Below are 115,343 nucleotides of genomic sequence, written 5' to 3'. Positions count from 1 at the left end.
ATTTCCTAAGCCACTTGCCTTAGTTTCAGGAGAATAAGGAACCAAAATTTTATGTTGGTATTCGATAGGTTCTCCTTGTTTGGCATGGCCTAAAAACCATTCACCATTTAAATTTATATAACTGTCTCTTTTTAATTGTGGTCTTGGGTATTCTGGAAAGGGAATATCTAATTTCAATGGCTTATTTCCTTTTTAGTAGTATTAAAGGATAAAAAATAAATACACAAAAGATTCCACTTGTTAGAAAAATCTCTGGAGACGGAACATGAGCAAGAGAACCATTAATTGGATCAACATAAGTTAAGTTAGTTGTTTCGTTGATCTTTTGTCCTATCATGGGTCCAATGAACATAGGGATTAATACAAAAAAAATCATGCGAATTCCTTGTAATTTACCAATATTTTCTGCCGGAGTGTAGTCTCTGATTTGTGCACCGAGTAGTGCCAGTATTTGTACAAATCCAGTCATTAAGATTAAACTTGTAATTCCAACAAGTACCATAACCAAGTTTATGTTGATCCCAGCAGTAGTTTTTGCTGTAATGTATAGTGATAACATTCCTACAATATAAATAATAGAGAATAACATTAATAAACGATCTTTGTTTTTTCCATCAAATCGATTGCCTAAAAAGATTGCGATTACACTTGCTCCTAAAATTACACATGCGAAAACAACTGAGTATTGGATGGCATCAAAGTGTAAATATTCTTGCATAAAAATAATGAGATAAGGCATATAAATTTGGCTAGCGATTCCGTATATTCCCATAGCTAAAAAATATAAATATAGTTGTCTGTTTTTTTTGATGACCGAAACACGAAATCCATACAGTAAATCCGAAATAAAATCCGAGTTTGATTTTTTGAGATTAGGGTTGTCATTAATCAACCAAAGACCAATGATTCCAGAAAGGGACATGAGTGTTCCAACACCGACAAACAAACCTGGATATCCCAAAGTTGTGACAATGATTCCAAAGCCACCAGCTACAATTAACATAGCTATCAGGGGCATTGCCGACAATACTCCCTCTGCTAAACTTCTAGCATTACCTGTATTGTCAGTAACATAGGCGTTAAATGCAGCATCATTTGCTGTTGAACCAAATGCCGTCATAATACAATCTAATGTAATCACAATTGCAATTGTTAGTTGGATAATTTCTAATTCTTCCGTTAATCCAAACCAGATTTGTGTATTTTCTTTTGTTACAAATGCAAAGGATAATGTTAGCAATCCCCAGCAGAGATAACCGACGGAGACAAAATACTTACGATTCCCTAGTTTATCGGACAAAATGCCCGCAAACAAGGTTGTAACTGTTGCCACAATACCGCTAAGTTGCACCATAAGAGTGACGGACGAAGTGCTTTTTGAGATGGTATTATAAATGAATAAATTGAAGTAAATATTTTCGACTGACCAAGCTATTTGACCGACAAGACCAAATAAAATTAATACAAACCAAAGACGTTTGCTCAAACTATGATTCTGCATGATCGCACAGTTTTCTGCGAATCAACTTTGGTTGGCGAGCCTAATTTTTGAATTTAGTTCAAAAGTTTGAAACCCATTCAGTTTGGGGAATTTGTTAAAATACCTTACCTAATTGAAACCCAAGCCATTGGTGTTGTTGTGGTAAACCCTTTGCCGATTGAAAATCGATTGTTTGGAAATTATAATGTAATCCGAACATAAAACCAGAGTTGGAAACGGAAACAAATCCAGCTCGGACAAATCCTACAGCTCGTTTTAGATCTGCTATGTACGTTTTGTCTTCGCGATATTCAATTTCTTCTCGTAAGAGCTGCAATAAGGTCTCTCTCTGTTTGGGATCCAAAATGAATTGGGATAAAATTTCATAGGAATAAAAACGAACGATTGGAGGGAGTTTTCCACCTTCTGGACGGAAAATCGAATAAATGGCCAAAGCTTTAGCGTTGTCTGGAATTTGCTCCCATTGGTCGGATAAATTTTTTAATAAAAACAAACGTGTTGTGAATTCAATATCTTCTGCACCATTAAAAATATTATTAAAAACTAAATAGTTTAATCCTATATTATAAGGATTATTGGTTCCCTTTACTAAAAATTCGTTAAACAAAAGATATCTTTGTAAAGTGTTTTTTCCATTGTCTTCTGTTAATGCTCGGTATTGTAATTCCCTTTCACCTACATCTGGAGTCGGATTATTTAAAAAACTATCCCAATTGCTAAACGCTGAACTTCTGTTTTGCGATTTATATGCCTTATCAGTTCCCATTTGGCCTTGGATCGTTGCATTGTATGCTTGTAAGGTTCCTCCGGGATTGATATAAAAATACCAATATCCGTTTCCTTCATTATATAAGATTGGTGGGCCAGGTTGCAAAGCAGAACTGCCAGGTCCAGGTGTTTTATCCACATTTCCAAACCGAAATATCAATCCAAATGATACATCTGTATTGATATTCCCTAGGTTGAGATTGTATTGTGTTCCAAAAAAACGATGGTAATATTTTCGAATGTCAGTGCGTAAAGCGACTGAATATGAATCAGGGATTTGTGTGTCCCAACCTTGTGGTGTTGGAGAGTTGATCAAATTATGAAAATTCATTTGAGCAGATTTACCACCAACGGATGGTCCAATCATACCAAGTTCAAGTTCTGTTGTGACACTTGTATCTTCTGATGCAGTTGTTAAAGAGTTACTAAAATACCCTCGGCTTGAATAAGGTCGATCACCGTACGAAACGTCCGCTTTTGTTATGTTTGTAGGTGTATAAAATTCTTGTGCTACTGCAAATCCTTGTAGGTATTTTGTGGTTTCTGTCGGAGTCACAAAAAAATCATTCCAATAACTAAATACTTTTCTCGTTGGATTGGATTCTCCAGCTGACATATGAAATTCTAATCTTGACCCATTTGTATAATAACGATCAGAAAATCCACCGAATGCATCATTTTCCATAATCAGTCTGACCTGGTATTGGTCTGGAGTTTCTTTTACAGTCCTCTCAATTTCGACAGGTGTTTCGACTACAGGTTTGATCGGTGTGGTTTTTTTATTAGTTTTCGTTTGTGCTATGATACTACTTGCTAACAGTAATTTGGTGAAAATGAGACAGAAAAGAAATTTTGATTTCATAGTTTATTTCAGGTTTCCCAACTCTTCATCGTCGGGTTGTAAGTATAAATACTTTTCTGCCAAGAAGGTTCCGAATGGGATCACCGAAGCCAAAGCAGCATAAAAGGTTTTTTTGAGTTTCCATTGGTATTCTACTTTCACTTGGAAGAGTTCCACCAAGTACAAGAGGAATAATAATCCATGTACCAATCCGACTATTTTATTTGGTTCTGGATTTTTGTATAAATACTTTAAGGGCATCGTGACAAAGAGAATTGTTAAAAAAGAAATTCCCTCAAAAAACGCTAAAATGCGAAATCGACCTAATTTCGTTTGCAAAAGTGAAAACATAGAATTACCTTATCGTTCCTTTTTCCAGAATCAAAACCCTTTCCATTTTCGTCCTTACTTTCTTCAGGATTGTTTTTGTTGGTTTTTTGTGGGTCAGCCTGCAGGATTCGTTCCAAAATGCGAAAAATTAGTCGACACTTGTTCGGGATTGACAAGTTTTCTGCGTTACAGGAAAACCAGTAGGATGAAGCAACGTTTCCTATTTTCTGTTCTTTTTTTCTTTTCCGTTTCGCTTCTCGCAGAAACTCCAAAATCTTATCTCGCTGGTATGGCGAAAAAAGACATCACTGGTCCACCTGTGGGTGTTATGTTCTGGGGCTATGCAAGAGAAGACCAAACTGGACTTGGAATCCAAACTCGCCAATTCGCTAGAGCCTTAGTGATAGAAGAGCCAAGTGAAAAAAAATTTTTGGCTTATGTTACTGCCGAAGTTGGAGGTATCCCGTTTGAAATCCAAAGAGAGGTAGTGGCTCGGCTCCAAAAGGAAGTAGATCCGAAATTTCACTTTGGAAATGTTTTACTCAATGCATCGCATACACACAGTGGACCTGCTGGTCATTTTCACTATTCTGAAATATCTTTTTATTCTACTCAGTTTTACGGCCTCTCTTATGCGGTCTTAAGAGATGGCATTTTTGAAGCCATTAAAGAAGCATACCAATCTAGAAAACAAGCTGAATTAAAAATCGGAAAGACCATCGTTCGTGAAGCAGGTATTAATCGAAGTTTGTCTGCGTATTTGGCAAACCCTGAAGCGGAAAGAATATTGTATGAAGATAATATTGATCGCGAGATGCTTCAACTGAATGTGTTTGTAGATGGAAATGCAATTGGCTTTGTTAATTGGTATGGAGTTCATCCAACCAATATAACATTTGATAATCGATTGATTTCTTCTGATAACAAAGGAATTGCTTCATTATTAGCAGAGGAAAACGAATCTAAAAAAGGGAATGTTTCTTTTGTTGCGATATTTGCACAAGCAAATGAAGGGGATGTTTCACCCAATTTGAATTTAAATAATACAGGTCCTGGAAAAGACATTTACGATAGCAGTTTTATTATTGGTAAACGTCAATTTTTGGCAAGTCAAGAGATATTATTATCTCAAGGAAAACCACTTAAGTTAGGACTAAGTTTTTCTCATACATTCATTGATATGAGCCGTTATCCTGTTCGAAGTGAATTTTCAGGAACAGGGAAAACAGAGTATACATGTCCTTCTGCCTATGGATATGCATTTGCCGCAGGATCAACTGAAGAAGGAGGTGGCCATTGGTTATTCCATGAAGGTATGACCGAAAGTAATCGAAGATTTTACATTGATTGGATCGCCAAATTTATGTTACAGTCACCCTCTGATTCCTTACGAGAATGCCAAAAACCGAAAGCTGTATTATTTCCGATGGGTGAAACTAAACCAATTCCAAGTTTACCTCAAATCCTTCCCTATGGACTTGTTCTCATTGGTGATCTTTCCATTTTGGTTTTACCACATGAAGTGACAACGATGTCAAGTCGGCGTTTGAAGAAACAAGTGAGAGATGTATTACAAGATAAAATTTCTGAAATTGTTTTGTCTGGACTTACCAATGATTTTTCTGGATATATCTCAACTCCAGAAGAATATGCAACTCAAAATTATGAAGGAGGGCATACCTTACATGGACAACAAAGTTTGAATGCACTTCGCCAAGAATTTTCGTTTATGGCTACAGAATTATTAAAGGGAAAAGAATTTTCCCAAAATACAAAATCAGTTCTAATGCCACTTGACCTTTCTGATAAAGTTAACCCATTAACAATTCCAAATTCTAAAATCATCTCAAAAGAACCAAAACGAGTGTTAAAGGAGAATGGCAAAGAGATACAATTTGGAAATTCCGTCCATTGCCAAGTGGATGCAGCAAATCCCAATGTTGGTTATCCAAATGTAAAATCCTATCTTTATGTAGAAAAAAAAGAAGGAAACAGTTGGAAACAATACCGATCCGACGCTGATTACGATACCAAATTCCAATTTCATAACCCAGGTCTTTTTGCTTCTGGTCTTGGCAAAATGGATTTAATTTGGGAAATGAAGGAGTTTGTTCCAAATGGAGAATACCGTCTGGTGCATGAAGGCTTGTATCTAAATTCCCTAGGTACAAAAAATCCCTATCGAATTGAATGCCCCATTTTCTCCGTAACCAGGTAATGTTACAACTTTATGGTTTGTTCCTTTTTCCTCCGACAATCCATAAAGTTTGTAGATTCGAATCCTTTTCTAGAATTCTCCATTCAATAGAAAACAAGTTGTAAAAAAATCACCAACCATTCAAATTTTCTCTAATCTGATGATTTAGAAAGTGAAGGGGAATCTATGAACAAGTTTTACCAAGGGGAATGGGTTTGGATCACAGGTGCTTCTTCTGGGATTGGAAAAGAATTAGTCAAACAAGCATACAACCAAAAAGCCAATGTGTTACTTGCATCACGCAAACCAAAAGATTTGGAATCCATTGCAAAGGAGTTGGGTTTGGCAAAGGGAAAATATGCTGTTGAAAAACTAGATTTAGAAAAATACCACGATGTTTCTGAATTTGCGAAACGTTGTTTGAAAAAATATGGAATCCCCAAGGTGGTGATCCATAATGGAGGTATCAGTCAACGTTCCCTCACAAAAGAAACTAATTTGACAACGATTGAAAAAATTATCAATACCAACTTTTATGGCGCAGCGGAGCTAACGCGTGCTATGTTGCCTGAAGTTTTAGGAAAAAAAGAAATTCATTTTGCTGTGATATCAAGTGTAGCTGGGAAATTGGGTAGCCCACTTCGTTCGGCTTATTCAGCCTCAAAATTTGCTTTGGTTGGTTTTTTTCATGCTTTACGTGCAGAAGAAGAAAAATCTGGAGTTTTTGTGACGATGGTTTACCCTGGATTCATCCAAACCAATATTTCCAAAAATGCACTTCAAGGTGACGGATCGTCCACAGGAAAAATGGATGCTGTGATTGAATCGGGTTTACCTGTACAACTTTGTGCTCATCGTATTTTACATGCAGTCGCTAACAAACAAAGGGAAGTTGTGATTGCTGGATTCAAAGAAAAATTTGGTTTGTTTTTACAAACATTTTTTCCTTCATTATTTTTTAAAATGATTCAAAAAGCGAAGGTTCGCTAAACAAGGAGATCCAATTGAAAGATAAAATTTTTTATATTTTGTTATTAGTAACGTTTAGTTTTGCCATACATTCACAATCAAATGTTTTAGATTACAAAACCAAAAATAAAACGAATGAAGTTGAAAGAACTTATTTATTGGATTTATTAAGAGCCAAGTTAGCGAAGGAATTTAAACAAGAATTTGTATTCGTTGTAGAACACTTCAAACTCTCAGGTGACTACGCTTGGTTTCGAGGTGTAACAAAAAGAAAGGATGGTAAGGAGATTGAATTAGCAGAAGACCTCCCTTACGATTGTTGTCATGTGGAAGCATTATACAAAAAAGTGAATGGCAAATGGCAAATTGCCGAATCAGCCGCTTTTAGTACAGATGTTTGGTGGGATGGGATCCAGTTGAGGTATCCAAAAGCTGCCAAAGAAATCTTTTTAGAATCATCTGACAAAAACTAATAAAATAGTTTTTTTAGAACCTTGGCAATAGGTTTGGTTTGAAACTGAAATCAATCTTCGTCTCATAGGGGCGGAGCATACGGTATGTTACTCGAATATTTAAATGTTGATTCCATCCAAATATTGAAAGATGTGAAACATTGGGGTGACATACAAATTGCCTTAATGAAAAAAATACCCGAACTGGAGATACAAAAAGAGATCCAGTATCGATTCCATTCCATCCCAAACCATACATTTGAAACGATCGGTGACCAGATTTTAATCCCTCATTTTCGGTCTGCAAACATCAAAACTCCTGAATTGTTTTTATTCATTTTACCTGAAGGCATAAAGGTAGGTGAAAAAAAAATACAATTGGTTTTGTTTCAGATGATTCCTGAACAACTCCCATCGTTGCATTTGCGTTTGTTACATGGTCTATCTTCATTGCTCCCTCAGATCTTTGAAAAATTGATGTTGTGTAATCAAGCAGTGGATGTACTCAGTGTCGTCCAACTTGGTGAAAAAGAAATGAAGCCAAGTTATAAGAATTTAAACCAATCACAAATTGCATTTGAATTACAAACGGATTTACAAAACGGACTCACAAAAAAAGAAGCAAACTCTAGATTAAAAACATTTGGTAAAAACGTAATCGAAAAGGAGAAATCAACTCCTATTATTTGGAAGTTTTTAAAAAGTTTTTTTAATTTATTTGCGATTTTACTTTGGGTAGCGACTGGTCTTTGTTTTGTGCCTGGAGTGGATATGCCTGAGTTAGGCATTGCAATCTTTATAGTAGTGTTGATTAATGGAATTTTTTCCTTTTTCCAAGAATCTAAATCTGACCATGCAGTAGAAGCTTTACGAAATTTATTAGCGAATGAATGTCCGGTGATTCGGGATGGGGAACTTGGGATCATCCAAGCTGATGATATTGTGCCGGGGGACCTTATCGTTTTATCTGAAGGTGATATAGTCCCAGCAGATTGCCGCATCATCGAGTCAGAAGATGTTGAAGTTGATAACTCATCGTTAACCGGTGAATCCACATCAGCACGTCGTTATAAATCCGAAAATCAAATCGTGTTAGAAGGTAAATTCCTTTGGCTGGAAATGCCAAACATTTTGTTTGCCGGAAGTTCTCTCATCAAAGGGAAAACAAAAGCAATTGTATTTGGAACAGGTCAGAACACTGAAATCGGTCAAATCGCAGGGTTAACTTCGCAAATCAAAAGAGAAGAAAGCCCATTACAAAAACAACTTAGACAAACTGTTATCTCCATCTCATTATTCGCATTTACAATTGGTGTAGTTTTTTTGATTGTTGGGTATTTTGTTGCAGGGCTTAGTTTTGTACAAGCCTTTTTGTTTTTTATTGGAATCTTCGTAGCAAATGTTCCTGAAGGTCTTCTCCCCACTGTAACCTTATCACTTGCGTTAGGTGTTTCTAGGATGGCAAAACGGAATGCTATCTTAAAAGATCTGTCAAGTGTAGAAACCTTGGGTTGTACAACAGTCATATGTTCGGATAAAACCGGAACTCTCACCCAAAATCAAATGCGTGTTGTGGAATTACATTTTGATTTTCAATTTCTATCTCCGGATGCGTTTTCTTTGAAGGAAGGGAGTCAGTTGTTATTAGAATGTGGATACTATTGTAACAACGCTGTATTAGAACCAAATCCAATGGGTGATCCCACTGAACTTGCTTTATTGTATTTGGCTTCTGGACGGATTCAGAATACTAACAATCAAAGAATTTTCACCAATGGATTTGACTCAATTCGTAAACGAATGAGTGTTGTAGTTCAGAATAATGAATTTACTACTTCATTTGCAAAAGGTGGACCACAAGAGATCTTATCAATTTGTTCTTTTGTGTATGAAAATGGTTCTGTATTGCCACTTGATGCAAAGAAACGTGAGAAGTTAAAACAAGCCTCCGATGAATCCGCTAGAAAAGGAAATCGTGTTTTAGCCTTTGCCTATCAAACGTTAGATGGTAAGGCAGATTCAAAAGATGAATTTTCTGAAAAACAAATCGAATCAAATATGATTTATTTAGGCCATGCATGTCTTGCAGATCCTATTAGGCCCAAAGTTCCAGACGCAATCAAAAAATGCCACACTGCAGGCATCAGAATCCTGATGATCACAGGAGACCACCCTCTAACTGCCGAATCCGTTGGAAAATCAATTGGAATTGGTGGTGAAACTCCTGTTGTGATCACCGGGGTTCAATTGGACCAAATGAATGATGTGAGCCTGCGTGAATGGGTAAAAAAAGGGGAACCAATTTTTGCGAGAGTTTCCCCTTCTCAAAAATTAAGAATCGTTTCTATTTTACAAGAGTTAGGTGAAATTGTCGCAGTTACAGGTGACGGAGTGAATGATGGTCCTGCATTAAAAAAAGCAGATATCGGAATTGCAATGGGCAAAAGAGGTACTGAAGTTGCAAAAGAAGCAGCTCGGATGATCATCGTTGACGATGATTTTGCAACAATCGTTTCTGCGATTGAGGAAGGAAGAGGGGTATTTGAAAATATTCGGAAATTCTCAGCGTATGTATTGAATTCAAATCCACAAGAATTGATTCCTTTTCTCCTTTGGGCAATGATTCCAGGATTTCCATTACTGATGACAGTGATGGGAGTCCTTGCCGTAGATGTGGGAACGGATTTGATCCCAGCGATGGGGCTTGGTTCGGAGCCACCTGAAAAGGGAATCATGAAGAGAAACCCTAGGAATCCCAATCAAAAACTCATTTCCATCGGATTTATTCTCAAATCGTATTGTATGGAAGGGATGATTTTGTTAGGTGCTTGCCTTAGTACGTATTACTATTTTGTTTACACAGAATGTGGTGGAGTGATGCCTCTTTCGCCAGAAGGTCTCAATATGACAAAAGCAAGCCAAGAGTATTTGCAATCTCTTACAGCCTTCTTTTTTCCAACGATTACTGTACAAATCGCGAATGTACTAAGCAAACGTTCTCATACAGAATCCATTTTCACGATGAATTTATTTTCCAATCCAATCATATGGATGGGCATTGGATTTTCCATCCTTCTTTGTTACCTATTTTTTTATACAGAACTTAGTTCTATTTATTTTTTTGCCCCTGTCCCATTTCATGTTTACGGTTTTGCCTTCCACGGAACGCTTGTTTTATTATTGTATTCAGAAATATTGAAATACTTTCGTAGAAAAAAACTAAACGCTAATTAGAATCATTTTACCCAATCCGAAAATAGAATCTAATGGATTCATCTTTTGAGTTTCATCTTTCGTTTCCAGTATTGTTTCATAAACATTAGGAATGTGATCAAAGCTGGAAGGATAAATATAAATAAGACATTGCTATTCGAAAACAATAGCAGTAATTTGGATTGGTTTGACCATTGTTGGAATCCTTGCAGGTTCCAGAATACGCTATGTTTTCCTGGTCCCTGTCCCTTGTTGACATGTAAGACAATTTCTTTTTTAACCGAAACAATACTGCCATATGGGATGGGAAACATTCTTTCTGGATCTTGTTTGATTTCCTGTCCTGAAGTTGGATCAATGAATTCACAATAATTGGAACTGCATTGGCTACAAGATCCAAGTCCTTCACCCAAGTTTCCGTTCCCTGCAATGTATGCGTTCCATGTAAATCCTTCTATTTTTCGATGTTCGTTACCAAAATAAGTACAATTAGTATAGAGATTATCTTCGGAAATATATTTTAATTTTAGAGTTTGAGAGCCTGCATGACCGTCTCCATCTGAACTTAAGATTGGAAATTCTTTAGGCATAAGAAATTCCGCATTACCAAAAATAGGGAAGGAATCAATGCACTGGGTTTCGTTCCATCTTCCTTCACAAACAAATTGATTTTTTTTAATCGCCTGAACTTGGAAACTGTAAAGGTTCACATGATTATTGTCAGGTGGAATCATTTGCTTGAAACAAATCATATTTGATAAATGATTGGATGGAAAAAGAATAGATGGCATTTCCAAGTCATCTGGAAAACTTAATCCAACAAAACTCCGTGCATCAATCAATTTGATAACACCGTCTGGATGATACAAATAGGAAACACACGAAGGTGCCCAATTATTTACAGGACAAGTTGTATCGGACCCTTTTTTGTATTGGATGAAGATTCCACCATAATTAGGACAGAGTTCTTTTGATTCTGATGCAGTTATGATTGATATATGGATTTTGGTTGGTGTATTATTTTCTGGGTTTGGTGTTGGGTCTTCAGGAGGTAAAGAATTCAATTCTGAAGGAGAGGAATTGAGTAAAGCAAACAGCCAAAGGTATGAGTCTTTGTCTTTTTTTTCACAGCCAGATAGGAATAGAGTCAAGGATAAAGTGAAAACAATACCATATTTCATACACTCATACGACGGACGAAATTTGAAATCAATCACATCGTACGAAAAAGAGAAAGGCAGTCGTTGGTACGGTGCGTACTTATCCTAAGTTAATCAGCGAGGTGTAAGATGGTATCAAGTTTGTTGAGACGGAAAACAGTGCGAATCAATTTGTTCACACCCTTTAGCCTCAATTCAAGATTTTGAGATTCTAAAGCAGAATGGTACTTCATCAATTCGCCAATTGTGGCGCTGTCAAGAGACATGGTGATCTCAGTGAAATCCAATTCGATGTCTTCCTTGGAATTTTGGATGATAGACATAATCCTTTCTCGAAATCCACTCAGACCATCGAATGAAATGTCTTCATTTTTGATTTTGATCGAGACTGCCAAAGTTCTCTCTTTTTTTTCTGTATTGGAAAATTTGAAAGAATTTTTCGCTACAAAAATCGATTTCTGTCTTGTTTTTTAGAGACCTATCTTGTGAAATAAACTTCCTTACTATGACAGTTAGCGATCGACAACTCAAACTCATCAAAGAAGCCGCAGAATTATTGGTGATGGAGCACCGACTAACAAGCGAAGATGCGGTGATTGTGATTTCATCTGCGTTGAAAAGAGAATTATCGAGTAGAAATACTAGTTTTGAAAAATTGGAAAAGGGTTCTAAAATCGATCGCACAAATTTTATCAGGAGTGTAGTGAAAAACGTACAAATTGCACTTGAGTCCAATCCATATTGGAGGTCTCACAATCTTGATAAGTCAATTGAAAATTTTTACCAAGTTCTGCATGCTCAGTGGGACAAATAAATATTTCAGTGCTCACATCACTTCAATTGGTTTTAGTTTTTTCATTCAATTTGTTTCTTTTCCTACAGAATCTGTTTCACAATAATAAGAATCTGGAACTTCTTTAGTGCGAAATAGTTCAAGGGAAAACTTTTGGGTGGCTTTCGGCAAAAAATCTTCTTCTTCCAAAGTATACGTTCCATAGTCTATCGTTTTTCCATTGGAACCAACTAACATACATTTTATCCTAGTAAAATTTGCGATGGAAGTTCCCGTATTTTGTATTTTTCCTGAAAGAACCGTTCCTTTGTTTTTCACTTTTTTTAAGTTAATATTTGTAAGCGAAAGTTCTGGGCGAGAAAGATCTCCTACATAACTTGTGGCAGTGACAGAGACTTCATAATGGTGAAATTTGGGAGCTTGGTTGCACAACACTTCAAAGCTTACTGATTCATTTTGGAGTACCAAATTTTTTTCACCATAACCTTCACATGTGTTCAAACTACTGCCGTCTTCGGAAAACAGACTGATGACAAATTTAGGCATGAGTAGAGATGTTTCGGACCGATTTGTGAACTTACCCACAAAATAAACGTTACCAATGGAATCAGGAAATTCTCCTAAAAGCGAAAACTCTCCTTCTGGTATGATATCTACTGAATTCAAACTAGGATCGATTGCAATTTCTTGTGTCTCTTCCTCTTGAATGACAGAAGTGGTTGATTGCACCCATTGGAAAACAGTTGTGATGATGGTTCCGAGAAACATCCAACCTACAACAATGGCAATTAGAATGTATTTATATTTAGTAAATGAAAAACTTTCGGTTTTTTGATTGGTTCCATAAACTTTAGGAGGAGGAGCATTGTATAGGGAAGCTGACGGTAGTTTGTCGAAACAGTCCCCACAACGATATACATTTGCTGATTCTCGGTATACATTGGTGCTGCCACAACTAGGACATTGGTTTGAACTCATAATCTATTTTCCATGGAGAGTTTAAGTAAATATAGAATAGAAATCAAGTCGGAAATTTCTTTCTAATCGAAACTGCGGAGGAAGTGGCTGTAAGTTATTGGTAAATTTGCATGGGGAAGGGAATGTGTGTCTACTTTTCGGTATTCACAATTTTTTATGCAGTTTTGAATTGATAGGGAATTGGGCAGAGGGTATGGACTCGGAGGAAGTTCTAAAAATACAAATTCATCTATTTGGTTTTTTACCAAAAAATTGGAAAATCCAGATTGAGAACCATCTTCTCTGAGTAGGAAAATATTTTTATTTTTTTCTAAAAGTGGTAAGGCAATAAAAGACAAATCTGAATTATCAAAGACGATGGTCTTTGGTTTGATTGTTTCCATTGCGGATAAAAGGTTTGTCTGGTATTTGGAAATTTTACTTAAAGTTTTAAGCTGATTGTTTATTTGGTATGTGGAATAAAACAAAAAAAAGGTGATGAGGAGGTATATCAGTTTGTTAGGTAAGTTTTGATTTTCATACCGTAAGTGGATGGAAAGTAGGTAAACAGGAATGAAGCCATATAGGTATCTAGGTGTATCATGCCCACCAGTGTTTGGTGATACAAAACAAATAAAAATTGTGGCAAAGGTTATCAAAACAGACAATGCATTTTTCTTTTTCCGAATCCATTCCCAAATAAGGAACAAAAGAAGTAGGATAAACAGGGGGATTTGTTCCAAAACCAACCTCAATAAATAATATCCTACTTCCCAGTTCCCAATTGAATCTTTGTTTTTGATCATTCGTATGGGTAAAAACGTTTCATAGAATCCAAAATTTACGATTGAAGCAAGTATCAAAAATAGACTACATGTGATCAAATATTGTTTCCAGCGATTGGTATTGGGAAATAGAAACGGCAGAAAACAAAATACAATTCCTAACTCTGGTCTTAACCATATGATGAATACACTGAGTAAAGCAGATAATCTATAATACTTTTTTGCATAAAAATAGAAGGTTACCATTTCCAAAAAAAATACAAAAATGGTGTCATGAATCAAAAAAATATATAAAAATATGGAAGAACCAAATAACAATAAAAAAGCCAATACTTCATTTTTTGTTATGAGATAAAACAACCAAACACTTGTGATAAACATCAAAAATTGTGTGAGCTGAATTCCCCTTGTTCCAAATAGAAAATACATTGGAGCAACAAAAATAGAATATAAATTCGGAAAAGTAGAATAAGAAACGTTATTTGTTAGGTGAAAAAAAAGATCTGGAATTGGAAAAAATCGGTAATTTGGATCCATATGGGAAAATGCATAAGGAAGATGGAATTTGCCTTGGGTCACTAATAAGGTTTGCCATTCAAATAAGGAAAAATCAGAAAACGATTTGATGGAATCCAGTTTTGTTAGAAAATAACATAGGATGAAAAAACCGAATATGAAAAAGAATCCTATTGCTTTTTTTGAATGGTTCATAACAAATCGAAACAGGTACATGGTGTAAGAGTTCCTCGGTTCTACAATGAAAAAAGTGAATTTAAAATGGAGTGGAAAGACAGTACGTTCTCTTTTTTTAATCCTCGCCCTTTCGATCACTATCTTCCTTTGTTTTCGATCCATTGACAGATGGATTTTGGTTCCGTCGTTACAATATGGTAGCTTTCACTATCCACCGGAAAGTAACCTTCCTTTTTTTCGAAATGGAGAAGTCGAAATGGGAATCACCAACCAATTTGGAATCCGCGAAACAAAGTTCGAAAAAACTACCTCATGCCATTATTTACTATTAGGTGATTCACAAACGTTTGGTTCAGGAATCTTTTTAAAAGATCGGTTTTCAGAAATTCTCAATGCCGAAACCGAATGCCAGTGGTTCAACGTAAGTGTGCCAGGTTATACTTTGGAAAATGAATTTTCGATGTACAAAAAAATCGAAGGTAATCTTTCCTTCCAAAAACTATATTTGGTGGTGTATGGAAACGATGTATATGAAACTGGTGATACACCAGATTACCTTCATTTTACCAAAAGGCAAAAGTGGTATTGGGAACTTCTCGCCTTTCTCTTGCCTGAATACACGCGGTCTCTTTGGAAACGTGCATACTTCCAAACCATTCAAGTGAGAATGGCAGAAGAATTGAAGCGGATTTCGACAAAAGAAATCCCATCATCAAAAAACGTCCCTCAAACAAACATTGGACAAAAAATTCCTCCAAATTATACTTCTTTTAAAACCTTATATTCGATCAGCCCCAATTACTTTTATGAATCACTCAATGTAAATACTGTTTCTAATCATAATTTTAATCGTTGGAAACAGGTATTGTTTCGGTTGATGGAAGAAGTTACAAAAAAACAGATACAGTTAACAATCATCTACATCCCGTTAGATGTTGAGTTTGATTCCAATCGATTTGAAATCTACAAAGAAATTGGATTCCCAATGGATCCGAATTGGCTTACAGGGGACTCGGAATTGGTATCGGAATTAAATCAATTGGCTACCCAATTGGATGTTCCAATCATTGATTTACGCAAAACCTTTCGCAAAGAGAAAGACCTCTTGCAACCAGAAGACATACATTTTAATGAAAAAGCAAATCGGCTCATTGCCGATACGATTAAAAAATCTTTATAATTGATACCAACTTCCCATCAAAATACATGAACTTGGATTGAATCCATATTTTCAGTTTGTTTCTAATTGTTTTAAGATAGGGCAGTCTGGTCTATGGTCTCCATGGCAATGGTGGACCAGATGTTTTAACGTATCTGCCATATCTTTGATTTGTTTTAATTTTAAATTGAGTTCTTCTAAGTGTTTTTCCGCAAGTTGTTTTACTTGTTTGCTACTTCTTGATTTATTTTTCCAAAGTCCGATCAAACTTTTGATGTCCTCCAATGAAAATCCAAGTTCCCTTGATCGTTTGATAAAGCGTACATAGTGTACATCATCTTCAGAATACATACGATATCCATTTTCATTCCTCCTTGTTTCAGGAATGAGACCAATGCTTTCATAATGACGAATGAGCTTTGCATTGACTCCAGAAGACTTCGAAAGTTCTCCAATGTTCAAATCTTTGCCTCCAAAAAATTTTTTAAAAAAAAACATAAAAAAAGGTAAAAAAAACGAAATCGCCTATTGACATTCCAATGATTGGAAGGTTTAGACTGGTTTTTAGATTAACAAAGGAGTTAATAGAAAACAATGAAAAATTCAATAGGAATCGTAGTTTTTTCGGTTCTTTTCAGCATGCAACCAATGCTGGCACATGGGGAACACAAACCTGGACCCAATGGGGGAGTGATCCGAATGCCAGGAGCATTTCATACGGAAGTGTTGGCTTACAAAAACCAAGGATTTAAGGTGTATCTTTTGGATATCAACTTTGAAAATCCTACTTCCAAAAATTCGAATGTCAGTGCTACCATTGTGAATGCTGGCAAAGAAGTTAGGCTAAACTGTTCTGGCCATCCAGACCATTTTTATTGTGAATTGCCGAAAGGGGCATCTTTAGAAACTGGAGATTTACTTTTGAACCCCGTTTGGAAAGGCCAAAAAGGCGCAGAAGTAAAATATAAATTGCCGTTAGGCGAGATGAAAGAAGAAAAAAAGGAGCATCATCATGGTTAATTACGAAATCGAAGGAATGACTTGTAATCATTGTAAAAAAACAGTGGAGAAAATTTTTGCAGAGAATGGCAAACAAGCAATTGCCGATGTTGATGCAGAAATGGTGAGTGTGAACGAAACTTTAACGGACGAAGAGTTAGATACACTTAGGAATCGTTTGAGTGAGGATGGATATACCCTTGGAAACGTCAAATAAACTAACAGAACGCACGTTAGATCTTTTTGGAATGACATGTGCCAATTGTGCCCTTCGGATAGAGAAGGGCCTTTCCAAATTAGCAGGTGTCTCTGAAGTGAGGGTAAATTTTGCAAGAGAGTCAGTGTTTTTACGATCTGATGAATCAGTGACAGTTGATTCCTTGTTAAAAACTGTTGAGTCACTTGGTTATAGTGCAACCGAACATGATCCTAACAAACAATCGGAAACCGAAAAAAAACAGAAAGATCACATTCGAGTATTAAAAATTCGATTTATCCTTTCTGCCTTATTTTCTCTTCCTTTATTTTATGGAATGGTAACACATTTCCAATTTTTATCCTTTCTGCCCATGCCACACATTCTGATGGATCGATGGATTCAGATGATCCTTGCAACACCTGTTCAATTTATCATTGGATTTCCGTTTTACCAATCGGCTTACCGAGCCCTTCGCAATGGAACTGCCAATATGGATGTACTTGTGGTGATCGGAACAACAGCGGCCTATGGATACAGTATCTTTGGGAAAGATTTGTATTTTGAAACATCAGCAGTCCTCATCACTTTCATCTTAGGTGGTAAGTGGATTGAACATATGGCAAAAGGGAAAAGTAGTGATGGTATCAAAGCCCTGCTTACACTTCGTCCTGAAACTGCGACCGTACAATCCAATGGGGTTTGGACAGAAGTTCCCAACGAATACCTAAAACAAGGAGATTTGGTTCTCGTGAAAGCCTTGGAGCGGTTCCCAATGGATGGAATTGTCACCGAAGGAGAGAGTTTCGCCGATGAATCCATGTTAACTGGTGAGAGCATGCCTGTGGAAAAAAAGTTAGGAGATAAAATTCTAGGTGGAACAGTGAATGGAAACGGATCTCTTGTTGTGAAAGCGATGAAAGTGGGAAATGATACAACCTTATCTCACATCATCAAATCCGTTGAAGAATCACTGGGAACAAAAGCGCCAATCCAAAGGATCGCTGACCAAATTTCTGCTTACTTTGTGCCAGTTGTCATAGCCATCAGTGTTTTGGATTTTTTTGTTTGGTATTTTTTGTTAGCACCAGGTGAGGTGAATGCCGCCATCGAAACAAGTATCGCTATCCTAGTGATTGCTTGTCCATGTGCCCTTGGCCTTGCCACACCCATTTCTCTCCTTGTGGGTACAGGAAGGGCAGCAAAACGTGGCGTGCTCTTTCGTAGTGCAGAAGCCTTAGAATCTGTTTCTAAAATCAATATGATTTTCTTTGATAAAACAGGGACTTTAACAGAAGGGAAACCGAAGGTAACTGATGTTCTGGCGACTGGTATCTCAGATGAAAAGAGAGCCATTGTGTTTGGACATGTATTGGCAATGGAAGAAACATCCGATCACCCTTTGGCCAAAGCCATCCTGTCTTTTGGAAAGGAAAAAAATTACAACTCAGGTAACGTTGGCATGGTCAAAACGATCACGTCTCCAGGGGGTGGAATCCAAACAAAACTAAATGGAAATATTTACTTCGCCGGTAAACAATCATTTGTCGAAGAGAATGGATTCACTATTCCTGAGACCATTCGAAGTGCTGTTGAAGGTTGGATTAAAGAAGGTGTGAGTTTGGTGTTTGTTGGAATTCGTGGAAAACTGGAAGGAATGATTGTGTTTCGGATCGAAGACCAAATCCGAGAAACATCCCAAAAAGCAATCCAAGAACTAAAACACATTGGAGTTGAACCAATTTTACTCACAGGAGACAATTCGATTGCCGCAAACAAGGTTGCCAAACTAGTGGGAATCAGTTCTGTTTATTCTGGATTGTTGCCTGAAGAAAAAGCCAAGATCATGAAACAACTAAAAGTTGCCAATGTTCATACAGCGATGGTGGGTGATGGAATTAACGATGCTCCTGCCCTTGCATCGGCCGATGTAGGGATTGCGATGGGTGGTGGATCAGACATTGCCATTAGCACAGCAGACGTTGTACTCGTGAATGGGGATATCCAAAGGATTGTAGACCTGATCCGTATTGGAAAAGATACAGTGTTAAACATTAGACAAAATTTTGGTTGGGCACTTGGATACAATTTACTGGGAATTCCCATCGCAGCATCGGGGCTACTTGCTCCTTGGGTGAGTGGAGCTGCCATGGCATTCAGTTCAATTTCTGTGGTGTTCAATGCACTACGGATGAGTCGATGGAAATAAAAAAAGAAAATACAGATTAGGAAACTATCTTTGGACATTTTGTTTTTCAAACCTCCTTCCCATTTCGAATCTTTTGTAAAAGAGTTTTGGACTTGGACGGAGGTGAAGGCAAACGATTTACCTTGGATTTTACCGTCTTACGAATGTGAGATGGTATTCCATTTAGGAGATCCACCAGAAGTAGAAACTGAATCAGGTGAAATCTTTTCGTTACCCAAAATCCATTTGGTTGGACCTCAGACAAGGAGATGGCGAGTGCTCTCTCAATCTGATTTGAATTTGGTTTCTATCCGTTTTTATGTAGCAGGTATGTATGCTTTGTTTTCGAGACCAGGGGCGGATTTAAAAAACCGATTTATTGAAATTCCATGGAATGAAGGTTTGATTGCTGAATTACGAAATTCTAAAATGAAGGAAGAAGTTGTGATGAGAATCCTATCAGAATTTCTATCTTCCTTTCCTGGCAAACCAGCTGAAATTCCAGCTTATGTTCGTTTTGCGTTCATTGAACTCACAAATCCCAAAACCAGTATCACCGCACTTACGAAAAAACTGGGAATCACTCGAAAACAATTGGAACGTAAATTCCATGAAATCGTTGGCCTGAACCCATCCGAATATCGTTCTGTTCATCGTGTTTTGGATCTTGTACGAAATCCAGATCATTACCAAACAAACAATCCACACTTACGTTTAACAGACCTTGCCTATCATTTTGAATACGCTGATCAGTCCCATTTTTCAAACGATTTCAAACGAAATTCGGGGAGTATGCCAAAAGATTGGTTTGCAGAATATGAAAAAATGTCTCATTTTTACAAGCGAAAGACCAAGGAGGAGTGATAGGATATGGGCATGATCCAAAACATAATCGATTTCGTAGGGAAATCAAAATCCAATATCAGACTTCGCAGTCTATGTTCTGCCATCACCCGAGGTGACAAAGATAGTTTCGATTTGTTAATTTCAGATTTGGAACTAAAAAAAGTTTGTTTAACAGAATCAGCCCTATTACTCGGCCTTGCGATTGTGGAATCAACAGATATCTATTTTTTAAAACGATTGATTGCCATCGGGTTAAATCCTGATGAGCCAGATAACATGGGTTTGTATCCTTTACATAAAGCAACAGAAGTTGGAAATATCGAAGCAGTGGAGATTTTACTTTACGCAGGTGCGAATCCTAATGCAACAGATCCAAATGGAGTCACAGCCTTACATATCGCCAATAGTTTTGATGGACTTGGTGAGGTTTCCGATTTACTCATTCGGATGGGTGCCAATGTTTACCAAAGAGACAAACTGGGAAAACGATATTTGATGTAAGGATTCTTTCTTGTCGTAGATTGTGGTGTCTCCATCTTTGCGAATATGATAGGAACACCCTTTACAAAACATGCGACAAAACTTTTACTTTTAGGTTCTGGCGAACTCGGAAAAGAGGTGGCGATTGAAGCCAATCGTTTGGGTGTTCACGTCATTGCTGTGGACAGATATCCCAATGCGCCTGCCATGCTCGTGGCACAAGAATCCCGTGTCATCAACATGCTCGACCCAAAAGAACTCGAAGCCACCATACGCGAGTTAAAACCTGATTTTGTTGTTCCCGAAATTGAAGCCATCCATACTGAGACTCTTGTATCTTTAGAACAAAATGGATTTAAGATCATACCCAGCGCCAAAGCAGTGAATCTCACCATGAACCGTGAAGGCATTCGTAACTTTGTGGCAAAAGAATTGGGTCTTAAAACATCTAAGTACCTTTTTGCCGATACCGAAGAAGATTTCAGAAAGGCAGTCCATACAATTGGTTTTCCTTGTGTAGTGAAACCGATTATGAGTTCTTCTGGAAAAGGACAAAGTTTAGTCAAAACGGAAGCTGATACCAAGAAGGCTTGGGAATACGGACAAACAGGTGGGCGCACAGGTAAAGGAAAGATGATCATTGAAGAGTTCATCCCTTTTGATTTTGAAATCACCCTGCTTACCATCCGCCACACTGGTGGTACTAGTTTTTTACCTCCTATTGGGCATAGACAAGTGAACGGAGATTATGTGGAATCTTGGATGCCACAACCGATGTCAGAAGCTGCCTTGGAGAAAGCGAAACAAATTGCAGAAAAGGTGACAACAGGACTTGGTGGGTTTGGTATTTTTGGTGTGGAACTATTTGTGAAATCGGACGAAGTGTACTTTAGTGAAGTATCTCCAAGGCCACATGATACGGGACTTGTGACTCTTATCTCTCAAAATGTATCTGAGTTTTCACTACATGTCCGTGCTTTGCTTGGACTTCCGATCCCCGAACTTATTTTTCAAACTCCAGCTGCAAGTTCTGCCATTTTACTCGAAGGGAATACGAAATCTCCTGTGTATGTAGGATTAAAGGAAGCATTGTCTACTTCGGGCGTTGACATTCGAATTTTTGGGAAACCAGAAATAGAAGGAAAACGACGAATGGGTGTTAGTTTGGCATTAGGGAAAACAATCGAAGAAGCAAAAGAAAAAGCCAATCGTGGTCGTGATTTGATCCAATTAAAATCTTGATGGATAAATAGAATCCAAATCAAATGAATTCTCAAATCGCAATGGGAAACTTTTATCTGAGGTTATCTTTTTGTTTGATGGTTTGGATTTTAAAATTTGTCATTTTGTCTTCGTAAATGCTTTCTTCACCAAAAGGTAAAAATGCATTGTCATAATGCAATGCAAGTAGTTTGGAATTTTTCCCAAACCCACGGATGAGTTCCGATTCAATTGTATCAAAATCATAAAACTCGATAGAATCCATGAATTGGCCATCATGTAACAAATTGAGAAAGATCACGAATTTCCCTGCATGTTTTAAAATTTTAAGAGCAAATAACATTTCCCTTAGTTTCAAAAGATACAAGTAAGGACGCATATTTCTCGCCATCACTAATTTTTGTTCCGCTTCGCTCACATCTCGCAGCGCTAATCGCAAAAAAGCTTTGGTTTGTGTTTTTTCTTTGTCTCTTGATTTTCTACCGAGTAACTCGAGTTCACTACGAACTAGTGTTATGTTTTTTGTAAGGATTTTGTCGTAAAGTTGGATGAGTTTGAATTGTGTGGAACGTACGGCTAAGTAAGCATCTCCATATTTTCCTTGGATGTGTAAACTTTTGAATTTTAGGTATTCATCAATGATGTCTCTATATTCTAGTTTTTCTTCTGCGGTTCCTAAATGGATGATACTAGAGTCTAGGGAACGAACAAGGAGGTAATTTTCTTCTGCACCGAAAGCAACCTGCAAATTACCATTGGAATGTGTACGGCTCCCCCAAAATAAACAAAGGCCTCCTAAAACATAAAAAAGAAAAGTTCGCACAGTACAGTTTCGGTTTCGAAGGGGTCGAAAAAAAGTTCATAATCAGCGCACTTCATCTCTTATCAAATTATGTCAAAATTTTCATCAGAATTCCTTCAAAAACCTGTTTGGTTTCAATTCTTTCTACTCGTCCTTTCGGAACCTATTTGCATCTTGGTTGTATCTCGACTCTCCCTTCGGAAATTATATGATCAAAATATCTGGCTTAAACAAACAATTCAACGGCAAAGTTTTATTCGATGACTTACAATTCAGTGTTAATCGTGGAGAAAGAGTGGGCCTCGTGGGCCGTAACGGTCACGGGAAATCAACACTCGTTCAAATCATTTTAGGAAAAACAGAACCTGACTCTGGTAATATCACCATCCCCAAAGGATACCGCATTGGACACTTGGAACAACACTTGGTCTTCACAAAACCAACCGTGTTAGAAGAATGTGCTCTTGGATTGCCAGAAGGGGATGAATATGAAACTTGGAAGGTAGAACGGATATTGTTTGGACTTGGATTTTCGGAAGGGGATATGGAACGAAGCCCTAATGAATTTTCTGGTGGTTACCAAATCCGAATGAACCTGGCAAAACTCCTTGTATCTGCCCCTGACATGCTCATCTTAGATGAACCAAACAACTATTTGGATATTGTCACCATACGTTGGTTAGAGGAGTTCCTTCGCGAATGGGAAGGGGAAATCATCCTCATCACACACGATAGAAGTTTTATGGATAGTGTTGTGACACATACTGTTGCCATCCATCGTACAAAAGCCATCAAAGTACAAGGTGATACAGAAAAGTTATACACCCAAATCAACCAAGCGGAAGAAATTTACGAAAAAACTAGGTTAAACGAAGCGAAAAAACGAAAACAAGAAGAAATGTTCATCGCCAAGTTCAAAGCAAAAGCAAGTTTTGCAAGCCGGACCCAATCCCGTGTTAAAAAATTAGAAAAACAGGGTGAAATGAAAGCACTTGATACGATTGAAGATATGGAATTGTATTTTAACAGTGCTCCATTCTCCGCCAACCAGATGTTAAGTGTAGAAGACGTTTCATTTTCGTATGATGGAAAGTCTCCCTTTTTATTTGAAAATTTTTCCATCAGTGTGGGTCCGGAAGATCGGATTTGTATCATTGGGAAAAACGGAAAAGGAAAATCTACATTACTCAAACTCATTGCGGGAGAACTAAATCCCGTTACTGGTGAGGTGAAGAAACACCCCATCCTAAAAGAAGGGTATTTTGGACAAACAAACAAACTGAATATGACAGAAGCAAACACTGTCGTTCAGGAAATTATGAGCGCCGATCCCAATTGTTCCGAAGGTAAGGCTCGTAACATTGCGGGTGGTTTGATGTTTTCGGAAGACTTGGCCTTAAAAAAAATCAAAGTCCTATCAGGGGGAGAAAAAAGTAGAGTTTTACTTGGTAAAATTTTAGTAACACCTTGCCACTTACTTTACTTAGACGAACCGACAAACCACTTGGATATGCAGTCCTGTGACTCACTCATCGAGGCGATTGATAACTTCGATGGTTCTGTCATTATGGTCACCCACAACGAAATGCACTTGCGCGCTGTGGCGACAAAACTAATAGTATTCGATGATGACCGAGTTTTTGTCTACGATGGTGGTTATGACGACTTCCTCTCAGACATTGGCTGGAAGGATGAAACCGTTTGAAACCAATCCTAACTGTAAAACAAGTTTCTAAGTCTTATGAGAATGGATTCCAAGCCCTAAACCAAGTGAATTGGGAAGTGAAAGAAGGGGAAATCCATGCCCTTCTTGGACCAAATGGTGCCGGGAAAACAACGCTTATCAATTTGATTTGTGGGATTGTCTCACCGAGTTCTGGTGAGGTGAATGTGGATGGATATGATATCATTCATGATTTCAAAAAAACAAGATCCCTCATTGGCCTTGTGCCCCAAGAGCTCAGCGTCCATGCATTTGAAACGGTTTGGGCGAGTGTAAGTTTTACAAGAGGTTTGTATGGAAAACCAGCAAATCCAAGTTATATAGAAGAAGTATTAAAATCCCTTTCCCTTTGGGACAAAAAAGACCAACGGATCATGACTTTGTCTGGTGGAATGAAACGTAGAGTTCTCATCGCCAAAGCATTGTCACACGAGCCAAGAATTTTGTTTTTGGATGAGCCAAGTGCCGGTGTGGACGTAGAACTCAGAAAAGATATGTGGAAAATTGTGGAGTCCCTTCGTAAAGAGGGTGTCACAATTATCTTAACCACACATTACATTGAAGAGGCAGAATCCATTGCGGATCGAATCTCTGTGATCCGAAAAGGAGAAATTTTCCTTACCGAAAACAAAGACAAACTGATGAAACAATTGGGAACCAAACAACTGCGGATTGAGTTAAAAAAATCGATCAAATCACTCCCTAAATCGTTATCTAAATACAAATTAGAACTTACTGATAACAATACTGCCTTTGTATTTACTTATGATCGTTCGGATGATAGCAGTGTGATCACAAAACTACTTGATGATCTTAAAAAAGAAAAAATCCAATTCAGTGATTTGAGTACAAAACAAAGTAGTTTAGAAGAAATTTTTGTTCAATTATTACAGGAGTCAGTATGAATTTTTTTGCAATCCAAGCGATTTACCGATTTGAAATGGCTCGTACATTTCGTACTCTCTTGCAAAGTATTGCTTCTCCTGTACTTTCTACATCATTGTATTTCATTGTTTTTGGTTCTGCCATTGGTTCTCGTATCCAAGAAATCGATGGCATACATTATGGAAGTTTCATTGTTCCAGGACTTGTGATGTTGTCACTACTCACGGAAAGTATCTCCAATGCATCCTTTGGAATTTATTTTCCTAAATTTAATGGAACCATTTATGAAATCCTTTCGGCCCCTGTGACCATGTGGGAAGTTGTGATCGGGTATGTGGGAGCAGCGGCCACAAAATCTTTGATGCTTGGGGTACTAATGCTCATCACTGCATCTTTTTTTGTTCCCATTCGAATCGATCATCCGTTTTTAATGGTATTTTTTCTTGTATTAACATGCATTAGTTTTAGTTTGTTTGGATTTGTGATTGGGATTTGGGCAGATAGTTTCGAAAAATTACAAATGATCCCCATGCTTGTGATCACTCCTCTTGTTTTTCTTGGGGGGAGTTTTTATTCCATCCAAATGTTACCAAGTTTTTGGCAAAAAATCAGTATGTTCAATCCCGTGCTTTATTTAGTGAGTGGATTTCGGTATAGCTTCTTTGAACGAGCAGATGTTGCTTTGTCTGTGAGTATCACAATGATTTTGGTATTTTTGTCACTTTGTTTGTTTGTGACTTGGCTTATCTTTCGCACAGGATACAAAATCAAAAACTAAGTAGAACACTACGAATTTCCCATTTGGGTTAACACTCAGTGGGAATTTACATCATTCTAATGAATTAGATATGAAAATTTGGCTAAAATTATGTTATTGCCATTCATGTAAAATCTAAACCTAAACTATTTTTTGGTGAGGATCCTAAGGTCAGAGACTAATCGTTGTATGTCACCAGTACCTTTGGCTCTGTAAATCCCACGTAAGTATTTTTTTTCATCAAACAAAAAGATATTTTCCGTATGAACAAATTCATATTTGTTTTTTTCTAATGAAAATCCTTCCACTTCTGCACCACATGTGTCTTTCGCAAATGATTCAATGGAATTTGCATCACCTGTGAAAAAAGACCAATTGGGATTTTGGATTTTATACAGTTTTCTATAATTCGATAGTACTTCAGTACTGTCTTCTTTAGGATTGATCGAGATGGAATGGATTTCTAATTTAGGGAACTCTGCCAAAGTTGGTTGGATTTGGATCATATTTTTTGTGATGAGGGGGCAAATCCCGCGGCAAGTGGCATAAAAAAAGACAACCAAACTCGGATTTGGTGAAATTTCATTTAGTACAATCGATTTCCCCAAATGGTTTGTGAGTGTGAATGCATTTGGGATTTGTTTCAAATCAGAATTTTCATTTGGATCTTTGGGCCAAACTGGATCAAAATCTTTTCCCGAAAAATAAGGCAAAACATGGGTGTTTGGAAGTGAATTTTCCTTTTGGCATGAAACAAAGACCAAACCAATTCCAAGGAAGCAAATGAGGATTTTTTTCTTTTCCAATGGCAAAAACAATTTGATGACTGAAGTTTGGATTTTTGGAAACATGATTTAGTTTACCGATTTTCGACTGGTGTTTGTTTGGTGGTGGGATAAAAATCGTCAGTTTTCGTTTGAATCAAACCATCGTATGGGATGGGTTCACAGAGTTTACTGCCTGGCCTTCCAAAACTTTCCCCCGATTCTAAAAATACATGGTTTAAATAAATTTGTCCACGTTTGTTCCATTTTTTCACCTGTTTGGGTTTGCCACCGGGAAAAAAGGTTTGGTAGGTAGACATCTGCCCGTTGTCGAAGTATTCGATGTGTTCGCCAACTGGAATTCCATTCTCAAATTCAGAACTTTGTCTGAGTGTTCCATTGGGAAAATACAGTTTGTGTTTTCCATGTTTTTGCCCATACCGTATATAACGAGATTCTAAAATCGTTCCATTGTAGGATTTTACCGTATAATCTCCATGAGGTGCCCCTTTGTAATATTCGGTTTCGTACGTCTCGGAAAGAATTGCATTTTCAGCGACCAAAATCCCAGTAAACCGTTCTCCCTTGTAGAGGAGGAAGTGGTTTTGATCTTCGGATAAATCTTTGTTTCCCACTTCTACCCTTTGTTTGGCACAAGACAAACAAAGGAGAAGGCCAAAAAAGAATACTGAGAAAGAGAAACGTTCCAAACGAGTTTTAGTTGGAAACAGTCCCAGGAGTGCCATGGAATTGTGAGCCAATGAGGGTATTGGTACCAGCAGTAACATCACTTGCATAATGGTAATGGTAAATACCGCCAGGGAATAAGAGTGTATTTGCTATATGACCATGGTTGGAATCAAGGGAAGGTCCGACTACTCCCGGTGCGTCATCGTCAGCAGTTGTAGAAGTATTGTTGTCACATTTTAGTCCATAAACAGGAAATCCATCTAAAAGTACTCCAATGAGTTTTGAATCATCTTCCGAAACATTTTTTGGTTGGGAGTGGTGGTGGTATACCCCAGAACTTTGTGGATGCCCATTTTTCTGATCAAAAGTTTGTACTTCTGAAGCAAGTGTATCGCCTGGAGCAGCTGCATTATTAAAAATCGCAAGTCCGTTCACTGTGATCCCAACCGAAACGTAGCCACTTTGTGTCCCTGTTTTGTTGGTTAGTTTCTCTGAAGGGGAACTTGGGATAGAATACACTAAACACTGAGATGAGATTTGGTTATTTCCCGCTGATTTTTGACCCGCACCCAATGCTTCATACATCGGTGAATTGCTACCAAAATAATAACTTTTGTTATTTGGAATATTTTGTGAACGGAACACATAATTACTGCCAGAAACAGAACCAACTGCACATTTAAAATTGTTTCGGATCCAGGCAGGGAGGTCAGAGGACATGGAGGATGTCATGCCTGTGATGCAATCTGTATTGGTATCTAAGGTGGCAGTGGAGTTGACTACCGTGGTCCCGGTAAATGTAGAATTGGCACAAACTCGTTGGCTGGCCACGGCAGCTAACAAGAGTAAGTTCTCTTCGTCCGAGTCTGATTTGGTTTTACAATTGGTTAGTGAAAGTACGAATAGTACGATTGAAATTGAGGCCGCTAGAATTTGTTTCCTTTCCATAAGGGATTCAACGTAGAATGAATCTAGGGATTGTCAAGGAATTTCCCCTATAAGAAATCCCTTATATAAAGAATCGTGCAAAATGTTCGTTAATAAATTTTCAAAAGTTCCACTTCAAAAATCAAAGTGGAATTGGGTGGGATATTCCCCACTTGTTTGCTTCCATACCCAAGTTCCGGTGGGATGATGAGTTTTCGTTTGCCACCGACACGCATTCCTTTCACACCTTTGTCCCAACCTTTTACGACTTCACCTGCACCCAGGTTGAATTCAAAGGGGCGGTTTCTGTCTCTTGAACTATCAAATTTGGTCCCATTGGTCAATCGGCCCACATAATGAACGGTTACGTACGAACCCGAAAATGCTTCATCTCCTTTCCCAACAACGAGATCAATGATTTGGAAATCCTTTTCTGCGGGAACAATGGGAACAGTGAGAAGAACGAATAGGAAAACTGTGAGGGAACGGAAAGACTTCATGCTAATCGAAAGGGTAGGAAAAACCAAAAACTTTGCCAATGAAAAAAACTAGCCGAAGGAACTTCCAAAAATATGGTGAAACTATGTTTCACGAACTCGTTTTTTATTGTAAGGAACTGGAATCGTTTATCCTCAGAAATCAAATCCAAGAGTTTTTGGAAGGAGAACATGATAGTTTTTTTGCAGAAGAAATGTTAAAAACCATCCAAACAGAATCCTTAAAAATTCCTAATTCCGAAAAACAAAAATATCCAAATCTGCCTTGGGATAAAATGGATACGATGTGGCAAAAGGATTTGGCCCGTGCCTACGACTACATCGACTTAAAGATGTTATACTACGTTTGTGTGTATGAAATTCCCAAATTTACAAAAACAATAAAATTGGAAATCAGGTAAACCTTTACGCCGCAGTCCTACCATTGTTTTTGATGATTTCGATGTTTTCTTCAAAACGAACTTTTTCTGCATACGTTCGTTTCCCAGAAAATTCTATCCCCACAAGTAAATCTCCGGTTTCTTCTTTATGGGCCCAAGCGATCTTCCCAAAAAAGCGGAATGGAGTTTGGAGTTTAAATACAAGTTCTAGTAAAATACCTTTTTGTTTTGGTAGTGTTTCCACCAAATTGCTGTTATTCACTCTGAGTTTGAGACCAGTTGTAGAAAGGTCAATGACTGGGAATTTTTCCACTGTTGTCATTAAGTTTGCATCTTTGATCCTTTCGATCATCTCGGCAATTTGGGTTTGGTAAAATTTAAGATCATCCTCGGTAATGGATTTATCTTTTGTTTGTAAAAAGTAATACCCAATCGGAATGATTTCTTCTAATTCATTTTTGTATAAAATTGGAAGGATAAGTTCGGACTTAATTTTTTTGTCACGAGCAGCAAACGCTAGTTTGTCGACATTGTCTTCGATGTCATCTTCGTAATTAATAAATCCTTCGTCGTCCATTTTGTAACTTTCTGGGTTTGTTGCATCTTTGATGTAGAGGATTTTTTGTGTGGATTTGACTACATCAAACTTTCTTTCCATACCAGATTTAAAAATATCCATGGTTCCAGCTTCACCAGAACGAACCATCATTCGTTTGCGATAGTCCTCAAAATTAACACGAACGAGTGTAGGGATATTGAACATATTGGCTTCAATGATGGTTTTGGAACTGACAATGTTTGTCACATTCACCATCCCTTCTTCCGTGATGGTAAACCTTGGGTTTAATCTTTCTTTTTTTGCGATAAGGACTTTTTCTACGCGGAGTTGGACTTTATGTGGTGCTAGTTGTTTGACAAACGTGCAATGGAGTTCTAAGTATCGTGCCAGTAATTTGGAAAGAACAATTGTCGAACCTTCAGCAAGTACCCAAGCTTCCATCCATTGTACAATGATCTCTTCACCACCAGGCACTTCTTGTAAAACAGTCATGGTTTGCACCTGACCATTCCAATTGGCCTTCATTTCTTGGTTCATAAGGTAGTGTGAGATCACATGGTGTTTTTGTTCCTTGCCTGTGATTTGGTCCATTGGTCGCATAGCTAATTTCCAGTTTGATTGAGTTCAAATGGGAAATAAATTTCCCATCTATAGGAAAGTAAAGTTCACATGCATCTCTTTGGCAAGAAAAACGATTTTTTAAAGAAGCAGTAAGTGCTTTTTTTCAGTGAATTCATAACAAAAACGAATCCATGAAAAATGATTTTGTAAGTGAGAAAACTCGGGAAGGTACTGAGATAAAAACGATTCACAACGTTTCTCACGTTCATTTTGTTTTTTTTCCATGACAGTTGTTAGATCAAAAATTGTTTTTTCGTATATGTCGTGGTCCATATAACCTTCTTGTAAGGCCTGTTTTAAAAATTCATTTTTTTCTTTCCATTCACTTGGGGAAAGTACGGGGATTGATTGCAGATCCAACCAAAACTCTTTGATCGCCGTTTCAAACTTAGGGATTTCCTTTTTTAAACTTTCACATTTGTAAAATAAAGTACGAAGATGGCTCTTCGCATTTTGTTCGATTTCGGAAAGTGTCTCTTCTTGGAAGGGAGGGAAAAGTTTCGGAAAAGAAAAGGTATAAACGGGGCCAGAATAGGGCGCATACAATTCCAATTGGTAAAGGGACTGCGTGGACCATTGTAAGGTGCCTTTCACAGGGATTCCTTCCACTTCAATTTCAATTGTACGAACTCCGAGCATACAAATCAATTGCTTACGTAGCGAATTTTATTGTCCTCTTGTGATTTTTTTTTAATCCTTTTTGCAACGAAAACTAGGGAGAGAGACTCTGACAGTGAGATGAGTCAAATACAGGTCGTTCCAAACCACCCACCCAAAATTCCAAAAGCAAAGGGAACCAAACGCGCCCTACTTGTGGAAGGAGGCGGAATGAAAGGAGCCTTTTCAAGTGGGGTTTTGTACGCATGGAATCGGTTCTTACGGCCAAATTACTTTGATTTGGTGGTGGGTGTTTCGTCTGGGGCTTGTGCTGCTGCCTATTATGTGTCGATGCCAAAGGAAGAACCGATCAAAAGTGAAAAAGCTCTCGCTGTTTGGTACAGAGATTTATCTGGGAGAAAACTCATTTCGTTTTTCCATCCCTTCCAAGGGAAAACCCTTCTCAACCAAGAATACCTCATTGATTTTATTTTTCGGAAAAAAGTCCGTTTGGAATCCGAAACTCTCGATTCCAAAAAACTCCCTCATTTTGTGATTGCTGTGAGTAATTTACACACTCATTCCGTTGAATACATCAAAGCCACATCAACTAATGTTTTTGATTTATTAAAAGCAGCTACTTCATTGCCCATTGCCACTCGCGGAAAACATAAGTTAGATGGGAAATTGTATTCGGATGCAGCGATTCTCAATCCTTTGCCCATCCAAGATATCATTGAAGCTGGTTATAAGGAAATTGTTGTAGTCATGAATTCACCAATTCGTCACATCTCAGGACCACTCACAAGACTTACCAGTCTGCTTGCGTTTCCCAAACACAGAACGATCCGCCGTATGATGCGAAAGTTCCACCACTTCCATTTCAATTTAGCTCGTGAAATTGTGGTAAAACCTCCGAAAGGAGTGAAGATCATCACCGTAGCTCCTGATAAACCACTCCCTGTGAAACTCACCACCACGATTCGCACCAAACTGTACCAAACCGCTTACCTCGGTGCCAAAAAAGGAGAAGAAGCGATCCAGTTTATTTTGAAGCGGAAACGAAAACCAAAGTCCAAAACATAAATCGAGTCCAAAAATATATCTCTATCGATAAAAAATAAAAAAAGTTTTGGATGGGATATCGTTAGTTGCTAGGTGGTTCACTTAGGTCAGTGCGAAAAAAACCTCCGTATGCTTTGTTAAAGGCATCTTTAAATTCACCGCCCACATACCATTTTCCATTATGGTACAAACTAGTATACACTGTACTATCTGGGTTAGGTGCCCAGTCTAAGACATTGTAGGAACCGGTTTGGAAGGCACTTGCATTTGGTTTGGTGGTAGATCCATTGAGGCCAGTAAAGGAACCTCCTACGAGGAATCTGCCATCGGGAGCAGGTGTGATGGCATTCACATATCCATTGGCGTAGATGGGATTTGGGCTTAGATAGGAATTTGTTTCTAAATCAAAAATTGCAAAATTGGTAAATGCCCCGAGGCCGAGGATGGTAGTGAAAATTCCACCTAGGTAAATTTTCCCTTCATAGATAGTTTGAACACTGACATCACTTTGAGGATAATTGGTTGTGGAAGGCAATGAAATTGCCGTTCCAGAGACCGTATCGACGGCTCGGTAATATTGGATTGTATTGTTTCCATTGAGACTTGTATACAATCCTCCGATGAAAACAGCATCTCCTACGAAAAGCAGTGAGCTTACAAGGCCAGCCAATTCAACATTGGGATTCCAATTGGTAAGTGCCAGTGTTTCTTCCGATATGGCCGCGACTCTATTTCGAGTTTGCCCACTAACCGTAGTAAAATCACTTCCACCAAAAAAAATCTGACCATTCCCACTGGTGATGGCTCGGATATCACCCGATATTCCCGGTATTTGTACGTCCATTGGATTCAATTGGTAGTGAGGTAAATCTAATGCTGCAAAAGCATTCCGACTGATTCCATTGATGGTTCGAAAACTCCCACCTAGAAACAATCGATCCCCTTTCAAATGCATCGTAACAATTCCGAAGTCGAATTCAGGAGTGTTGTCTAATGGATATCCAGTTGCTTCATCAAACACCACGAAATGTTTTTTCGGAATGAGGTTCACACCCGATTGATTGGAGGCAAGCACCACATCATTTCCAAAGGGAATTACAGCTCCGTCAGGAATCGACAATGATCCGTCAAGTGATGGATCCCAATTGCTAAGTGCCCCACTCGGAACTTCAAACGCCGCCGCATGATACCTTGTGATTCCTTTCGCTATCGTAAATTCGCCTAAGGCATACAATTGGTTTCCAATGAGGTGGAGAGATGTGACAGTAAGGTCAAGGGCAAAATCATTTTTGACTGCAGTGCCCGTCCCATTGTCTACTCCTACTAAAAAATTGGCCGTTGGTGCACCAAGGACAGAAGTGAAACTCCCTCCTAAGTAGACTGTATTTTCATATTGTTGGATGGCTTCGACATTCGCATTTGGGTTCGGAGCCCAAGAAGTGAGTGTTCCGTCTGGGTAAAAGGCAGCCGCATTGGATCTTGGCGTACTAAATGTTCCTCCTACATAAATGACCGGACTGCCTTGTGGGTCTGTACCTAAAAATAAATCATCTACTGTCGCACCAGGGTCCAATTGGTTTGTAAAACCGGTATCAACTGCACCCGTGGTCGCATTCAGTTTTGCTAATCCATCTCTTGAAAATACATTTATGTCTTGGAAATCCCCGCCAATAAAAAGAGAATTACCAAACGAAACAATGTTAGAAACATTGCCATTAATAGTCCCAATATAAAAACTGGTATTCAATTCTCCCGTATAACGGTTGACAGATGCAAGATTGACTTGAGGGCTAGATCCCCAAGAGGTAAATAAACCACCTATATAAAGATTGTCACCTAATATGTGTAGTGCATTGACATTCCTCGATGCATCTTCCGTAACAATAAAATTTGGATCCAACTGGCAACCAGGCAGTATATGAGCAACTTGGCTCCTTTTGATCCCTTGTACATGGGTGAAATATCCTCCGATGTAAAATCCTCCGCTCCCGTCGGGAACTGCCGCATAAGTATCACCCTTCACTTTGAGGAAAGGACAGAACCGACTTGGGATCGCTGTCCCTGAATTTTTGTCGAGGACAGCCACACTCCCTGTGGAAAGACCAACCTTTCTGAAATCTCCTCCCATCAAGATATGATTGCGGTAGGATAGGATGGAACGAACTTTTGGAATGGAAGTCGAATCATATACCCCCCATTCCTCTAAAAAGCTAAAGGCTGGCAAACAAGAGGGTGACCGGTCTCCTGTGACAAGTCTTACAAGGGAGGCCAATAAAAAGGATTCCGATTTTACATCGCAGGTACTTTCCAAATCGGCAGGTTTGCACTGTGTGAATGTTGTTAGGAGGAGGATCAGGGAAAAGCAGGAAAAAGAAATCTTTGCCATACGACGCATGTCTTCCATTCTAAAAGGCTATGTTTTCTGTCGAGTGTTTGCTTATCTCTTTTCTGTCATACTATCTAGGACAAGTTGTGCATTTGCAAACGAATTCCCTTTCATTCATTTAAACTGGAACGAACGAGACCTCCAAAATTGCGTTTGAAGGCATTCTGAAATAATCCACCCAAATAATACTTTCCATTTTTAAAATGGGAGGAAAGCACTGCATCATTCATTCCCGCATTCCAAGGAGAAAAGGCATTTAAGTTCGCATTGTACACTCCAAATTTATTATCATTTGCGGAACCATTGAGCACCGTAAAATCCCCTCCGATGAAAACATTCCCATCAGGGTAGGAAGCAATGTATTTGACAATATTATCCGCGGACAAAAGTGAAGGGGATTCGAAACTTTGCGTTGTTAGGTTGTAAATGGCCAAATAACTATAACCCGTACCAATGGATATAAATTCACCTCCCAAAAAGATTTTGTCACCCACTAATGTTTGTGTGTTGACAGCTGCATTTGGAAAAACGCTACCTGATGGGACCTGTCTTTTGGTTCCACTCGATTTATCCACAGCTTGGTAACGAAAGGTTGTTCCATCTCCATTAATACCAAGAAAAGCCCCACCAATGAAAACCAAATCATTTACAGATAATACAGAATTTCCAGCTCCATTTAAATTGGGATTCCAATTCGTTAAAGATAGATCACTTATATTGAAGCTAAAGGCATTATTCCTTGAGGCTCCATTCACAGTTGTGATTGCATTTCCAACGGCATAAATTTGGGTTTCATCATTTGTGATAGACCGAACCTCCATGGTTCCCCCAGCCACAGTGGGGCTTCTCGCATTGATTGTGTAATGCGGTAAATCTAAAACAACAAATGCATTTTTTGATTGGCCTTGCACATTCGTAAAGGAACCTCCCACAAACAATGAATTGTCAATGCGAAGCAGGGATTTGATCGGCATATCAAAGTAAGGTGTCCCTTCAATCGGTTTTCCTGTGTATTCGTCGATCACAGCAAAATTACTGCGGGCTGTCACATTGACGGTGGAACGGTCAGAGGTAACAAGGACCACTCCATTGCCAGCAGGTACGAAACGTGAACCGGGATTACTGATGGTATTATCATACTTGGGATCAAACGCATTCACTTCTTCACTTGGCAAATCCAAGGCCGCTACATAATTCCTTGGAACTGATTTGATGGAAGTGAAACTCCCACTGATATACAATGTATTCTCTATTATCTGGAGAGAGGCTACCTCTCCATTCACAGCATAATTGGTGGCGATCGCCGTACCAGTGTTATTGTTTACGGAAACTAAATTTGTGGCAGGAGTAGCACCGTTCACTGTCGTAAACTGACCTCCTAGGTAAATGGTATTCCCATACTGTTGCACGGAGCGGACATTCGAATTTACATTGGGAGTCCAAACGGTGACTGTTCCATCTGGGTACACCGAGAACGCATTGACCCGAGGTGAAATGGATAAACTATCACCCACTGCGTAAATATTGGGGCTCCCTGCGACGTCAGTACCGTAATGAATGTCAAGGCAAAACCCACCATCAACACCAGGGTTAAAGGAAGACAGAACCGAACCCGATGCAAAATGATACTTTGCTAAATTCCTTCGACTGAGTCCGCTAATGTTTCCGAAACTTCCACAGATGTACATGGCATCTAGGTCGGATTCCAAATCAAATACAGCATCATCCACCTGGAGATTGAAGTCTGGTTCCAAAGCTCCCGTGTATCGATTCAAACGGATTAGATGTCTGTAATTTGTATTCCCATCCCAATTTGTAAAGTTTCCTCCCACATACATAGAGTCCCCTCTTAGGAGAAAGGCCCTCACTTCTCTTGTATCATCTATGGGAGTTTTAAAGTTCCGATCCAATTGGCAACCAGGAAGGATATGGGCAATGCTTGACCTATCTTCCCCTTGGACGCTGTAAAAAGCACCTCCAATGTAAAAACCTCCACTTCCATCGGAAATCGCTGTGTAAGTTGCGCCGGATACTTTTAGGTATGGGCAATAACGATTTGGCAAAATATTTCCATTGGCAGATTCTAAATACACAACATTGCCAGTCGATGGTCCAAGGTACTGGAAATTCCCACCAATGATGATCTGTTCATTATAACTTGTGATGGCATTGGCAGATTGGAAACCGGAAGTCCCACGGAACACACCCCAAAGGTCTTGGAAATCAAAGGATGGAAGGCATGAGGGAGAACGATCCCCTGTCACATAACGTATGATACTTCCTAATAGAAAGGCATCTGTTTTGGCATCACAGGCATTCGAAAGTTCTGGTGGTTTGCATTGGAATAGAATTCCGCTAAACAAACAGTAGGTTATGAGTGTCGTACGAAACCAAGACATGGAAATAATTTTACCAAATGTAAGGAAAATTGTCTAGCGGTTTGTAAAATAATTACCGGTATTTGCAGAGTCTAATCGTTGTATGTTTTTGATTTCCCTAATCTTAGTTAGTTTGCCTTTTGTTTTTTATTGGCTTTGGCCAAAAAACGGAAGAAGAATGGGACAATCTGGATCTAAATCGTACAAATTGTCCAAACTGAAACAGGATTCATCCAAACCGTTTTCAGTAGAAACAGTAGTCTACTTCGATGCAGGTAGTTCCGAATTGGCACCACACCAAATACAAAAATGGAAAGATTCAGTTTTGGTTTATTTATCACAAACGTTAGATTCTGTCACCTTGATTGGGTCAGCCGATACGACTGGGAATTTGGCAAAAAATCGAAGGCTTGTGAAAGAACGGGTGCAAGGCATTCGCAAATGTCTCATCGATTGGGGTGTGAATTCAGAAATCATTTTTTGCCAATACCTTGAGCCCATCCAAGGGCGAAGTCCAAAGGAAAGAGAACAATTTCGTTCCGTTGTCATCCAATGGAAGGGATTCGGTTCGGCGTGACAAATTTGATCGATTTGGGAATTTGTCTGAGAGATGATCCGAACTGAAATCCAAATTCGATTTAATGATATGGACCCTATGCGAAGGGTAAATAACGCCAGTTATTCGGCATATTTAGAATTGGCACGACTCGATTTTTGTAATCGATATTTATCTGTTCAGGAACTAGAAGACATTCCGTTTGTGATGGCTCGTGTGGAAATGGATTTGGTTGCATCTGTTTTGCCTGGGGATTCCATTTACATCCACACTTGGGTTTCCAAAATTGGGACCAGTTCTTGGGAATTTTCTTACGAAATCAAAAACCAAAAAACAGATGTTTTGTATGTCAAAGCCAAAACAGTGCAGGTGTATTTTGATTACCGTGCCCAAACCAAATTACCAATCCCAAATGAATTCAGAATTTGTTTAGAAAAGGAAATGGGATGAATCTAAAACAATTCTTTAGAATCAAAATGTTTCCATTCCCAATGGTAAGCGGATTTATCTCCAAATTGAATGCATTCGTCTAACCAATTCGATTGGGGCTCTGGTTTTAGGGTGGCATAGGTTTCTGATATCGTGCGAATCAGTTCTTTGTATTCGGGGAGGATTTCTGGCAAGAGGGGGTCAGTTTCTCGGTTGAGGAGTCGTAAAACGGATTGGATCAAAGCAAAGTAGATCCCTTTTTTTAAGAGTTCAGGTAAATCATTTGGTAAAGGAACCAGTGCTTCCAGTTTTTGGAAATGTGGGATCAGTTTTGGCAACTGGGCCAACAAATGGCTTGGCAATTGGCTTTGGATCGTTGTAAGGTACAGTTCATTCTCTTTTTCTGCCATGACCACTCACTCCCCATACCAATCTCAAATCAAATCCCTCTGTACGAAAGAAGGATTTTCCTTTGTGGGGTTTACAAGGGCAATGCTCCCTGAAAAAGACCTTTCCTTTTTAGAAACATGGATTTCGGAAAAGAAGTTCGGGAATATGGACTGGTTTGCCAAAGAACATGCCATTGCCATTCGCAACCGATTTGAGAATTTGGGATTTGTTCCCAGATCTGCAATTTGTTTGGGGTTTGTCTATCGTTCCAGTGAAGGTGAAACTCTGCTTTCCCAAATGGAGCGAAAGGTTTCTAGGTACGCACTCGGAACTGATTACCATATTGTATTAAGAAACAAAGGGAATCGGATCATAAAGGAATTAAGAAAAATTTTTCCAACAAATCAATTCCGCCAATCGGTTGATAGTTTGCCTATCGCTGAAAAAATCCTGACTAGGGAATCGGGTGTTGTTTGGCAAGGGAAACACACCAATCTCATCCATCCAAAGTTAGGGTCCTATTTTTTTCTCTCCATCATCCTCACCGATTTAGAGTTAGGTGAAACACCAATTGAAGAGACTACCACCGACCATTGTGGGAGTTGCCGGCGATGTTTGGATGTCTGTCCTACAAATGCATTGGAGCCATACCAATTGGATGCTTCCAAATGCATTTCCTACCTTACCATTGAAGATAGAATGGAAAATGAAGTGACCGAATCATTTTTGGAGTGGGACAGAAAGGGTTGGGTTTATGGTTGTGACTTATGCCAAGAAGTTTGTCCTTGGAATGAAGGGATCGCCAAACGGAACCAAGTCGAAACAAATGAACCCAGTTTTTTGCCGAGAGAGTTTTGGAACGATCCCTCTTTTTTATCCAAAGAGTTTTTATCAGAGGAAGAATTTAAAGGATACTTTGAGAAAACTCCCATCGAACGGATTGGTGTCTCCATTTGGAATCGAAACCAAGTGGAAAAAAAGGATTCTTAAAGATGGATCATCTCTTCACGTGTAAAAAAATGATGTAACCTTTTTAAAAAACTTCGGTGAAGAACGTTTACGTGTTTGTAGTAATCCTGTTTTTCCAAACGATTTCGTTTAGTGAAAGGCTTTAAAATAATTTTTGTAAGGCAGTCGTTGCTTCTTTTGGGTCCTTTGCCGAACAAATCGCACTAACAACGGCAATCATATCGGCCCCCGCTTGGATCATATCTTTTGCATTGCCAATGTTGATGCCTCCAATGGCCACAACAGGTAGTTTTGTATTTTCTCTTAGCCAGCGAACGCCTGCTAAACCTAGGGCCTCTTTGGTATTGGTTTTTGTGGGTGTATCAAATACCGGTGAAACTGCCAAATAATCCAAACTTGGGTTTGGGTTTTCTTTCTGTAAATTTTCCCAGTCCTCATTTGTTTCGATCGAAAGACCAATGATCGCATTTTTGCCTAGAAGTTTTCTTGCGTCTAACCAAGGTAAATCGGATTGGCCTAGATGCACCCCATCGGCCCCAGATGCCAAACAGATGTCCACTCGATCATTGATGAGGAGGGGGACTTGGAAGGGTGTGAGGATTTTTTTTAAATGGATGGCAAGTGTCAAAAATTCTCGGGAAGAGGTTTCTTTTTCCCTCAGTTGGACAAGGGAAACTCCACCAGAAGCGGACAATCGTACCACTTCTTCTAACTGGTGGTGGAGGCAAAGGGGTCTATCTGTTACCAGATACACCCCGCGGAATTTACTTTGCATTTAATCTTTGTTTGATGGTATCTGCATTCAGTTCGTAGAGGGCGTCAAGGAATGCCACTTGGAAACTGCCTGGGCTCGAGGTTTTGGATTTCGCCAACTCTCCCGCAATTCCCATCACCGCCATCGCAGAAGTTGCGGCGCGGAACTGGTCTTTTTGGACTGCAGCGAACGCACCACAAAGAGCAGAGGCGGTACAACCAAGGCCCGTGACCTTTGTCATGAGAACATCACCATTGGAGATTTGGGCAGAATCTGTACCTTTTAAGATATAATCGGTGGCACCACTGATCACAACCACTCCACCTGTGACCTTGGATAAGGATTTCCCTGTTTCGACTGCGGACTCAGATGAGTCTGTTGCATCCACTCCTTTGGTTTTTCCTGATGATGAAAGAGTAGATAGGATTTCGGAGGCATTCCCACGGACGATGCTTGGGTTTCCCGCATCTAAGATCCTTCGGATTGCCGCATTACGAATGTTACTTGCACCTGCTCCCACAGGGTCGAGAACCAATGGTTTTCCTAGTGAAACAGCTTTTTTGGCTGCTTTTTCCATACTTTGGATCCAAGGTTCGGACAAAGTTCCAATATTGATGACAGTTGCCGAACAGATTGTAACCATTTCTTCCACTTCTTCGATGGCATGTGCCATAATGGGAGAGGCACCGAGAGCAAGAAGGGCGTTTGCTGTGTTATTCATCACAACGTAATTGGTAATATTATGAACTAAAGGGACTTTCGAACGCAAAAGTTCTAAATCTTCGATGGTATTTTTTAAAATGTTTTGGGACATACGGAGGTTTCCTAGGAGAACCTAGGCAATCTTCGTTATCGCGTCTTCTACTTTTTTGATTAAATCCGATTCAGACCATGGTTTGTTTAAAAAACTATGTAGGTTTACTTCCCCTTTCAATTGGTTGAGGGAATGTTCATCAATGTGTCCGGAAATAATGATTTTTTTAATGTCGGGGTAGGTTTTGTGGACTTCGCGTAAGAACTCATCACCACGTTGGTTTGGCATAAGCCAATCCGAAATGATGATGAGGATGTTGATGCCTTCTTCGGCCAATTCTTCAATGATGGACCATGCCTCTTCCGTATTTTGGGCAGTTTCATAACGGTACTCGTTCCCAAAATGTTTTTTCAATTGAGACTTCAAACTCATCAAAATGATTTGTTCGTCATCGACAAAGAGGATGGCACGGTTCATCGAAATTATTTTCCGTCGTGAGGGCACTCAATCAATTTGTCATGGCCTGGGCAGGAACGTTTTTCCTTTCCTGGGCAAATGGCAAACATCGATGTAGTGAACAAAAATACGCTAAGGATAGCAACAGCAATCTTCATAAGATAACCTCTCTTCAAATTAGACGATAGATCCCTTGCGAATGCAAGAACCTTTTCTTCAAACTTTTGTTAGAATTTCATACCCTTTGTCGGTGACAAGGATGGTATGTTCGAATTGGGCAGATAATTTCCCATCTTTTGTGCGGACGGTCCATTTGTCAGAACGATCAAAATTCACTTCCCAAGTTCCCAAATTCACCATTGGTTCTACGGTAAAGATCATACCGGCTTCCATTTTGGCCAATTTACGAGGGGAGCGAAAATGGGGCACTTGTGGTTCTTCGTGGAAATTTCGTCCCACTCCGTGGCCCATCAGGTCTCGCACAATCCCATACCCAAGTGGGGTTAGAAAATCATCAATGGCATTCCCGATGTCGTCAATGCGGTTCCCTGGTTTGATTTGTTCAATCCCAACCAACATCGCTTTTTCAGTGTCTGCAACAAGTTTCTCAGCTTCAGGAGTGGTTTTTCCACCTACGATGAAGGTTTTGGAAGTGTCTCCAATGTAACCATCCACAATGGGCGAAACATCTAAGTTGACAATGTCTCCGTCTGCAAGCACGTCTTCTTTTTTCGGAATTCCGTGGCAAACCACTTGGTTGATGGAAGTGCAAATCGATTTTGGGAATCCTTTGTAACCGAGAGGGGCATAGCGGTGTCCATTTTTTTTGGTAAATGATTCCGCAATGTCATTCAGTTCCAAAGTGGAAACACCCGCTTTGACGAAGGGTTCCAAATAAACAAGGAGTTCGGCGGCAAATTTTCCCGCCTTCCTCATCTTTTCAATTTCTGATTTGTTTTTGATATAAATCACGGATTAGAAATCAGTCGACCGAACCGTTGTTCTTTTATTGGCAGAAGTTCTTTCGAGAGCTTTGTCGATCAAACGGTAAATTTCTTCGTTGATACCATCGATGGCATCCCCGGAAGTCATAAAACCCTTACTTTTGATGTATGCTTTCACTTTGGAAGTGACAATAAGGGATTCTTTTGACGTTGTTTCTGTTTGTTCTTCGGACATGGATACCTCGGTTATTTCTTTCTAACTCCGAGGATGGTATCCACAAGGGATTTTTCAATATTTAATTTTTCGCTAATTGCCTCAGAAGACCACTGGTAGTTGTCGTGGAGGCTCTGGATGGTCGCTCTTTTTCGCTCAACTAAGGGATTTCCCGAATTTCTGCGGTCCATTTTGGGTGCGGCGCTTGGGTTTTGCATCGCTCCTTGCACAATGTCCAAAAATTGGGAGAGTTTTTCGAAGGTTTCGTCTGCTTCGCCGAGGAGGGATTCCAGATCGTCTTTGGTATCCCGTGTGGATTCCTTGAGGTCTTCCAAACGTTTTTGGAGGGTAAGGATTTGGCGGTGGCGGTCAGAAAGATCCCCGAGCAGTTCTTCAATTTTGTCAAATTTACGTTCAACGGAATCAATCTGAGCCTCTCGTTCCACAAGGAAGGAAGTGCGGTTCTCTGCTTGGCGGATGGTTTCTGTGAGTTCTTTTTCCCGTGCTTCCACCACATCGATTTCACGGTCGAGGATGTCGAGACGGGCTTGCAGTTCCCGTGCATTGTGTTTTTGGCCTTCCAAGTTTTCTACCAAATGGAAAACAGAATCTTGTGACTCTTGGAGTGAGGATAAAAAGGATTCAATTTTTGCCTGTTCTTTCGAAAGATTTGCCACTCGGGTTTCGATGGATGTTACTTCTGTTAGGCTTTGTTCGAACCCTTCCATGGTTTCTGTTACATGGACCAAATTGGAGGCAAGGATTTGGATTTGTTTGTCAATGTCTTCTGATTGGAACTGCGCTTCTTTTAAAGTTTCCAATTCATTTGCAATTTTAGATCTCAACTCACTGAACTCAGAAATTGCGGATTGCACTAGTTCCAAGTCTGGTTTGCCTTTTTCAAGGGAACGGAGTGCTTCTGAGATTTCTTCCACTGCCTTGTTTGATTCGTCTGCAATCTGTTTGGCGGAAGCGAATAGGTCTGAATGTTCCTTCACGGTTTCCAGTTCACTTGAGAGTGTGAGAATTTCTTCTTTGAGGTTCTCGAGTTCGTTTTGGAAACCAGACAATGTTTCTTCTTTGGTTTCGGTGAGTGATTCCAAACCATTTTGGATTTCAAATTTGAGATCATGGAACCGGTTCAAACTGTCTTTTAAGAAATCTTGGCTTTCTTTTGCGATTTCTTTGAATGATTTTTCGTAATCCCTTTGGTAGGTCTCAATTTGTTTTTTCGACTCGTCTTTGGAACGTTTGATACTTTCTTCTAAGTTGCGACGAACTGTGTTTAGGTGGTTTGATATTTTTTCTTCCAATTGGCCAAGTTGGAGATTGCCTTTATCGAGGAGTTTTGTCAATTGGTGCGAGATTTTGGAATCAATCGTTTCATTCAAACGATCCATTTTTTCTTCTTGTAGGTTGAAGAAAGATTCACCCGATTCTTCTAAGTGTTTGAGGATTCGTTCCACTTCGCTACGTGCTAGTTTTGCTTCGTCTTCCAAACGAGAAATACTTTCTTTTGTTTTCGATTCTGCTACCGTTTCCAAATTGGATTTTGCTTTTTGGAATTGGTTTTGGAATTCACCAAGAAGGTCTGCACCTTCCACATGGATTTCTTTTAAGCGGTCTTGGAGTTTTTCGATGCTGTAGTTTTGGTCTTCTCGCATCTTTCCGAGTTCGTCTTCCCATTTGCTCACAAATTGTTCTAAGTTGGCATTGGCGATGCGGATTTTCTCAGTCACAATTTCTTCGGATTCTTTGGCTTTTTCTTCTGCGGTTTCTAAAATTTCATGAGCCGATTCACGGAGTGCGGACTTCAATTCTTCTACATATTCATCCACATCTTTTGTTTGTGCAGTGATGGTTTCATTCAATTCTTTCACTTGGGACTGGATGGACCCAAGGTCTGATTCCATATCCTGTTTTTGGATTTTGAAATCAGAATGCATCCTTTCTTCTAATTCTTTTTTGAGTTCAAAAAGTGAAGTTTTGATGACCATTTCTTGGCCCGAACGAACCGTTTCTAGTTCACGGTCAAATTCCTTTAACTCTTGTAATGCGCTCTTTTTGAGAGTGGTTGCTTCTTCTCTCAGTTCTTCAGAAATGCGGTGGAATTCTTCTGAAAATGCTTCGATTTCACGGATGAGTTCTTGTTTGCGGATGTCTGCTTGGCGCAGGAGTTTATTCTCTGCTTCTAAGTATTTTTCTTGGAATTGGATGATGGTTTGGTTGATTCCATCTGCTTGTCTTCTTGTTTCATTGATGATGTCATCACGTTTGGAAAGTGTTTCCAATGACAAGTCTTCAATTTCACGTTTGATGGCATCTGTTTCTTGGTTAAGACCCTTCATAAAGGAATCTTTGGTATGGCTTACTTGGTCAACGATGGATTCAAAACGTTCTTGGATTTTTTTCTCAAGTAAAGAAACTTTTTCTTCCACTTTGGTAGAAGCTCTTTGGTATTTTTCTTCCAACCTTTCATCAAATTTATCCACTTTATCAGAAAGTAAAGATGATGTGTCTTCAAATTTTGTTAGGCGAACATCCAAGTCACCTTGCGCATATTTCATGGATTCAAGTAACAAATCCATTTCTTTTCGCGCGTGGTCAAGTCGGCCTGCAGTTTCGTTCACCATCACATCGGCATGGGTTAATAATTTTTCTCTCGCAGTTTCTGCAATTTTGGATAATGATTGATCGAGGAATTCAGATTTGGTTTCGAGTAGGCTTTCGAGTTCCACCATCTTTTGGGCAACAGATTGTAAAATTTCATCACTTCGTAAGTTCAATTTGTTTTGGAAAGTATCGAGCATCGAAATGGATTCGTTATGTAGCGCTTCCATATCTTCCGATACTTCACGTAACTCACGTTTGTGGGAGTTGATTTGTGAGAGTCCTTCTTCCATGTATTGTTTTTCTCGGCGGACTTGGTTACTCAAATCTTGGATTTGTTCCATTTCTCCCGAGAGGGAAGAAAGGTAATCCTTACTCGCTCTGATTTTTTCGAATAGGTCTCTGGATTCGGCACTTAACGATTGGATATCTTCTGCAACTTTTCGGGATTGTTTGACAAGGATGTCGAGATCAATCCCTGCATCCTTTACCATTTGGATCTTTTGCAGGGCGACTCCTTGCATTTCTTCAGTGAGTTTTGAGGCGTAACGTTTCAGTTGGGACAATTTGGTATTGGATTTGTCCAAACGACGGAGTCCGATGGTCACGGCTACACTCGCCAAAAAAGGCAATAAAAAGACTTCTAATCCCATTTTCTCAAAGATCCAATAATAGTATTATGTCGCATGAAGATGGTTGAAGGAAACCAAGTTGAGATTTTTTTCGCAAGCCTTTTTTAATTTAGAGAGAATTCACCGATTTGGCGCCAAAAACGGGTAAAAATTTTGGCTTCTTCGGCTTCCAAATGGGCTAACCTTTCCGTAGCCTTTGGATCCAAGCGGAACATTTCGGCACTCATTTCGGACAGATGGCCTTCTTCTTCCAGAATGAGGTTGGTTAGGCGGATGGGAGAGCCCGAAGCGTCCAAAATTTCATCGTACGCATTGTAAACGACCATGGCTCTTTTTTCGATCACGGTTGTGGTGTACAAATAGGCAAGGTAGGTGAAGGTTTTTTCATCAGGGAAAGCGGAACGAAGGTTTTTACGGACGAGGCTGTCTAGTTTTGCGAAATAAATTCTTGCCGCTGTCCCTCGTACAAGTGAGGAATTTTGGTACCCAGAACGAAACTCTGGTTGTATGGTCCTTGCGGCCTTTTTAAAAAAAAGAGCATGCCTTGCTTCTTCTGTGGCATGGCGTAAAATCATTTCGGATGTATCTTCGCTTGATTGGGTGAGGAGGATCTTTCGGGAACCAATGTGTTCGAGTAGGGAGAGTGTATTCAGCCATAGGGCATGGTTTGTGTTGTTGGATACAATCGCTTTTAAAACCTGAGGGATGGATTCATTGGAAGTGAGAGTTGGAATGCCCATACATCCAAGTTGGAAAACCTAAGATTCTCTGCTAGCCTTTCTTTAGAGGAATGTTCAGTTGGGCGATGGTTTCTCCATCTTCGTGGTAAATGCGAAATTGGTCTGTGGGAAGTCCCTCACCTTTCAAAAGGATGATACAAAGGGCGATTCCAATGCCTTCTCCTTCCGAGTTGTCACCTCTCTCGATATAGTATTCCATAATGTCATTGTAGTTTTGTGCGTGTAAAAGCGAGTTCCTGATTTTTTGCATTTCCCCACGTACTAACATCGAGTTGTTGCGGATATCAAATTTGATTTGTGTGTCGCCATGTTCGATTTTGACACGGACATATAAATTTTTTTCGCGTGCAAGTGGTTCAAATGCATTCCCCCTTCCAGACAAAATGAGGCTTTTGTACATTCTGACACCTAACTCGTAGTCGGCTGGGGATTGGATGTCCAATTGGTTTTCCTGGAAAAACAAACGTTTGAAATTGGCTTTAAATCCATTTAAAATCAGGTCTTTGACAATGGTGAAAAGAATGGCTGATAAGTTTTCAATTTTGTATTGAATGGCGAGGGAATCAAGTAACTGGACTAAATTTTCATCTAAATTTTTGGAGGCACCAAAGGTTGTAAATTCCAATGGGCCTGGTGTTTTTAACCAGTCCTCAATCTGAGATGACAACAATTGTTCCATTTAAAAAATATATTGGCTCGGAAACAGTGCGTTCGATTTGGATTTTTCTTCCACAAGCATCGTTTGTAACTCATCTCTTAGACGTTCTGTAATTGTATCAAGTGTTTTCTTTTTGTCTTCCTTATACGAACCAAGGTATTCATTGATCGTAAATGGTTTTCCTAGTCTAACGATCGCTTTGTGGGGCCTTTGTTTGGTTTCACCAAAGATTTCGTTTTCGTATCGGTATAAAAATTCATACAGTCGTTCTGCACTTGGCAATTCTTTGATATATGCAGTTTGGATGGAAATAAAATCGTATGCTTTTGTCGCCGCATTCCTTGCCCACCTTGCCATCTCCAAACTTGGTAACTCACCATTTGGATCTGGGATCCCTACCGAAACCATTTCAAGAACACTTAGAATCTTTCTGAGTTTTTCAATGGCATTGGCATCACCATCCCACTTTGGAATTTTGGCTTTCCTTGCAATATTATCTAACATGGCGTGGCGCATACGACCCAAACGATAATCAAAGTCATCTGCTTTGCTTTCGTCAACGGGTACTCCATATTCTTTTTCTTCTCGTTCCATCATCCGTTTCCCAACTGATAAAAATCGGTGCACGATGTCTTTTCCAGATTTGGAGATTCCGAGTCTCCCCTCCATTTTTGTAAGGCTCTCGTCGATGTCTTTTTGCATGGATTGGATGGAATTGGTCATTCGGTATTTGATGAACGTTGGCAATACCCAAATGGTAGCATTTGGATCTTTTTTTAGAGCATCTTCTAACCCCCAAATCCCTAGTTGTGCCACACCTGGTTGGAAGGGGAGTAAGGTATCATTCATCCCACTCGTTGGTTCCCCTTCCGGAAATAATGCCAGTTTTCCTTCAGGATTTGCTAATATATTTCGTGAAGCTTTGAGTGATTCCCTGTCAGGAGCACCAGCTAACACGGAGTATGCACCAATGGATTGGATAAAATCACCTACAAATCCATACCCCCATTCAAAAACTTCTCTTGCGGCCATATAATGAAAACGAGAACCCATGATGTTCGCGGCATGGAAGGCGATTCCTGGTTCCTTGGTTGTGGGATGATTGGAAATATAAAGAAGGCGTTCTTTTTGAAATGATTTTAATGTTTTTTCGTCATTTTTTGAGATTTCAATCGAATCGATATTATGTACCAATTTATTGAGCAGAGGCAGTGTCAGATCGGTAAACCATAGAGCAGGGAGATTGAACTTTGCAGGAATAAAGGATTTGATTGACATAAGACGAATGCTGACAGCTTAATCAAAGGAAGCAAGTACGATTTAACATGGCACTTATAGAAGAACTCAACCAACAAGGCAATTTTCTTTTCCGATGGCGCTCCTACATTCCTGGAGTCATTTTGTTCCTTTCCTTACTGTATTTACCCTATGTTCCTTTTTTCCAAGGGAACTATATGTCCAATTTATATTGGCTTACTGGTGCATTTGTAGTTAGTTTAGCGGGATTATTTGTGCGATGTTTCACCATCGGTTACACTCCCAAAAATACATCGGGACGCAATACCAAACAACAAGTAGCCGATGTGGTCAACCAATCAGGGATTTATTCTCTTGTTCGCCACCCTCTCTATGTTGGAAACTTTTTGATGTACCTTGGACCAGTACTGATCCTTCGCGACTTCGCATTCGCATTGGTTTATATCATGTTCTTTTACCTCTACTATGAAAGAATTATATTCGCAGAAGAATATTTCCTCCGTGGAAAGTTCAAAGATGCATATTTGAAGTGGGCGGACAAAACTCCTGCATTTATCCCACGTTTGTCGGGCTATCAAAAACCAAATTTAGATTTTTCCTTCCGAAATATCTGGAAACGAGAATACCCAAGTTTATTTGGAATCATTGTTGTGTTTACAGTCTTTGATCTCATCCAAATTTACTTCCAAGAACCAAACCTTCGTGTGGTAGACATCACAGGAATTTGGAAACCTTTTCATACTTGGTTTTTTGGATTCGGACTTATATTTTATATTGTGACAAGACTAATAGTCAAGACCACCAAACTTCTGGAAGTCGAAGGACGATAATTTTTTTATGAGCCGATTGTCCAATGGTTGGAAAGTTCCAGAATCCTTAGAAGAAAAAAAGGAACTTTTGGAATCCTACCAAAACACCGTGAATGGTATGGAAAGTGAAAATCCACTCACCATCTTTCGCGAACATATGGACAACGGCCTTTTGTTCAAAGCTGGGTTACAAGATGCGATGAACCAACTCACCACCTTTGCCAATTTGTACATGAGCATCCTTGAATTAAAAGAAGAAATCAAAAAACAGTCTAAAGGAAATGGAGATTGAGAACCAACGGAAAGGTTAAAAAATGGAAATCAATTCCCTTTACGAAGGAAAAACACATTTCGGTAAACTAAGCAAAGAATCAAAATCGTATCTCACTCCAATTCACAAATACATCCAAGACGAGTTCCCATCAGGGGACCCTTGTTTACTCACCTCCCAAATCCCGTATCCCCAATTGCAGAAGGGAATGGCAAAGATTCGCAGTAAGATTTATGAAAATCATTCCATTTCAAAATTCCTGTTTCCTATCCTCGATGAATGGAATCTTGATCCAAATGATGTGTATTTGGATTTGTTGCGCCTTCGATGTGTTCCCAATGGATTCCATCAATTGGAGGGAGCAGAATCAGTTCAGTACATCCACCGTGACCCTTGGTATGCCAATCCCGAAAACCAAATCAACCTTTGGCTTCCGATCACAAAAGTGGAGTTAGGTTCTGGGTTTTCCTTGTATCCTTTTTATTTTAAGAATCCGATAGAAAATAATTCCCATTCCTTTGATTATCGGCATTGGATGGAAACAGGTGGTTTCCAAACGAGTTATCATCATCCAAAAATTGGTGAAAAAATATTTCCAAAACCTAGCAAACCAGTTTCAGATCCCAATCCTCTTTCAGTAGCAGGAGATTTTGGTGATTATTTTATTTTTGCATCCCACCACTTACATGGAACAAATGATAACACACAAGGGCATTCTCGTTTTAGTTTGGAAGTACGTTTAGTGATCGGAGAACATATAAAAAATAAGATAGGTCCTAAAAATATTGATAATGGATCGAAAGGGACCACTCTTTATGAAATGAAACAATTGGTGACCGGGGAGGTTTTACCGACTGAGGTCATTGAATCTTTCGTAAATCAATCTGGGCTTTCGTAAATGAATTGGGAACGATCGGCCATTCTTTGATTTGGTTTACATATTCGATTGCAAGTTTTTCCCTTTCTAAAAAATCCCCCTTTATCATATAAAAATCTCGTTTCGCTTCTTCCATCGCCTCCAGAAATCGAGCTTTCATTTCCTCTCTTTCTTCACCTAAGTCTCGTAATTTGTCCTTTTCCCAAGGAATGTCGATGTCTAAAAATAAAGACGCATCATACTGCAAACCAAGTGCCCGTTTGGTGAGCCAAGGAATTTCTGATCGGTAATACCTTTCTAAATATACTTTTGTTGTAAGCAAATCCGTATCTAAAAACAGAATGCCATTCGATGTTTTTGAGGCTTCTATCTCTGACAAAAGATGTCCTTTTGCAATCGGCAAAAAATCGGTTTCGTCCATAGGAGTTGGTTTTTGTTCTAAATATTCTCTTGCAAACTCTGGGATCCAATTGGTTTCAAAATGATCGGCAAGCTTTTTTGCTAATGTGGTTTTCCCAACGGACTCACTCCCGGTGAGTACGATTCGTTTGACAAAATAAGGTCGGATTGGTTCAGGAATGTAGACCCAGTTTTGTAATGGTGATTCTCGAATTTCTGTTGCAGAGATCGGGAATTCTAATCTGCCAATGTCAATCGGTATATGTTTACACCCTAGAACGGATGCTAGTGGGTCGCCATACAATTCTGAAGTGAACACAATATCGATGGGTTGATCGGAATGGGATACAATTGTTTGTTTCCAAATTTCCCAAAAATTGGGATGATCTTCTGGGTATTGTGGGTTTTCATCCTTCACCCAAACTAATTTTATATTTGGATCTGGGATTAATGCTTTCATCCATTCGAAGCGGAGTTCTCCAGGTATGATCTCGCGTTGTAAAGAACAAATAAGGACTGTTAGTACATCACATTGTTTTTTGGCTTCTTTTATGAGATGAAGGTGGCCTTTGTGAGGTGGGTAAAATTTACCAAGAACAAGTCCGTGGATCATCCGTTGGCCTCAGTTTGGATTTGATACGAATTGATATATGCCAATTGCTTTTTCCCATCTAACGGAAAATTGGTGGAAATCAAAACATTGGAATTTTCACCAAAGAGTGCTTCTAATTCTTTTTGTAATTTATTTTTTTCGATCTCCCAATAAATTTCATCATTTTTGATTTCCGATTCTAAAGAGATTCGGCATTCCCATTCCTGTCTTTTGGTTTGTTCCACTTGGAATTGGAATATGAATGGTTTTTTTCTAAGGATCCTTCCAACATCAATTGGATTGATGGTATCCCCATTTGTTTTTTGAAAGTAAACGGGTTTTCTACCAGATAACAGACGTAAACGTGGAAAATGGTCTCCGCAAAGACAGGGGCCAAATTCAATTTCACCAAAATCACCTGTTTTATAACGAAGGAGTGGTAAATAAGGATTCCTGCCACCAGTAATCACAAACTCTCCAATGTTGCCAGTGGGGACTGGGAATCCAGACTCTTCCGATAAAACTTCCAGATATAAATCATGGGGGAGAAGGTGCATCCAATTTGGATGGATGGGGCAAGAATATGCGATCGGTCCAGTTTCGTTTAACGAATAAAAGTTGATCACGGGGCATTGGAAGAATTCAGTTAATTTTTCTCGTAAAGCAGGAGTTAACTCTAAAGCTGTGGAATGGATGGCTTCAGGTCTATATTGAATCCCCATTTTCATTGCGGATTCAAATGCATAAGGATCGCCAGTTAGGATTTGAGGAGATGATTCTTTGAGGAAGTTTTGTATATCCGAAGTCCTTCTCCAGGAGTTAGGGTGGATGTTGATTTTAGCAAATTTGGCTCCTCCCGCCAAACTATGACAAGTGGCATATTCGATGGTTTTTTCCTGGTAACAGAGTTGGATGGCAAAACTGGACTTCGGTGAATGGATGGGTTTCACTCCAAATTTTTCTACACTGTATTCAATCAGAGGTACATAACACCCGATCGCTTTTGGATGGTTTGGTGCAAGAATAGGTTTTCCTGTTGTTCCCGAAGTAGGATTGATGACCATCTTGGATAAATCTATGTCCGAAGGTATGATTTCTGTGATGTGTGATTGTAAATCATCTCTTGTTGTCAGTGGAATCGATTCAAATTCATCTTTAATTTTAAGTCCATACAAACGAGAGCGAAAAAACTCTGATTGTATGCGGTAATCTTCAATGTATGAAAGAATGGATTGTTTGGTTTGGTAGTAGCCATTCTTTTTTGCATGAATCAATTCTTTTTCGAAGGATTTCACAAATTGGTAATCTCCTTCAGTAATCTTGTCACCAATTTTTGCATTCCATTTTGGTGCGTAATGGGAAAGGATCATTTTATTTAATTCCTCTTCCCATCCTTCACGTAAGAGAGGAGTTGTTGTTAAATCCAAAGTTTTACTCACGGTTATACTTTGAGGCAGCTTCTTCCTCTTCTTTTAATTTCATTTGCCTTAAGATTTCTTTGGCTCTTTCTTGTGCTTTTTTTGTTTCGTCTAAAATGCGGATACGCTCTCGTGAATCAATGGAAAGATAACGGTCCCTAAAATATTCTTTTGTTTCATTCTCTGGAAGAAAACCAAGTGAATGGAATAAACTTCGAATCAATTCCTCGGCACGTTCTGCATCGGTTGTCCAAGTATTGTAATTGGGGACAAGTTCACATAATATTTGTAAGGTGTTTGTTAAGTATTCAAATAAGGAATCTTTGGAAAAATCTGGAATTTGTGATTCTTTGTCATACAAAAGATTGGCTAAGATGATGTGAAGTGCTTTTAGATTTTGATTGGTGATAGAATCAAAGGATTTTGGGAAAACAGTTGTTTTTCCTTGGCCTGTGCGTAAGAAAAAAACGTCAAACCACAAAGCATCTAATGATACGGAAGGCAAATCCACCACATGGAAGGCTGTGTTTAGAACTTTTTTAACGTAATGTCTGATTTCTAACATAATTCCTTTCTACGAAGTCCTTACTAAACTGAATCAAGTCAGTCCAAGTTTTGATCGGATAAATCTCCCAACCACTATGTTGTAATTCATTCACAACTGGATTGTTATTTGGTTGGTAAAGTTGTAAGACCATTGACCCTCCACCACCTGCCTTTTCTAAAGCGTTTTTCACAATGGAACGTTGGTCACGAGGGTAATTTTGAGTGAACATGGTATCAATCCCGTCATCGGAAATCACAAGGATGTGTCGTTTTCGTTTTGGTTTTTCGTTGTAATCATCTTCCAAAAGTTCTAAGGGAAAACATGTCCCTCCGCCAAAGTAACCTGTGAGTACTTTTAAGATTTCCTTTTCATTTTTAATAAAACCATTTGTAACTAAAAATTCTTTTTCTCCAGACCATAAGGTCACTCGAACACTACTACCAGTTTTTAATGCAGATAATGCGATGATGGCACCTGCTAAAGTTAAGTAGGATAAATCCGTTTGTGGATTCGGCATGGAACCAGAACAGTCAACAAACAAGTCTAAGTCGATAGGGTTTAATTTGATTTCATTGGATGTAGTTTCGCCATACACATCTTCTACAGTAGTATAACCTGGAATGATTACAGGGCTTTTGATAGTGGACTCAAGCCAATTGATTTTATCAATCGGAGAACCAGGATCCCATAAATCATTCCCTTCTAAAATTTCTTCCTTTGCACCAGGTGTGATTAACTCAGGGAAAGGAACAAGATATGGTAAGGCCTTATCTTTGTAGTATCGGTATGTGATTTCAGAAATATCAGCATCAATTCCCATACTCTTACAAATGGTTGAATATTCAGAAGGTGTAAGAGAGTGTTTTGAACCAGTGATTCCCTCCATAGGAAAAAGTTCTGATGAGATTTCCACCTCTGTGATTCCGGAGGGAGGGGTCATCCCTTTCCCAGCTTCTAATGTATCTAATAATGATTTGATGAGTTTGGATTCCGATTCTTGATTTGTTTCAAAAAAATAGGGAAAACAGATACTTGCAAAATCAAACATAGCTTTTGCCCAATCATTAGGATAGTTTCGAATCATTCGAGAGACAAGAGCCGCATCCGATTGGATTTGGTCACTTAACGTGCCTTCGGTGAGAGTTCCAGAAGGAAGAACCCATAATAATTCATAGGTTCTCATATAGAAATTCCAGAATAAGTCCTTTTGTTTTCCTAATTTTTTATACACCTCTTCCATTCTCAGATTGTTTTGTCTTTTAAGATGATCATTGATAAACAAATCTTCGTAAACATTTACGATCATAGGTGTTAGGTGATTATAACGAGGCATTGCTAAGTTTGTGATGTAAACCAATTTTGCTTGGTCGGCCAAATCCCCGGGACAGTAGACATGGTGTCCAATTTCGTGGCCTAAAATTTCCAATGCAAAATCTTCGAGTTTGTAGTGTTGGATTTGTCTCACAGACAATAGGACGCGGTGGTCTTTTAGGCGAATGGCTGCAAACGATGTAGTTAATCCTTCCACTTTCTCTTCGGATTCTGAAAACAAAAACTTAGCAGGAGTTAGTTTAACGTAGTCACTCCATAGTTTGAGGGCTTCATCCCATTTCGATTCCCAAACCTGGACAAAATCCACCTACGTTCTCCCTTTATAAAACAAATACAATTGGTAAGAATTGCTTAATGTGATGATTGCATAGGAATCCTTTTCGATTGAAGATGTAACGAAGTTAGGATCAAGTTTTTGTTTGATCATTTGTTTCCAGAAGTTTGAGGGCTTATCACTCACTTTCGTAACGGAAATAGGTTTTTCTATTGAATAAAGGCTTGTTCCAAATTCATCTACAAAGAGTTGGAACCAAGTTTCTCCGGAAGATATGAGTAACCTTTCCGAATCGAAATAAAGAATCGGTATTTTTTGAAAATTGCCACCAAACATGGTGTAACCGGGTATGGAACGAAAATGAAAGTTTGGTTTTTCTGATTGGTTTTCTTTTGGAACTAAAAAAGGAGATTGGATGGAAGTTTCATCAATTCCAAACAGATTTTTGATTTCTGTTTTCAATGTTTGGTTAAGGTTCTGAAAAAGAGATAGTAAACTTTCTCTATATTCTGGTTTACCACTGGCCCAAAATAATAAACCTAATACTAGTTTTACTTCCTCCATTGTTTGGATTTTGGGTAATACAGAATGGATTCGCTTGAGAAATAAATCTTTTTTGTCTGTTTCCAGTTTGGAAAAAACGTTGGCAAAATAAGAAAAGAATAATACTGGAGCTTTTTTTACATCGGGATGAATTTCTGAAATGATTTGATAAAATTCTAAAGCAGATTGGTTTTGGATGGGCAAAACATGTTTAGAGATCAAAGTGACCAAGGTTTCGAATAGAGTAACGATTGTTTCATCATCCATTTCGTTTTCTAAATTTTTGAGTATAGAACCAAAAAATAGTTTTAGATGATGGGCCAAATCCTCCTCAGGGAATTGAAGGTTAGTCCGTTTTACGGAACGGACAATTTGGTTACAAACATCTTTGTGTTTGAGTAGGATGGATTTCCAGTAAATGGAACTCATACATTTGATTCCACCCATTTCAAATAATTCGTATACCGTTGGTGGAGGTATTTTAAATTTAATAAATCGTCAAACATGTGGCCGTATAATTTACGTTGTTTGGAAATGGATTCAATTTCTTTTTCAATTTCCACAAGCCTCTGTTTTGTGTCTTTCGCTGACAAACCCTCTAATCCTAACTCAAATATTTCAGTGAATTTTGTTATCTTATCATTTTTATCAAGTCCAAGTCGTTCGTATTCACTTAAGGACAGGGTAAATAGTTTGCGAATCCAACTTACGCGGTCACTTCTGTAAATTTGATTTTCAGCTTCTTCAAAGAAAGGAGAGTCGATGTTTTGCACCAGTTTGTCATGGAGTACAAATGGCAAAACATGGCTTAAGTCATCTAATGTAACTTCGTTAAGTCCTCGAAAGTATGCGAGTGCTTTTGCATAATTGATACAAGTAAAAATAGCCCTGACACTTAGTCCGTTTTTTGTTTGAGAACCTATGTCTTTGATTTTGTCTTTTCCAGTTTCAAGAGATGACAATCGACTAAAATCAGAAGCACTGAGTTTTGCTGTATCTTTGGTTTTATATTCTAATTGTTCACCGGCATACTCCATAAATTCAAACTGTGATGCAAAAAATTCCATCCTCCGTCTAAGTCCGGCCGGGAATTGCACTTGTTTGATTTGTTCTGTGACTGATTTCATTTCCTCTTCAGTAAAAATGATCTCTTTGGGAACTAGTGATTCTGGTTTGTAACCTTCTTCCACTCTTTGGATTAAGTCTTTAATAAAACGTGTGTTAAAGTGTGGTGCCTTAACTACTACGTCGATTCGATCACGAAGGGCTTCGATGACTTGGTAAGTCCCACCACCTGCATCATCATTGGCGGTTAGATACCAAGCGGCCTCTGGGCATTCATATATTTGGTCATAAATTTCTGCATAATTATCTCCCATGATGGTGAGAAGTGCCGATTGAGTTCTAGTGGGGATACGATTGTATTCATCAATGATTTTCACTTGCATCCCAAGCCATTTGCGCCAAGCAATTTTGATTTCATCCATGGATTTGGCCTGCATCATATCACTTGGCAATGGGTTTCCTAATAAGTCAGTGATGGTCATTTGTGGTTGGCCATGTTGGATGGACCTTTTGATTTCTTTGATGGAATATCCTGCCAGGATTCCCATTAGGATGGCCGATGCTGTTTTCCCACGTCCTGGTCCACCAACTAACAAACATTTTCCTTTTACGATGAGTGAGATTAAAGGGAGTAAAACAAAACTCGAATAACTTTGAGCTGTTGGAAGTGTGATGGTAGATTTGGAATCTCCAATCGAAAACTTTAATGGTGGAGTATCATTGTATTCGATGTCGTAAAATGGATTGATGATTGCAAAATTAGTAATCCAAAAATAGGCTTTCCTTAATTTTTCGTCCAAATTTAAATTTTGAGTGTCTCCTATTTTTAAAGGGAGAGGACCTTCTTCTAAAATATGTGAAATGTCAAATTTTCTTTCCTTACCCTTGTTTGGTGGTATTGTGGGAGAAGCCGAAAGTTTATTGGGAGTGGTTGTCATAAAACCTCTTTCAAACTCACTTCAGCCAAACATCCAGTTTCCGCATCTAATTTGAATTCTGGTGTTAAAATATAAATATTTTTGGGATATTCACTTTCGATTTGAAATTTCGGGAGTTTGTTTAGTGGAATGAAAATTTGATGTTTCCCTTTTTCTTGGAACGAATACACAAACGAAACTATGTCCTTTGGCATTCGGAGTTCTTTGTCTACATTGATGCTTTCTCGTAACAAAAAACGTAGTGTGAAGGGAGGGATAAAGTCATTTGGGCATGCTTCAACCATAAGGGATTCAAATTTTCTAGGTTGGAATGCATTTCCATCCCAAACATGTGAGAGATGCAATTCTAAGAAAAAATCAAAATCGACTGGTGAGTTACGAATCTTTCTCCAAACTGTGGACGGATTTTTGTCTAATAGAAACGAAAGCCCAGTGGATGCAGTTACATCTTCGATGCGAAACGGTGGATTCTCTTTGTAACGGTTGATCTTTTTGTTGGTTCCAGAATACAGAAAGTAGTTTCCAAAGAGGATACAAACGACACAAAAAAGAATCGGAAAAACAATCACAGGTCTCATAGAAAGAAAAACTTATGTTGAATGCGAAAAAGGGCTACTTCTTTTTTTATTTACACCATCCATTGGAGTCGTTATGAAAATTGGAATTTTAGGTGGAACAGGCCTTATCGGTATATCTTTCATTGAAACTGCTGTCAAAAATGGCCATCGTTTTCGAGTTTTCTCTCGCAGGAAGTCCATACCAAAATCGTTATCCAAAGTTCCAGATTTGGAATTTGTCAGTTGCCTTTTGCCTCAATCTTCCGACTTGGAAGGACTTGATGCTATTCTCAATTTAGTTGGTGAACCGATTGCGGGCGTTAGGTGGACAGAAGAACGAAAACAATTGATAAGTACCTCGAGGATTGAATTCACAAGAGGACTTGTCGCTCGGATCCAAGACTTAAAAACACCACCCAAAGTGTTTCTAAATGCAAGTGCTGTTGGTTATTATGGTATGTCTGAATCAGTTCATCCATCCTTTACTGAGTTGTCACCACCTGGAGATGATTTTTTAGCAAAACTCTGTGTGGATTGGGAAAACCAAACCAAACCTTTGGAAAACTTAGGAATTAGAACGATTCTACTCCGAACAGGGATTGTGCTTTCACCAAAAGGTGGTGCTTTAGAAAAAATGATCCCACCTTTTCTTATGGGAGTCGGTGGTGCCATCGCATCTGGAAACCAAGGGATGAGTTGGATTCATATTTCTGATTTCATTCATGCTACCTTACATTTGATGACACTCGTTACTGCCAAAGGTGCTTTTAATTTGGTTTCCCCAAATCCAACAAGTAATGCCGAGTTTTCCAAACAATTGGCAAAAACATTAAAACGTCCCAATTTGTTTAAGGTGCCTAGTTTCGCTATACAAGCGTTATTTGGCGAAGGCAGTGTTGTTGTGACAAAAGGGCAATATGTTGTCCCAGAAAAACTGTTACAATCAGGTTATGAGTTTCAGTTTCAAAATTTAGAAAAGGCTCTCTTAAATCTTTTGGAAAAAAACTGATTTCTTCTTTTCAAAAGATGAGAAGGGTAGGAGACTGGAGCCATCCTTATCTCGGAGTAAGAAATGAACTCAAAAAAAGTATTAGTCTCTCTACTCGCTGTCTCCTTCGCATTTGTGATGGTGGCTTGTGGCGACTCCAAACCAAAAGAAGAAACACCTGCTGTTCAGGAATCTAGTTCTAGTGCCGATCCTGACATTGCAAAAGGGGAAGAATTGTACCTTCAAAATTGTTCTTCTTGCCACGGCGAAAAAGGAGCTGGTGACGGTGCTGCTGCAGCTGCTCTCAATCCAAAACCTAGAAACTATAAATCTCCTGCTTCCGAATGGAAAAATGGAAACACAGTTGCTGGTATCACTAAAACTTTGAAACAAGGGATCAAAGGATCTCCAATGGTAGCGTATGGCCATTTAGGTGATGAAAACATCAGCATCCTTGCAAAATACGTAGAGTACCTTTCTAAAAATTAAATTGCCTATTTTCGGTTCCGTTTTTTTGGCGGAACCGAAACCCTTCCTTTATGAACCAAATCATTAAAAAAGCTGACCGACCCACTTGTGATTGTGGAACCACTCGGGAAGATGAGAACGCTCGTAAGGTTGTGAAGTATTCTACATGGGGGATGATTGCCATGGGCCTTGTCGGGATATCTGCTACACCAACCGATGTTTATTTTGTTTGCCGTAAGTGCAAACAACCCTTTGGTAGGATGACAAAAGAAGAAAGAAAATCGAAAACCTAATTTTTGTTGACCCGCGTTCTCAGTGGAATTCCCTGGAGGCTAATGATGGAAGAGTTTAAGATTCGATTGGGATTTGAAAACGGGGGAAACCTCCCTGTGATCCATATTTCTGGTGAAATCACATCCGAAGCGGAAGAAGAAATTGTGGAGTCCTACGAATCGATCCCTCAGGACAAACGCTCACGTGTGATCCTCAATTTTTCGGAAACCTCGTACATCAACTCAGCAGGCATTGCTACTCTCATCAGCCTCATCACAAAATCCTCTGAGAACCAAGGCAAAATTGAATTTGCCGGACTCAATACCCACTTCCGCAAGGTGATGGACATTGTGGGTCTTACTGATTTTGTTCTCATCCACGATTCTCTTCATTCTGCGCTCGCCCAAGTGTAAATTCTTCTAGATTCCTAACTTACGTTTGATAAGATAGGAGGGAGAGAGGTCTTTTCATGAGTGAAGTGGAAATCCACATCAAAGGCAAAACATACAAACTTCCAGTAATCACTGGTACTGATGGAAAGGAAGGTATCGACCTTACTGATTTTTATCGAAAAACAGGGCTTGTCACTGTTGACCCTGGACTGTTTAATACTGCCCTTGGTTTATCAAAAGTTTCCAGACGTGATCCTGAAAAAGGAGAACTTACGTATCGTGGATACGATCTTAAAGAACTTGCATACCAATCTACTTTTGTTGAAACTTCTTTTTTATTAATTTATGGTAATCTTCCCACAAAACAAGAGTTAAGTGATTTTTCAGGTCGCCTCTCAAAACACTCCATGATCCACGAAGATATGTTAAATCTTTTTGATGGTTTCCCTGGTGTGGCAAATCCCCTTGCAGTTCTATCAGTGATGGTAACATCATTATCTAGTTATTATTTAGAAGAGTATGAAGAAAAGTTAGATATGGGTGTTGACCTAATTGCGAGATTACTCGCAAAAATTCGCACCATCGCTGCGTTCACTTACAAACACGCTGTGGGTCATCCCTTTGTTTACCCACTCGATAAAAATCCATATTGTACGAACTTTTTATACATGATGCACAAACTGCCTGCGGACAATTACAATGTTCCAGAGGAATTTGATCGTATCCTAAACCAAATGTGGATCTTACATGCAGATCACGAACAAAATGTATCCAATACTGCCGTACAAGTGGTTGGCTCAACCCAAGCAAATTTATTTGCATCCATTTCAGCCGGGATCATGGCACAATGGGGGGCAAGGGAAGGGGGAAGGCCAACAGCTGCGATTGGTCTTATCGAAGACATCATCAAAACAAAAACTCCTGTGAAAGATTATTTTGAAAGATTCAAACGAGGAGGACTCACCATCAGAACCAATGGATTTGGACAAAAGGCATATGATGTGGTAAGTCCAAGAGCACAGGTGGCACGTGAGATCATCAAAGAATTTTACAAAGGCCGAAAACTCAGTGCTGTCGAAGACATTGCGTTGCAAATTGATGAAGTAGTTTGGAATGATTCTTATTTTATGGAAAATCTTCTTTATCCAAACTTAGAATACTACTCCGGTTTGGTCTTCCATACATTGGGAATTCCCAAAAATATGTTCTCTGTCATGCAAGTGATCGGAAGGCTTCCAGGTTGGCTTGCCCATTGGAGAGAACAAAGGATGAAGGGAGATTTCTCAAAAGTTCGTCCAAAACAAATATATGTGGGCGAAAACCAAAGAAAGTACATTCCGATCGCCAACCGTCTCTAGAGGAAAACGGGAATCTGTGAAACTGTATCTCCGTTGGACTTGTTTCCTTTGGAGTTTGGTACTTTTGTCATGTTCTGTGACAGAAGTACCACCCGTTGCTAAAAAAGGCCACCTAACGGCCGATCTATATTTAAAAAATTCTAAAAATACCATCCAATTGGTTGGAGATTGGGAATATTATCCGGGTCTTTTGTTTTTACCAAAAGATCTTCCCGAAATCAAATCCATTCGCGAACCACATTATTTTACAGTTCCAGGAGTTTGGACAAATTCCTTTTTGGAAAAAGGTTTTTTAGCAGGTGATGGGTATGCAACTTTTCATTTAGAATTCGTGCATGGACTAAAAGGGATTCCGCTTTCCATTAAAGTTCCTGAAATGGAAACCGCCTATAATTTGTTTGTTGATGGAGAAAAATTAGTTTCTAATGGAACTGTTTCTACTTCTTACCAAACTGGAATTCCAGAATACCGACCTCAAATCATTGATTTTATTCCAAATGAAAACCAAACATCATTTTTATTACAAATTTCCAATTACCACCATCGAAAAGGCGGGCCTGCCCAGGTCATTACCTTAGGTCGTACTTCACAGATCCATAAACAATACGAATTTGAAATCCTACGTGATATGTTACTTGTGGGAAGTATTCTGTTTATGGGAATGTATCATATTTTTCTATATTGGAATCGTAAAAAAGATCCATTTACCTATTGGTTTGCACTCACTTGTATCCTTGTCGCCTTACGGGTGTTCATTACGGGGAATAAATACCTTGTGCAATTGGTTCCAGATTTACCTTGGGAAATTCACCTAAAACTCAGTTATTTAAGTTTTTTCTTTATCACACCTATTTTTGCGCGGTATGTATATCTTTTGTTTAAACCCTATTTTTCAAGAAGGGTGTATGAACTTTTAAAGTATGTAGGGTTTTCGTTTTGTTTTATCGTGTTTGTAACAAGATCATCGTTTTACACCTATTTGATGATCCCCTTCCAAATATTTACCTTATTTGGAGCCTTGTATGCGGTAATCGTTTTGACGAGAGCCATTCGCGACAAATTACCAGGTTCTGTTATCTTCTTATTTAGTTTCCTCGTGTTTGTGGCAAGTTTTGTAAACGATATCTTGGTGAATAACTTACTCATCAATTCACCTCTCACCATCCATTTTGGAATTTTTATGATGTTTTTCGTGCAATCCATCTATATTGCTCGGAATTTTTCAAAAGGATTTGTGGAAGCAGAGAACCTCGCCATTGAACTTTCCGAAAAAAATCAAACCCTTCAAAAGGTTCAAAACCAAATTACAATTCTAAATGAAAGATTGGAGACAAGGGTCAAAGAAAAAACAATCGAATTACAAAGTAAATTAGATCAAATCACCAAGGACATGAAACTCGCCAAGTCCATCATCCACAGTGTCACAAAGGTTCCAGAGATGGAACCGTATCTGAAAGTGGACATTTTGTACAAACCAACAGCTGATGTGGGTGGTGATATCTTTTTTGTCAAAAGGATCCAAGATTTTTACTATCGCTTCTTTTTGGGAGATGCCACGGGGCATGGATTACAAGCAGCTTTGTATTCCATGATGATCCAATCAGAATTTGAAAGGGTGTCGGCAGTGGCTATGCGTCCAAACGATTTATTGTTTTACATGAACCAACATTTTTATGATAAAAATGCAGATCTGCAAATTTATTTTCCTGCACTTGTGATGGATTTTGATTTCCACCAAAGTATCCTACGTTATGCGGGGGGTGGCGTACAAAACCAAATCATCTTGAAAAAAAATTCGGAACCAATGATTTTAGAAAATACTGGTCCCATCATAGGAATTTTAGAACATTATCGGTATGGTATTTTTGAAACAAAAGTTGTATCTGGAGATAGGATCTTTTTATTTACAGATGGACTCTTCGAGGAGTTAAATGAAGCGGATGGAATGCAAGCTTGGGATGAATTACTCCGCACCATCCAGAGCACAAACGGTTTGCCCTTTGATGAAGTCATCCCTTCCATCCAATCTATGTTATACCAAAAAATGAATAAAACTGTTTGGAAGGATGATTCAACTCTTTTATTGATTGAAGTGGTTTGATCTAACCGATTGGATATCAAATTCTCTTTTGAACAAGTTCATTCTTTGGAATTGATTCGTTCATCCATTTCCAAAAGAATTGACCAACTGCCGCTTGGGAATCGATTGACTCTTTACCAAGCGATCCCCACAATCACCTAGCGGGTGTTACCAGTCTCCTGAGGCACCACCTCCAGCAGAGTCCCCCCCACCACCTGACCAGCTATCACTGGAATCACTCGAAGACCAAGAGTCACTGCCGGAAGACCACCCTCCATAATACCCACCGCCGCTATCGGATCCACCTCCACCGCCAAGTCCATGACCTAATTTCCTTCTGAGGAACATGATAAGGACAAAGAGGATGATGGCCGCGATGAGTCCCATTGTGCCACCAAAGAGAAAGGTCAAAAGTGGTAAAATGACAAGGAGTCCTATGATGGTAAAGATCACTCCACCAAAAGAAGGAATGAATAGAGAAATCAATGTGAAGATCCCACCAACAATTCCAGAAGGGATCACATCTCCCGCACTATCACGACCTGAGGTTTGAACATCGTCTTCTGAAGGAGCATATTCTCCGCGTATTGTGGCCATAATGGCATTCACACCTGCCGTCACCCCTCCATCATAATCTTTCTCTTTAAAACGGGGGGTGAGTTCATTTCTGATGATTTGTTTTGCTTGCACATCCGTCAAAGCACCTTCGAGTCCTCGACCCACAAGGATTCTCATTTTCCGTTCGGCAGGTGCGATAATGAGTAAAACACCATTGTTTTTGGATTTTTGACCTAACTTCCATTCGTCGAAGATTTCAATTGCCACGTCTTCAATCACTTCGTCATGCAAACTAGGAGTGGTATACACGGCAATTTGATTGCTCGTTTCTGCTTCAAATTGTTTTAGGTTTGTTTCGATTTGGTTGACTGTATTTGGGGATAAAATTCCTGCATGGTCCATCACCCTTCGATCTAATTTAGGTACGGGATAACCAAAAATAGAAACCTGTACACTGGTAAAGGACACCAAAAGAAAGCTCAGGATCGAAAAGGTTCGCAAAAATTTTGAAACTTGTTTTGGCGATTTGGATTCCATCACATCAATTTCCCACCATCACGAATTTCATTTGAGATTTCATTTTTATCATCCTTTTCAGCGTGGATATTGTACTTTTTCAGAAGGTCTCCACAGAAAAGGATACTTGCAACGATCCCTTGCTTTTTTTTACCCGATTTCATTCCTTCAATGATTAACCTCACTGCTTCATTCCATTCTGATTTGGGTACAACCCTTGCAATTTCTTTGTCAGGGTAAACACGAACAAAATGTTCGAAGAGAGAGATATAAATTAAGATACCCGTACGATTTTTGGTGCGAAAGACTTCTTCATCTAAAAAGGCTTCTTTCGCTCGTAACTCAACAAAGTACTGTTTAGAGTTTTTGGGAACGAGTAGGATTCGTAATTTTGGAAACAAAAAAAATAATCCCAATCCAACTACAGCTCCTGCCCAAACAGAGAGCACGGCAAACATGGATTCATTTCCCCAGACCAATCCATATGTTTTTTGGGCAGTATAGAAACTAATGCCTGTTAGGCCTCCCATTAAAAAAGCACCAAACCAAGCCCATTCCCGATAATGGTGGGAAGACTCTGCAAAAAAGGGGACAATTTCTGCTGCTGTTTTGGACTCTGCTTCACCGACAGCAGATTTGATTTCTTCTAAATCAGATGGGGAGAAATATCGCGTTAGTACACTCATGGGCAAAAGGAAAACAGATCCTTCCACCCAAATCAATCAAAAAACCTAAATTTTAGAATCAATGACGATGGCGATACTCACGAGGAATAAGTGTAAAATACTAAAAAAGAAAAACCGTTTCGCAAGCACCTTGTCCATAGACAGTTTTAATCGGTAAGCAAAGGTAAGGATGAGAATTGTTAATACAATGGCAGAAAGTAAAAACAAATACCCCATCCGGTCATCTACAAAATAAAATCCAATCACAGACAATGAATAAGCGAAGGCATACAGAAATATTTGGTTCACGGTTTTTTGGATTCCAGAAACCACAGGCATCATTGGAATTCCTGCAAATTCATAATCATCCTTTAAGAAAATGGCAAGGGCCCAGAAATGGGCAGGTGTCCAAAGGAAAATCATTAGGAACATGATCCAAGCCTGAACGGGAAGTGTATTGGCCATGGCTGCATACCCAATGAGGGGACCGATGCAACCAGAGATTCCACCAATCACAATATTTTGTTCGGTTCTAGGTTTTAACCAAATGGTGTATAAAAATACATAGAGGAGCAGTGCGGATAAGGCACAAACAGCCGTTAATAGGTTGATAAAATAAGTTAAGATTACGAAGGCAAGAATCGTAACAACAATTCCAAGTACCAGTGCTTTTGTAGGTGAAATTTCTCCGGCAGGGATTGGCCTTTGTTTGGTTCTATACATCACGGCATCTCTTTCTCTCTCAATGTATTGGTTGAGGATAAAAGATGCGGAACTCATTAGGTACGTTCCAAACAAAGTGATGGAGATCGCATACAAACTGGGGTATCCAGTCGTTCCCAGATACATCCCTGGCAAAACAGTTGCAAGTACGAGTACTGTGACCCTAGGTTTGGTAAGTTGGTTCCACAATCGGAACATTAAAGGGCCTCTTTTTTGTTTGTTCGAAAATGATAAAAAGCAGCCATGTAACAAAATAAAAATACCAATACTCCATTTAAGGTATGTAGGCCGGTAATGAGTTTTGGTAAGTGGTACAATACATTCATCGCTCCCAAAAAGATTTGGAAGGAAATTAAGTAGGCAGCAATTTTTAAGTATTGTTTTACCTTTTTGTTTTGTAAGGTAAGGATTGCATATGCTGATAAAGACAAGACAAGTAGGGCAGTGAGATAACCAAAAAGTCTATGTTCCATATGGAATCGGATGGTCCCAACCATTTCTGGAAACCATTCACCATGGCATGTGGGAAAATCGGGACATGCAAGGCCAGCGTAATGGGAACTTACCTTCCCTCCCAAAAATAATTGGTACAATACGGCAATAAGAACGATAACAAAATAATACTTACCAACACGCTTCCATTCGAAATTTGTACCGATTGAGTCTTCTGCCAGTGACAAACGAATGGTGACACAAGTAGATAATAACAATACAGCATTGAGTAAGTGTAAGTTAACAGTCGTTGGGTGGAGAAGTTTTGTCACTGTCAAACCACCGAGGATGACTTGAGAGATGAGAAAAACTAGGGATAGGGACGCCGGAATTCCTAACGATTTTCGAGTCTCTGGATTTTTTAAAATCCAAACAAAACCAATTCCCACAAGGATTCCTAAAATCCCTGAGTAATACCGATGTCCTACTTCCATAAAGATCTGGAAGGTGAACTCTGGCACAAACTTCCCATGACACAAAGGCCAATCAGGGCATGCGAGTCCTGAATCTGTGGCTCGAACAAGTGGGCCATACAGAAGGTTGAGGAGGATCATAGCGGAAAGGATGGTGTAAAAACGTTTGAGTGTCATACGTCTATCTGTTTCCTCCAGGTTTTGTGATCTGAGTTTGGGGAAAATAAAATTAATCTTGCATCTTTTAAAAATTGTTGGATAAAAAGAGCAGTTTTTCGTATAGACTATATCAGGTAAGATTATGCAAAACACAGACCTTTACAATAAGGGTGGCTATTGGACTTTCCTTGTCACACTTGCACTCAACATTCTTTTCTTCGCGTACATTTCCTTCGTTCATCCGGGCACACCGGAAAACCCAGGAATGGAAAACAAAAGCGTTCAGTCCAAATAGGGTAACAACCAAATTACGTGAACATCCGCATTTTCACTTGTTTCTGTTTCGTGTTGGCATTGGAGTCTTTGTCTGCGTATGACCCTCATTCCAATCTCACTAGGGAAAACAAACTACCAAAAGAATTGGAAAACATTGGATTTTCGGATGTCACTGGCAAAACACTGCAACTAGGCATCCCCTTCCGAGATGAATTTGGCAAAGAAGTTCTCTTTTCTGATTACCTCTCCCAAGGGAAACCAGTCCTGCTTTCTCCTGTTTACTTCAAATGCCCCACCCTTTGTAACTTTCACCTCAATGGTGTTTTCAAAAGTTTAAAGGATATGGATTGGTCACTTGGCAAAGAATACCAATACATTGCGGTATCCATTGACCCGAAAGAAAACGAATCCATATCATTCCCCAAAAAAGGTGCGTATTTAAAGGATTACGGAAGAGAAGGTGCGGATAAGGGTCTGCATTTGCTGACAGGCTCACAGGAATCCATTGATACCCTCACCAAACAATTGGATTTTCGATATGCTTGGGACGGTGAAGCGAAACAATACATCCACGCAAGTGGTGTTTATGTTTTGACTCCAGATGGAAGAGTGTCTCGGATCTTCCAAGGCATCCAACTCGAACCAAGGGATTTAAAATTTGCCTTCCTTGAGGCATCTTCTGGTAAGATTGGGAGTTTTGTGGACAAGTTTGCTTTATTTTGCTTTCAATTTGATCCAAGAAAAAATAAATATACGATATACGCATACAGGATGATGCAATTCGGGGGGGCGGTCACCTTACTCCTTCTCGGTGCGTTTTTATACATAAACTGGCGAAAAATAACAAATAACAACCGTCAAGGAGTCACATAGATGTCTTGGAGCAGTCTCATTCCAGCGACCTCGTTCATGCCTATTCAGGCCACTGAAATTGCAAAAGAAGTCGATCTTCTCTATGCGTTTCTGATCATAGCAAGCCTTGTTTCGTTTGTCATCTTGATAGGTGGAATGACATGGTTCCTCATCAAGTTCAAACGTACAAGTATAGACCAGAAATCCGCATACATTACTCACAATAATTTTGCAGAGTTCCTTTGGTCCTTTATCCCTCTCGTCATCATGATGGGAATTTTTTATTGGGGTATGGTCATTTTTGAAAAACTGAGAACCCCACCGGAAGACATTGCGGCAGAAATTCATGTCACTGCAGAACAGTGGGCATGGACGTACCGTTATGCGAACGGAAAAGAGTTTTATAGTTCTGGAAACGATCCTATGATCGTTCCTGCTGGAAAAGCAACAAAACTCATTCTGACTTCAAAAGATGTCATCCATAGTTTTTATGTGCCAGCGTTTAGAACCAAACAAGATGCGGTTCCAGGCAAACTCACACAACTTTGGTTTGAGCCAAAACAACCAGGGGAATACATCGTTTTCTGTACAGAATACTGTGGAACCAAACACTCTGGCATGATGATCAAAATCAAAGCGATTCCTTCTGAAGAATATGCGGCTTGGTACCATGCTGAGAAAAAAGGTGCGGATACCCCTGCTGATTTGGGAAAAACTTTGTTTGCGCAAAAAGCCTGTGCTTCTTGCCACTCCATCGATGGATCAAGAGTTGTTGGACCTACGATGAAAGGTCTTTTTGGATCAGAACGTAAATTTGCGGATGGAACCAAAGCAAAAGCAGATGAAAATTATCTGCGTGAGTCTATCCTTGTTTCGACTGCAAAAATTGTGGAAACCTATCCACCTGCCATGCCGTTATTCCAAGGCCAATTGTCTGATGAAGACGTTGCCAACCTAATTGAATATATCAAATCCATTAAATAAGGAAGAGAGATGAGTTCAGCACATACAAAAACCGAACATGGTCACACAGACCATAACTATCTGAACCACGGATCTGGAATCTGGTCTTGGATGACCACTCTAGACCACAAACGCATTGGACTTATGTACTTTGCAACGGTTGCTACCCTTTTCTTGATTGGTGGTTTCTTTGCATTGGGAATCCGTCTGCACTTAGCGAAATTTGGTGCAGAACCATTACTTGATCCAGATACTTACAACAAGTTTATGACCTTCCATGGTGCCATCATGGTATTCATGGTGATCATTCCTGGAATTCCTGCTTTCCTTGGAAACTTTGTCCTTCCGATCCAACTCGGAGCAAAAGACGTTGCCTTCCCTAGGCTGAACCTTGCGTCCTACTACATCTTCATTGCAGGAGCTGCGATTGCTGCTTCTTCCATGATTTTCAACCAAGTTGACACAGGATGGACTTTTTACACTCCTTACTCGACAGCAAAAACATCCAATGGGGTGATTTTACTTGTTTTGGGTGCCTTCACTATGGGTTTTTCTTCCATCTTAACGGGACTAAACTTCATCGTCACCACCCATAAACTACGAGCACCGGGAATGACAATGGACAGGATCCCACTGATGATTTGGGCTCTTTATTCCACTTCCATCATCCAAATCCTTGCCACACCAATCCTTGCGATCACTCTCCTCCTCATTGGAGCTGAAAAAACTCTAGGTGTAGGAATTTTTGATCCAGACCTCGGCGGAGACCCAGTCCTTTTCCAACACTTCTTCTGGTTCTACTCTCACCCTGCTGTTTACATCATGATTCTCCCTGCAATGGGTGTGATTTCTGAACTCATCACTGCGTTCTCCAAAAAAACAATTTTTGGTTACCGTGCGATTGCTTATTCATCAGTAGCGATTGCGGCAGTTTCCTTTCTTGTTTGGGGACACCATATGTTTGTTTCTGGACAATCTACAATCGCTGGGATTGTTTTCTCCATCATCACCATGTTTGTTGGGGTTCCAACTGCCATCAAACTCTTCAACTGGATCTCCACTATGTACCGCGGAACAGTCAGTTTCGAAGCGCCTATGCTCTTCGCACTTGGTTTTATGTTCCTCTTTACGATAGGTGGTTTGACAGGAGTATTCCTTGCATCCACTGGTATGGACGTTCACTTCCATGACACATACTTTGTTGTAGCTCACTTCCACTACGTAATGGTAGGGGGAACACTTATGGCTCTTATGGGTGGAATCCTTTACTGGTTCCCTAAGATGTTTGGAAGGATGACTTCTGACCTAGGTGGACGTATTTCTTGGGTTCTCATCTTCACTGGTTTTAACGTAACTTTTTTCCCACAATTCGTACTCGGTGCGATGGGAATGCCTAGACGTTACTTCGATTACCTTCCTGAATACACAAACTTAAACCAAATTTCAACCGTTGGGTCTTGGCTCATTGGACTTGGTTTCTTAGTAGGACTTATCACCATCATCCATGGGATTTTTAAAGGGGAAAAGGCTACTGACAACCCTTGGGGTGCAAAAACACTCGAATGGCAAACATCTTCGCCTCCTCCTCACGAAAACTTTATCAATACTCCAACAGTAACTGCAGGGCCATATGACTTCCGTTAGTTCTTCAAGTGAATTTCAACACCAACACCATTTTAAGAGTGCAGAACACCAGTATGCCTCTTCCAAACAAGGAATTTGGTTATTCCTTTGCACTGAGATCCTGATGTTCGGTGGCCTATTCGTAGGTTACCTCATCTACCATTCTTTGTATCCAACTGTTTTCAAAAACGGTTCTGAAACTTTGGATTGGAAGATGGGTGCTGTGAACACAGTGGTGCTCCTTGTCAGTTCCTTCACAATGGCTGCTGCCATCAATTATGTGCAACGTGGTCTCCATAAAATTGCAGCTATTATGCTTGCACTCACAATCGCTTGTGCCGGGGCCTTTATGGTCATCAAATACTTCGAATACAGCCACAAGTTCCACGTTGGAACAGTTCCAGGCAAATTCTCGTTAGTTGACCCTTCTTGTGGCGCTGGTGGGAAACGAGCAGAATGTGAATCAAAAATTGCTTCTCTCCTCAAAAACCCTGCTGAACTTGAGAAAAACCATGTAAGTGCAGAGGAAGTCACTCGCCTGAAAGCTGTGATTTCCCAACCAAAATGGGAAATGTTTTATGGTTTTTACTTTGTAATGACAGGACTTCACGGGATCCACGTTGTGGCCGGTGCACTTCTCATCTTCTGGATTTTCATCAAAACATTAAGAAGAAAAGTAGGACCTGAATACTACACTCCTGTAGAAGGTGTGGGTCTATTTTGGCACGTAGTGGACTTGGTATGGATTTACCTCTTCCCACTTCTATACTTGGTAGGATAAAAGGGAATTTAAAATGGAATACGTAATCAATTACGGACTATACTTCATTGCACTCGTAGCTGTTTTTACACCTGTTTTAGGGTTTGGAATCTTTGCTCCTGGGATTGCAACAGCAACCATAGTAGGATTTATTGTAAACTGGTTTGGTCAATTTTTCCAAACAAATCGATTTGCTAAATTCACATCTGAAAACAAAGACAATAAACTGTTAAAATTTGTATTGGGTGATGAAGACCATAAAGAGGACCACGCTTCTGCTTCTATGTGGGTGGAAGACGGGGAAGAAGAAGAAGAGCACGAACACCATGTAATTTCTATTAAAACTTACGTGTTTGTGTTACTTGCACTATTCTTTGGAACCTTTGTCACAGTTTGGGTTGCTCAATACGATCTTGGGAAATGGAATATGATTGTGGCCATGGCCGTTGCAACTGGAAAGGCATTTTTTGTATTGGCTTACTTTATGCATTTGAAGTATGACAATATGCTAAACCGAGTGATTTTCCTCTCGGCATTTGCATTCCTTGCACTTCTGTTTGCATTTTCGTTCGGAGATATCATCTCACGGATTGCGCCAACATCTGACACACCGGTAAAAACTTTTTTCTAAGAAATATTAGAAAGGAGTGAATGAAAGAACCCGCCTTCGAGCGGGTTTTTTCGTCTAATGCACTATCGTGTTTCAGAACTTTCGGGCCATTTTATCCAAGTTTTTAGATTTAATCCCGGAACGTAAACTCTACCAATCTGAATATTGCCAAGAACTGGATCGGCATGCTCGCATCATCCAATTTCCAGGCAGTTTGATTGGGAGCGTAGCCTTACTTGGTTTTGCATTTGATACGGATGCAAAACTGCATCCTGAATTCCCGGAACTTTTTTACTATCGAATTGGTTTTTCCCTTCTTTGTATCAGTTATATTTTTTTCATCCTCATCAATCATTCAAAACAAACAAAGTCAAAACTGGAAGGATTGGTCTGGGGTTATGTTGTGTATGGATACCTGCTTTTCACAGCAGCTTATTATACAGGTAGGATTGCTGACGACGCACCATATGTTTCTGGTTACCAAATGGTTGTGGTTGTTTTGTCCTTTTTGCCACTGCCAAGGAAAACCTTATTCATTTATTATCCTATCTCAATTCTCATTTTTGTTTTATCAGTATTGATTTATAAACCAAACCTCGATACACCTTCTGCTTCTTATTCCATGCAAAATTTAATCCTAAGTTATTTACTTGGAATTTTTAGTGGGTTAATCATAGAAAGGTATCGTTTCCATTCCTTTCTGAATCATTTACGAGTGATTAAAAAAAATGAAGAAATCACAAAGACAGCAGAAGAAATTCAGGTTTTGAAAACCCAACAAGACGGAGATTATTTTCTTACTTCACTTCTTTTTGAACCACTTTTGGGTAAAGAAGTGGATGGAAATGCTGTCACCATTGAAACAATTTTAAACCAATATAAAAAGTTTCATTTTAGAAACAAGGAATATCAGTTAGGTGGGGATTACCTTTCCGTTTACAATCTGATTTTACAAGGAAAACGTTACAAGGCATTCATCAATGGGGATGCTATGGGAAAATCAATCCAGGGAGCAGGGGGAGCAATCGTACTTGGTGCCGTTTATAACTCAATCATCATCCGTTCCAAAATGGATCCTGTTTCTTCAAATCGATCTCCAGAAAGATGGTTACACGATTCGTATTTAGACCTACAAAAAATTTTTGAAACCTTTGATGGGGCAATGCTTGTTTCGGCGGTCATTGGGTTACTCGAAGAATCAACAGGAACTCTGTATTTCATCAATTTAGAACACCCATGGTTGGTACTGTATAGGGATGGAAGAGCAAGTTTCATTGAAGAAGACATCCATTATTATAAATTGGGTGTGATGGAAGTCCCAATGAATCGTTTTATCTCTGTTTTCCAAATGAAACAAGGTGATAAAATTTTTTGTGGTTCTGATGGAAAGGATGACTTGGTGATCTCCGATTCAGGAAAGTATCGCGACATCAATGAAAACCAAAACTTGATTTTAGAATGCATAGAAGAATCAGATGGTAATTTCAAAACTTTAATAAACGTATTAGAATCAAAAGGAAAGTATTCAGATGATTTGAGTTTAATCTCACTTGAATACAACTTGAGTCCCGATTCCAAACCAGGCCAACATTGGAAGGAAGCGAAAAAGTTGATCCGAAAGAAGGAATACTCCAGGGCATTGGATTTATTATTATCCTATGATTCACTTTTGGATGTTTCCATCACTGAATTAAAATACATCACGAAACTCTATGAAAAAGAAGAGAATCTTTTAAAGGCGATGGAATATGCGAGTTTGGCTTTAGAAAATTTCCCTTCCGATACAAGTTGGATGTTCCATACCTCTGTTTTGTACAAACGATTGTATTCGATTTTTAAATCCCCTTCTTTTTTGGAGGAATCACAGGAATTAAGTGAAAGGGTAAGGTTACGTCAGCCAAACAACATTCGCAATTTGATACATTTGGCAGATGTTTGTCGATTATTGGGGGATAAAGAAAGAGCTCAATATTTAGTACAACAGATTAAGTTGGCAAACCCTGAACACAAAAAAATAAAAGAACTGATAATGTTAATTTCATAACATTTCTAAACTCTAAACAATTAACTTATAATTTTAATGAATCATTTTTTCAACGTGTTGGGTTCGGAATTTGATAAAGATTCAATGCAGTTTATTTCTCTAAAATAATCATCCGATTTTCTATCATCAGATTTTGAAACCCATAGGTTTCTTTAATCCAAACAAAGGATTTTTTTGTATAAAAAAAAGTATGTGTTTGGTCATTTTTATAATACCACTTTTCAAAATTGATGCTGTCATCATAAGGATGGGTTAGTATATACAACCTACCTTTTGGTTGTAACATTGAGGACAACACTTGGAATTCTTTTTTTGGTGAATGGAAGTGTTCCACAACTTCAGTGAGCACGATATAATCGTATGTTTCTTTTAAGAGTTCTTGGTAAGGATGGAAATAAGGATCGTACAATGAAATTGAATGACCATTTTGCTTTAAAAGGTATTGGACAACGGGACCGGGTCCTGCTCCAAAATCCAATCCCTTATCACCGATGGTTTGGTTTTGTAAAATTTTTTCGACGATGGGTTTAAGGAAGTTTTGGTAACCGGTATCGTATATATCATTGTTATGTTCTAAGTAGCGTTTTTTCTCACATTCAGGGGTCGGCCAAAATTGTTGGTCCATAAAAATGGCATCACAACTTTGGCATACCAAATAGGATCGAAATCGATTTTGGTAAAAGGGTATCGAAGTACTGTCACAAAGAGGACAATTCATTGGAGATTTTCAATATATGGGAAAAAGACTGCAGTTACAAGTGACAAATCTCCACGTAATCCCATTTCGTTTTCTTTTTGTAAGTTCACCAAGAGATCCCTTTGTTCCCTTTAAAAAAACCAGTCTATTTTTTGCAGTTCCACTCCGACAATTGTAGTAAGATAGAAATCGGAACGCCCATGCAAAATATAGATTATTCCAGAAAGCTAAGGTCAGGCCGACCCTTTGACGGTGAGGTTCCCACCTATTCCTATGCATCCAATCCATCTCCAACTTTGGGTAGCACTGCCAAACCTAAATCTGCATTCATCCTTCTCATCGGTGGAATCCTTCTCTTTACTTCTGGTTTGGTCGTGGGCATCCAATTGGGACAAAAGGAAAGTAAGTTCAAAGAAAATGCTGAAACTTCCTTTTCCAATGTTGGGACAAAATCAGAATCCCATGCAAAATTAACAGAAACACCGCGGACGGAAGAGTCGAGACCCTTGGAAGCGAGCACAAGTCCCCAAACCCAGGATCCTTCTCCATTCCCAGCAACTCTGAAATTTCCGCCAAAAAATGACCAAATCAACTACATGGTCCAAATTGGAGATTTTTCACCGGAAGAAGCTGTTTCCGTCGGCAAACAATTGCTTGAGTCTCATCCCCAATTGCGAGGACGGATCTTTCGGACATCCACAGGGAAATTATTTGCTGGGTATTATTACCGCTTAGAAGATGCGAAGGAAACTTTGGACTCCGTGAAGAGCAAACTCCCTAATTTGAGTGATGCCCAAGTAAAAACCATTCGATTCTGAACTATTTTTGCCAACTTCCTTGACATTGGCCATTTTTCAGGTATACTGAAGGGCAAGAGTATTTACGGAAGTTATTATACTTACTTGGCTACAAAAAAACTAAACGAAAAAACTAAAGAGCCTAAATTCAAGGTGGGGGACTACGTTGTATACCCGATCCATGGAGTAGGTGAAGTCACAGAAGTTGCAAAGAAACTCATTCTGGGAAAGAAAAAAGACTGTTACAGCTTGGAAATTCAAGGTTCCAAAATGAAGGTCTCGATCCCAGTGGACCGAGCAATTGATGTGGGTATCCGGTCGATCATTGATAAAAAAGAGATCAAAAAAGTTCTCACTCTCCTAAAAAAGGATGAGGTCGACACGGAAGAGGACTGGAAAGTCCGTTACCAGAACAATATGAACAAGATCAAATCTGGTTCTATTTTCGAAGTGGCTGATGTTTGCCGTAATCTTTACAGACGTGCCTATGGCAAAGAACTCTCTATTATGGAGAGAAAGCTCTATGAAAGCGCCTATAATTTAGTAAAGATGGAAATTGCACTGAGCAAGGGTGTACCCCAAGAAGAAGCAGGAAACATCGTTTCAGATGTGTTAGCAGCTTCAGTGCAAGGCATAACACCTCCACCACCTCCAAAAGACCTGGATGATGATCTAGATTTAGAATAAACTTCCGTTTTTGCTCAAACTCTTTTATAAGGATTGAGTTATGAAACACTTACTTTCAACCTTAGGGACGATTCTCGTCGCTTCGGTATCGTTTTTCTTTATACATTCCGAATCGCAAAACATCGTTTTGGCGGGGATTCTTGCCGGTGTCGTTTTGCTTTATTCTTTGGTGTTGATTCTCGGTGAGAGAAAACTATTCCCAGAAATCAAAGCGGATGTTGTTCTATGTGCAAGCGTTGGTGCCCTTTTGGGACTTTCGATTTCTGCATTCCCAGTGAGTTTACTAAACGATTATGGATACAAATCAGTTTCCATTTTCATAGCGGTTCTCTTTTTTCTAACTGGGATCAAAATGGGAGTGGCGTTTTCCAAAAAACCTGGATTGTCCATTTTTGGTGGAGGAAGTGGAGCACCTGGTTCTAGTTTTTCCATTCCAGGTTTAGAAGCAGGGAATTCCCAAATCAAAGACAAAATTTTGGACACTTCGGTTGTGATCGATGGTCGTATTTTAGACATTGCGGATACACATTTCCTCGATGGTCCACTCATCCTTCCTAATTTTGTGTTACGCGAAATCCAATTGATTTCCGATTCTTCCGACCCAATCAAACGGGCACGTGGACGTCGTGGTCTTGAGATGCTGAACAAATTACAAAGAAAAGGTTCCATCGAAGTCAAAATCACTTATACAGATTATTCAGACACAAGAGAAGTGGATGCAAAATTAGTGAAACTTGCTCGTGATACTGGTGGCGCGGTTGTTACCAATGACTTCAACCTCAACAAAGTGGCGGAACTACAAGGTGTCCGTGTATTGAATTTGAATAATCTTGCCAATGCATTGAAACCAGTGGTTCTTCCTGGCGAAGAGTTTCAAATTTCTGTGATCAAAGAAGGAAAGGACGAAAACCAAGGGATTGGTTACCTCGAAGACGGAACAATGGTTGTGATCGAAAACGGCGGACATTTGGTTGGCAAAGATGTGCGAGTGGTTGTGACAAGTATCATCCAAACTGCTGCAGGGAAGATGATCTTCACAAAAGTACAAAACGGTAACAATAACTACAACAAATCGTAATTCTAATTTAGTAGTCTAACGGATATGAAACTGGCTCGTTTTTTAATTTCACGTGAAGGGTTCATATCCGTTCTTTGTTATACGGTCACGGCCGTATTTTCTTTTTTATCCTTTGCTCCCATAAATTTACCGTTTTTTGTTTGGTTTGCGCCATTTGGACTTTTTATCATTGAAAAAAGAAATCGTGGCGAATGGAAAAAACTGATCTACCATGGATTTGGGTTTGCGATCCTATTTTATATCGTGTCTTTCCATTGGGTTTACCACATGACAACTGTTTTTGGGGGATTCGATTGGTATTTAGCTGTTCCAATATTTATAGTATCTGCAATTCTACTGAATTTTAAATTTCCTGTATATTTACTGATATTTTCCTTTTTATCGATCAGGGTAAAAAGATTTTTCCCACTCATCGCTTCGTTTGCAATTTTGTTTGCAGAATTTTTTACACCGCAAGTGTTTCCTTGGTATTTCGGAAACGTAGTCGCTGAAAATCAGATATTAGCGCAAAATGCTGAGTATACGAGTGCTTACGGACTATCTGCATTTTTATTTTTTGTCTCATATTATCTTTTTTATCTAAGAAAACCGAAACAGATTTTGCGATTCTTACCTTCCATTCTATCAAAACACAAAAATACCACCAAACGAATCGTTAGTGGTTTGGCACTTGTGATTTTTATACTAGTTTTGTTCTTTGGGAATGGTTATTACCTCTTTCAGAAATGGGAAAACATAAAACCAATCGCAGAGAGAGAAGTTCTCATTGTCCAACCTGATGCTCCTCTAGAGTTTCGTGATGGTCGGAATCCCATAGAAGAAATCCGAAAATTAATGACTCGTATCGACCAAATGGTAGAACGAGAACTGAAAGACAATCCAGTGGATTTGGTGGTTCTGCCTGAATCAGGCATTCCATTTTTCACAACACACGATTCTGAAATCACTCGGGCAATGCGAATTTATTGGCACCAGTTTGAATCGCTTATGGCCATCATCAGTTTACGCCACGGGGCGAATTTGTATTTTAATGAATTGGATGCAGACATCCCTGGGGATAAATTTTCCGAACGTATTGTGAGAAGTGATATCCGGACATACAATTCTTCTGTGTTAATGAGTCCTAATGGGGAACGAAAAAACAGTTACCAAAAGGTATTTTTATTAATTTTTGGAGAGTACATGCCATTTGAATGGATGTATGCTTTGTCGGGTCAAACAGGTCAGTTTGCACCGGGTACAAAATTGGATTTAATTCCTTATTATGAAACTCGAAAATCTACCAGTCAAACAACAGTCCCAAAAGACTTACATTGGGAAGATACATTTGTTATGAGTCCAAATTCTGTTAGAGACCATTACAAAGGAAACAGAATCGAAGAAAAAATGATAGGTAGTTTTTTGCCATTGATTTGTTATGAAGTGATCATTTCTGAATTTGTTCGAAAATTCGACGGGGATCCCGATTTTATTGTCAATGTAACAAATGATAAATGGTATGGGAATTCGGTAGAATCTTACCAACACCATACACTTGGTAGATTACGTGCCATTGAATTCCGAAAGTGGATTGTTCGTTCCACAAATTCAGGTACATCTGTTTTTACAGATCATTTGGGTAGAAATATCGATAATGATTTCACGCCTATTGAAACAACTGCCACCATTCGCAAAAAAGTATCTGTGATCCCTGGAGAAATGACTTTCTATCGATTGTATGGAAATTTATTATCTTATTTATTTATGGGTATAGTAGGGATTTCGTTTTTTGTTTATGTTAAAAGGAATACGTAACATATTATTTGAGAATCGATTTTACTTCGCATTCTATTTTTCTGTTATGTTTCACATAACATTTATTATATACTCTTTCAATCATTCGGATTCTATTTACCATCGGGTTCTATGTGGGCCTGCATGGATTTACGCTTTAGAGGATGAAAAACAACTTTCCTTTGAGATGAGTTTGGGCAAAAATAATGGAGAATCCGGTACCAATTCTACTACGGAAGATCCAAATGAAGGAGACGAGGAAGGAGAAGGTGAGGGGAAAGAAGGGTTCTCAAAAGGAAAATACAAAGGAAGTCAGTGGGAAGACCTCGTCCAAAATTTAGAAAGTACATCCAATTTAAGAAAACAATTTCGGAATGATTACGACCAGATCAATGAAAACTCTGGGGTGGCTGACTCTTATATCAAACGACATAGAGATTTTGAAGATATCATCATCAAAGACGTCCTTCCCACTTTAAAAAATATTAGAGATCCATTTAAAGTGGATATTGAATCTGCAGAAGACAATTTATTTCTGCACAAGGAACGAAATCGTATCATTGAAGAATTTAGAAAAGGGGAAGAATCGAGCCAACCCATCACAATGAAGTTATCGAAAGAAGGGGACTTACCTCCACGTTCTCCACTCTCGATGCCAAAAGAAGACCGAACAAAATACCTAGATCGCACCTTAAAACAAAAAAAAGAAAAACAATTGGATGAATTCATTTCAAAGTTTATGGGTTATGACCCAAACAAAGGAGATCTAAATTTATTTGTAAGGGATTTGTATTACGAAAACTTGCAACGATTGGCATATCCATTTAGTAACGATATGAGTTACTTTGCGATTGATTACTTCCAAGAAAATTTAAACAAAGAAGATTTTTTACGCCAAATGATGGCGACACTTTCATCCCAGTTAGGAACCAATACGGGAACGGAAATTTTGTTTACGATTGAGAATATCTATTACATACAAGGAAAAGCTCTCGAACAATACTTCCGTGTTAGAGAATATTTAAAGTCTAGCACACCTGAACAAAAACAGACAATACGATATGAGACCCTTCGACAAGTAGAAGCGAAATACAAAAAACTTCTGCAAGAAAAGAAGATATCAAATGTAATAGAAGCAGAAGACGCATATGTCAAAAAACGAATCGATATCTTGGACACACTCATCAAAAATACACCTAACCATTACCGAGAAAGAGACGGTCTTTTCGAAAAGGCAAAACTACTTTGGGAGTATGGGCAATGGAAACAAGATCCAAAATTGCAGTCGGATGCACTTAAGTTTTTTTATAAGATCCCCAAAGTTCCCAAAAATGGAGATTTTTTAAACCAACACGCATTTGATTCCATTGAACTTCTGTTACGTGAGGCAGGAGATCCTGTTGATGTCTCCAATTTGTCAGAACAAACTAAAAATCAAATTGAATACATTCTACGAACTCGATTGGAAGATGTTATGACTAAGAAAAAACAAAGAGAAGATCGATTACTTTGGCCAAAAAATAAATAATCTATGTTAGGTTTTGATATTTTCTAATCCATTTTCATGGAATTCTGTGGCCCATTTGTCGTGAAAGGGAGTTTCTTTTTCGATCCTTTCTTCGATAGCCATTTGGGAGATTGCTGTTTCGCCGAAATGGCGTAGGAAATCACGGTGTGCCAATCGTTCGATGAGGGCTTGCCAAAACACTTCGTCTTCGTAGTCTTCCAAAATATCCACAAGACCACTTTCTTCCTCAAACTCGCGTGTGAGGTAGGGTTCCCCATTGTTTTGGTCAATTTGAACAATATTGCCGAGGCCTGCATGTTCTGCTTGGGAGAATACATGGCGGACAACATCGGCATATCTGGAGTCAGAGTCTGGTTCGTCTTCTGACCTATCCTTGGCTTGTAATGTGGAAATGACCCAATCCCCCATATATACTAATTTGAGTAGGGTTTCGTATTGTTCTAAGGAGAGTTCCATTTCCATTTAGGATCAGGTTTGGCCATGAGGTTGGGAAGAAAAGAGTTTTTTTCAGAACCTTCCGAGGAGAAAACCTCGGGAAACACCATAAATTTTCAATCTTCCAGTAGGATTTCTTTGTTGCGTAGGGGTCTGTATTTGTCCCGTACAATGGCAGTTATATCATCAATTGCAATTAACACTTCTTGGTTGGGATCATTATTTTCATAAGGCAAATAAAAGAATCCTAAAATACGAATGGAGCTCTTTTGTAAAAATACTCGATCGTTTTGATCGAAATTTTTTGAGATAGAAACAGTTATTGTATTCCATCCGCGAAAATTAAGTGAGGTAAGGTTCAATTGTTTTACTTCTGCATCTTGTGTTTCTATGATGAGTGTTAGGTTCCCACTAGACCTTGAAGAATAAATAGGAATGGTGATTTCTTTGATAAAGGCATTCACTTCAATTGGTTTTGGAAAGTATAAGGAAAATGGAAAATTTGCTTCTTTTGGAATTCGTAATACAAGTGCTTGTTTTGAACCAGGGATAGGAGCAGTGAAATTCGAAGAGAGAGAAATTTCCGGAAGTTTTGTACCTTTTTCTAATTTCGTACGCAAATTGTTTGCATCAAAATTCGAAAGTTCAAAATTTTCGAGTAAGATTTCCCTCCAAATACCACTCTCAGCCACGATTTCTGTCCCAAAGGACGAAAATAGAAAAAGTATCAGGATTATTGAGTTTCTGAAAGCAATCATGTTGACAATATTTCCTTAGAAAGAGGATATATATGTTTTATCTGTAAAAAGGAGACATATACTAATGCAGGCGCACAAATACCTTTTGGCCATCTTAACCATTTTTTTCGCAGGCCAAATCTCAGCACAGGTTGCTGACCCAAAAGCCACTACTTCCACAAAAGACCAGGCGATTCAAAAAACAGAATCTACCTCTACAAAAGCCAAAGACGGTGTCGATAAAGCAGAGACAACTGTAAAAGACCTTTTGGGTGACAAAAAAGAAGCAGGTTCTTCGACAACTGACGCACCAGCTCTTTTCATCACAAGTAAAACTTCCTTTTCTTTAGACGCAAAAGATGATTCATCTATGATCGATTTCATTGAATGGAAACCAAAAAACGGAGAGTACAGAAGGTTCACTCAACCAATTCGTATTTCTGAAGAAGGTCTCACTGAAATTTACTACCGATCTGTAGACAAAGCAGGAAACGCGGAAACTCCAAAAATCCTAGTTGTAAACGTAGACAACACTGCTCCGAGAGTGAGCCTTGTTCCACAAGAACAACTTTTCGTGTTAGATGGTGTTCCTTTTGCATCTAAAAACAATACATACACCATTGTTGCGGAAGACCACCAAACAGGTGTTGAAAAAGTTCAATTTAGCATCAACCAAGAACCTGCAAAAACATATGCTGACCCAATCAAATTAGAAGTGGGTGGTGCAAACGTAATCAAGTATTCAGCAACTGATAAATCTGGAAACTCTTCTGCTGAGTCTTCCATGATCATCACAGTAGATGATGTAAAACCTACGATTGAAATTGTTCCTTCTTATCCCCTTGTGGAAATCAATGGGAAAAACTTCCAAAGAAAAGGTAATGTTTTTTATGTGAATGCAACGGACAAAGAATCTGGTGTGAAAAAAATCTTAGTGAAAATTGACGAAGAAGAATTCAAACCTTATGTAGAAGCGATTGCAATTGAAACACAAGGTGATCACGTAATCAAAGCAATGGCTGTTGATAATGTGGGAAACCAATCAGATGTGGTGGAAGTAAAACTTTCTGTAGACTTAACACCTCCTACATCTACGATCCAAAAATCCACTGAAGAACCAAAAGTGGAAGCGGCACCAGCCACACAACCAACAACACCTGCAAAGTAAAAAGTAAGACCAAACCCTTACGAAAAAACCCCTTTCATTATGAGAGGGGTTTTTTTTGCCTTATTGTCTTTTCTATTTCCCAAATACTGCATCACTTGCGGGAAACATGATTTGTTTTCGGAACAACTGGCTTTGTGTAAAACCTGCACACGTATTGGAGTTTCCAAACGAAGGAAAGCCAACCGGCCTTATCTGATTCCAAGTCCGAAAGATCGATTTTTATTTTATGAAACCGCTTACGCCTTACAGACGAGGGATTTCGTTTCTAGGGATCTTTTTCTTTCTTTAAAATTTCAAAATGAAAAACTATTGGGTCGTTTCTTTATTTTGGGTTGGAAACGACTTCTGAACCTGTGGAAAGCCGATCCTCCTGACTGTTTTGTATTGGTTCCTTCTCGCGCCAAGGTCGGTCCAAAGCCCTACCATGCTGCCTGGGCATTCCATGACCGCCTGAAAAATGGGCAAAACATGCGGGAAGATACGAGTCTACGTAAGATTTCAAAGGACAAACAGTCAGAGAAACGTTTTGAGGATCGATTTTTTCATGCAAAAAAGGCGTTTGGATTCACAAAAAGTGATAGAATCATAGAAGGACTTCATGTTCTACTCGTAGATGATATATTTACGACAGGTGCTTCTTTGAACGAAATTGCTCGGTTGTACAAACTGAGAGGGGTTCGGAAAGTAACTTGCGTAGTTTGTTTGTTAAGTGGGGTGATTGAATCGAATGGATGTTCAAGTCAAGGATGACATAAGAATTATCAAATTTTCCGGAGCCATTTTAAAAGTGGATTCTGATGAAATTGAAAAAGAACTATCAAAACTCACCCAAGGATCCGTTAAAAAAATTATTTTAGACTTAACCAAAGTTCATCATATTTGTTCAACTGCTCTCGGGATTTTTGTAGCCACCAAACGTAAGTTAAAACCAATGAATGGTGATATCAAAGTAATCGTTGTGGATGAAGATTTGATCCAACTCTTTGAAATTACGATGTTAGATAAAGTATTTGAAATTTTTCCAGACCTTTCGTCTGCCATGGAAGGATTTCAATTGGATGAGGAAGATTCCCGCTGACCAAAAAAACATTAGCATTTGCATCTGGTAGTGAACACAAACGCAAAGAAATGCAAATGTTACTTTCACCTTTCGGGGTTGAGGTGGTCACACCAAATATCCTAGGGATCAACTTCCAACCGGAAGAAACAGAATCCACTTTTCTCGGAAATTCCTATATTAAATCGAAAGAACTCTATCGGATCACTGGTTTACCTTCTTTTGCAGATGATTCTGGGATTTCTGTTGATGCTCTTGGTGGGGAACCGGGGGTGTATTCGGCAAGGTTTGGTGGGCCTGGGCTTACGGATAAAGAACGTGCACTCTATTTACTGACAAAACTTGGTGATTCTTCCAATCGAAATGCACATTACAGTTGTGTTGTGACCTATGTGGATGCCAATTTCCAAAAATCGTTTGAAGGAACTGTAGAAGGGCAAATTACATTGGATTATGATGAGATTGGGCCGTATGGTTTTGGTTACGATCCGGTATTTTATTATCCTGCTTTTGGAAAACGATTTTCTCAAGTTCCTGAAGAAGAAAAAAACAAAGTTTCCCACCGCAAAAAGGCGATGACGGAGTTTTTGGATTGGTTCCAAACGATCCAATAACGAAAGTTACTCTTATTTTCATAGAACCTGTATACAAAATTCCAATGTTGGGAATTGAAACTAAATGTTTCACAAGGATACAATGAAACTGGTTTTTGTAAAGATTCCAACGAGAGATAAAACTTGATGAAACTACACTTCGCCAAAATGAAATTTTTTTCCCTATACAAATCCCCTCTATTTTATTCCCTTATTTTTCTATTTCAAATTTTTATCCCCCTTTTTTTTCCAAAGGGAATTGAGTTAAATGCACAAGTGTTGTGTTCGGGTGGAGAGTGTTCCAATATCCCCACAGAATACCAGTTACTCGGAAATTTTGCGGAACCTGTTCTCGGTCGTATTTATACAAATGGTTTTTTACGTTCCATGGGTGAAAATGCTGTGTTACAAAATATCAATTCCAACCAATCAGGGGGACAAAACGTATCTTCCTATCGGGTGGGATTGGGATACACCGTTTCGCAAGGGCAAGAAAAGGCTCGTGACTTTTATTATGAAAATTCAGAACTCCGAACTCTTCCTAAACAAGGTGCCGCCGCTTCACCTGCTGTTAGTATGACAGCCAATTTGAGTGAGTGGTTTTCGAATGAATCTGCAAAGAGGTGGAATGTTACCACTCATTTTTTTCCGTATGAATTTAACGAAGCCAATATCCCTTTTGTGAAAATTCGAAATACGGAGGTAAGAGGAAAGATTGCCAATTACGGAATTATGTTTCGTTATTTTCCTGAATCCTCTGGTTTTTCGTTTGGACTTGGTGCGTTTCAAACCAATCAAGATTTATATTTAAGTTCCTATGACAGACGCCCCACACAGTTTCGTATTGACGGCGATAAAAGACGGTGGCTTGGGATCAACGATTTGTATTACCAATCGAGAATCACTTCAATTTCAGCTGATCTGAAATACAATTGGACATTGGGATTTTTATCCATCACACCAGGTATTGGTTTGAGTTATAATCATGGTTATACTGCCATTCAAGTAAGTCGTTATGCTTTTATTAGTACAGAGACCAATCCCGATGATTTTGCTTCTTTACCAAGTGTCATCGGCATTCGACTTGCGACTCGATACGACCAAAGATCGAGTTTTGGATATGGGAGTTTGGGATTTCGTTTTGGAATTGGGAAAGTAAATGTAACAACGGAATTTATGGCAGGAAGAGAGATGCAGTCTGCAAATCTCTCCCTGAACTATCAATTTTAAGTTGCGAGAATGGCTCCACCAGTAAGGCGTTTGTAAAAATCGTTTCCTTCTCGTTCCAAAAATTCTTCGTAGTTTCCTTTGAAATCTTTGATCCCTTCCGGAGTCACTTCTATGATTCTCGTACAAAGTGAGGAAATGAACTCCCTATCATGAGAAACTAAAACCACTGTCCCATCAAACAAAGATAAAGCGTAGTTTAGCGCTTCAATGGTTTCTAGGTCTAAGTGGTTTGTTGGTTCATCGAGTGCGATGACATTGTCACAAGCGAGAATCATTTTCCCAATGATCATTCTAGATTTTTCGCCACCCGATAAAACAGTTGTGGATTTATTTGCCATATCACCTGAAAATAACATCCTTCCAAGGATGGCACGAATCTCTTGCACTTCAGTTCCTTGCGGCGAATTGCGGAGTAACCATTCAACAAGAGTATCTGCATCTGGTTCCATCGCTTCTCTATGGTCTTGTGGAAAAAAAGAAGTTTCGACTGAGTCTCCCCATTTCACCTGGCCAGAATCAGGTTCGAGTTTTTTAAGTAACATTTTGAGTAGTGTAGTTTTACCAACTCCGTTTGTTCCTACAATTCCTACTTTTTCACCTTTTGTGATAGAGATACTAAAGTCTTTGATGACAGGTTTCCCGTCATAAGATTTTGAAATATTAACTGCTTCGAATACATCTTTTCCCAAAACACGTTTTGCTTTGAAACGAATGTATGGTGCCACTCTGGAAGAGGGTTTCACTTCTACCATGTCTGCTTTGATTTTTTCGATCATCTTTTGACGAGAAGTGGCTTGTTTGGATTTACTTGCGTTGGCGGAAAATCTGGAAACAAACTCTTGTAAGTCGGCAATTTTCTCCTTGGCGCGTTTGCTATCATTCACTAGTTGTTCACGAGTTTGTTCTGCCGCGATCATAAAGTCGTCGTAGTTCCCCGGGAACACACGAATGGTATTATAATCGAGATCGGCAATATGGGTGGCCACAGAATTGATAAAGTGACGGTCGTGGGAGATCACGATGACCACACCTTCGTAATTGGTGAGAAGTTCTTCCAACCAGTGAATGGTTTTGATATCCAAATGGTTTGTTGGTTCGTCGAGGAGGAGGACATCTGGTTTTAAAAATAATACTTGGGCAAGTAGGACCCTTAATTTAAACCCACCTGTTAAAAAATTAAGGGGTCGGCTATGGGCTGTCGTGGGGATCCCAAGTCCCTCTAAAAGTTCTCCAGCTACGGATTCGGCTTCATACCCACCCATATCGGCAAACTGCTCTTCGATTTCTGAGATTCGGATTCCTTCCTCATCGGTCATGTCTTCTTTGGCATAAATGGCATCCCGTTCTGCCATCAGGCTCCAAAGTTCAGGATTCCCCCGTAAGACGGTGCCGAGAACGGTTTCGTTTTCGTATTCGTAGTGGTCCTGCTTCAAATACCCAACCTTGATGTCCTTGTCGAGGACCACAGAGCCCGCAGTGGGCTGTAAAATGCCTGCAAGGACCTTCATAAAGGTCGATTTTCCTGAACCATTGGCCCCAATCAGCCCATAACGGCACTCCGGTTTGAACTTGATGGAGACGTTTTCGAAAAGGGGTTTTTTCCCGAAGGAGACTGTAATGCCGCTAGCTTGGATCATAGGTCAATTTTCTAAGGGAATCGGAGGTTTCAACCGACATTTCGTATGGTATGGCACGGATTCTCATCATCATTCTCTTCCATTTTGGGAGCGGACTCACGAGTTCGCAAAGTGTTAAAAATGGAATCCAGGTTTTGGAGGGAGACCTTCTGAACACGGGCCATTTGTTTCGTACTGAGAAACAAGTGTTTCGCATTTCGAGTACAGTTTTACAAGAAGAACTTGCCTATTTGAGTGGAAAAAAATTACGTTTGTTATGCGATGTGCAGGGAGAAGTTTGTTCTCCAATTCGTTATGAATTAGAACCGTTTGAAACAGGTAAAACGCCTGACTGGACTTTAAAAAAAATCCCTAGATATGTAACACAAGGATACTTTTCCTTTAATCCCCAGTGTACACCAGATGGGAAGGTACTATTTTGGACTGCCCTTGTACGTGAAGGGGGGCGTTCCACACAAAAAATTTGGGCTTCCAAACGAGACCAATATGGATTTTGGATGGCTGGGGAACAATTGCCAACGCCATTAAACAATCGTTATCCATCTGCTGTGATCTCTGCTTTACCCGGTGGGAATGAACTTTTTGTTTTTGGAAACTTTGGAGAGGAAGAATTACTCGACAATCTCAAACGAGAGATGACACAAAAATCGCAATTGGCAACACGTGAAGCTGCCAATGCAAAAGAGTTCCACATTGTTCTTACAAAATTAGAAAACGAATATAAAGAACGATCTGAAAAAATCCAAAACAGAGCCCCACTTTACAAAACAAGGAAAACCGAAACTGGTTGGTCCTTACCAAGTCCTATTTTATTCCCAAGTTTTTACAACTGGTACAAAAAAGCAGATAATCCCAACCAACAAGTATTTGGTGGTTCTGCACTTTCTTCTAGTGGTCGCACTTTATTGTACTCTGCCCAACAAAAGAAAAATTTCGGAAAACTCGATTTGTATGTGAGTTTGCAAAATGAGTCTGGTATTTTTGAGGAAGGCATTAATTTGGGAAATACATTGAATACGGGAGAAGAAGAGATGGCACCTTTCCTCGCTCCCGATGACCGCACGTTGTATTTTTCATCTTCCGGACGCAAAGAGGGAATTTCCATTTTCATCTCAAGAAGGAATGGAGATTCCTGGACCACTTGGTCTGAACCCCAAGAGTTATCTCCAAACCTAAGAGGAGTTAACTTTTTTAGCATTCCTGCGGTTGGGCATTGGGCATATGTTTCCCGGGATGGAGAACTTTATATGGCAGCAATTCCCAACCAATTCCAACCAGATCCCGTTGTTGTGATCAAAGGGAAAGTTGTGGATGAGGAAGGAAAAGCGCTTTCTGCCTTCGTACAATACGAATCACTCCAAAAGAAAAAAACTATTGGTTCCACCATCAGTGATCCCACAACTGGTGAGTTTAGTATCATTTTGCCCTATGAAGAGAATTATGGATTTTATGGAGAAAAAGAAGGATACCTTCCTGTTTCACAAAACCTCAATTTGGTGGGAAAAGAAAAAGAAGACAAAGAAAAAACTGTCCTACTTGTGTTACCCAAATTAAAAAAAGGAAACCAAATTGTGATGAACAATTTGTTTTTTGCTTTCCGCTCATCTGAGTTTGCGAAAGAATCGGAGCCAGAACTTGACAGATTGGCAGGAATCTTAAAAAAAACTGGGAATTTAAAGGTACTCATTGAAGGGCATACGGATAATGTTGGTACAAAGTCGGCCAATCAAAAGTTATCCTTGGAACGTGCAAATTCGGTTGCATTGTATTTGAAGTCTAAACATAAAATAGAAGATACAAGGATTTCGGTTGTGGGGCTTGGGCCAACGATTCCGATCGCTGACAATGGATCGGATGAAGGTCGTGCCGTAAACCGACGGGTAGTTTTTAAAATTTTGGAAGAGTAAAACTGTGGATATCAAAAATATCAATATACCCAAAGTCAATGTAGACACTCAAAAAATGATGGGGGCAGTGGATGGCCTTGTGGATAAAATCCCCCCTCAAGTCCAAGATTTACTCAAAAAAATAGCCATCGCTCTTTTTGTTTTTTTTCTTATCATGGCGATTTACATCGGTTGGTCTCATGGATGGGAAAATGCAAAACCACAGGGTCAACAATTGGCACAAGACACTCGCAGTTTGTTTATTACAGAGATTGAAAGGGATTACAATCGGAAACGAAAAGACGTCCGAATGTCAGATCCTGAAGATTTGAAATATGAATCCAATCGACGTATGCAATTTGATTTCTTAAGTGAACGTGAATCCAATGGTTATTCTCATGATACCATTCCCGAAGAACAAGAGTTTTTGGGAAAAGAATATGATTTTCGTAATCGTAAAACGGAAGATACTTCTGTTCCTCCCATCTATACTCCGTCAGGTGATGGTCTAATCCCTGCTCCTATTGATGTGCAACCCCTTGCTCCGAAAGAATCGATTGAACCTTCCAATGCCTCAGATGACGAACTTCGGATGCAACGGATGTTAACACGTGTTTCAGAATTAGAGAAAAAGGTGAAGGAAAAGAACGAAGAAAAAAATTTGGAAACTTTAAAATTACCAAAACCTCCTGAATCCAAAGAAGCGGTTGGAAAACCAAGAAGTTTGGAACGGATTCCAAAAGAACAAAGATGATTTCATTTTTTCGCGGATTTCCCATGTTTTCCAAACAATGGTTGTCTTTTGGGCTGATTGTATGTTCTACTCTATTTCCCTCTTACACTCGGTTAGGTGCTGAAACGACAGAAATCTATTTACCTTTTCCTGAAACATGGAATGAAACAAAAGAAAAAGAGCCACTTGATACAAACCGCTCCAAATTGATCCAAAATGGTGCAAAACAAAGTACAATTGATTCAGATTCCAAAAACATAAATCCTTCTAATTCTTCGTTTGTAGGCAATTCGAATCCAACAACACCGAAAGAAGATTTGGTTTCTGCCAATGGAATTCAATCGAAATCAGGTAGTTTAACAAATAGTTCAAAATCTGATTCCAAAAAGAAAAAAAAGAAAGAAGTGATCGATCCTTCTAACGCATCTTTCCAAAAGGGAAAAGCGTATTTATCAAGGGATCAGAAAAAGTCCGCAGAACAAGAGTTTGCTTCCTCGTATGCAAAAGAAGGAGATGCGGCCAAATTCTCTCGCGTTGAAAATACAAATTTATTTGGATTGGATGGAAAAGAGAAGGAGTCATCTGGACTTATTGAAAAACAAGAAGATGCAGAGCTAAAAATCAAATCTCAATTTGAACTCGCAAGGTCATTGGATCGGATTGGAAATCCAGAGTCCGAAGAAAAGGCTTACAGAGAATATTTAAAATTAGTAACTGAATTTCCAAAACACCCAGAACTCACACCTAGATCACATTATGCGATGGCTACTCTCCTCATTCGTAAAAAAGAATACCGATCGGCAGCACACCAACTAGTGAATATCATAAAAAACTTTAAAGAATCAGAAGAGTTTTTACCCGCACATTATTATATGGGAAAAATTTATGAAAGCAGTTGGGACGAACGTGATTTAGAACGTTCGCTTAAATACTACCAACTCTATCTCAATGGGATCGAAGGGAAAAATCCAAAACCGGGACTTGATTTCCGAAAGGAAACACGGGAACGATTGCGGGTTCTTGGTTCTGCAATCTAAAGAGAAATGCCATCACGCGATGGCGACGTTCACTTCAATCCTTCCAAACTTAGAGTATAAGTTGATGGAAAGAGTTGGCTTTTTGTTGAATCGAACCGATGTGCTTTGCGTTTCTTGGATGTTTGGTGTGGTGATTTCCACTGACTGGCCTGCCGATGTGAAGATATTCATCGCATTACCCGTCGTCATGTTGGCAATCTCACCTAAGATGTCTTTGTATTCATTTTTCACATCTTCATCAGACAAACCTGGAACTAGTTTACGCGAAATTTTATACGCAGCATCGTAGTTCATACTATAAACAACTTCACCACTAAAAGATCCCACAACTCCAATCACGATGGCAATCTCATGGCTTGGAGCCGGTGAATCTTTGATCCCAATTTTCCCGCGGATTAAGTCCTGTTGTAATACATCGCGAAAAACGATGGTGGCTGCTTCCAGGAATGGGTTGATGAAGTCGGCTTTGATTTGCATTATTCTAAAGAGAGAAGGCCTTTTTTCTCTACGTTGTATTCTGCTGCCAAGGACTGGTTTATTTCAAGAAAAAAGCTGTAAAGTTGTCTTTGTTTCAAAAAATCTGCAGCTTGGTCTTGCGGTTTTGACGCTGTGGGTTGTCCGTAAGTCAATTCCCCAAATTCAACATAAACTTGTTTGTCATTGTCTGAGAAAGGACCCACAACTGTTTTTTTGCTAAACGGATCGTTTGCAAGGGATTCCCAGAATTGGCTCGAATTGGCCAATCGGTAACTATTCCCTTTATTGGACGTCACAAGTTTGAGATCAGAAAGTGAGACACCAGAAACAGTTTCAATGGGTTGGCCTGATTCTTTGGCAATGGCATCCAAGGCATTTGGTTCTGAAATTTTTTGACTGATGCGCCCTTTCCAAACTTCTACTTCTTTTCGTTTTCGGTCAAATTTGAGTTTGGATAGGAGGAGAGGTTTTCTCACTTCAAAACTGACAAAGTTCCCTGCAGGGTCTTTGGAGAGAGTGCCTTCTTGTTTTTCCTTATCATATTCTTTTTGTAATTCTGCATCAGTGATATTGATTTTGGCTTCCACTGCATTGAGTAAATTGACTTCCGAGATGGCGACCAAACGGAAAGAAATTTTAGCACGTTTGGCTTCACTTTCCAATTCAACTTCGTTATCTGTTGGTTTGAAGTTTTGTTCGATAAAATTAGGGAAAAGAGCATACCTTGTCGCTGAATCAATCCGGTAATTCATTGGGGCAGAACGGTAAATTTGTTGGTAAATTTCCGAAAGGGACCTAGAATCTTCTTCTCCGTACCCAGCTTGGCTTACGGATTCCTTGTGGATTTCGCGAGCTTGTTTTGACATCTCCCGTTTGATGCTGATTTCCGAAACTTGGAAACCAACAGAAGAAGCAATGTCATTGGCGATGTACAACTCGCGTACAGCGGAGTAAGCGCAAGAGTTCAAAACCTCTGGGTTTTGTGCGGCATCACGACCATATTGTTGGTATGCATAATAACAATCACGTTTGGCTGCATTGAAGTAATCCACTGGGATACTCCTTCCGGCAACGGAACCTGCTTTTGTGGAATTCTGACCTGTGATGGCACCGATGAGACTTTGTTCTGCGTCTCCTGGCAAAAAGGTAATGATTAAGGTTCCTACCAATATGAATAAAAAGAGAGCAATGATGGTACGATAAATTTTTTCTTTGAGGGTAGAGGGTTCATCTTCGAACATAAAGGAAAGGTTTCCGTTTCCAAACCCCTTGTAAAGAAAAAATGTAATCAAGGGATTTGTACTTTGTCCAGATAATATAGGTAGTATGTTGTTTGCCGCATTCGCAATGATCCTCGTGGGAGTTTTATGCTTCATTTACGTAGCACTTTCCCCGCAGAAGCCAAAACAAACAGCCTATCAATCCCGAAAACCGCAGTCACAAAGCCCATTCCGGATGCCCCAAACGCCTCCCATTTCCCCGCAGTTGGATGAAAGGATTCGGAGGGAACGTTCGATACCCGATGACCGCCACCTTTCCTATTCTTACCCAGAAGAACAGACTCCGTCTGTCGTTCAAAAGTCAGAAGTGCTAAGGCCAACAGAATCTGGGAATTTGGAATTAGAGCCAGTACCCCCCAAAGAAAGTCATTTTACGATAGATGGAACCTTGTATTTGGACCATGGCGGGAAACTGCCGTTTGGTGAAGGTTCAGAGGATTTAGACCTTTTGGAAGATGGACTACGTAATTTCAAACGTGTTGGCAGCGGAACATTAAAGGAAGACAATGGTAGGTTTTTGTTCCATTCAGGGAATGTAACCTACACATATACTCCGGATGAACTCGAACAAGTGGTCCTCCACAACCAAGGCATTGTGTTTTTGTTAAAGGATCTGAAATCACCAAAACCAGTTTTTTTCACCAAAGAAATTGATACCTTCAAAGAGTTTTTGAAACAAGCATCCCTCACGTAACCAACAGATTTTCTTTTTTTTGAGATGTGGATTTCGTTTCCCAACCATTCACGGGGTTAAAGTTTTGGATTTGCCTCGAGCCTTGTGATCAGTTCAATTTCTGTTTCACCAGACCTCAATTGGATGTATGCTTCCAATTTTTCCATCTCGTCTTTTGTCGGAAGTTTTTTCCATTCGGAATCAAATAAATTGGTATCCTTATAATGATTTTCATTCATATCAAACTTTTTTGTTTTGGCAAAACTTGCAGATACCAAGTTTGGAAAAAATATCTTCAATTCTTTGGCGATCATCTCGGTATTCCATTTCACCATATCCATTTGGTTTTGGTAAATTTCGGAAAGGATTTCAAATTTTAATTTGTCAAGACCTGTTGTGGATAAGTCTTGGTGTAACACCAGTTCGGTTCCTTCCATCGAATAGTATTTCAATTTATTTTTTAATTCTTCTTCCTGAATGGGATCAATTTTGGAACCAAGAAGAGTGATTTCTACTTTTGGTTTAGTACCGTATACAATGTTTTTTTCTAAAACCCTCCTACCTTCAGTGACGATTTCTTTTCGAATGAACTCTTCTGCTTTCCCTTTATAAAAAGAGGAACGTACAATTTGATAGGCTGTAAATACGGAAGGGATGATGACTATAAAGGCAAAAATAGATAAATACAGTTTTACCTTGGTTTCTTTTTCTTTGTAAAGACCCCAATCCACTTTCGGGAAGTCCATATAACGCACAAAAATGAAAGTGGCAATTGCGATAAAGATGGAGTTAATTAGGTATAAATAAATCGCACCAAAAAAGTATTGTAAGTTCCCTTGGGAAAGTCCAAAACCTGCGGTGCAAAGGGGAGGCATAAGGGCTGTCGCAATGGCAACGCCTGCAATTGCTGTTCCTTTTTCTTTTCTCGTATTGGCAATGATCCCAGTTGCCCCACCAAAAAGAGCAATCAGAGCATCATAAATGGTAGGTGTTGTGCGTGCTAAGAGTTCGGATTGGGCTTCACTAATCGGTGAGAGTGAAAAATAAACAAACGATGTGATGATACTCACAATCGTTGCCACAGAAAGTGTTCGTAAAAAACGTTTGAGTTGGTCAAAGTCATTGGTTGCGGCCGCAAAACCAACCCCAACGATGGGACCCATGAGGGGAGAGATGAGCATGGCTCCAATGATGACGGCAGTGGAGTTGACATTGAGGCCAATGCTTGCGATGAAGATGGCAAAGATCAGAGTCCAAAGATTGGAACCAACCAGTTCCCCGCCTTTTTGAACCGATTCAATGGTACCTGGTTTGTCTAAATCATCGAGTAAGTGGAAACGTGGGGTTAACCATTGGAAAAAAGAGACGATAGAATTTTCTTTGGATGCCATGAAGTATTAGACATCCAAAGAATTCTAAAATGTAAATGAGATTTTAAACCCCTCCGACCATCACATGTTTTGTGATGAGGTAATCACCTACGGATTCAATCGATAGATCCTTTCCAAATCCAGATTGTTTGAATCCACCATGTGGCGTTTCTGATGCCAGCGGAAGGTGGTCATTTACCCAAACGGTGCCAAACTCTAATCGTTTTGCAACTCGCATAGCGCGTGCTACATCCTTTGTCCAAATAGAAGAGGCAAGTCCATAATTCACATCATTAGCAAGTTTTACTGCTTCTTCTTCTTTATCATAAGATTGGATGGTAAGAACGGGACCAAAAATTTCGTTTTGCACAATGTCGAAGTTTTGTTTGACATCCGTTACAACCGTTGGTTCAAAAAAATACCCTTTATCGAATCCTTTTGGAATGCCACCACCTGTTAGGATTTTAGCACCTTGTTTTTTGGCTCGGTCCATAAAACCAATCACTCGTTCTCTGTGAATTTGCGAGATGAGTGGTCCCATTTCAGTTTTGTCGTTAAAAGGATCTCCCACTTTGACTGCTTTCATGGCGTCCACCACAACATCGGTGATCTTTTTTTGTAAAGACTTTGGTACGAGGATCCTTGTTGCTGCGGTACAGTCCTGACCCGAATTACAAGTGGCACCAAACGCCGCTTTTGTGGCAAACAAGTTGATATCAACATCATCAAAAACCACAAGTGGTGCCTTCCCACCTAATTCTAAATGCACTCGTTTCAAAGAATCCGATGCAGATTTCATGATGTTTTTTCCAGTGCCCGTGGAACCCGTGAGGGATACCATTCGAACCAGTGGATGGTCTACAATGGCTTGTCCTGTGGCATTACCACCAGTGACAATATTGATCACTCCATCAGGGATACCTGCTTTTTTCGTGAGATCAGCTAACATAAGTGTGGTGATAGGAGTCCCAGGTGCTGGTTTTAGGATGATGGTGCAACCTGCAGCAAGAGCAGGTCCAAATTTCCAAACTGCCATAAGTAGAGGGTAGTTCCAAGGGGCAATTTGTCCAACAACACCAACAGGTTCTCTTCGTAAGATAGAAGTGTACCCTGGTTGGTATTCGTTGGCACGGCTTCCATGAACATCACGTGCGGCTGTTGCAAAAAACCGAATGTTATCGATTGCAAACGGAATGTCTCCCGCCAAACTTAAGTTTTTGTATGGTTTTCCCGCATTGAGAGATTCCCATTTTGCAAATTCTTTTGATTTTTCTTCGATTAGGTCTGCCAATTTCCAAATGGCTTTGGATCGTTCGCTTGGTGTGAGTCCCGACCATCTACCATCATAAAAGGCTTTGTGTGCCGCTTTGGCTGCTTTGTCCACATCGGCGGCACTAGCATCAATAACCTTTGCAATTTGTTTGCCTGTGGCTGGGTCTTCGATGCCCATCGTTTTTCCGCCGGAAGTATTTGTCCATTTCCCATCAATCCAAAGTTTATACTGTTTCATACTTGCGTTAGATTTCCTTTAATGATTTTGCTATGATGTTTAGACCTTCTTTTACAATGGATTCCTCGGCGGTGATGGGAACGAGGATTCGAATCACGTTACCATACACACCACAAGAGAGTAAAACAAGTCCATGTTCTAATGCTTTTGTTGTTAATTTTTTTGCCATGTCAGCAGAAGGTTTATGAGGGTCCCCATTTTCTACGAGTTCAAAGGCTACCATTCCACCTAACCCACGTATTTCGCCGATATGAAAGTTGGTTTTTTTGATTTCGTTCAATTCTTGGATGAGAAGTTTTCCTAAGTTTACTGATTTTTGAAGGATCCCTTCCTCTTCGATAAGGTCCATCACCGCAATTCCTGCTGCACAGGCCACTGGGTTTCCTGCATAGGTTCCTCCAAGTCCACCTGGTTCCACAGAATCCATGATGGATGTTTTTCCAATCACAGCAGATAGAGGCATTCCCGCAGCAAGTGATTTTGCTGTAGTGATGAGGTCTGGTTTCACTCCAGAGTGTTCAATCGCAAAAAGTTTTCCAGTCCTTGCAAATCCGGATTGTACTTCATCGGCAATGAGTAAAATTCCATGTTCATCACAAATGGCTCTTAGTTTTATTAAGAAACTTGGGGAAGCGATATAGAATCCACCTTCACCTTGCACGGGTTCGATGGCGATTGCTGCCACACGCGTTGGATCGATATCTGCTTTGAATAAGTTATTCAGCGCTTTTAAAGAATCTTCTTCTGTTACCCCATGGTACTCCATCGGGAAAGGGATGTGGTAGACATCACTGGAAAATGGCCCAAATCCTTTTTTATAAGGAATGACTTTCCCCGTTAAGGCAAGTGCCATCATCGTACGACCATGGAATCCACCAAGGAAACTAATGATCCCTGGCCTTCCTGTCGCTGCCCTTGCAATTTTCACTGCATTCTCAAGTGCTTCTGCCCCAGAAGAAAATAAAATGGTTTTGGCTTCCCCATCAATGGGTGCTTTGGCATTTAATTTTTCGCAGAGATCAATGTATGGTTCGTATGGCATGATTTGGAATGCAGTATGGAGCACCTTGTCCACTTGTTTGTGGATGGCAGCGACTACTTTCGGATGGCAGTGGCCTGTGTTTTGAACTCCGATCCCACCTCCAAAATCGATGAAACGTTTTCCTTCGATGTCCCAAATCTCTGCATTGGTTGCTTTTTCAGCAAACACAGGGTAGGCGGTTGTTACTCCTCTTGGAACATTTTTTAATCTTCTTTCCCATAGAGTTTTGTTGGTTTGTTTTTGGTTGCCCGTCATTTGATTCCTCCGAGGCAGAGATATTTGGTTACCGTATAATCATCGAGACCGTATTTTGAGCCCTCTCTTCCCATTCCTGAAAATTTGACTCCACCAAAAGGGACTTGTTCGGAAGAAATAATCCCTTCGTTAATGCCTACCATCCCATATTCTAGCTGTTCGGCGACTCTAAAAATACGAGCCATATCCTTCGTGTAAAAATAGGAAGCAAGTCCAAAATCGGTATCATTGGCAAGTTTAATGGCTTCCTCTTCTGTTTGGAAGGTTTGGATGCAAGATACAGGACCAAATGTTTCTTCCTTGGTTACGATCATAGATGAATTCACTGGATACAAAACTGTTGGTTCAAAGAAATTCCCACCTAATTGGTGTGTGTTGCCACCGATTAACACCTTGGCTCCTTTCCCAACAGCATCTTGGATATGGGATTTTACTTTTTCTACTGCAGCTTCGTTGATGAGAGGGCCTTGGCTGGCATTTGGTTCCATTCCATTGGCAACTACGAGTTCCTTTGTTTTTTCTGCGAGTTTTTTGGCAAAAGACTCTGCCACAGATGTGTGCACTAGGAATCGGTTCACACAGACACAAGTTTGCCCTGTGTTTCTGTATTTCGATAACATGGCACCTTTGACGGCTTCGTCTAAATCTGCATCTTCAAATACAATGAAAGGTGCATTGCCACCAAGTTCCAGTGAGAGTTTTTTAAGCGTGGGAGCTGATTTTTCCATCAAATACATCCCTGTTTTTGTAGAACCAGTGAAACTGAGCTTACGAACATCTTTACTTTCCAAAATTGCTTTCCCAATCGAAATTGGGTCACCAACTAACACATTCCATACGCCTTTGGGAAGCCCTGCACGTTCTGCAAGAACTGCCATGGCTAGCGCTGAATACGGAGTGAGTTCTGCGGGTTTAGAAACCACAGTGCAACCTGCGGCAAGTGCCGGTGCCACTTTTCTGGCAAGCATGGCTGCTGGAAAATTCCAAGGAGTGATGGTTCCTACAACTCCAACAGGTTCTTTTAAAACAAGGATCCGAGTATCGTTTCTATGGGAAGGGATGATATCTCCGTAATGGCGTTTGGCTTCTTCTCCAAACCATTCAATATAAGATGCGGCATATGCGATCTCTCCCCTAGCTTCTGTTAGTGGCTTTCCTTGTTCTTGTGTCATGATGAGGGCCAAGTCTTCTTGGTTTTCCATCATGAGTTGGAACCATTTGCGAAGGATTCCTGCTCGTTCTTTGGCAGGACGATTTTTCCAATCAGCCATTGCCGCTTTTGCTGAACGAATTGCGATCAATGTATCTTTTTCAGTGGAGTGGGGAATGTTCCCAATTGTTTCCCCGGTGGCAGGGTTTTGTACTAAAATTTCTTTTTTGTTTTCTGCAGGGCACCAAACCCCACCAATGAAATTTTCCTGGCGAAAAAGGTCTTTGTCTTTGATGTATTTCATACCAAACCTGTGCTTTCACTGAAACCTTGCCTCATAAAAATTCCTACCTTTTTTTTAAAAACACCAGAATTGGTTGCTTAATTTTAAATTTTTGGTATCTAATGCCTGACATAAGTAAAACCAGGAGCACATAGGTTTATGAAATTCGATTCATACAAACGAGTGGTGTTTTTTACAGCAGTAGCCTCAATCGCATTCGCGGTTGCCTGCGGTAAAAAAGAAACAAAGGTTTCCGAAATTGGACAAGGCGAGGGAGAAGTATCCATCGTTGCTTGGCCAGGTTACATTGAACGTGGTGAAACAGACAAAGGATATGACTGGGTCACTGAATTTGAAAAAAATACAGGTTGTAAAGTAAATGTAAAAACTGCCGCTACATCAGATGAGATGGTAGCACTTATGAACGAAGGTGGCTTTGACCTTGTCACTGCTTCAGGTGATGCTTCCCTTCGATTGGTTGCGGGTGGTAAAGTCCAAGAGATCAATACTGATCTAATCCCAAGTTGGAAAAACGTAGACTCCCGTTTGCAAAATGCTCCTTGGCATACAGTGGATGGTAAACATTACGGTGTTCCTTACCAATGGGGTCCAAACGTACTTATGTACAACACAAAAGTTTTCAAAAAAGCACCAACGAGTTGGAATGTTGTATTTGAAGAACAAGTACTCCCAGATGGAAAATCAAACAAAGGAAGAGTACAAGCGTTTGACGGACCAATTTACATTGCCGATGCTGCTTTGTATCTTAAAGTCGCAAAACCTGAGTTAGGGATCCAAGATCCATACGAACTAGATGAAAAACAATACAATGCTGTAATCGAAGTATTAAAGAAACAAAGACAACTTGTTCCAAAATACTGGCATGATGCGATGGTACAGGTTGACGACTTTAAAAAAGAAGGTTTAGTTGCTTCTTCTACTTGGCCTTTCCAAGTAAACTTACTTGTGAGCGAAAAACAACCTGTGGCTTCCATTGTTCCTGTGGAAGGAGCGACTGGTTGGGCGGATAGTACGATGTTACACAAAGATTCTAAACACGTGAACTGTGCTTACAAATGGATGGAACACTCTCTTTCTCCAAAAGTGCAAGGTGACCTAGCATCTTGGTTTGGATCAGTTCCTTCTGTTCCTGCTGCTTGTAAAGGGAATGCTTTACTTGGCGACACTGGTTGTGCTGTAAACGGATTCAACAACTTTGAAAAAATCTCTTTCTGGAGAACACCAAAAGAAGATTGTTCCGGTGGAAGAAAATGTGTGCCTTACAAAAAATGGGCAGAAGATTATATTTCCATTATTGGAAGTAAATAAAATCCTTACATCATAAGAGTTCTAAAGGAGATTGAATGGACCAAATTTACGATGTTGAATTTCAAAATGTTATAAGGAAATTCGACCAATTTATAGCGGTGGATGATGTCTCCTTTGGGATAAAAAAAGGTGAGTTCTTTTCGATGTTAGGCCCTTCCGGGTCTGGTAAAACTACCTGCCTCCGTATGGTAGCAGGTTTCCAAGATACAAGTTCAGGAAGGGTTCTTTTGGAAGGAGTTGATGTCACGGGCATTCCTCCTTACAAAAGAAATGTAAACACAGTATTCCAAGATTATGCCTTATTCCCTCATATGTCTGTTGCAGAAAACGTGGGTTATGGATTAAAAATAAAAAAACATTCGAAACATGAGATCGACAAACGTGTTTCTGAAATGCTTTCAATGGTTCGACTCCCTGATGTGGGGAACAGAAAACCATCAGAATTGTCAGGTGGGCAAAGGCAAAGGATTGCTCTTGCAAGGGCTCTTATTAACCGTCCCGGCGTTCTTCTGTTAGATGAGCCATTGGGTGCACTTGATTTAAAACTTAGGGAAGAAATGCAACTCGAACTTAAGGCCATCCAAAAAGAAGTAGGGATCACATTTATTTTTGTAACCCATGACCAAGAAGAAGCCTTATCGATGTCCGATCGTATTGCGGTGTTTAATAAAGGAAAGGTAGAACAAATTGCAACGCCAGAAGAATTGTACAACCGGCCCAAAACAGAGTTTGTCGCCAATTTTGTTGGAACTTCCAATATTTTAAGCACTGAAGAAACCAAACGCCTTACTGGTCGTGATGGCAAACTAATGGTTCGTCCAGAAAGGGTACATGTATTCGCCAATGCCAAAGAAGACAACCATTCCACAGGATATAGAACCTTCAAAGCCATTTTGAAAAGCCAAGTGTATTCAGGTGCAACTTCCAAAATGCATTTCGAAACACCAAATGGTTCTCGTATCATTGCATCCACTCAAAATTTAAAAATTTCAGAAGATCATATTGCCGTTGGATCAGAAGTTCTTGTAGGTTGGAAAGATTCCGACGTACACTTGTTATAAGGGAATCCCTATGACCAGTACCTTTGATAAGTTTTTTACCTTTTTGTTTTACAGAAAAAGTTTAGCGCTTTTTTTGCTATTGGCACCACTTCTGATTTGGCTTGGTGTGGTTTATTTAGGTTCTTTGTTTACGTTACTCATCCAAAGTTTTTTCTCCATTGACTCCTTTTCAGGGGTGATCAAACGTGAGTTTACATTCGAATCTTATTACGATTTATTCCGCCAAAGCACAAACTGGGATATCATCATCCGCACAACGACGATGGCATTTACAGTCACTGTTGTCAGTGCAATCATTGCCTTTCCCATTGCCTATTATATGGCGATGAACGCAGGCCCTAAGTTAAAGCCTATTTTGTATTTAGGTGTGATGTTACCACTTTGGTCCAGTTACCTAGTCAAAGTGTATTCTTGGAAATTGATCATGGCAAAAGAAGGAATCCTCACTTGGTGTTTGGAAAGACTCGGACTTTTGCATGTGTTGGATGTCATCCTAGCAATTCCTGTGATTGGTGGGAGTTCCTTGTCCTTTTCTTACATTGGGATGTTTCTTGTTTTCGTATACATTTGGCTTCCTTATATGATTTTACCAATTCAGGCATCATTGGAAAGGATTCCAAAATCCCTATTGGAAGCATCTTCCGATTTAGGTGGGGGGCCATCGCAAACCTTTCGTAAGGTGATATTACCTTTGGCTTTCCCTGGTGTTGTGGCAGGTTCGATTTTTACATTTTCCCTAACACTTGGTGATTATATCATTCCTACCATCATAGGAAACTCGAGTTATTTTATCGGAATGGCTGTTTACACCCACCAAGGTACAGCAGGAAACATTCCACTTGCCGCAGCATTTTCAGTAGTTCCCATCATCATCATGATGGTATATCTGTCGATTGCGAAACGATTAGGAGCTTTCGATGCACTCTAAATGGAACTTAGGATCAATTGGATTAAAAACGGCGACATTACTCGGATTTTTATTCATCCACATTCCCATCCTGATCATCATCATGTATGCGTTTTCGACTGACGAAAAAACGTTCCAATTCCCACTACCAGGTTTTACAACCAAATGGTTTGGTGTGGCTTTGGAAAGGAATGATATTTGGGAAGCAATCATATTGTCTTCACAGGTTGCATTGGTATCGACCTTCATCGCTATTTTTCTTGGGACACTTGCCTGTCTTGCTGTATACAGAAGTCAATTTTTTGGAAAAGAAATCATTTCCTTTCTCGTCATTTTACCGATTGCCCTTCCAGGGATTGTGACAGGGATTTCACTTCGCTCGGCCATGTCATTATTCGGAATTCCTTTTAGCACATGGACCATCGTAATTGCACACGCTACTTTTTGTATTGTAACCGTTTACAATAACGTCCTTGCTAGGTTACGAAGGAGTTCCCATTCCATGGTGGAAGCTTCTATGGATTTGGGAGCCAATCCTTGGCAAACATTTCGTTTTGTCATTTTGCCAAATATCGCCACAGCATTGTTAGCTGGTGGAATGTTGTCTTTTGCTTTGTCGTTCGATGAAGTGATTGTCACAACATTTACGGCGGGCCAACAATCTACGGTTCCAATTTGGATGTTAACAGAGTTCATTCGACCAAGACAAAGGCCTGTGACAAATGTGGTTGCAGTATTTGTGATCCTTGTGACAACCATACCCATCCTTGTGGCATATTACCTCACAAAAGAAGACGATGGTCGAAAGAAATAAAGGACTACTTAAATCGAACCCTTAACTTCACTTGGAACAAAAAGTTGATTTGTTTTCATTTACCAGCACAGAAGGAGAACCGCAATAGGATTCGTTTGATAATTATCAAAGGAAATTCACTTTCCCATCTGTTTCGGATATGGTAGAATCGATACATGGAAAAATTGATTCAAAAACTCATCATCCCTATTGATGGTTCCCCCAGTTCTGCCAAAGCTTTAGAATTTGGGCTCGCAATTGCCAAAGCCAGTAATGCCGTTTGTTACGTTGTAGAAGTCATCGAAGATTTTGGACCTTTACCAGGTTACTATGATGCAGCGCCACCTGGAAAAGACCGAGTGAAATGGATCTCTGAGCAAAGATTCGAAAAAATCCACCCTATCTTAGATGAGACATCTGTGAAGTGGAACCGAGTTGTATTGGAAGGTTATCCTGCTGAAGAAATATGCAAATTGGCCGAAAAAGAAAAAGCAGATTTGATTGTGATTGGTAGCCGCGGCCACGGAATCTTAGGCCGATTCATCATGGGAAGTGTCTCCGATCGTGTTGTGCATTATGCACCATGCTCAGTAACGGTTGTTAGGTGAAATTGGCTTAATTTTGTCAAATCGATGTTAAATTACTTGCACTGAAATGTATCCCATTGGAATCTACGGACTAATCCTAGAGTAGATTCCTGGTTGATACAAAATGAAGGTTTCCGAAAAAGAAGAGATCCCCGAAAGTTTACCTCTCGATAAACGATTCACAAGAACATATTTTCAAGACGATAGTTTTGTTGCCAATATCAGAAGGGCATTGCCTAGAATGATTGAGGCTGATGTTTTTAATCATTCTGTATTATCGAACCTAAATCAAAAAGACAAAGACTTTCTCCTCCAATACTACCGAGAGAGAAACGACACGACTGGAAATTATTTCCAACTTAAAACCATACCATATCGAATACGCAAAGAATCTGCGGAACGAATTTTAAGTGAAGCCAATATTGGTATTGCTGGTAGAGAATTTTTAAGTCAGTTCTATCATTATGATGAAGAGATCGAACAATTTGTTTTAAAGGATGCAGTGACAGAGGCAGACGAAATCCGCATATTGCAAATGATCAAACGTAGAGATTATTATATTGGCAATGTGGAAAAATCTATGATCTCAGCAATCTTTGAACGTTTTCCTGAGATACCAAAAAAGGATACATTTTTTGCCAATTTGTACATCCCTCCGAATCATAAGTATTATTCACCTCCCAACTTAAAACATATTTCTGGAATGCAAATTGTGGAAGCTTCCAGACAATTTGGAATCGCATGCAATCATATGTATGGGAAAGTTCCATTTGAAGATGTTACTTTTTTATTATTATACCTAAACTCTGAGTTTTTGCAGTACGCAAAAATGAATATGCCAATTAAACTCCGAGCAAAAGCGAAAGAAGTGAAATTCAGCAAAGCAGGGTATTGGAACTACTCAAAATTAGAAATCACTGCATACCAAGAAAACCAAGAAATCACTCGGATCGAAATGGCAGCAAGTATCCTCCCTCTCAAAGTGTACAAACGCCTCAAGAGTACTCAGGAAGAAATTTATGAAATTGATCCCAGATTTCGAATTTTGGATCGGTTTAAGAATAATATCTCCATACGTGAAAATGGCCGGAACATCGTTTCAACCATAGAAAATATATCCAATTCTGGGTTTATGGTGCGCTGCTCAGGGGCTCATCCGGGCAGTATTTTTGCAGCGCAACGTTTAGAATTTTTTATGCATTTTGATATTGTTGGTTTCGTACATGGAACTTGTACTTTATTATGGATAAAAGAAGACGATAATAATGAGGATACCTTCTTCGCCGGATTCCGATTTGATGAAATTTCGGATTTGGACAAAGCAAATGTGAAGGAAGCCATCAATCGTTATGGTCGATTGATAGAAGATAGGGAAATCCAATGAAAGAGAATAAAGTAGCAATAGTCACTGGAGGAACATCGGGATTAGGGCGATCTATCGTTTTGGAATTTGCTAACGCAGGTTATGTGGTAGGGTTTTGTGGACGCCGTAAACAAGAGGGAGAAGATACACTTTCCCTTCTTCAAAAACAAGGTGGTAAGGGACTCTTTATTAAATGTGATGTCACACAATCGGAAGCGGTTCGTAATTTTGTTGAAGCAGTTGTGGGAGAGTATGGAAAAATAGATGTCGCTGTAAACAATGCAGGCATCTCAGGTGTTCTAAAAACCACAGCAGAATATCCATTAGATATTTTTGATTCTGTAATGGATGTAAATTTAAAAGGAACTTTTCTTTCGATGCAATTTGAATTAAAACAATTTTTAAAACAAGGGAATGGTGGTGCTATCATCAACGTTTCTTCTGCTTTAGGACTTCGAGGAAAAGAAAAAGCAGGTCCTTACTCCATGACAAAACATGGGATCATAGGGCTTACGAAATCAGCTGCATTGGAATATGGATCAAATGGAATTCGAGTGATTGCACTTTGCCCGGGTGGAATTCAAACAGATATGGATGATGTTTTTTATGCAAATGTTCCAAATCCTGAAGAAGTAAAAAAGGAAAGAATGAAATCGTATGCACTGGGAAGGATGGCAACTCCTGAAGAAGTCGCAAAAACATGTGTTTGGTTATGCGGTGAAGGTGCTGCTTTTATTACAGGTGCAGTGATTCCTGTTGACGGCGGGAAAACGGCTAAATAAGGATTTCATTTGTTTAAGATCGGAAAATATAACGTCACAAAAGAACTTCATTTAGGTAAAAGAAGTTCTGTATACATCGGATCTGATGAAAAAGAAAATCCGATTGTGGTGAAATTATTAAACCGGGATTATCCAGACAACCATGAGATCACAAGATTTAAGAACGAATACGAAATATTAAAATCTTTAGATTCCACTTATACTTTAAAACCGATAAGTTTTGAATCATATCAAAATACAGTAGCTATTGTTTTTCCTTATGTAAATTATACCGATCTCGCCAAACTCCAATTGAGTGGTAAGTATGGGAGTTTGCAGAGTTTTTTAAGTATCTCGATCGAAATTTGTAAAGCGCTTGTTGACATCCATAAAGCCAAAATCGTTCACAACGATATCAAAGCACAAAATGTGATTTACCAACCAGAATCTGGCAAAATCAAAATTATTGATTTTGGGTCGGCGACCCTTCTTACACATAGAAGTTTTTATCTACCATTAAACCAAAATTTAACCGGTACACTCGCGCACATTTCACCTGAACAAACAGGTCGTATGAACCGAACTGTGGATTACCGAACCGACTTTTATTCGTTAGGTGTTACGTTATACCAACTCATCACCGGTGAATTACCATTTTTGTATACCGATAGTTTGGAGATGGTACATGCACATTTAGCTCGGACTCCTTTGCCTCCAAAAGAAAGGAGTATGGCTCCTAAAATCATATCTGACTTGATTATGAAACTTTTGGAAAAAAATCCAGAAGATCGTTACCAAACTGCATCAGGATTATTATCCGACCTTATTACAATTCAATCTATATTTTTGGAAAGTGGAAAAGAGGAATTGGACACGTTCCAGATGGAACTTGCAAAAAATGATAAATCATCACGTTTCCAGATTCCAAAAAAATTATATGGAAGGGAGTCTCAGTTACAAACTTTCCAAGAAAAGTTTTTAAATTCAACTGAAGGAAAAATTGAAACGTTTTTAATTTCAGGTCGATCTGGAATTGGAAAGTCTGCTCTTATCAATGAAATTCAAAAACCTGTCACTATCGAAAGAGCCTATTTTACTTCAGGGAAATATGATTTATACAAAAAGTCAATTCCTTACCGTGCTATCAACTTGGCATTACAAAGTTTGGTAAAACAACTATTAGCTGAAAATGAAACTGCTGTTACAAATTGGAAAAAAACTTTAATCGAAACACTTGGCGCAAATGCAAAGTTAATTGTGGATGTTGTCCCAGAATTGTCTCAACTTTTAGGTGAGGTGACACAACCTCCTGAACTGGATACCCAAGAAACAGAAAATCGATTTCATATCGTGTTTAGAAAGTTTTTGCGTACGATTTGTACGAAGGAACATCCGGTTGTTATGTTTTTGGATGATTTGCAATGGGCTGATTCCTCAAGCATCCTACTTTTGAAGGAAGTGATCACGGACCCAGAAATATCATATTTTTTTATTATTTTATCTTACCGGGATAATGAAGTTTATCCAACAGATCCATTTTTTCGACTTTTGGAAGAGCTAAGAGAATCAAAAACCGCAATCACTGAAATTAAATTAGAACCTCTCAGTGAAAAAGATATCTCAGTATTAGTTTCCGAAACTTTGTCATTGCCTGAAACCGAAATTGCAAACATCGCCGAAATCATTTGGAAAAAAACAAAAGGAAATCCTTTTCATGTGAACGAGATGTTTAAAAATCTCTATGAAAGGTCCTATATTCGTTTTTCTGAAAATCGATGGGTTTGGGATAAAGAAAAAATCAATACCGTCAACATTTCAGAAAATGTGATCGATTTGATTGTTGATAAAATCAACTCATTACCTGCCAATCTGATTGAGACTTTAAAATTAACCGCTTGTATCGGGAACTGGTTTCGGCATGATATTTATGCAACGATTGCAGAACGACCGTTTCACTTGGCTTCGCTCGATTTAGTAGCATTGGCGAACGAAGAATTTTTGATTCTTGGATTGGAAGATGCAAATTTCACTCATGATAAAATACGTGAGGCAATTTATAAAATCATTTCTCCTGAAGAAAAATCCAAATTACATTACAAAATTGGAAAAACATACTTATCTATTCTTTATAAATACAAACTTGAAGACCATCTGTTTACGATTGTTAACCAACTCAATTTGGGAGCTTCCGAAATCAAAGTTGACCAAGAGTTGGTTCAACTCAGAACATTAAATGAAAAAGCAGGTTTTAAAGCATTAAACTCATCTGCTTATGATGCGGCTTTTAGTTTTTTTGAACGTATGGTTCGACAAATGGATGATTCTGAGTGGAATACTCAGTATGAAAATACATTACGCCTCCATTTGGCACATGCAAGATCTGCTTATTTATCTAAAAATTTCGAAACTGCTGAAACAAGTTTTAACTACATTTTAAAACATGTTAGAACTGATTTAGATAAAATTTTGGTGTATGAGTTACAATCTTCGATGCTTGTCACTCAAAATAAAATGAAAGAGGTCCTTGTTACACTAAAGCAAGCCTTGCGACTTTTAGGTGTTAGGTTACCAAAAAATGCAACTACCCTTTCTCCTTTACGAGAAATCTTTAAATTTAAGTTAAAGATAGGGCGCAGATCAATTGAGGAATTGGAACATTTACCGATTGCAACTGACCTTAAGTATTTGGCTATCATGCGATTATTGAACGCATGTATTGCACCATCTTTTTTAGCAGAACCAAATTTGTTCCCTGTGATTGTTTTAAAAATGGTAAATTACAGTTTGGTTCATGGATTATGTGAGCATAGTGCCTTTGGATTTTGTGCCATGGGAATTATCCAAGGTTCCGGTTTAGGGAATTATGAATTAGGATTAAATTTTGGTTCGTTAGGTGTTAAGTTAATTGATGTATTAAATGCAACAACATTCAAATGTAGAACTCTATTTATGTATGCTTGTATGATCTCTCCTTGGAAAAAACACGCAAAGGAAGGTAAAGCGATATTTTGGGATAGTTTTCTTGCAGGAATGGAAACGGGTGATTTACAATATGCTTCCTATTCTTTAAATAATATACATTTCCAAGGATTGTTGTATCGGGAAAATTTAGACGATTTGTATAAAAGCCAACTTCGTTATGATTCTTCTCTTTTGAGTCTTCGACAACACCACGCATACCAAGTTCATCGATTGAATATGCAAATGGTAGAAAATATGCGGAGTGAATCTGCAAATCCATTGAGTTTAGATGGTAGGTATTTTTCGGAATCTGAGATAGTAAAAGAATGGCAAGTCACGGGTAATGCCAATGCATTATTCGATTATTATTTGTGTACACTCCGGTTACAATACTTTTTAGGAGATATTGAAAAGGCATTTGAAGCTTCCATCAAACTAGATTCCTTGGAAGGTGCTATGTTTGGGATGATGTTTGTACCCGAACATGTTTTTTTTGGAGCCTTGGTTGTGTATGAATTATTGAACAATCAAATACAACCGAATTCATATTCAAAAAAACGATTAGAAAAAAGATTAAAAACATTTTCAAATCGTTTGAAAGTATGGGCTAAAAGTTCGCCAGATAATTTTGGACACAAATTTGAAATCATTTCCGCAATCCAACTTTACTTAAACAACAGCAAGTCAGAAGCCGTTGTCACGTGTAAGGCGGCCATCACATCTGCTAGAGAGTCTGGTTATATATTGGAAGAGGCGATTGCAAATGAAATTTTGGTACGGATGTGGAAAGAAACTGGATTCGATCAGTATAGCAATTTACACCTTGTAGAAGCACACTACCGATATGGAAAGTATGGTTTTATTGCTAAAGTCAAACAATTAGAAGCCAATCATATCTCTCTCAAAAAATACATTGGTCGGAATTTTAGAACGGATTCCACAGATAACCTATCTCTGTTTAGTACTACAAAAGACATTTTTGGTGACGTAGGATCAACTCTTGACATCAATACTGTCATCAAGGCATCACAAACCATATCCGGAGAAATCCAACTCAATCGATTATTAGAAAAAATGATGAAAATCATTTTAGAGAATGCAGGAGCAGAACGAGGATATTTCATTCTCAATTTGGAATCCAAATGGCAGGTGATCGCGGAATCAAATTTAGAAACAGAAACAGTTTCTGTTTATTCGGAATCACCGTTTGAATTGGATTTTACGCAACCAATTGCATCCATTAACCAAGGGAAGATTCCTTCGCAAATCATTAGTTATGTGGTAAGAACTGGAGTTGTAGTGATTTGTGGAGATGCAGCAAAAGAAGGTGAGTTTAAAAACGATCCTTATGTGAAATCTTTTTGTCCTAAGTCATTATTATGTTACCCTATTTTTAGTCATGGAACAGTTGTCGGAATTGTTTATTTGGAAAACAATTTGACTACCGATGCATTTACACCAGGTAGAGTCGAAATTCTCAAAATATTATCATCCCAAATTGCTGTTTCCATCGAAAACTCTTTATTGTATAGTAATTTGGAACAAAAAGTTGATGAACGAACCAAAGAGTTGAATTCAGCTCTTGCGGAAGTGAAAGGGCTAAAAGAACAACAGGATGGTGATTATTTTTTAGCATCATTACTCATAGAGCCACTCACACAAAATCATGCAATCTCATCCAACATGAATATCCAGTTCCTTACAGAACAAAAAAAGAAATTCACATATAAACATTGGAACTCCGAAATTGGTGGAGATTTATGTGTATCATCTTCCATTCAGTTACAAAATAAAAAATACATTGTAGTGTTGAATGGTGATGCCATGGGTAAATCCATGCAAGGAGCAAGTGGAGCGCTTGTGATTGGTTCCGTTTTTGAGGCCATCATCAAACGGAATGGACAATCAGAAGAGGTGAGAGATATCACACCAGAAAAATGGGTGAGTAATGCTTATTCTGAATTGCATAATACATTGGTTACATTTGATGGTTCGATGTTGATATCGATGTTCCTTTGTTTGATCGATGATGAAACTGGATTTTTTTATTTTTTAAACGCTGAACATCCAAGGCCTGTCATCTATCGAGATGGAAAAACATTTTTTCTTCCACATAACTACGTTTGTGCGAAGTTAGGGTTACTTGCTTCCAAAAAAAATTTACAAATTAATACCTTCCAAATGGAAAAAGGTGATGTCCTTTTAATAGGATCTGACGGGCGAGATGATATTTTGATTGGATCCGAAGAAGAAATGGAAGTGAATGAAGATGATGAATTGTTTTTAAAAACATCATTAGAAGGAATGGGTGATTTAAATTTAATTCGAGATGCAATCAAAAAACATGGAGATCTCATCGATGATCTTTCCCTGATCCGAGTGGAATATACAGGAATTGGGTCTGAGATCATCATCCCCAAATCCCATCCAAAACACATTGTATATTTAAGAGCACTAACTTTATACAAACAAAAACAATGGGTTGAAGTTGAAAAAATGATTTCGTCACATTTTTCGGACATCACTTCTGCACCATTGTCCTTTCAAAAAATCTATTTGTATACGGAACATCGTGTCAAAGCTTTCCCACTTCAGTTTGCAGTTTCTTATGTACAAAAAAATCCTTCGGATAGTTTGACACTATTTTATATCGCAGAGGCCTTGTTTGCGAATGGTGACTACAGTGCCGCTTTTGACTATTCAGAACGAGTTAAACTACGGAGACCTTACCACAAGGAAAACAACCGATTATTTGCTCGACTCACAGAACTTCGGCGTAAATAAATTCAGATATGATATCAGTCGGGAACGACATCGTCGAAAATGAACGAATTCGAGATTTATTACAAAAACATGGCGACAGGTTTTTGAAACGAGTTTTCACGGATGACGAAGTGGAATATTGCCATAAACACAAAGACCCCGTTCCATTTTTAGCGGGTCGATTTGCCTGCAAAGAAGCTGTCATCAAGGCTCTGAATTTGGAACCTGGGGAAGTTGCTGATATGCGCGAGATTGAACTTGCTGGCACCAATTTCGGGAAAAAAACGCTAGTCATCCATGGGAAAACTGAGAAGTTTTTCCGAGAGAAAGGATTTAAAGGTAGTTCAGTGTCCATAAGCCATGCGGACCACTATTCTACTGCTGTGGTCGTATTCTATAAGGAGCTCCAATGATCGTTAGTGATAAAATGAAGTCAGTTTTGGTCCATTACAACCAAGGCCTTACATTGTACAAATCGCGTAAATTTGCAGAAGCAAAAGAAGAATTCAAAAAAGCATTGGCAATCCATCCAGAAGACGGCCCGTCCAAACTTTATATTGAACGTTGTGATGATTACATCGCAGATCCCCCTCCAGAAGACTGGGACGGGGTATACAACATGAAAACTAAATAGGGACTATGTCAAAAAAAGAAATGCAACCAACTATCACAGAACATGGTGTAATCGCCACCATCCTTGGAAAAGAAACTGCCTTTAGTGGAACCTTAGCGTTTAAAAAACCACTTCAAATCTCAGGAGATTTCACTGGTGAAATTATATCAGATGGATATTTGGTAATCAGTGAAGGCGCTAGAGTCAAAGCAAACATCAAAGCAGGAACCGTTGTTGTTGGTGGAACGATCATTGGTAATGTAACGGCAACTCAAAGATTAGAAATGTTATCCACTGGCAAGGTCCAAGGCAACATTCGAACTGCAAAATTACAAATCGCTGATGGTGTTATTTTCGATGGTAACTGCGAAATGTTAAGCAGCGACGAGACTTAGTTTGTGGCAATTCCATCCATATAGCGTACTTTTACTTCTAGCATTTAGCTTCAATCTTGGATTGGGGCTATTTGTCATCAAATCCTTCCGACTCAACTTAGTTAAATATTTATTGATTTTAGTTTTTGGATCCATGGTTTGGACCGGATTCTATGCAATTGATTTCATTTATATAAGCACAAGCCTACATAGAACATTCATTAGTATTTTATATATGGGTGTTGCGATTGCGAATATGGGGATGGTCCTTGTATCCATTGAGTTTACAAACAATAGGCATTTGTTAACCAAACGATTTTGGGTATTGTTATCAGTCCAACCACTTTTAACTTTGGCTGTTTGTGTTTTGGATCCGATTTTCAAAACATTAACATTAGATACTTACCTAATCAATATCAACGGTAGAATTCAATGGATCCAAGAAACGAATGTTGGTGGTTTCATTGTATCCTATTTCATTTCGTTTTTTTGGTCAATCTTTGTCGCGATTTTGTTATTACGTGGAATTATCAAATCAAATCAGACAGAGAGAAATCGGTATTTATTGATATTAATTTCTTATCTCTTCATATGGGTTACAGCCATTTTGCACAAAATAGGAATTAGGCCACTGCCTGGACTTAATGTAACTTCCGTTATGAGCACAATCCAAGTGATACTTATTTTCTTTGCGATTGGATATTACCGGATGTTCGATTTGGTTCCTCTCGTGAGAGGTGAAATTGTAGACGAATTGGATGAAGCGGTAGTAATTTTAGATTTTAATCATAGGGTTGTGGATTGGAATAGTACCGCAGAAAATTTATTTTCGATTAAAACCAAAAATGTTGCCTTGTTGCCTCATCAAATTTTTTTCCAAAATACTCCCGAGTTGATTTCCAAATTGGATCTTTTGTCTGAAAAACGGACCATTACAAAATGGATTTGGGAAAAAAATCAAAAATACTGGGAAGTTACCGCAAAACAAGTACGAGATGCCAATCGTAAAAAAATTGGGATGGTTTTAGTATTTCGAGACATTACAGAACAACGTAATTTAGAAAAACAAATGGCAAATGTGAATCGTGAACTTCTTTTGGCCAATGCAACAAAAGATCGTTTTTTATCCATTATTTCCCACGATTTACGTGGTCCCCTCGCTGGGATCAAAATGTTACTCAAAGTTTTAAATGAAGATATGAAAAAAAAAGAGGATGCATTGGCTGGAATGACCCAATCACTTGTTGATGCAACGGAATCTGTTTTTTCATTATTAGAAAACTTACTGGAATGGTCTAAACTACAAAGAGGCCAAGAAGAGTTTCGTCCCAATTACTACCGGTTAGATGCTATTGTATTGGAATGTATTGAATTGTTTGCCTTAAATGCAAAAAACAAAGGGATTCAATTTGAATTAAATATTCCGAATCATGCTATGGTGTACTGTGATGACAGGATGATCATTACTGTCATGAGAAATTTAATTTCCAATGCCCTTAAATTTAGCCACCAAAATAGCAAAATTGAAATCCAAGCCATTGATACTGGGTTACACTGGTTAGTTTCTGTAAAAGATTTTGGTGTTGGGATGTCTAAATCTACAATGAATAAATTATTTAAAGCCGGGGAAGTGATTAAATCGGTTGGAACGCAAGGAGAAACCGGGAACGGGATTGGATTGTTATTGTGTTCCGAGTTTGTATCAGTGAATGGAGGAACGTTAACAGGTGATAGTGATGGTGTAAACGGTTCTTTATTTCAATTTAGTCTGCCAAAAAAACAAAAAGAGGAAGTATTTGTATGAGCCAAGTCATTTTAGTAACTGGAGCTACTGATGGAATCGGAAGAGTCTGTGCCCATTCTTTTGCAAAATCCAAACATGAATTGATATTAGTAGGAAGGAACAAAGATAAACTTTCAGCTTTGGCTTATAGTTTGCAAGTTCATGGAATAACCGTACATTCCTATGTTACGGATCTTTCCCTTGTCAAAGATACGTTTGCTTTAGCAGAAATCATTCGCAACAACCATCCAAAAATTGATGTTCTATTGAATAATGCTGGTGCCTACTTTGATAAACGAACTGTCACAAACGAAGGATTAGAATCAACATTTGCTTTAAACCATTTAAATTATTTTATTTTGTCACTCGGTTTATTGCCTTCGTTAAAGGCAGCAGAGCAAGGTCGTATTATCAATGTTGCTTCAAGAGCGCACGAAGGTGTGGAATTGGACTTCAAAGACCTTTTAGCGGAAAATCAATACTCTGGTTGGAAACAATACCAAAGATCTAAATTGATGAATATTTATTTTAGTTATGAACTAGCAGAGAGATTGAACCAAACAAAGATTACAGTAAATTGTTTACACCCTGGTTTTGTGAAAACAAAGTTTGGCCAAAACAATGAAGGTTTAGCCAAAATTCTTTTAACCATTGCACAGAACATTTTTGCAATTTCAGAAGACAAGGGTGCTGAAACTTCGATTTTCCTTGCAACAGATCCAAGTCTTTCTTCTACCTCAGGAAAGTATTTTGTAAAAAAGAAAGAATCAAAAAGTTCTCCCGTTTCTTATGATAAAACGGCAAGAAGGAATTTATGGACATATACGGAAGACCTTCTTAAACATAAGTTTTCTTTAAAATTTCCAGGTGCTTAATATGGGCTATATCCATCAAAAAAACCCTTCAATCATTCCTGTTCCAGGAAACAAAACAATAGAAGAACATTTACTAGAGGCGT

At 39.2% G+C, this 115,343-nt stretch carries 112 protein-coding genes (1 of these 112 running past the window's edge); 62 read left to right on the top strand and 50 right to left on the bottom strand.

What is annotated here, in order from left to right; all coding sequences use genetic code 11:
• From LEP1GSC202_RS10535 to LEP1GSC202_RS10520, 4 genes are all read right to left on the bottom strand, one after another.
• A protein-coding gene (locus LEP1GSC202_RS10535; protein ID WP_015677765.1) for a glycoside hydrolase family 2 protein crosses the window boundary here: on the bottom strand, nt 1–177 show its 5' portion. Its footprint begins 1,518 nt before the window's first position; 177 of the gene's 1,695 nt are visible here — the first part of the coding sequence; its start codon is at nt 175–177; the stop codon falls past the left edge of the window.
• Nucleotides 178–181: 4 nt separating this feature from the next.
• A complete protein-coding gene (locus tag LEP1GSC202_RS10530) occupies nt 182–1,486 on the bottom strand; it encodes an MFS transporter (RefSeq protein WP_244147708.1) in 1,305 nt (434 codons plus the stop codon).
• Between the two features lie 109 nt (nt 1,487–1,595).
• A complete protein-coding gene (locus LEP1GSC202_RS10525; RefSeq protein ID WP_015677749.1) occupies nt 1,596–3,131 on the bottom strand; it encodes a lipid A deacylase LpxR family protein in 1,536 nt (511 codons plus the stop codon).
• 3 nt (nt 3,132–3,134) lie between these two features.
• Nucleotides 3,135–3,461: a DUF3817 domain-containing protein gene (locus LEP1GSC202_RS10520; RefSeq protein ID WP_015677658.1), complete on the bottom strand. Its 327-nt coding sequence runs from the start codon at nt 3,459–3,461 to the stop codon at nt 3,135–3,137.
• 184 nt (nt 3,462–3,645) lie between these two features.
• Here LEP1GSC202_RS10520 and LEP1GSC202_RS10510 point away from each other — a divergent pair, with 184 nt between their 5' ends.
• From LEP1GSC202_RS10510 to LEP1GSC202_RS10495, 4 genes are all read left to right on the top strand, one after another.
• Nucleotides 3,646–5,658, top strand: coding sequence for a neutral/alkaline non-lysosomal ceramidase N-terminal domain-containing protein (locus LEP1GSC202_RS10510; protein ID WP_015677721.1), 2,013 nt, complete (start codon nt 3,646–3,648; stop codon nt 5,656–5,658).
• Nucleotides 5,659–5,823: 165 nt separating this feature from the next.
• Nucleotides 5,824–6,627, top strand: a complete 804-nt coding sequence (locus LEP1GSC202_RS10505) for an SDR family NAD(P)-dependent oxidoreductase (protein ID WP_015677663.1) — start codon at nt 5,824–5,826, stop codon at nt 6,625–6,627.
• Nucleotides 6,628–6,653: 26 nt separating this feature from the next.
• Entirely contained in the window at nt 6,654–7,079 is a 426-nt protein-coding gene (locus LEP1GSC202_RS10500) for a hypothetical protein (RefSeq protein ID WP_425256023.1), read from the top strand.
• 84 nt (nt 7,080–7,163) lie between these two features.
• The gene (locus tag LEP1GSC202_RS10495) at nt 7,164–10,292 is read left to right on the top strand and encodes an HAD-IC family P-type ATPase (RefSeq protein ID WP_015677753.1); all 3,129 of its coding nucleotides are present in this window, start codon (nt 7,164–7,166) and stop codon (nt 10,290–10,292) included.
• Between the two features lie 38 nt (nt 10,293–10,330).
• Here the strand turns inward: LEP1GSC202_RS10495 and LEP1GSC202_RS10490 are convergent, their stop codons facing one another.
• Nucleotides 10,331–11,452 carry a hypothetical protein gene (locus LEP1GSC202_RS10490; protein WP_015677643.1) on the bottom strand — a complete coding sequence of 374 codons (1,122 nt, stop codon included), beginning with the start codon at nt 11,450–11,452 and terminating at the stop codon, nt 10,331–10,333.
• Nucleotides 11,453–11,541: 89 nt separating this feature from the next.
• Complete coding sequence (locus LEP1GSC202_RS10485; protein WP_015677763.1) at nt 11,542–11,826, bottom strand: STAS domain-containing protein; 285 nt, start codon at nt 11,824–11,826, stop codon at nt 11,542–11,544.
• A 110-nt stretch (nt 11,827–11,936) separates the two neighbouring features.
• Between LEP1GSC202_RS10485 and LEP1GSC202_RS10480 the strand changes: the two genes are divergently transcribed.
• Complete coding sequence (locus LEP1GSC202_RS10480; RefSeq protein WP_015677646.1) at nt 11,937–12,245, top strand: hypothetical protein; 309 nt, start codon at nt 11,937–11,939, stop codon at nt 12,243–12,245.
• Nucleotides 12,246–12,290: 45 nt separating this feature from the next.
• Here LEP1GSC202_RS10480 and LEP1GSC202_RS10475 read toward each other — a convergent pair whose 3' ends face one another.
• Both LEP1GSC202_RS10475 and LEP1GSC202_RS10470 read right to left on the bottom strand, forming a co-directional pair.
• Nucleotides 12,291–13,202 (bottom strand): hypothetical protein, encoded by a 912-nt coding sequence (locus tag LEP1GSC202_RS10475; RefSeq protein WP_015677694.1) that lies wholly within the window; start codon nt 13,200–13,202, stop codon nt 12,291–12,293.
• A gap of 62 nt (nt 13,203–13,264) precedes the next feature.
• A complete protein-coding gene (locus LEP1GSC202_RS10470; protein WP_039928843.1) occupies nt 13,265–14,677 on the bottom strand; it encodes an LA_3751/LA_3752 family putative glycosyltransferase in 1,413 nt (470 codons plus the stop codon).
• Nucleotides 14,678–14,723: 46 nt separating this feature from the next.
• On the opposite strand from LEP1GSC202_RS10470, the gene LEP1GSC202_RS10465 reads away from it, so the two are divergent.
• Nucleotides 14,724–15,839 (top strand): lipase, encoded by a 1,116-nt coding sequence (locus LEP1GSC202_RS10465; protein WP_015677666.1) that lies wholly within the window; start codon nt 14,724–14,726, stop codon nt 15,837–15,839.
• A gap of 51 nt (nt 15,840–15,890) precedes the next feature.
• Here the strand turns inward: LEP1GSC202_RS10465 and cueR are convergent, their stop codons facing one another.
• Entirely contained in the window at nt 15,891–16,280 is a 390-nt protein-coding gene (cueR, locus tag LEP1GSC202_RS10460; protein ID WP_015677690.1) for a Cu(I)-responsive transcriptional regulator, read from the bottom strand.
• Between the two features lie 132 nt (nt 16,281–16,412).
• On the opposite strand from cueR, the gene LEP1GSC202_RS10455 reads away from it, so the two are divergent.
• From LEP1GSC202_RS10455 to purT, 6 genes are read left to right on the top strand one after another with little or no spacing between them, the layout of a single operon-like run.
• Nucleotides 16,413–16,838 carry a hypothetical protein gene (locus LEP1GSC202_RS10455; RefSeq protein ID WP_015677731.1) on the top strand — a complete coding sequence of 142 codons (426 nt, stop codon included), beginning with the start codon at nt 16,413–16,415 and terminating at the stop codon, nt 16,836–16,838.
• A complete protein-coding gene (locus LEP1GSC202_RS10450) occupies nt 16,831–17,034 on the top strand; it encodes a heavy-metal-associated domain-containing protein (protein WP_015677790.1) in 204 nt (67 codons plus the stop codon). The genes LEP1GSC202_RS10455 and LEP1GSC202_RS10450 overlap by 8 nt, the downstream gene beginning before the upstream one ends.
• Entirely contained in the window at nt 17,018–19,222 is a 2,205-nt protein-coding gene (locus tag LEP1GSC202_RS10445; RefSeq protein ID WP_015677681.1) for a heavy metal translocating P-type ATPase, read from the top strand. The genes LEP1GSC202_RS10450 and LEP1GSC202_RS10445 overlap by 17 nt, the downstream gene beginning before the upstream one ends.
• 30 nt (nt 19,223–19,252) lie before the next feature.
• Entirely contained in the window at nt 19,253–20,065 is an 813-nt protein-coding gene (locus LEP1GSC202_RS10440; RefSeq protein WP_015677737.1) for a helix-turn-helix domain-containing protein, read from the top strand.
• Between the two features lie 12 nt (nt 20,066–20,077).
• Nucleotides 20,078–20,548, top strand: coding sequence for an ankyrin repeat domain-containing protein (locus LEP1GSC202_RS10435; RefSeq protein ID WP_039928841.1), 471 nt, complete (start codon nt 20,078–20,080; stop codon nt 20,546–20,548).
• A gap of 45 nt (nt 20,549–20,593) precedes the next feature.
• Nucleotides 20,594–21,769: a formate-dependent phosphoribosylglycinamide formyltransferase gene (purT, locus tag LEP1GSC202_RS10430; protein ID WP_015677684.1), complete on the top strand. Its 1,176-nt coding sequence runs from the start codon at nt 20,594–20,596 to the stop codon at nt 21,767–21,769.
• A 52-nt stretch (nt 21,770–21,821) separates the two neighbouring features.
• Here the strand turns inward: purT and LEP1GSC202_RS10425 are convergent, their stop codons facing one another.
• The gene (locus LEP1GSC202_RS10425) at nt 21,822–22,571 is read right to left on the bottom strand and encodes an adhesin OmpL37 family surface protein (protein ID WP_015677653.1); all 750 of its coding nucleotides are present in this window, start codon (nt 22,569–22,571) and stop codon (nt 21,822–21,824) included.
• A 187-nt stretch (nt 22,572–22,758) separates the two neighbouring features.
• Between LEP1GSC202_RS10425 and LEP1GSC202_RS10420 the strand changes: the two genes are divergently transcribed.
• Genes LEP1GSC202_RS10420 through LEP1GSC202_RS10410 form a run of 3 tightly spaced genes read left to right on the top strand, consistent with a single transcriptional unit; the run spans nt 22,759 to nt 25,936 of the window.
• Complete coding sequence (locus tag LEP1GSC202_RS10420; protein WP_015677736.1) at nt 22,759–24,255, top strand: ABC-F family ATP-binding cassette domain-containing protein; 1,497 nt, start codon at nt 22,759–22,761, stop codon at nt 24,253–24,255.
• The gene (locus LEP1GSC202_RS10415; protein WP_015677649.1) at nt 24,252–25,178 is read left to right on the top strand and encodes an ABC transporter ATP-binding protein; all 927 of its coding nucleotides are present in this window, start codon (nt 24,252–24,254) and stop codon (nt 25,176–25,178) included. Before LEP1GSC202_RS10420 ends, LEP1GSC202_RS10415 begins: the two co-directional genes overlap by 4 nt.
• A complete protein-coding gene (locus LEP1GSC202_RS10410; RefSeq protein WP_015677800.1) occupies nt 25,175–25,936 on the top strand; it encodes an ABC transporter permease in 762 nt (253 codons plus the stop codon). Before LEP1GSC202_RS10415 ends, LEP1GSC202_RS10410 begins: the two co-directional genes overlap by 4 nt.
• Before the next feature lie 125 nt (nt 25,937–26,061).
• Here LEP1GSC202_RS10410 and LEP1GSC202_RS10405 read toward each other — a convergent pair whose 3' ends face one another.
• From LEP1GSC202_RS10405 to LEP1GSC202_RS10390, 4 genes are all read right to left on the bottom strand, one after another.
• A complete protein-coding gene (locus LEP1GSC202_RS10405; RefSeq protein ID WP_015677757.1) occupies nt 26,062–26,766 on the bottom strand; it encodes an SCO family protein in 705 nt (234 codons plus the stop codon).
• An 8-nt stretch (nt 26,767–26,774) separates the two neighbouring features.
• Nucleotides 26,775–27,389, bottom strand: a complete 615-nt coding sequence (locus tag LEP1GSC202_RS10400) for a toxin-antitoxin system YwqK family antitoxin (RefSeq protein WP_244147707.1) — start codon at nt 27,387–27,389, stop codon at nt 26,775–26,777.
• A 7-nt stretch (nt 27,390–27,396) separates the two neighbouring features.
• Nucleotides 27,397–28,302 carry a YHYH protein gene (locus tag LEP1GSC202_RS10395; protein ID WP_039928835.1) on the bottom strand — a complete coding sequence of 302 codons (906 nt, stop codon included), beginning with the start codon at nt 28,300–28,302 and terminating at the stop codon, nt 27,397–27,399.
• Nucleotides 28,303–28,406: 104 nt separating this feature from the next.
• Nucleotides 28,407–28,796 carry an FKBP-type peptidyl-prolyl cis-trans isomerase gene (locus LEP1GSC202_RS10390; protein ID WP_015677813.1) on the bottom strand — a complete coding sequence of 130 codons (390 nt, stop codon included), beginning with the start codon at nt 28,794–28,796 and terminating at the stop codon, nt 28,407–28,409.
• An 83-nt stretch (nt 28,797–28,879) separates the two neighbouring features.
• Between LEP1GSC202_RS10390 and LEP1GSC202_RS10385 the strand changes: the two genes are divergently transcribed.
• The gene (locus LEP1GSC202_RS10385) at nt 28,880–29,194 is read left to right on the top strand and encodes a HepT-like ribonuclease domain-containing protein (RefSeq protein WP_039928833.1); all 315 of its coding nucleotides are present in this window, start codon (nt 28,880–28,882) and stop codon (nt 29,192–29,194) included.
• Between the two features lie 4 nt (nt 29,195–29,198).
• On the opposite strand, the gene LEP1GSC202_RS10380 is transcribed toward LEP1GSC202_RS10385, so the two are convergent.
• Together LEP1GSC202_RS10380 and LEP1GSC202_RS10375 are read right to left on the bottom strand one after the other, a co-directional pair.
• Nucleotides 29,199–30,332 carry a DUF1577 domain-containing protein gene (locus tag LEP1GSC202_RS10380; protein ID WP_015677650.1) on the bottom strand — a complete coding sequence of 378 codons (1,134 nt, stop codon included), beginning with the start codon at nt 30,330–30,332 and terminating at the stop codon, nt 29,199–29,201.
• A 99-nt stretch (nt 30,333–30,431) separates the two neighbouring features.
• A complete protein-coding gene (locus LEP1GSC202_RS10375) occupies nt 30,432–30,992 on the bottom strand; it encodes a hypothetical protein (RefSeq protein ID WP_015677742.1) in 561 nt (186 codons plus the stop codon).
• 99 nt (nt 30,993–31,091) lie between these two features.
• Here LEP1GSC202_RS10375 and LEP1GSC202_RS10370 point away from each other — a divergent pair, with 99 nt between their 5' ends.
• Complete coding sequence (locus LEP1GSC202_RS10370; RefSeq protein WP_039928831.1) at nt 31,092–32,036, top strand: patatin-like phospholipase family protein; 945 nt, start codon at nt 31,092–31,094, stop codon at nt 32,034–32,036.
• A 61-nt stretch (nt 32,037–32,097) separates the two neighbouring features.
• Here LEP1GSC202_RS10370 and LEP1GSC202_RS10365 read toward each other — a convergent pair whose 3' ends face one another.
• Nucleotides 32,098–34,401: a Kelch repeat-containing protein gene (locus LEP1GSC202_RS10365; protein WP_039928794.1), complete on the bottom strand. Its 2,304-nt coding sequence runs from the start codon at nt 34,399–34,401 to the stop codon at nt 32,098–32,100.
• Nucleotides 34,402–34,511: 110 nt separating this feature from the next.
• The gene (locus tag LEP1GSC202_RS10360; RefSeq protein ID WP_015677797.1) at nt 34,512–36,800 is read right to left on the bottom strand and encodes a hypothetical protein; all 2,289 of its coding nucleotides are present in this window, start codon (nt 36,798–36,800) and stop codon (nt 34,512–34,514) included.
• A 157-nt stretch (nt 36,801–36,957) separates the two neighbouring features.
• Between LEP1GSC202_RS10360 and LEP1GSC202_RS10355 the strand changes: the two genes are divergently transcribed.
• Both LEP1GSC202_RS10355 and LEP1GSC202_RS10350 read left to right on the top strand, forming a co-directional pair.
• Nucleotides 36,958–37,356, top strand: coding sequence for an OmpA family protein (locus LEP1GSC202_RS10355; RefSeq protein WP_167321711.1), 399 nt, complete (start codon nt 36,958–36,960; stop codon nt 37,354–37,356).
• 33 nt (nt 37,357–37,389) lie between these two features.
• Nucleotides 37,390–37,785 (top strand): acyl-CoA thioesterase, encoded by a 396-nt coding sequence (locus tag LEP1GSC202_RS10350; protein ID WP_015677792.1) that lies wholly within the window; start codon nt 37,390–37,392, stop codon nt 37,783–37,785.
• A gap of 2 nt (nt 37,786–37,787) precedes the next feature.
• Here the strand turns inward: LEP1GSC202_RS10350 and LEP1GSC202_RS10345 are convergent, their stop codons facing one another.
• Entirely contained in the window at nt 37,788–38,174 is a 387-nt protein-coding gene (locus tag LEP1GSC202_RS10345) for an LIC_11502 family protein (protein WP_015677803.1), read from the bottom strand.
• Between LEP1GSC202_RS10345 and queG the strand changes: the two genes are divergently transcribed.
• Entirely contained in the window at nt 38,173–39,144 is a 972-nt protein-coding gene (gene queG, locus LEP1GSC202_RS10340; protein ID WP_015677683.1) for a tRNA epoxyqueuosine(34) reductase QueG, read from the top strand. The genes LEP1GSC202_RS10345 and queG overlap by 2 nt on opposite strands.
• Before the next feature lie 121 nt (nt 39,145–39,265).
• Here queG and thiE read toward each other — a convergent pair whose 3' ends face one another.
• The 10 genes from thiE to LEP1GSC202_RS10295 all read right to left on the bottom strand — a co-directional run bounded on the left by thiE (nt 39,266) and on the right by LEP1GSC202_RS10295 (nt 48,163).
• Nucleotides 39,266–39,898 (bottom strand): thiamine phosphate synthase, encoded by a 633-nt coding sequence (thiE, locus tag LEP1GSC202_RS10335; protein WP_015677787.1) that lies wholly within the window; start codon nt 39,896–39,898, stop codon nt 39,266–39,268.
• Nucleotides 39,888–40,691 (bottom strand): hydroxyethylthiazole kinase, encoded by an 804-nt coding sequence (gene thiM, locus LEP1GSC202_RS10330; RefSeq protein ID WP_015677651.1) that lies wholly within the window; start codon nt 40,689–40,691, stop codon nt 39,888–39,890. Before thiM ends, thiE begins: the two co-directional genes overlap by 11 nt.
• 21 nt (nt 40,692–40,712) lie before the next feature.
• Complete coding sequence (locus tag LEP1GSC202_RS10325; protein ID WP_015677777.1) at nt 40,713–41,108, bottom strand: response regulator; 396 nt, start codon at nt 41,106–41,108, stop codon at nt 40,713–40,715.
• Nucleotides 41,109–41,113: 5 nt separating this feature from the next.
• Complete coding sequence (locus LEP1GSC202_RS20395) at nt 41,114–41,245, bottom strand: hypothetical protein (protein WP_015677642.1); 132 nt, start codon at nt 41,243–41,245, stop codon at nt 41,114–41,116.
• A 58-nt stretch (nt 41,246–41,303) separates the two neighbouring features.
• Nucleotides 41,304–42,059, bottom strand: coding sequence for a type I methionyl aminopeptidase (gene map / locus LEP1GSC202_RS10320; RefSeq protein WP_015677768.1), 756 nt, complete (start codon nt 42,057–42,059; stop codon nt 41,304–41,306).
• A gap of 3 nt (nt 42,060–42,062) precedes the next feature.
• On the bottom strand, nt 42,063–42,266 hold the full coding sequence (locus LEP1GSC202_RS10315) for a hypothetical protein (protein WP_002978419.1): 204 nt from the start codon (nt 42,264–42,266) through the stop codon (nt 42,063–42,065).
• 11 nt (nt 42,267–42,277) lie between these two features.
• Nucleotides 42,278–45,508, bottom strand: coding sequence for a SpiroCoCo family coiled-coil protein (locus LEP1GSC202_RS10310; protein ID WP_015677682.1), 3,231 nt, complete (start codon nt 45,506–45,508; stop codon nt 42,278–42,280).
• An 83-nt stretch (nt 45,509–45,591) separates the two neighbouring features.
• Nucleotides 45,592–46,227, bottom strand: coding sequence for a hypothetical protein (locus tag LEP1GSC202_RS10305; RefSeq protein ID WP_015677656.1), 636 nt, complete (start codon nt 46,225–46,227; stop codon nt 45,592–45,594).
• A 31-nt stretch (nt 46,228–46,258) separates the two neighbouring features.
• A complete protein-coding gene (locus LEP1GSC202_RS10300; protein ID WP_039928790.1) occupies nt 46,259–46,906 on the bottom strand; it encodes a hypothetical protein in 648 nt (215 codons plus the stop codon).
• Entirely contained in the window at nt 46,907–48,163 is a 1,257-nt protein-coding gene (locus LEP1GSC202_RS10295) for a 1-acyl-sn-glycerol-3-phosphate acyltransferase (RefSeq protein WP_015677664.1), read from the bottom strand.
• Between the two features lie 47 nt (nt 48,164–48,210).
• Between LEP1GSC202_RS10295 and lmtA the strand changes: the two genes are divergently transcribed.
• Genes lmtA through LEP1GSC202_RS10280 form a run of 3 tightly spaced genes read left to right on the top strand, consistent with a single transcriptional unit; the run spans nt 48,211 to nt 50,120 of the window.
• The gene (gene lmtA / locus LEP1GSC202_RS10290; protein WP_015677711.1) at nt 48,211–48,972 is read left to right on the top strand and encodes a lipid A Kdo2 1-phosphate O-methyltransferase; all 762 of its coding nucleotides are present in this window, start codon (nt 48,211–48,213) and stop codon (nt 48,970–48,972) included.
• 7 nt (nt 48,973–48,979) lie between these two features.
• A complete protein-coding gene (locus tag LEP1GSC202_RS10285) occupies nt 48,980–49,243 on the top strand; it encodes a hypothetical protein (protein WP_015677808.1) in 264 nt (87 codons plus the stop codon).
• Between the two features lie 22 nt (nt 49,244–49,265).
• Nucleotides 49,266–50,120, top strand: a complete 855-nt coding sequence (locus LEP1GSC202_RS10280) for a hypothetical protein (RefSeq protein ID WP_015677741.1) — start codon at nt 49,266–49,268, stop codon at nt 50,118–50,120.
• On the opposite strand, the gene LEP1GSC202_RS10275 is transcribed toward LEP1GSC202_RS10280, so the two are convergent.
• From LEP1GSC202_RS10275 to LEP1GSC202_RS10245, 7 genes are read right to left on the bottom strand one after another with little or no spacing between them, the layout of a single operon-like run.
• Nucleotides 50,083–51,111, bottom strand: a complete 1,029-nt coding sequence (locus LEP1GSC202_RS10275) for an AAA family ATPase (RefSeq protein ID WP_015677652.1) — start codon at nt 51,109–51,111, stop codon at nt 50,083–50,085. The genes LEP1GSC202_RS10280 and LEP1GSC202_RS10275 overlap by 38 nt on opposite strands.
• Complete coding sequence (locus tag LEP1GSC202_RS10270) at nt 51,108–52,529, bottom strand: phenylacetate--CoA ligase family protein (protein ID WP_015677704.1); 1,422 nt, start codon at nt 52,527–52,529, stop codon at nt 51,108–51,110. Before LEP1GSC202_RS10270 ends, LEP1GSC202_RS10275 begins: the two co-directional genes overlap by 4 nt.
• A complete protein-coding gene (locus LEP1GSC202_RS10265; protein WP_015677782.1) occupies nt 52,522–53,073 on the bottom strand; it encodes a hypothetical protein in 552 nt (183 codons plus the stop codon). Before LEP1GSC202_RS10265 ends, LEP1GSC202_RS10270 begins: the two co-directional genes overlap by 8 nt.
• Entirely contained in the window at nt 53,048–54,694 is a 1,647-nt protein-coding gene (locus LEP1GSC202_RS10260; protein ID WP_015677705.1) for a vWA domain-containing protein, read from the bottom strand. The genes LEP1GSC202_RS10265 and LEP1GSC202_RS10260 overlap by 26 nt, the downstream gene beginning before the upstream one ends.
• The gene (locus tag LEP1GSC202_RS10255) at nt 54,695–55,633 is read right to left on the bottom strand and encodes a hypothetical protein (RefSeq protein ID WP_015677679.1); all 939 of its coding nucleotides are present in this window, start codon (nt 55,631–55,633) and stop codon (nt 54,695–54,697) included.
• On the bottom strand, nt 55,630–57,207 hold the full coding sequence (locus tag LEP1GSC202_RS10250) for an AAA family ATPase (RefSeq protein ID WP_015677809.1): 1,578 nt from the start codon (nt 57,205–57,207) through the stop codon (nt 55,630–55,632). Before LEP1GSC202_RS10250 ends, LEP1GSC202_RS10255 begins: the two co-directional genes overlap by 4 nt.
• Nucleotides 57,204–57,785 carry a hypothetical protein gene (locus tag LEP1GSC202_RS10245; RefSeq protein ID WP_015677745.1) on the bottom strand — a complete coding sequence of 194 codons (582 nt, stop codon included), beginning with the start codon at nt 57,783–57,785 and terminating at the stop codon, nt 57,204–57,206. The genes LEP1GSC202_RS10250 and LEP1GSC202_RS10245 overlap by 4 nt, the downstream gene beginning before the upstream one ends.
• Before the next feature lie 73 nt (nt 57,786–57,858).
• On the opposite strand from LEP1GSC202_RS10245, the gene LEP1GSC202_RS10240 reads away from it, so the two are divergent.
• The 6 genes from LEP1GSC202_RS10240 (at nt 57,859) to LEP1GSC202_RS10215 (ending at nt 63,344) form a co-directional block, all read left to right on the top strand.
• Nucleotides 57,859–58,773 (top strand): TIGR01777 family oxidoreductase, encoded by a 915-nt coding sequence (locus LEP1GSC202_RS10240; RefSeq protein WP_015677654.1) that lies wholly within the window; start codon nt 57,859–57,861, stop codon nt 58,771–58,773.
• 63 nt (nt 58,774–58,836) lie between these two features.
• Nucleotides 58,837–59,241, top strand: a complete 405-nt coding sequence (locus LEP1GSC202_RS10235; protein WP_015677714.1) for a c-type cytochrome — start codon at nt 58,837–58,839, stop codon at nt 59,239–59,241.
• A 50-nt stretch (nt 59,242–59,291) separates the two neighbouring features.
• Nucleotides 59,292–59,513 (top strand): hypothetical protein, encoded by a 222-nt coding sequence (locus LEP1GSC202_RS10230; RefSeq protein ID WP_015677639.1) that lies wholly within the window; start codon nt 59,292–59,294, stop codon nt 59,511–59,513.
• Nucleotides 59,514–59,555: 42 nt separating this feature from the next.
• Nucleotides 59,556–59,906 (top strand): STAS domain-containing protein, encoded by a 351-nt coding sequence (locus LEP1GSC202_RS10225; protein ID WP_039928787.1) that lies wholly within the window; start codon nt 59,556–59,558, stop codon nt 59,904–59,906.
• A gap of 56 nt (nt 59,907–59,962) precedes the next feature.
• Entirely contained in the window at nt 59,963–61,243 is a 1,281-nt protein-coding gene (locus LEP1GSC202_RS10220; RefSeq protein WP_015677669.1) for a citrate/2-methylcitrate synthase, read from the top strand.
• Between the two features lie 16 nt (nt 61,244–61,259).
• Nucleotides 61,260–63,344, top strand: a complete 2,085-nt coding sequence (locus LEP1GSC202_RS10215; protein WP_015677811.1) for a SpoIIE family protein phosphatase — start codon at nt 61,260–61,262, stop codon at nt 63,342–63,344.
• Between the two features lie 147 nt (nt 63,345–63,491).
• Here LEP1GSC202_RS10215 and LEP1GSC202_RS10210 read toward each other — a convergent pair whose 3' ends face one another.
• The 4 genes from LEP1GSC202_RS10210 to LEP1GSC202_RS10195 are packed head-to-tail and all read right to left on the bottom strand — an operon-like array spanning nt 63,492 to nt 66,867.
• Nucleotides 63,492–64,418: a TPM domain-containing protein gene (locus tag LEP1GSC202_RS10210; RefSeq protein WP_015677644.1), complete on the bottom strand. Its 927-nt coding sequence runs from the start codon at nt 64,416–64,418 to the stop codon at nt 63,492–63,494.
• Entirely contained in the window at nt 64,418–65,083 is a 666-nt protein-coding gene (locus LEP1GSC202_RS10205; protein ID WP_167321709.1) for a TPM domain-containing protein, read from the bottom strand. The genes LEP1GSC202_RS10210 and LEP1GSC202_RS10205 overlap by 1 nt, the downstream gene beginning before the upstream one ends.
• A 45-nt stretch (nt 65,084–65,128) precedes the next feature.
• Nucleotides 65,129–65,983, bottom strand: coding sequence for a heme o synthase (locus LEP1GSC202_RS10200; protein ID WP_015677707.1), 855 nt, complete (start codon nt 65,981–65,983; stop codon nt 65,129–65,131).
• Nucleotides 65,983–66,867, bottom strand: coding sequence for a COX15/CtaA family protein (locus tag LEP1GSC202_RS10195; RefSeq protein ID WP_015677673.1), 885 nt, complete (start codon nt 66,865–66,867; stop codon nt 65,983–65,985). The genes LEP1GSC202_RS10200 and LEP1GSC202_RS10195 overlap by 1 nt, the downstream gene beginning before the upstream one ends.
• Before the next feature lie 294 nt (nt 66,868–67,161).
• Here LEP1GSC202_RS10195 and LEP1GSC202_RS10190 point away from each other — a divergent pair, with 294 nt between their 5' ends.
• The 6 genes from LEP1GSC202_RS10190 (at nt 67,162) to LEP1GSC202_RS10165 (ending at nt 73,977) form a co-directional block, all read left to right on the top strand.
• Nucleotides 67,162–67,998, top strand: coding sequence for an SCO family protein (locus LEP1GSC202_RS10190; protein ID WP_015677667.1), 837 nt, complete (start codon nt 67,162–67,164; stop codon nt 67,996–67,998).
• Entirely contained in the window at nt 67,999–68,961 is a 963-nt protein-coding gene (gene coxB / locus LEP1GSC202_RS10185; protein ID WP_015677781.1) for a cytochrome c oxidase subunit II, read from the top strand.
• A gap of 9 nt (nt 68,962–68,970) precedes the next feature.
• Entirely contained in the window at nt 68,971–70,584 is a 1,614-nt protein-coding gene (locus tag LEP1GSC202_RS10180) for a cytochrome c oxidase subunit I (protein ID WP_015677695.1), read from the top strand.
• Complete coding sequence (locus tag LEP1GSC202_RS10175; RefSeq protein ID WP_015677770.1) at nt 70,571–71,344, top strand: cytochrome c oxidase subunit 3 family protein; 774 nt, start codon at nt 70,571–70,573, stop codon at nt 71,342–71,344. The genes LEP1GSC202_RS10180 and LEP1GSC202_RS10175 overlap by 14 nt, the downstream gene beginning before the upstream one ends.
• 13 nt (nt 71,345–71,357) lie before the next feature.
• A complete protein-coding gene (locus LEP1GSC202_RS10170; RefSeq protein WP_015677766.1) occupies nt 71,358–71,954 on the top strand; it encodes a cytochrome C oxidase subunit IV family protein in 597 nt (198 codons plus the stop codon).
• 67 nt (nt 71,955–72,021) lie between these two features.
• Nucleotides 72,022–73,977, top strand: a complete 1,956-nt coding sequence (locus LEP1GSC202_RS10165; RefSeq protein ID WP_015677655.1) for a PP2C family protein-serine/threonine phosphatase — start codon at nt 72,022–72,024, stop codon at nt 73,975–73,977.
• Nucleotides 73,978–74,068: 91 nt separating this feature from the next.
• Here LEP1GSC202_RS10165 and LEP1GSC202_RS10160 read toward each other — a convergent pair whose 3' ends face one another.
• Nucleotides 74,069–74,602: a class I SAM-dependent methyltransferase gene (locus LEP1GSC202_RS10160; RefSeq protein WP_039928828.1), complete on the bottom strand. Its 534-nt coding sequence runs from the start codon at nt 74,600–74,602 to the stop codon at nt 74,069–74,071.
• Between the two features lie 272 nt (nt 74,603–74,874).
• On the opposite strand from LEP1GSC202_RS10160, the gene LEP1GSC202_RS10155 reads away from it, so the two are divergent.
• From LEP1GSC202_RS10155 to LEP1GSC202_RS10135, 5 genes are all read left to right on the top strand, one after another.
• The gene (locus tag LEP1GSC202_RS10155) at nt 74,875–75,492 is read left to right on the top strand and encodes a hypothetical protein (protein ID WP_015677719.1); all 618 of its coding nucleotides are present in this window, start codon (nt 74,875–74,877) and stop codon (nt 75,490–75,492) included.
• Nucleotides 75,493–75,576: 84 nt separating this feature from the next.
• A complete protein-coding gene (locus tag LEP1GSC202_RS10150) occupies nt 75,577–76,158 on the top strand; it encodes a CarD family transcriptional regulator (RefSeq protein WP_015677672.1) in 582 nt (193 codons plus the stop codon).
• A gap of 40 nt (nt 76,159–76,198) precedes the next feature.
• Nucleotides 76,199–77,236 (top strand): PIN/TRAM domain-containing protein, encoded by a 1,038-nt coding sequence (locus LEP1GSC202_RS10145; RefSeq protein WP_015677678.1) that lies wholly within the window; start codon nt 76,199–76,201, stop codon nt 77,234–77,236.
• A 24-nt stretch (nt 77,237–77,260) separates the two neighbouring features.
• Complete coding sequence (locus LEP1GSC202_RS10140) at nt 77,261–79,030, top strand: apolipoprotein N-acyltransferase (RefSeq protein WP_015677675.1); 1,770 nt, start codon at nt 77,261–77,263, stop codon at nt 79,028–79,030.
• The gene (locus LEP1GSC202_RS10135; protein WP_015677784.1) at nt 79,011–80,537 is read left to right on the top strand and encodes a hypothetical protein; all 1,527 of its coding nucleotides are present in this window, start codon (nt 79,011–79,013) and stop codon (nt 80,535–80,537) included. Before LEP1GSC202_RS10140 ends, LEP1GSC202_RS10135 begins: the two co-directional genes overlap by 20 nt.
• A gap of 6 nt (nt 80,538–80,543) precedes the next feature.
• On the opposite strand, the gene LEP1GSC202_RS10130 is transcribed toward LEP1GSC202_RS10135, so the two are convergent.
• Entirely contained in the window at nt 80,544–80,999 is a 456-nt protein-coding gene (locus LEP1GSC202_RS10130) for a hypothetical protein (RefSeq protein WP_012389610.1), read from the bottom strand.
• 89 nt (nt 81,000–81,088) lie between these two features.
• Nucleotides 81,089–81,664, bottom strand: coding sequence for a flagellar filament outer layer protein FlaA (locus tag LEP1GSC202_RS10125; RefSeq protein ID WP_244147706.1), 576 nt, complete (start codon nt 81,662–81,664; stop codon nt 81,089–81,091).
• 130 nt (nt 81,665–81,794) lie between these two features.
• On the opposite strand from LEP1GSC202_RS10125, the gene ompL47 reads away from it, so the two are divergent.
• The 5 genes from ompL47 (at nt 81,795) to LEP1GSC202_RS10100 (ending at nt 85,757) form a co-directional block, all read left to right on the top strand.
• Nucleotides 81,795–82,877 carry a multi-beta-barrel domain surface protein OmpL47 gene (ompL47, locus tag LEP1GSC202_RS10120; protein ID WP_015677687.1) on the top strand — a complete coding sequence of 361 codons (1,083 nt, stop codon included), beginning with the start codon at nt 81,795–81,797 and terminating at the stop codon, nt 82,875–82,877.
• A gap of 111 nt (nt 82,878–82,988) precedes the next feature.
• The gene (locus LEP1GSC202_RS10115; RefSeq protein WP_244147705.1) at nt 82,989–83,627 is read left to right on the top strand and encodes a ComF family protein; all 639 of its coding nucleotides are present in this window, start codon (nt 82,989–82,991) and stop codon (nt 83,625–83,627) included.
• Entirely contained in the window at nt 83,605–83,955 is a 351-nt protein-coding gene (locus LEP1GSC202_RS10110; RefSeq protein WP_015677637.1) for an STAS domain-containing protein, read from the top strand. The genes LEP1GSC202_RS10115 and LEP1GSC202_RS10110 overlap by 23 nt, the downstream gene beginning before the upstream one ends.
• Complete coding sequence (gene rdgB / locus LEP1GSC202_RS10105; protein WP_039928783.1) at nt 83,952–84,548, top strand: RdgB/HAM1 family non-canonical purine NTP pyrophosphatase; 597 nt, start codon at nt 83,952–83,954, stop codon at nt 84,546–84,548. The genes LEP1GSC202_RS10110 and rdgB overlap by 4 nt, the downstream gene beginning before the upstream one ends.
• 126 nt (nt 84,549–84,674) lie before the next feature.
• On the top strand, nt 84,675–85,757 hold the full coding sequence (locus LEP1GSC202_RS10100; RefSeq protein ID WP_015677750.1) for an Lsa36 family surface (lipo)protein: 1,083 nt from the start codon (nt 84,675–84,677) through the stop codon (nt 85,755–85,757).
• Here LEP1GSC202_RS10100 and LEP1GSC202_RS10095 read toward each other — a convergent pair.
• A complete protein-coding gene (locus tag LEP1GSC202_RS10095; protein WP_015677660.1) occupies nt 85,754–87,394 on the bottom strand; it encodes an ATP-binding cassette domain-containing protein in 1,641 nt (546 codons plus the stop codon). The genes LEP1GSC202_RS10100 and LEP1GSC202_RS10095 overlap by 4 nt on opposite strands.
• Before the next feature lie 50 nt (nt 87,395–87,444).
• Between LEP1GSC202_RS10095 and LEP1GSC202_RS10090 the strand changes: the two genes are divergently transcribed.
• From LEP1GSC202_RS10090 to LEP1GSC202_RS10080, 3 genes are read left to right on the top strand one after another with little or no spacing between them, the layout of a single operon-like run.
• Nucleotides 87,445–89,301 carry an OmpA family protein gene (locus LEP1GSC202_RS10090; protein WP_015677758.1) on the top strand — a complete coding sequence of 619 codons (1,857 nt, stop codon included), beginning with the start codon at nt 87,445–87,447 and terminating at the stop codon, nt 89,299–89,301.
• 4 nt (nt 89,302–89,305) lie between these two features.
• A complete protein-coding gene (locus LEP1GSC202_RS10085; protein WP_015677697.1) occupies nt 89,306–90,034 on the top strand; it encodes an LIC_11485 family protein in 729 nt (242 codons plus the stop codon).
• A gap of 23 nt (nt 90,035–90,057) precedes the next feature.
• A complete protein-coding gene (locus LEP1GSC202_RS10080; protein ID WP_015677747.1) occupies nt 90,058–91,050 on the top strand; it encodes a tetratricopeptide repeat protein in 993 nt (330 codons plus the stop codon).
• Nucleotides 91,051–91,062: 12 nt separating this feature from the next.
• On the opposite strand, the gene LEP1GSC202_RS10075 is transcribed toward LEP1GSC202_RS10080, so the two are convergent.
• Together LEP1GSC202_RS10075 and LEP1GSC202_RS10070 are read right to left on the bottom strand one after the other, a co-directional pair.
• Nucleotides 91,063–91,527, bottom strand: a complete 465-nt coding sequence (locus tag LEP1GSC202_RS10075) for a chemotaxis protein CheX (protein ID WP_015677686.1) — start codon at nt 91,525–91,527, stop codon at nt 91,063–91,065.
• The gene (locus LEP1GSC202_RS10070; protein WP_244147704.1) at nt 91,527–92,903 is read right to left on the bottom strand and encodes a hypothetical protein; all 1,377 of its coding nucleotides are present in this window, start codon (nt 92,901–92,903) and stop codon (nt 91,527–91,529) included. Before LEP1GSC202_RS10070 ends, LEP1GSC202_RS10075 begins: the two co-directional genes overlap by 1 nt.
• On the opposite strand from LEP1GSC202_RS10070, the gene LEP1GSC202_RS10065 reads away from it, so the two are divergent.
• Complete coding sequence (locus LEP1GSC202_RS10065) at nt 92,854–93,501, top strand: LIC_11490 family protein (protein ID WP_039928780.1); 648 nt, start codon at nt 92,854–92,856, stop codon at nt 93,499–93,501. The two genes, LEP1GSC202_RS10070 and LEP1GSC202_RS10065, sit on opposite strands and share 50 nt — an antisense overlap.
• A gap of 56 nt (nt 93,502–93,557) precedes the next feature.
• On the opposite strand, the gene LEP1GSC202_RS10060 is transcribed toward LEP1GSC202_RS10065, so the two are convergent.
• Genes LEP1GSC202_RS10060 through LEP1GSC202_RS10045 form a run of 4 tightly spaced genes read right to left on the bottom strand, consistent with a single transcriptional unit; the run spans nt 93,558 to nt 99,111 of the window.
• Nucleotides 93,558–94,871 carry a DUF389 domain-containing protein gene (locus tag LEP1GSC202_RS10060; protein WP_015677735.1) on the bottom strand — a complete coding sequence of 438 codons (1,314 nt, stop codon included), beginning with the start codon at nt 94,869–94,871 and terminating at the stop codon, nt 93,558–93,560.
• A gap of 43 nt (nt 94,872–94,914) precedes the next feature.
• Nucleotides 94,915–96,360, bottom strand: coding sequence for a gamma-aminobutyraldehyde dehydrogenase (locus LEP1GSC202_RS10055; RefSeq protein ID WP_015677713.1), 1,446 nt, complete (start codon nt 96,358–96,360; stop codon nt 94,915–94,917).
• A 7-nt stretch (nt 96,361–96,367) separates the two neighbouring features.
• Nucleotides 96,368–97,657, bottom strand: a complete 1,290-nt coding sequence (gene gabT, locus LEP1GSC202_RS10050) for a 4-aminobutyrate--2-oxoglutarate transaminase (RefSeq protein ID WP_015677775.1) — start codon at nt 97,655–97,657, stop codon at nt 96,368–96,370.
• Nucleotides 97,654–99,111, bottom strand: a complete 1,458-nt coding sequence (locus LEP1GSC202_RS10045; protein ID WP_015677746.1) for an NAD-dependent succinate-semialdehyde dehydrogenase — start codon at nt 99,109–99,111, stop codon at nt 97,654–97,656. The genes gabT and LEP1GSC202_RS10045 overlap by 4 nt, the downstream gene beginning before the upstream one ends.
• A gap of 138 nt (nt 99,112–99,249) precedes the next feature.
• Between LEP1GSC202_RS10045 and LEP1GSC202_RS10040 the strand changes: the two genes are divergently transcribed.
• The 13 genes from LEP1GSC202_RS10040 (at nt 99,250) to LEP1GSC202_RS09980 (ending at nt 115,260) form a co-directional block, all read left to right on the top strand.
• Nucleotides 99,250–100,419 carry an ABC transporter substrate-binding protein gene (locus LEP1GSC202_RS10040; protein WP_015677709.1) on the top strand — a complete coding sequence of 390 codons (1,170 nt, stop codon included), beginning with the start codon at nt 99,250–99,252 and terminating at the stop codon, nt 100,417–100,419.
• A gap of 35 nt (nt 100,420–100,454) precedes the next feature.
• Nucleotides 100,455–101,480: an ABC transporter ATP-binding protein gene (locus tag LEP1GSC202_RS10035; RefSeq protein ID WP_015677657.1), complete on the top strand. Its 1,026-nt coding sequence runs from the start codon at nt 100,455–100,457 to the stop codon at nt 101,478–101,480.
• Nucleotides 101,481–101,490: 10 nt separating this feature from the next.
• Complete coding sequence (locus tag LEP1GSC202_RS10030; RefSeq protein WP_015677812.1) at nt 101,491–102,408, top strand: ABC transporter permease; 918 nt, start codon at nt 101,491–101,493, stop codon at nt 102,406–102,408.
• Nucleotides 102,398–103,201, top strand: a complete 804-nt coding sequence (locus LEP1GSC202_RS10025; protein WP_015677671.1) for an ABC transporter permease — start codon at nt 102,398–102,400, stop codon at nt 103,199–103,201. Before LEP1GSC202_RS10030 ends, LEP1GSC202_RS10025 begins: the two co-directional genes overlap by 11 nt.
• A gap of 155 nt (nt 103,202–103,356) precedes the next feature.
• The gene (locus LEP1GSC202_RS10020; protein ID WP_015677724.1) at nt 103,357–103,788 is read left to right on the top strand and encodes a universal stress protein; all 432 of its coding nucleotides are present in this window, start codon (nt 103,357–103,359) and stop codon (nt 103,786–103,788) included.
• Between the two features lie 103 nt (nt 103,789–103,891).
• Nucleotides 103,892–105,151 (top strand): AfsA-related hotdog domain-containing protein, encoded by a 1,260-nt coding sequence (locus LEP1GSC202_RS10015; protein ID WP_015677807.1) that lies wholly within the window; start codon nt 103,892–103,894, stop codon nt 105,149–105,151.
• Complete coding sequence (locus tag LEP1GSC202_RS10010; protein ID WP_015677685.1) at nt 105,148–105,912, top strand: SDR family NAD(P)-dependent oxidoreductase; 765 nt, start codon at nt 105,148–105,150, stop codon at nt 105,910–105,912. The genes LEP1GSC202_RS10015 and LEP1GSC202_RS10010 overlap by 4 nt, the downstream gene beginning before the upstream one ends.
• Nucleotides 105,913–105,921: 9 nt before the next feature.
• Complete coding sequence (locus LEP1GSC202_RS10005; protein ID WP_015677794.1) at nt 105,922–111,636, top strand: protein kinase domain-containing protein; 5,715 nt, start codon at nt 105,922–105,924, stop codon at nt 111,634–111,636.
• Between the two features lie 8 nt (nt 111,637–111,644).
• Complete coding sequence (acpS, locus tag LEP1GSC202_RS10000; RefSeq protein ID WP_015677722.1) at nt 111,645–112,028, top strand: holo-ACP synthase; 384 nt, start codon at nt 111,645–111,647, stop codon at nt 112,026–112,028.
• On the top strand, nt 112,028–112,249 hold the full coding sequence (locus LEP1GSC202_RS09995; protein ID WP_039928826.1) for a tetratricopeptide repeat protein: 222 nt from the start codon (nt 112,028–112,030) through the stop codon (nt 112,247–112,249). The genes acpS and LEP1GSC202_RS09995 overlap by 1 nt, the downstream gene beginning before the upstream one ends.
• Before the next feature lie 5 nt (nt 112,250–112,254).
• Entirely contained in the window at nt 112,255–112,623 is a 369-nt protein-coding gene (locus LEP1GSC202_RS09990; protein WP_015677744.1) for a bactofilin family protein, read from the top strand.
• Between the two features lies 1 nt (nt 112,624).
• On the top strand, nt 112,625–114,406 hold the full coding sequence (locus LEP1GSC202_RS09985; RefSeq protein WP_015677640.1) for a sensor histidine kinase: 1,782 nt from the start codon (nt 112,625–112,627) through the stop codon (nt 114,404–114,406).
• Entirely contained in the window at nt 114,403–115,260 is an 858-nt protein-coding gene (locus LEP1GSC202_RS09980; RefSeq protein ID WP_015677761.1) for an SDR family NAD(P)-dependent oxidoreductase, read from the top strand. Before LEP1GSC202_RS09985 ends, LEP1GSC202_RS09980 begins: the two co-directional genes overlap by 4 nt.
• The last annotated feature ends 83 nt before the right edge of the window (nt 115,261–115,343 follow it).

This window comes from Leptospira yanagawae serovar Saopaulo str. Sao Paulo = ATCC 700523, from assembly GCF_000332475.2.
In the GTDB taxonomy this organism is placed as follows: Bacteria; Spirochaetota; Leptospiria; order Leptospirales; family Leptospiraceae; genus Leptospira_A; species Leptospira_A yanagawae.
This window is presented reverse-complemented; position numbering and strand designations above follow the sequence as displayed.

What these genes read in the sequence shown, in the direction of transcription:
- LEP1GSC202_RS10420 (WP_015677736.1), top strand. Translation starts at nt 22,759, where the DNA reads ATGATCAAAATATCTGGCTTAAACAAACAATTCAACGGCAAAGTTTTA.
- LEP1GSC202_RS10095 (WP_015677660.1), bottom strand. Translation starts at nt 87,394, where the DNA reads ATGATCCAAGCTAGCGGCATTACAGTCTCCTTCGGGAAAAAACCCCTT.
- LEP1GSC202_RS10465 (WP_015677666.1), top strand. Translation starts at nt 14,724, where the DNA reads ATGAAAAAAGTGAATTTAAAATGGAGTGGAAAGACAGTACGTTCTCTT.
- LEP1GSC202_RS20395 (WP_015677642.1), bottom strand. Translation starts at nt 41,245, where the DNA reads ATGAAGATTGCTGTTGCTATCCTTAGCGTATTTTTGTTCACTACATCG.
- LEP1GSC202_RS10435 (WP_039928841.1), top strand. Translation starts at nt 20,078, where the DNA reads ATGATCCAAAACATAATCGATTTCGTAGGGAAATCAAAATCCAATATC.
- LEP1GSC202_RS10510 (WP_015677721.1), top strand. Translation starts at nt 3,646, where the DNA reads ATGAAGCAACGTTTCCTATTTTCTGTTCTTTTTTTCTTTTCCGTTTCG.
- LEP1GSC202_RS10130 (WP_012389610.1), bottom strand. Translation starts at nt 80,999, where the DNA reads ATGGAAATGGAACTCTCCTTAGAACAATACGAAACCCTACTCAAATTA.
- LEP1GSC202_RS10350 (WP_015677792.1), top strand. Translation starts at nt 37,390, where the DNA reads ATGATCCGAACTGAAATCCAAATTCGATTTAATGATATGGACCCTATG.
- LEP1GSC202_RS10135 (WP_015677784.1), top strand. Translation starts at nt 79,011, where the DNA reads ATGTTAAAAGGAATACGTAACATATTATTTGAGAATCGATTTTACTTC.
- LEP1GSC202_RS10040 (WP_015677709.1), top strand. Translation starts at nt 99,250, where the DNA reads ATGAAATTCGATTCATACAAACGAGTGGTGTTTTTTACAGCAGTAGCC.
- LEP1GSC202_RS10220 (WP_015677669.1), top strand. Translation starts at nt 59,963, where the DNA reads ATGAGTGAAGTGGAAATCCACATCAAAGGCAAAACATACAAACTTCCA.
- LEP1GSC202_RS10245 (WP_015677745.1), bottom strand. Translation starts at nt 57,785, where the DNA reads ATGAGACCTGTGATTGTTTTTCCGATTCTTTTTTGTGTCGTTTGTATC.
- LEP1GSC202_RS10065 (WP_039928780.1), top strand. Translation starts at nt 92,854, where the DNA reads ATGTTGTTTGCCGCATTCGCAATGATCCTCGTGGGAGTTTTATGCTTC.
- LEP1GSC202_RS10365 (WP_039928794.1), bottom strand. Translation starts at nt 34,401, where the DNA reads ATGGCAAAGATTTCTTTTTCCTGCTTTTCCCTGATCCTCCTCCTAACA.
- LEP1GSC202_RS10285 (WP_015677808.1), top strand. Translation starts at nt 48,980, where the DNA reads ATGAGCCGATTGTCCAATGGTTGGAAAGTTCCAGAATCCTTAGAAGAA.
- LEP1GSC202_RS10230 (WP_015677639.1), top strand. Translation starts at nt 59,292, where the DNA reads ATGAACCAAATCATTAAAAAAGCTGACCGACCCACTTGTGATTGTGGA.
- LEP1GSC202_RS10020 (WP_015677724.1), top strand. Translation starts at nt 103,357, where the DNA reads ATGGAAAAATTGATTCAAAAACTCATCATCCCTATTGATGGTTCCCCC.
- LEP1GSC202_RS10325 (WP_015677777.1), bottom strand. Translation starts at nt 41,108, where the DNA reads ATGAACCGTGCCATCCTCTTTGTCGATGACGAACAAATCATTTTGATG.
- LEP1GSC202_RS10145 (WP_015677678.1), top strand. Translation starts at nt 76,199, where the DNA reads ATGAAACACTTACTTTCAACCTTAGGGACGATTCTCGTCGCTTCGGTA.
- LEP1GSC202_RS10360 (WP_015677797.1), bottom strand. Translation starts at nt 36,800, where the DNA reads ATGTCTTGGTTTCGTACGACACTCATAACCTACTGTTTGTTTAGCGGA.
- LEP1GSC202_RS09990 (WP_015677744.1), top strand. Translation starts at nt 112,255, where the DNA reads ATGTCAAAAAAAGAAATGCAACCAACTATCACAGAACATGGTGTAATC.
- thiE (WP_015677787.1), bottom strand. Translation starts at nt 39,898, where the DNA reads ATGCAAAGTAAATTCCGCGGGGTGTATCTGGTAACAGATAGACCCCTT.
- LEP1GSC202_RS10045 (WP_015677746.1), bottom strand. Translation starts at nt 99,111, where the DNA reads ATGAAATACATCAAAGACAAAGACCTTTTTCGCCAGGAAAATTTCATT.
- LEP1GSC202_RS10470 (WP_039928843.1), bottom strand. Translation starts at nt 14,677, where the DNA reads ATGAACCATTCAAAAAAAGCAATAGGATTCTTTTTCATATTCGGTTTT.
- purT (WP_015677684.1), top strand. Translation starts at nt 20,594, where the DNA reads ATGATAGGAACACCCTTTACAAAACATGCGACAAAACTTTTACTTTTA.
- LEP1GSC202_RS10480 (WP_015677646.1), top strand. Translation starts at nt 11,937, where the DNA reads ATGACAGTTAGCGATCGACAACTCAAACTCATCAAAGAAGCCGCAGAA.
- LEP1GSC202_RS10010 (WP_015677685.1), top strand. Translation starts at nt 105,148, where the DNA reads ATGAAAGAGAATAAAGTAGCAATAGTCACTGGAGGAACATCGGGATTA.
- LEP1GSC202_RS10300 (WP_039928790.1), bottom strand. Translation starts at nt 46,906, where the DNA reads ATGGAACAATTGTTGTCATCTCAGATTGAGGACTGGTTAAAAACACCA.
- LEP1GSC202_RS10060 (WP_015677735.1), bottom strand. Translation starts at nt 94,871, where the DNA reads ATGGCATCCAAAGAAAATTCTATCGTCTCTTTTTTCCAATGGTTAACC.
- LEP1GSC202_RS10375 (WP_015677742.1), bottom strand. Translation starts at nt 30,992, where the DNA reads ATGCTCGGAGTTCGTACAATTGAAATTGAAGTGGAAGGAATCCCTGTG.
- queG (WP_015677683.1), top strand. Translation starts at nt 38,173, where the DNA reads ATGACCACTCACTCCCCATACCAATCTCAAATCAAATCCCTCTGTACG.
- coxB (WP_015677781.1), top strand. Translation starts at nt 67,999, where the DNA reads ATGTCTTGGAGCAGTCTCATTCCAGCGACCTCGTTCATGCCTATTCAG.
- LEP1GSC202_RS10505 (WP_015677663.1), top strand. Translation starts at nt 5,824, where the DNA reads ATGAACAAGTTTTACCAAGGGGAATGGGTTTGGATCACAGGTGCTTCT.
- LEP1GSC202_RS10225 (WP_039928787.1), top strand. Translation starts at nt 59,556, where the DNA reads ATGATGGAAGAGTTTAAGATTCGATTGGGATTTGAAAACGGGGGAAAC.
- LEP1GSC202_RS10275 (WP_015677652.1), bottom strand. Translation starts at nt 51,111, where the DNA reads ATGATCCACGGACTTGTTCTTGGTAAATTTTACCCACCTCACAAAGGC.
- acpS (WP_015677722.1), top strand. Translation starts at nt 111,645, where the DNA reads ATGATATCAGTCGGGAACGACATCGTCGAAAATGAACGAATTCGAGAT.
- LEP1GSC202_RS10455 (WP_015677731.1), top strand. Translation starts at nt 16,413, where the DNA reads ATGAAAAATTCAATAGGAATCGTAGTTTTTTCGGTTCTTTTCAGCATG.
- LEP1GSC202_RS10355 (WP_167321711.1), top strand. Translation starts at nt 36,958, where the DNA reads ATGGGACAATCTGGATCTAAATCGTACAAATTGTCCAAACTGAAACAG.
- LEP1GSC202_RS10370 (WP_039928831.1), top strand. Translation starts at nt 31,092, where the DNA reads ATGAGTCAAATACAGGTCGTTCCAAACCACCCACCCAAAATTCCAAAA.
- LEP1GSC202_RS10380 (WP_015677650.1), bottom strand. Translation starts at nt 30,332, where the DNA reads ATGCGACCAATGGACCAAATCACAGGCAAGGAACAAAAACACCATGTG.
- LEP1GSC202_RS10080 (WP_015677747.1), top strand. Translation starts at nt 90,058, where the DNA reads ATGTTTTCCAAACAATGGTTGTCTTTTGGGCTGATTGTATGTTCTACT.
- LEP1GSC202_RS10315 (WP_002978419.1), bottom strand. Translation starts at nt 42,266, where the DNA reads ATGTCCGAAGAACAAACAGAAACAACGTCAAAAGAATCCCTTATTGTC.
- ompL47 (WP_015677687.1), top strand. Translation starts at nt 81,795, where the DNA reads ATGCAGGCGCACAAATACCTTTTGGCCATCTTAACCATTTTTTTCGCA.
- LEP1GSC202_RS10180 (WP_015677695.1), top strand. Translation starts at nt 68,971, where the DNA reads ATGAGTTCAGCACATACAAAAACCGAACATGGTCACACAGACCATAAC.
- LEP1GSC202_RS10250 (WP_015677809.1), bottom strand. Translation starts at nt 57,207, where the DNA reads ATGACAACCACTCCCAATAAACTTTCGGCTTCTCCCACAATACCACCA.
- LEP1GSC202_RS10345 (WP_015677803.1), bottom strand. Translation starts at nt 38,174, where the DNA reads ATGGCAGAAAAAGAGAATGAACTGTACCTTACAACGATCCAAAGCCAA.
- thiM (WP_015677651.1), bottom strand. Translation starts at nt 40,691, where the DNA reads ATGTCCCAAAACATTTTAAAAAATACCATCGAAGATTTAGAACTTTTG.
- LEP1GSC202_RS10280 (WP_015677741.1), top strand. Translation starts at nt 49,266, where the DNA reads ATGGAAATCAATTCCCTTTACGAAGGAAAAACACATTTCGGTAAACTA.
- lmtA (WP_015677711.1), top strand. Translation starts at nt 48,211, where the DNA reads ATGGCACTTATAGAAGAACTCAACCAACAAGGCAATTTTCTTTTCCGA.
- LEP1GSC202_RS10035 (WP_015677657.1), top strand. Translation starts at nt 100,455, where the DNA reads ATGGACCAAATTTACGATGTTGAATTTCAAAATGTTATAAGGAAATTC.
- LEP1GSC202_RS10495 (WP_015677753.1), top strand. Translation starts at nt 7,164, where the DNA reads ATGTTACTCGAATATTTAAATGTTGATTCCATCCAAATATTGAAAGAT.
- LEP1GSC202_RS10205 (WP_167321709.1), bottom strand. Translation starts at nt 65,083, where the DNA reads ATGAGTGTACTAACGCGATATTTCTCCCCATCTGATTTAGAAGAAATC.
- LEP1GSC202_RS10390 (WP_015677813.1), bottom strand. Translation starts at nt 28,796, where the DNA reads ATGAAGTCTTTCCGTTCCCTCACAGTTTTCCTATTCGTTCTTCTCACT.
- LEP1GSC202_RS10410 (WP_015677800.1), top strand. Translation starts at nt 25,175, where the DNA reads ATGAATTTTTTTGCAATCCAAGCGATTTACCGATTTGAAATGGCTCGT.
- LEP1GSC202_RS10255 (WP_015677679.1), bottom strand. Translation starts at nt 55,633, where the DNA reads ATGAGTTCCATTTACTGGAAATCCATCCTACTCAAACACAAAGATGTT.
- LEP1GSC202_RS10030 (WP_015677812.1), top strand. Translation starts at nt 101,491, where the DNA reads ATGACCAGTACCTTTGATAAGTTTTTTACCTTTTTGTTTTACAGAAAA.
- LEP1GSC202_RS10055 (WP_015677713.1), bottom strand. Translation starts at nt 96,360, where the DNA reads ATGAAACAGTATAAACTTTGGATTGATGGGAAATGGACAAATACTTCC.
- LEP1GSC202_RS10450 (WP_015677790.1), top strand. Translation starts at nt 16,831, where the DNA reads ATGGTTAATTACGAAATCGAAGGAATGACTTGTAATCATTGTAAAAAA.
- LEP1GSC202_RS10175 (WP_015677770.1), top strand. Translation starts at nt 70,571, where the DNA reads ATGACTTCCGTTAGTTCTTCAAGTGAATTTCAACACCAACACCATTTT.
- LEP1GSC202_RS10090 (WP_015677758.1), top strand. Translation starts at nt 87,445, where the DNA reads ATGGCACGGATTCTCATCATCATTCTCTTCCATTTTGGGAGCGGACTC.
- LEP1GSC202_RS10195 (WP_015677673.1), bottom strand. Translation starts at nt 66,867, where the DNA reads ATGACACTCAAACGTTTTTACACCATCCTTTCCGCTATGATCCTCCTC.
- LEP1GSC202_RS10475 (WP_015677694.1), bottom strand. Translation starts at nt 13,202, where the DNA reads ATGAGTTCAAACCAATGTCCTAGTTGTGGCAGCACCAATGTATACCGA.
- gabT (WP_015677775.1), bottom strand. Translation starts at nt 97,657, where the DNA reads ATGACGGGCAACCAAAAACAAACCAACAAAACTCTATGGGAAAGAAGA.
- LEP1GSC202_RS10025 (WP_015677671.1), top strand. Translation starts at nt 102,398, where the DNA reads ATGCACTCTAAATGGAACTTAGGATCAATTGGATTAAAAACGGCGACA.
- LEP1GSC202_RS10075 (WP_015677686.1), bottom strand. Translation starts at nt 91,527, where the DNA reads ATGCAAATCAAAGCCGACTTCATCAACCCATTCCTGGAAGCAGCCACC.
- LEP1GSC202_RS10160 (WP_039928828.1), bottom strand. Translation starts at nt 74,602, where the DNA reads ATGGACCAACAATTTTGGCCGACCCCTGAATGTGAGAAAAAACGCTAC.
- LEP1GSC202_RS10490 (WP_015677643.1), bottom strand. Translation starts at nt 11,452, where the DNA reads ATGAAATATGGTATTGTTTTCACTTTATCCTTGACTCTATTCCTATCT.
- LEP1GSC202_RS09980 (WP_015677761.1), top strand. Translation starts at nt 114,403, where the DNA reads ATGAGCCAAGTCATTTTAGTAACTGGAGCTACTGATGGAATCGGAAGA.
- LEP1GSC202_RS10110 (WP_015677637.1), top strand. Translation starts at nt 83,605, where the DNA reads ATGGATGTTCAAGTCAAGGATGACATAAGAATTATCAAATTTTCCGGA.
- LEP1GSC202_RS10295 (WP_015677664.1), bottom strand. Translation starts at nt 48,163, where the DNA reads ATGTCAATCAAATCCTTTATTCCTGCAAAGTTCAATCTCCCTGCTCTA.
- LEP1GSC202_RS10525 (WP_015677749.1), bottom strand. Translation starts at nt 3,131, where the DNA reads ATGAAATCAAAATTTCTTTTCTGTCTCATTTTCACCAAATTACTGTTA.
- LEP1GSC202_RS10015 (WP_015677807.1), top strand. Translation starts at nt 103,892, where the DNA reads ATGAAGGTTTCCGAAAAAGAAGAGATCCCCGAAAGTTTACCTCTCGAT.
- LEP1GSC202_RS10520 (WP_015677658.1), bottom strand. Translation starts at nt 3,461, where the DNA reads ATGTTTTCACTTTTGCAAACGAAATTAGGTCGATTTCGCATTTTAGCG.
- LEP1GSC202_RS10265 (WP_015677782.1), bottom strand. Translation starts at nt 53,073, where the DNA reads ATGTTAGAAATCAGACATTACGTTAAAAAAGTTCTAAACACAGCCTTC.
- LEP1GSC202_RS10310 (WP_015677682.1), bottom strand. Translation starts at nt 45,508, where the DNA reads ATGGGATTAGAAGTCTTTTTATTGCCTTTTTTGGCGAGTGTAGCCGTG.
- LEP1GSC202_RS10210 (WP_015677644.1), bottom strand. Translation starts at nt 64,418, where the DNA reads ATGGAATCCAAATCGCCAAAACAAGTTTCAAAATTTTTGCGAACCTTT.
- LEP1GSC202_RS10235 (WP_015677714.1), top strand. Translation starts at nt 58,837, where the DNA reads ATGAACTCAAAAAAAGTATTAGTCTCTCTACTCGCTGTCTCCTTCGCA.
- LEP1GSC202_RS10100 (WP_015677750.1), top strand. Translation starts at nt 84,675, where the DNA reads ATGAAACTACACTTCGCCAAAATGAAATTTTTTTCCCTATACAAATCC.
- LEP1GSC202_RS10240 (WP_015677654.1), top strand. Translation starts at nt 57,859, where the DNA reads ATGAAAATTGGAATTTTAGGTGGAACAGGCCTTATCGGTATATCTTTC.
- LEP1GSC202_RS10385 (WP_039928833.1), top strand. Translation starts at nt 28,880, where the DNA reads ATGTTTCACGAACTCGTTTTTTATTGTAAGGAACTGGAATCGTTTATC.
- LEP1GSC202_RS10200 (WP_015677707.1), bottom strand. Translation starts at nt 65,983, where the DNA reads ATGTTCCGATTGTGGAACCAACTTACCAAACCTAGGGTCACAGTACTC.
- LEP1GSC202_RS10155 (WP_015677719.1), top strand. Translation starts at nt 74,875, where the DNA reads ATGCAAAATATAGATTATTCCAGAAAGCTAAGGTCAGGCCGACCCTTT.
- LEP1GSC202_RS10170 (WP_015677766.1), top strand. Translation starts at nt 71,358, where the DNA reads ATGGAATACGTAATCAATTACGGACTATACTTCATTGCACTCGTAGCT.
- LEP1GSC202_RS10140 (WP_015677675.1), top strand. Translation starts at nt 77,261, where the DNA reads ATGAAACTGGCTCGTTTTTTAATTTCACGTGAAGGGTTCATATCCGTT.
- LEP1GSC202_RS10405 (WP_015677757.1), bottom strand. Translation starts at nt 26,766, where the DNA reads ATGTTTCCAAAAATCCAAACTTCAGTCATCAAATTGTTTTTGCCATTG.
- LEP1GSC202_RS10305 (WP_015677656.1), bottom strand. Translation starts at nt 46,227, where the DNA reads ATGGGCATTCCAACTCTCACTTCCAATGAATCCATCCCTCAGGTTTTA.
- LEP1GSC202_RS10070 (WP_244147704.1), bottom strand. Translation starts at nt 92,903, where the DNA reads ATGAAGCATAAAACTCCCACGAGGATCATTGCGAATGCGGCAAACAAC.